Here is a 92,740-nt window from a genome sequence, read left to right on the forward strand (position 1 = left end):
CGCGGCCGCGGCGCCGCGGCCGGGGCAAGCAGGGGATCGCTGGTCAGGTCGTCGGGCACGGGGCGGGTTCCTTGCAGGCGGAGGTCAAGGCTAGGCCAGCACCGGCCCGGATGCAACGCGCGGACGCGCACAGGCTGCTTCACTTGGGGGCGTCGCGAGGGGGCGTCGCGGGAGGGGACACGTGCGGAAGGACCGCCACGGGCGGTCGGTGCGGTTGGACCGGCGCGCGGAACCGGCTTGGAGGACCGACGGGCGGGAAAAGCACAACGAACAGGCGCGCGGGACCGACCCGAGGGCCCTGCACGAGGGACAGAAGGCGGGTCCGGCCGGGGACTGGCCTGAGGGAACCGAGCGGCCAAGGCGCACGGGGGATCCGCCTCGGGGCGGGCATTCAGCAGGGCGGCGGATCGGCCCTGCCGAGGCAGCGCAGCGCCAGCGCGCGCAGCCCCGCCGCGGCGGGCGCCCCGGGGATCACCACGCCGCCGAGGCCAAACGCCTCTTGCGGGTGCGACAGCACGCGGCTGGTCCCGTCCGGGCCTGTGATCTGCACCCCGCCCCGCGCGAGAACCCCGGTCGCGCGACCGGGCAGGATGGCGATGGCGCTGCCCCCGAGCAACGCCTGCACCGGCGGCGCGCAGAAGCCGCCGATCGCCACCCCCGCACCGGTTCCCAGCGGCACGGCGGCACGGTCGCCGATCACCGCCACCGCCTCGACGCCGTCCGGCAGGTGGCCCGCGGTCCAGCCGAAGGCGATCGGCGCCTCGGGCCGGCCCGAGCAGCCGAGCCCGATCGCCTCGCCATCCGCCTGCACGAAGAAGATGCCCGGCCCGAGCACCGGGTGCTGCAGCTGTCGCCAGCCCGGGGCGGTGGAGGGCTGCGCGACGGATGGCGGCTGCGCCACGGGCAGCGACCGCTGCGCAGGGGGCGCGGCGCCTGCGGAACCGTCGTCGCACCGCGCAGCGACGCAAGCGTGATAGGCCGGGTCCGAGGCGCCCGCGCTGTTCGCGAGACAGGCCCAGACACAGCGCTGCGTCTCCATCGGGTCGGCCTGCGCGATGGCCGCGCCCCCGGCGCCAAGCGCCGCAACCACAGCCACAGGGATCATCACCGCCAACCACATACCGCCCCCACCCGCACCGGACACCTGCCGCTCAGGCTGCCCCGCCCGACCGTCAGCGCGCAAGCTTCGCATGGCAGCCGCCCTCTCCGCCCCTGTTGCAGGACCGCTTGGCGGAGCGCCCCACGTCGCCGATCAGAGCCCCAGCCCCCGCAGGATCATCCCGCGCACGCTGTCCTTGGCGGCCTGCCAGTCGGCATCCGACAGCGGCCCGCCGTTCAGCACCTCGATCTGGTGGCCGAAATCGGCGTAGTGCTGGGTCGCGGCCCAGATCATCCACATCAGGTGGCGCGGGTCGACCGGAGCCATCCGGCCTTCCGCGATCCAGCGCCGGATCACCGCCTGCCGGTCCTCTGTCCAGCTGCGCAACGTGGTCTCGAGATAGTCCTGCACCACCGGTGCGCCGTGCATCACCTCGGCCGCCCAGACCTTCGAGCCTGAAGGATGACGGCGCGAGATTTCCATCTTGGCGTCGATATAGGCGCCGATCCCGGCCGCCGGCCCCTCGGCCGCGTCGAAATGTTCGGCCGCTTCCAGCCAGATCAAGAAGATCCGCTCGACCACCCGGCGATAGAGCGCCTCCTTCGTCGGGAAGTAGTAATGCAGGTTGGCCTTCGGCAGGCCCGCCATCTCGGCGATCAGCTGCATGGTCGCGCCGCCGAAGCCCGCCTCGGCGAAGACCGTCTCGGCCGCGGCGAGGATCTGCGCCTCGATCTCGCGCCGGTTGGCCTCGCGCCTGCCAAGGGGCGCCGCGCTGTCGTCCATGCCGTCCCGTCCCCCCTCAGAGCGCCCCCACCGGCAACCGACGCTGGCCACCGGAGCTGACCACCGCACCTGACCACAGACGCTGGCGACCGAAGCGGCTTGACCGCTGCGGTGCCGCGTGTAGCGTGAAACCTGACCATACGGTCAGATGAGGATTCGCCGCAAGGCCGACCCCGGCGCCAAGATCGGGGCAGACCTCGGCAGGGAGATTTGCACATGTCTGCACCCGGAGAGAACCTCCGCATCGATTCCGCGCGGCTGTGGGACAGCCTGATGGAGATGGCGAAGATCGGTCCCGGCGTCGCGGGCGGCAACAACCGCCAGACCCTGACCGACGAGGATGCCGCCGGCCGCGCGCTGTTCCAGACGTGGTGCGAGGCCGCGGGCATGACCATGGGCACCGACGCGATGGGCACGATGTTCGCCACCCGCCCGGGCGAGGACCCGGCGGCGCTGCCGGTCTACATGGGCAGCCATCTGGACACCCAGCCGACGGGCGGCAAGTACGACGGGGTGCTGGGGGTTCTTGGCGCGCTAGAGGTCGTGCGGACGATGAACGACCTTGGCATCCGCACCCGGCATCCGATCGTGGTGACGAACTGGGCCAACGAGGAAGGCGCGCGTTTCGCCCCCGCCATGCTGGCCTCGGGCGTCTTCGCGGGCGTGCACACGCTGGACTACGCCTATTCCCGCAAGGATCTGGAGGGCAAGACCTTCGGGGCCGAGCTGGAGCGGATCGGCTGGAAGGGCGCGGAAGAGGTCGGCGCGCGGAAGATGCACGCCTATTACGAGCTGCATATCGAGCAGGGCCCGATCCTCGAGGCCGAAAAGAAGGACATCGGCGTCGTCACCCATTGCCAGGGGCTGTGGTGGCTGGAGTTCACCCTGACCGGGCGCGCGGCGCACACCGGCTCGACCCCGATGGACATGCGGGTGAACGCGGGGCTGGCGATGGCGCGGATCCTCGAGCTGGTGCAGCGGGTGGCGATGGATGCGCAGCCGGGCGCGGTGGGCGGCGTGGGGCAGATGCAGTTCCAGCCCAATTCGCGCAACGTGATCCCCGGCACCGTGGTCTTCACCGTCGACATCCGCTCGCCCGATCAGGACAAGCTCGACCGGATGCGCGCGCAGGTCGAAGAGGGCGCGGCGGTGATCTGCCGCAACCTCGGCGTCGAGATGGCGGTGGAGCCGGTCGGGCATTTCGACCCGGTCACCTTCGACCCCACGCTGGTGGGCAATGTCCGCGCCGCGGCCGAGCGGCTGGGGCTGAGCCACATGGACATCATCTCGGGCGCCGGCCACGACGCCTGCTGGGCCGCGAAGGCGGCGCCGGCGACGATGATCATGTGCCCCTGCGTCGACGGCATCTCGCACAACGAGGCCGAGGAGATCAGCCCGGAGTGGGCGGCGGCGGGGACGGACGTGCTGTTCCACGCGGTGATCGAGACGGCGGGTATCGTCGAGTGACCCTGCACACGGTCCTGACCTTCGCGCTGATGGCGGCCCTGCTGATCGTGACGCCGGGGCCGAACAACCTGCTGATCGCGCGCACCGTGCCGACCTCGGGCCGCGCGGCGGGCTTTGCCAACATCGCGGGCTTCATCACCGCCTTCGTCCTGCACGGCACGCTGGTGGTCTTCGGCCTGTCGGTGATCCTGCTGGCCTCGGCCACCGCCTTCTTCGTGCTGAAGATGCTGGGCGCGGCCTATCTGGCCTGGGTCGGGCTGAAAGCGCTGGCCGAGGCGCTGCGCGGCACCCGCCCACAGGCCGTCGCCCCCGCGCGGCGGCGGCGCACGCTGGGGCGCGCCTATGCCGAGGGGCTGATGACCAACGCCCTGAACCCCAAGGTCTCGATGTTCTACATCGCGGCCCTGCCCCAGTTCCTGCCGCCCGAGGCGATGACGCCCGCAAATGTCTACGCGCTGGTCCTGGTGCATTCCGCGCTGAACGCCACCTGGTTCACGCTGCTGATCCTGCTCTTCGCGCGTCTGGGCAGCGCCTTTGCCGGCGGCCGGTTGACCCGCTGGGTCAAGGGCGCCACCGGCCTCGTCTTCCTGGGCTTCGGCGCCAAGCTCGCCACCCTCAAACCGTGATCCCGAAGGAGCCTTCGCCCATGAGCACCGTCATCAAGAACGGCACCGTCGTCACCGCAGACCTCACCTACAAGGCCGACGTGCTGATCGAGGCCGGGCAGATCATCGAGATCGGCCGCGACCTGAAGGGCGACGAGGTGCTCGACGCCACCGGCTGCTACGTCATGCCCGGCGGGATCGACCCGCACACCCATCTGGAAATGCCCTTCATGGGCACCTATTCCGCCGACGATTTCGACTCTGGCACCCGCGCGGCGCTGGCGGGCGGCACCACGATGGTCGTCGACTTCGCCCTGCCCGCCCCTGGTCAGGGCCTGCTCGACGCGCTGAAGATGTGGGACAACAAGGCCGGCCGCGCGCATTGCGACTACAGCTTCCACATGGCCGTCACCTGGTGGGGCGAGCAGGTCTTCGACGAGATGAAGGCCGTGACCGAGCGCGGCATCAACACCTTCAAGCATTTCATGGCCTACAAGGGCAGCCTGATGGTGAACGACGACGAGATGTTCGCCTCGTTCCGCCGCTGCGCCGAGCTGGGGGCGATCCCGCTGGTGCATGCCGAGAACGGCGACATCGTCGCCGAGATGTCGGCGAAGCTTCTGGCCGAGGGCAACACCGGCCCCGAGGGTCACGCCTATTCCCGCCCCTCGGTCGTCGAGGGCGAGGCGACGAACCGCGCGATCATGATCGCCGACATGGCGGGCGTGCCACTGTATATCGTGCATGTCAGCTGCGAGGAGAGCCACGAGGCGATCCGCCGCGCCCGCATGCTGGGCAAGCGGGTCTGGGGCGAGCCGCTGGTCCAGCACCTGACGCTGGACGAGGCCGAGTATTTCAACCCCGACTGGGACCATGCCGCCCGCCGGGTGATGTCGCCGCCCTTCCGCAACAAGCTGCATCAGGACAGCCTCTGGGCGGGTCTGGCGAGCGGGTCGCTGTCCTGCGTCGCGACCGACCACTGCGCCTTCACCACCGCGCAGAAACGCTATGGCGTGGGCGACTTCACCAAGATCCCGAACGGCACCGGCGGGCTCGAGGACCGGCTGCCTATGCTGTGGACGGCCGGCGTGCGCACCGGGCGGCTGACGATGAACGAGTTCGTCGCCGTGACCTCGACCAACATCGCCAAGATCCTGAACGTCTATCCGAAGAAGGGCGCGGTGCTGGTCGGCGCCGATGCCGATCTGGTGGTCTGGGACCCCGAGGCGAAAAAGACGATCTCGGCCGGCAGCCAGCAGTCGGCGATCGACTACAACGTCTTCGAGGGCAAGGAGGTGACGGGCCTGCCGCGCTTCACCCTGTCGCGCGGGCATGTCGCGGTGACCGAAGGCAAGATGTCCAGCCGCGAGGGCCACGGCAAGTTCGTCGCCCGCCCGCCGAAGGGCGCGGTCAGCCAGGCGCTCTCGGCCTGGAAACAGGTCACCGCCCCCCGCCCGGTCGCCCGCGCGGGCATCCCGGCCAGCGGGGTCTGAGCGCGCATGACGCGGTCAGGGCACCAGCATCTCAAGCTCGGGCAGCAGGATGACGCTTTCCTGCTCGTTCGGGTCGGTGCGGGCGATGACCGCCACCGCGGGCTCGGGCCCGGGATTCATCGGCAGATGCGGCATGTCGGCGGGGATGTAGAGCAATTCGCCCGCCGACACCTCCATCCGGTGCTCGAGCCGCTCGCCCCAGTACATCACCGTGGCGCCCGAGATCGCGTAGATCGCGGTTTCATGCGTCGCATGCTTGTGGGCCTTGGCGCGCCCGCCGGGCGGGATCGTCAACAGGTGCATGCAAAGCCCCTGCGCCCCCATGCGCTCGCGCGACACGCCCTCGAGATAGGTGAAGCCCTGCTTGCCGTCATAGCTCCCCGACGGCCGGATCTTCTGACATGATCGCATGGCATAGCCCTCCCCGGCGCTGCTGCACGGGCCCATCCTGCGCCCGAAGCCGCCGGGGCGGAACAGAAAAGACCGAAGGACGACCACGGACATGACGAAGGTTGCGCTGATCACCGCCGGGGGTTCCGGCATGGGCGCGGCCGCGGCGAGACGGCTCGCGGCGGACGGTTACGCGGTGGGGGTGCTGTCCTCCTCGGGCAAGGGCGAGGCGCTGGGGACCGAGCTTGGCGGCTTCGGCGTCACCGGCTCGAACCTAGATCCGCAGGCGCTGGCGGGGCTGGTCGAGGGCGCGATGAGCCGCTGGGGCCGGATCGATGTGCTGGTCAACTCGGCCGGCCACGGGCCGAAGGGCCCGGTGCTCGAGCTGACCGACGACGACTGGCATCGCGGCATGGAAACCTACCTGATGAACGTCATCCGCCCGGTGCGGCTGGTGGTGCCGCAGATGGTGGCGCAGGGCGCGGGCGCGATCGTCAACATCTCGACCGCCTGGGCCTTCGAGCCCTCGGCGATGTTCCCGACCTCGGGCGTGTTCCGCGCGGGGCTGGCGGCCTTCACCAAGCTGGTGACCGACCGCTATGCGAAGGACGGGGTGAGGATGAACAACATCCTGCCCGGCTGGATCGACTCGCTGCCCGAGACCGAGGAACGTCGCGCGCAGGTGCCGATGGGCCGCTACGGATCGGAAGACGAGATCGCGGCGACGGTCGCCTTCCTCGTGTCCGAGGGCGCAGGCTACATCGCCGGGCAGAACCTGCGCGTCGATGGCGGGCTGATGAGGTCGGTGTGATGTTCCACGGTCTTTCCGCCTTCCCCGTCACCCCCGCGGATGCCGCGGGCCATGTCATGACCGAGCGGCTGGGCCGGCTGGTTTCGCGCTGCTGCGAAGCCGGCGTGCAGTCGGTGGGCGTGCTGGGCTCGACCGGCAGCTATGTCTACCTCTCGGGCCCCGAACGCGCGCGGGCGCTGGCCGCGGCGGTCGAAGCCGCCGGCGCGGTGCCGGTCATCGCCGGCGTCGGCGCCCTGCGCACCACGGACGTGCTGGAAAACGCCCGCGCCGCGGAAGCCGCGGGGGCCGCGGGGCTGCTTCTGGCCCCGGTGTCCTACCTGCCGCTGACCGAGGCCGAGGTCGAAACGCTGGTGCGCGACCTTGCCGGGGCGACCGGGCTGCCGATCTGTGTGTACAACAACCCCGGCACCACGCATTTCACCGTGTCGGACGAGCTGCTGGCGCGGCTTGCGCAGATCCGGGGCGTGGTCGCCGTGAAGAACCCCGCCCCCGCGGGCGGCGATTTCGCGGGCCATCTCGCCCGGTTGCGCCCCGCCCTGCCCGAAGGCTTCGCGCTGGGCTATTCCGGCGACATGACCATCGCCGGTGCGCTCGTGGCCGGCTGCGACGCCTGGTACTCGGTGCTGGGCGGCACCTTCCCGGCCATCTGCGCCGAGATGTGGGCCGCGCGGGCCGAGCCTGAACGCCTGGCCGCGCTCGACCGCCGCCTGGCGCCGGTCTGGGCCGCCTTCCGCAAGCATACGAGCTTCCGCTGCGTCCATGCCGCGGTCGAGGAGCTGGGGCTTGGCCCCGCGGTGCCGCCGCGGCCGATCCTGCCGCTGGAGGGCGCCGCGCGGGTCGAGGCTCTGGAGGCCTTCGCCGCCGCCGGGCTGGCAGAGGGCAGCCCCGCATGAGCGCGGTGATCGAGGCCAAGCGGCTGGGCCTGACGTTCCACACCGCCGACGGGCCGGTGCATGCGCTGAAGGACGTGGACCTGACGATCGAACGCGGCGAGTTCGTCAGCTTCATCGGCCCCTCGGGCTGCGGCAAGACCACCTTCCTGCGCTGCGTGGCGGCGCTCGAGCACCCGACCGAGGGCACGCTGAGCGTCAACGGCCTGAGCGCCGACGAGGCCCGCCGGGCCCGCAGCTATGGCTACGTCTTCCAGGCCGCGGGGCTTTACCCGTGGCGGACCATCGCCGGAAATGTTCGCTTGCCTCTGGAAATCATGGGGTTCCCAAAGGCGGAACGGGCCGAACGGGTTCGAAAAGTGTTGGAGCTGGTCGAGCTGTCGGGCTTTGGCGGCAAGTTCCCCTGGCAGCTGTCGGGGGGGATGCAGCAGCGCGCCTCGATCGCGCGGGCGCTGGCCTTCGACGCGGACATCCTGCTGATGGACGAGCCCTTCGGTGCGCTGGACGAGATCGTCCGCGACCGGCTGAACGAGGAGCTTCTGAAGCTTTGGGCGCGGACCGGCAAGACCATCGGCTTCGTCACCCATTCGATCCCCGAGGCGGTGTATCTCTCGACGAAGATCGTGGTGATGTCGCCGCGGCCCGGGCGGATCACCGATGTGATCGAAAGCACCCTGCCGCGCGAGCGCCCGCTCGAGATCCGCGACAGCCCGGAGTTCATCGCGATCGCGCACCGGGTGCGCGAGGGGCTGCGGGCGGGGCATGGCGATGCGGTCTGAGCCTGAGGAATGCGGGCCGAAGAGAGGGGGGCTGTCTGCCCCCCTCGCCCCCCGAGGATATTTGGACCAGTGCGAAAGGGGGAAGACATGCGCCATGTGATCCCCGTTCTGGTCGTCGTGGCGGCGCTCCTGACGGTCTGGTATGCGGGGGCGGTCTGGATGAACAGCGCCTGGACGCTGGACCAGGCGGCGCGCGAGGGGCGCGAGCTGACCGTCATCGACATCGTCAACGACACGATGATGCAGGAGCGACCGAAGCTGCCGGCACCGCACCAGGTGGGCACGGAGCTGTGGAAGACCGTGGTCGGGACCCGGGTGAGCTCTAAGCGCAGCCTCGTGTGGCATGGCTGGATCACGCTGTCGGCCACCGCGGTGGGCTTCGCGATCGGCACCGGCGCCGGGATGGCGCTGGCGGCGGGGATCGTGCATTCGCGGGCGATGGATCTGTCGGTGATGCCCTGGGCCGTCGCCAGCCAGACGATCCCGATCCTGGCCATCGCGCCGATGGTGATCGTGGTGCTGGCCTCGGTCGGGGTCACCGGGCTGCTGCCCAAGGCGGTGATCGCGGGCTGGCTGTCGTTCTTCCCGGTCGTCGTCGGCATGGTGAAGGGGCTGCGCGCCCCCGACCCGATACAGATGGACCAGATGAAAACCTGGAACGCCAGCCGGGCGCAGGTGTTCTGGAAGCTCAGGCTGCCGGCCTCGATGCCCTATCTCTTCGCCTCGCTGAAAGTCTCGGTCGCGGCGGCGCTGGTGGGCACGATCGTGGGCGAGCTGCCGGCGGGGGCGACCTCTGGCCTGGGGGCGCGGTTGCTGTCGGGCAGCTATTACGGGCAGACCGTGCAGATCTGGGCCGCGCTCTTTGCCGCGGCGATCCTGGCCGCGGCGCTGGTCGCCATCGTGGCGCTGATCGAGCGGATCGTGCTGGGCCGGATGGGGATGGCGCGATGATCTGGCTTCTTGCCGCGCTGATCTTCTGGGCAGGCGCCACCTGGGCCGCGGTGCGGCTGGCGAACGGACCGGCCGCGGCGACGAAGGCCGGGCGGCTGGCGGTCGCGGCGCTGTTCGGCGCGGTGATCCTTGTCCTGTGGGAGGGGATCGTGCGCGGGCTGGCCGTCAGCCCGGTGATCCTGCCGCCGCCCTCGGCCATCGCGCTGCGTTTCGCCGGGGCGCTGCCGACCCTTTGGGGCGATTTCGTGCAGACGATCCTGAAGGGCGCGCTTTCGGGCTGGGCGATCGGCTGCACGGCCGCGGTGCTGACCGCCATCGCCATCGACCGTTCGGACTTCCTCAAGCGCGGGCTCCTGCCGGTGGGCAACTTCATGGCCGCCCTTCCCATCGTCGGCATCGCGCCGATCCTGGTGATGTGGTTCGGCTTCGACTGGCAGTCGAAGGCCGCGGTCGTCGTGGTGATGGTGTTCTTCCCGGTGCTGGTGAACATGGTCGCGGGCCTTGCCGCCACCGACCGCATGCAACGTGACCTGATGGCCACCTACTCCGCCAGCTACGCGCAGGCGCTGTGGACCCTGCGCCTGCCCGCCGCTTTGCCCTTCCTGTTCAACGGCTTGAAGATCGCCTCGACGCTGGCGCTGATCGGCGCGATCGTGGCCGAGTTCTTCGGCTCGCCCACCCGCGGCATGGGCTTCCGGATCTCGACCGAGGTCGGGCGGCTGGGTCTCGACATGGTCTGGGCCGAGATCTGGGTCGCGGCCCTTGCCGGCTCTGGCTTCTACGGACTTCTGGCGCTGGTCGAGCGCCGGCTCACCTTCTGGCATCCCGCGCAGAGGGCGCGGGGCTAGGATCACCCGGGCCGACCGGAGGCACATCCGGCGGCCCTTCCAACGGAGAGGACGACACGGATGAAACGACTGATCCCCGCCATGCTCGCGGCCACGGCGCTGGCCGGCCCTGCGCTGGCTGCCGACACGGTGACGCTGCAGCTGAAATGGGTCACCCAGGCGCAGTTCGCGGGCTATTACGTGGCCGAAGAGCAGGGCTTCTATGACGAGGAAGGCCTCGACGTCACCATCAAGCCGGGCGGGCCGGACATCGGGCCCAGCCAGGTGCTGGCCGGCGGCGGCGCCGACGTGATCATCGACTGGATGCCCTCGGCCCTTGCCGCGCGCGAGAAGGGGCTGGCGCTGGTCAACATCGCCCAGCCCTTCAAGTCGTCGGGCATGATGCTGACCTGCCTGAAGGAATCGGGTGTCGCCTCGCCCGCCGATTTCAAGGGCAAGACGCTGGGCGTCTGGTTCTACGGCAACGAATACCCGTTCCTCAGCTGGATGGCGACGCTGGGCATCCCGACCACCGGCGGCGCCGACGGGGTCGAGGTGCTGAAGCAGGGCTTCAACGTCGATCCGCTGCTGCAGAAGCAGGCGGCCTGCATCTCGACCATGACCTACAACGAGTACTGGCAGGTGATCGACGCCGGCATCAAGCCCGAGGACCTCGTGACCTTCAAATACGAGGACGAGGGCGTGGCGACGCTGGAAGACGGGCTTTACGTCATGGAGGACAAGCTGAAGGACCCGGCCTTCAAGGAAAAGATGGTCAAGTTCGTCCGCGCCTCGATGAAGGGCTGGAAATGGGCCGAGGAACATCCCGACGACGCGGCGATGATCGTCTTGGACAATGACGAAACCGGCGCCCAGACCGAGAAGCACCAGAAGCGGATGATGGGCGAGGTCGCGAAGCTGACCGCCGGGTCGAACGGCGCGCTGGACCCGGCCGATTACGAGCGGACGGTGAAGATCCTGCTGGGCGGCGGCTCGGACCCGGTGATTTCGAAGGAACCCTCGGGCGCCTATACGCTCGACATCACCGATGCCGCGCTGAAGTGACGGCAACGGGCTGACGACAGGAAGGCGGCCCGGCCCGGGCCGCCTTTGCTTGGGACGCGCCCCCCGAGGCCGGTTCGGGGGCCGCCGACCGGGGGTTCTGGTCGCGGCCAGCGTCGCGCCGTGAAACCTTCCGACCGGATTGACGGCAGCCGCCGCGGGCCGTCGGTGGCGCCGCAGGCAGCCGGCGGGGAGCCTCGGGCGCGCACTACTGCGCTGGACGCCGCGCGCGGGACCTGCGAAATTGCCGCGATGGTTTCCGCCCTGCGCCTGCATCTGACGCTCTACCTCCGCCGGCTTCTGGCCGCCGCGGCGCTGGTCGGGCTCGGGCTCGCGGCCCCTCAGGCGCCGAACGCGGCACAGGACGGCCCGGAAAAGCTCGACCGGCCGGTGATGGTCGCGCTGGCCGCGCCGGTGCGCGCGGCGGCGCTGAAGGCCGAGCCCCTTGGCGGCGCGCAGCCGAAATCGGTCCTGCCCCCGTCGCCCGGTGGCCCGCGTCCCCCGCTGCGCGAGGCCACGGCGACGCCTGCCGCGCCCCCCGCGCCATCCCGACCGCGCCCTGCGACCGCGCCGGGCCTGGCCCGCGCGCCCCCGACCCTCTCCTGACGATCCCCGCCGCCGTGCATCCCGCACGCGCGGCCAACCAGATCCACGGAGACATCCCATGGCGTTCCAACCCACGGCCCTAGCGGGGCTGTTCCCGGTGCTTGCCGCCGGCTCGCTGATCCTGCGCGGCCTGAGCCGCCGCCGCGCGAAGACGACGGCGCGTCGCGCCGAGCGGCCCGCGCAGGGCAATCTTGCCACCCTGATCCAGATGCCGAAGGACGTGCCGCCGCCGCCACGGCGTGCCGTCCGCCCGCAGTCCGGGGCCGACGCGCGGCCCTGCCCCGCCTGCGGCAACACGCTGGAGGCGGACGAGGCGCTGTGCCTGCCCTGCCGCCGCAAGGCGCCGATCGTCGTCGAGGAGGAGCGCCATTCGCGGCGCGAGACCGCGGTGCACTGGCTGGTCTTCGCCGGCGGCGTCGCGGCGATCGGCGCGCTGGGCTGGCTGATCGCCTGAGCGGCCGCTCAGTCCCCGTGCCCGTTCGAGACGGGCTCGGGGATCGCGAGGCCGTTCGCGGCCAGCGCGCTGCGGGCCGAGATCGCGGCGATTTCCTCGCGGGTGCGGGGCAGCGCGTGCGGCATCTCTTTCTGGATGAACGAGATCAGCTTCTCGCGCATCTCGCAGCGCAAGTCGAAGGTCTGCGCGGCGTTGCGGGCCGAGGCCAGCACCCGCACCTCCATCGTGCGCTCCTTGAAGTCGGTGACCTGCAGGGCATAGACCTTGCCGTTCCAGAGCTTCGAGGATTGCGCGATCTCCTGCCCCTTCTCGCGGATCCGCTCGACCGGCGCGGAATGGTCGAGGTAGAGCATGACCATGCCGATCAGCTCCGAGCTGTCGCGCGTCCAGTTCTGGAACGGCTGCTCGATGAAGTAGCTCAGCGGGATGATCAGCCGGCGCCAGTCCCAGACCTTGACCACGACATAGGTCGAGGTGATCTCTTCGACATTTCCCCATTCGCCCTCGACGATCAGCGCGTCGTCGATGCGGATCGGCTGGGTGATCGCCAGCTGGATGCCCGCGAAGAGGTTCTTCAGCACCGGCTGCAGCGCCAAGCCGACGACGATGCCCGCTGCGCCCGCCGAGGCCAGCAGCGAGACGCCGTATTGGCGCACCGGCTCGAAGGTCATAAGCACGGCGGCAGTGCCGATGATGATGATCAGGATATGGGCGACCCGCATCAGGATTTTCGACTGGGTGATGTGCTTGCGCGCCAGCCAGTTGTCTTCGCTGTCGAGGCTGAAGCGGCGCAGGTGGATCGTCGTCCAGATGTAGAGCGCGGTCTGACAGATCCAGGCGATGCAGATGATGAAGCCGATGCCGATCAGGCGCTGGAGGATCGCTTCCGGGCGCTCGCCGAGCGGGGCCAGCGCCGAGGTCGCGAAGCTGAGCGCCATCAGCACGAACATCATCCGGAACGGCATCACCCCCCGCCCGACGAGCGAGCGCCAGAACAGGTCGCGCCCAGCGACGGCCCGGGTCAGGATGCGGTTGAAGATCCGCCAGATCAGCCCCCCCGCCAGCGCCGCGGCCAGCAGGATCAGGACCGAGGCCGCCCAGTCGGGCATCCAGCCGGTCAGGCGGTCGGCGACCTGCTGCACCTCTTCGGTGATGATTTCGTCCAGCGGCTGGTCCATGCGGGCTCCGTCGTCGTGGCGTCAGGGCTCAGGATAGGGCGCGGGGCACGGGTGTCACCCGGGTGCAGCGTAAAAATGCCGCGATGCGGCGGCGGGGATCGGGGCGCCGAAGCAGGGGTCGGGGGGCCAGCGTGGCCCCCGCCCCCTGCTTCGGCGCCCCCCCGGCCCGGGCGCGGCTGCCCATTGTCTGTGCCCGGCAACGCTGTCAGGCTTGCCCCCGGAAGAGATCGAGGACCCGATGCCCCGTGCCGCCCTGACCGGAACCCGCATCCGCGAGCGCCGCGCGCAGCTTGGGCTGAAGCAGGCCGAGCTGGCGCGCACGGTCGAGGTCTCGGCCGCCTATCTGAACCTGATCGAGCACAACCGCCGCCGCGTGTCGGAACCGCTGCTGCTGCGGCTGGCCGAGGCGCTGGCGACCGAGCCCGCGGTGCTGGCCGAGGGCGCCGAGACCCGGCTGCACGACGCGCTGCGGCTGGCCGCGGCGGCCGAGCGCAGCGATCCCGGCGCCACCCCGCCGCCGCCCGAACTGGACCGGATCGAGGAATTCGCCGGGCGCTACCCGGGCTGGGCCTCGCTTCTGGCCGAGCGGCAGGAGCGGATCGGCGCGCTGGAACGGGTCGTCGATGCGCTGTCGCAGCGGCTGGCGCATGATCCGCGGCTGTCGGACAGCCTGCACGACGTGCTGTCCGCCGTGACCTCGGTGCGCTCGACCGCGGCGATCCTGGCCGAGACCGAGGACATCGACCCCGCGTGGCGGGCGCGCTTCCACGCCAACCTGCACGATGACGGCGAGCGGCTGGCCCATGCCGCCGAGGCGCTGGTCGCCTATCTGGACGCGGGCAGCGGGGAAGAGACGGTGCTGCGCTCGCCCCAGGAAGAGCTCGAGGCCTGGATCGGGCGCGGTCACTGGCGCCCCGAGGCCCTGGACGAGCCGGTCCGCGATGCGCCCGAGCTGACCAGCCCCGAGGCGCGCGACCTTGCCCAGGCGTGGCTCGACCGCGCCCGGGCCGAGGCGGCGGCGCTGCCCGAAGGGCCGTTCCGCGCGGCGCTGGCGGCGCTGGGCCCCGATCCCGGCCGCCTGGCCGAGCGGTTCGGCGCGCCGGTGCTGGCGGTGTTCCGCAGGCTGGCGGCGCTGGCCGATCCGGCACCGGGGCTGGTGATCTGCGACGGCTCGGGCACCGCGACGCTGCGCCGGCCGGTCGAGGGCTTCACCCTGCCCCGCTTCGGCGCGGCCTGCCCGCTCTGGCCGCTCTATCTGGCGTTGGGACGGCCGGGCGTGCCGCTGCGCGCCACCGTCGCGATGGCCGGACGCACGCCCGCCCGCTTTCTTGCCTTCGCGCTCTGCGAGACGCGCTGGCCCGGCGGCTTCGACGGCCCCCCCGTCACCGAGGCGGGGATGGTGCTGTTCCCGATCGAGGGCGAGGAGGCGCCGGGCGACCTTGCCGTCGGCTCGACCTGCCGGGTCTGCCCGCGCCCCGCCTGCCCCGCCCGGCGCGAACCCTCGCTGCTGGCGGCGGGTTGAGCCCGGCCGCGGGCTCTGGCAGGAAGGCGCATGGCCAAAGCCCCGACACCGACCTTCACCTGCACCGCCTGCGGCGCGATCCACAAGAAATGGAACGGACGCTGCGATGCCTGCGGCGCCTGGAATTCGATCGTCGAAGAGGCGCCGCTGTCCTCGGGCGGCGCCAAGGCGCTGACCGGCAAGGGCCGCACTGTGCCGCTGACCGACCTTGCCACCGAAGAGGCCCCGCCGCCGCGCAAGATGTCGCGGATCGGCGAATTCGACCGGGTGCTGGGCGGCGGGCTGGTCGATGCCTCGGCGATCCTCGTGGGGGGCGATCCGGGGATCGGCAAGTCGACGCTGCTGCTGCAGGCCACCGCCGCCTTCGCCCGCGCCGGGCTGAAATGCATCTACATCTCGGGCGAAGAAGCCTCGGCCCAGGTGCGGATGCGCGCGCAGCGGCTGGGACTGGGCGACGCGCCGGTGCAGCTGGGGGCCGAGACCGCGCTGCGCGACATCCTGACCACGCTCGACGCCGAGCGCCCCGATCTGGCGATCATCGATTCGATCCAGACGATGTGGGCCGACACCGTCGAGGCCGCGCCCGGATCGGTCAGCCAGGTCCGCGCCGCCGCGCATGAGCTGGTCACCTTCGCCAAGCGCCGCGGCGTCGCCGTGATCATCGTGGGTCATGTCACGAAAGAGGGCCAGATCGCCGGCCCGCGCGTGGTCGAGCACATGGTGGACACGGTCCTGTATTTCGAGGGCGAGCGCGGCCACCAGTTCCGCATCCTGCGCGCGGTGAAGAACCGCTTCGGCCCCGCGGACGAGATCGGCGTGTTCGAGATGACCGGCTCGGGCCTGTCCGAGGTCGCGAACCCCTCGGCGCTGTTCCTGTCCGAACGCGGCCAGCCGCAGCCCGGCTCGGCGGTCTTCGCGGGCATCGAGGGCACGCGCCCGGTGTTGACCGAGGTGCAGGCGCTGGTCGCGCCCTCGACCCTCGCCTCTCCGCGCCGGACGGTGGTGGGCCTTGATTCGGGCCGCGTCTCGACGATTCTCGCGGTGCTCGAGGCGCGCTGCGGCATCCCCTTCACCGGGCTCGACGTCTTCCTGAACGTCGCTGGCGGCCTGCGCGTGGCCGAGCCCGCGGCCGATCTGGCGATCGCCGCGGCGCTTCTGTCGGCCCGCGAGGACATCGCGATGCCGCCCGAGGCGGTGATTTTCGGTGAAATCAGCCTGTCCGGCGCGCTCCGGCCCGTGGGGCAGGCGGAAAACCGGTTGAAAGAGGCCCGGAAACTTGGTTTTTCACAGGCGATCGTGCCGGAGGGAACCAAGACCGGCACGGAAGAAGGCATGAAGATCGGCCGCTTTGCCGATCTGGCCGCCTTCACAGGTGACATCTTCGGCGCCGGCTGAAAGGCCCGCCGACCGGACGGGCCCGGACGGCCCGGGACGATCAGCGCCCCGGGCACAAGGGGCTGCCACGGGGCCGATCGGCAAGATCCGGTCGTAAGGAGCGAGCGCATGGAAGGCTTCACCATTATCGACGCCGTTGTGGCCGTCGTGATCCTGCTGTCGGCGATACTCGCCTACAGCCGCGGGCTTGTCCGCGAGATCATGGCCATCGCCGGCTGGATCGCCGCCGCGGTGCTGGCCTTCCTCTTCGCCCGGCAGGCAGAGCCGCTGGTGCGGCAGATCCCGGTCCTGAACGATTTCCTCGCCGACAGCTGCGAGCTGTCGATCATCGCGGCCTTCGCGGCGGTCTTCGCGCTGGCGCTGGTGGTCGTGTCGATCTTCACGCCGCTGTTCTCGTCGGTCGTGCAGCGCTCTGCGCTGGGCGGGGTGGATCAGGCGCTTGGCTTCCTCTTCGGCGTCGCGCGCGGCGTGCTGCTGGTCGCGGTGGCCTTCGTGGTCTACGACCGCGTGGTGGTGAATGCCGATGTGCCGATGGTCGAGAATTCGCGCTCGGCGCAGGTCTTCTCGTCCTTCCAGCAGAACCTGGACGAACAGGTGCCGGCGGATGCGCCCGGCTGGATCGTCGCGCGCTACGAAGAGCTCGTCGGATCCTGCGGCGCGCCGGTCGAGTCGGTCCCGGCCGTCACCCCGCCCGCCACCAACGGCTGAGGCGCGCCACCGGACTATCGCAAGGGCCGTCCTTCGGGGCGGCCCTTTCGCATGCCGCCGTCCTGCGGTCAGCCGGGGTCCCCCGTCAGCTCGAGCAATTCGATCCGGTTGCCGAACGGGTCGTCGACGAAGACCCGCCGCAGGCCCGGCAGATCGACATCCGGGTGGAAAGCGATCCCGCAGGCCGCCAGATGCGCGGTCATCCGGCCCAGCGCAGTGACGCGGAACGCGGGATGCGCCTTGCGGGCCGGGGCAAAGGCGGCCTCGACGCCCAGATGCACCTCTGTCCCGGGGCCGCGGAACCAGACCCCGCCGCGCGCCGCAAGCCGCGGCGGCTTGCCGATCTCGGTCAGCCCGAGAACGCCGGCGTAGAAGCCGCGGGCGGCCTCCTCGCCGCCCGGTGGCATCGCAAGCTGCACATGATGAAGCCCTTCGATCATCGCGCGTCCTCTGCTGGTCCCGGGGCACCAGCTGGCGCGGGGGGCGATCACGTCAAGCGACGGTGGCCGGGGCCGGGCCTGCCCGGCTCAGGCCAGCCGCGACAGGATCAGCCCGGCCTCGCCCAGCCCCGCCAGCAGGAAGGCCAGCGCCATCGGGAAGCGTCCGCGGGCCGAGATGCCGCGGTAGCGGCTGCCCGCCGCCGCCGGCCGGGCCTGCAGCGCCATGACCGCGGCAAGGCTCAGCATCATGCCCAGCGACAGCGCCAGCATGAAGGCCGACAGGTCGCGCGCCGGCACGAACAGCAGCATCACCGGCAAGAGCTTGGCATCGCCCCCGCCGACCATGTTCAGCGCGAAAAGCGCGAAGCACATCGCGAAGCACAGCCCCGCGATCAGCGCCCGCATCGCAAGCTCGTCCAAGGGCAGGAACGGCGCCAGCAGGGCAAAGAGCGCCAGCGCGATCAGGCTGAGCAGGTTCGGGATCCGCAGCGCCCGCAGGTCAGAGATCGCGGCCGCCGCCAGCACCGGCAGCAGCAGCAGGAAGCCGAGGTCGGCGCTCATGCCGCGCCCTTCCGCCGCTCGATGCCGAAATCGCGCACCAACAGACGGTGCATCAGCGCCGCACGGTTCTGCGCGCCGGTCTTGCCGTAGACGTTGCGCAGGTGGGTGCGCAGGGTCGAGCCGGTGATCGACAGCTCTTCCATGATCGCCTCGTCGCTGAGCCCGCGCGAGATCATCAGGCAGACGCGGAATTCGGCGCGGCTGAGCTGGTTGGGGTTGCGCGTGTCGAGAATCGGCGCATCGATGGTGGCCTGGGTGCGCTGCACCCGGTCGGACAGCTGGCCCTGCGCGAAGACGCCCGGCACCCGGCCCATCCAGATCCGCGACAGCGTGTCGGCCATCATCGTCAGCGTGCCGATCGCCCGCGGCGCCGGCGCGGCGCGGAAATGCAGTTCGAGGAAATCGACCTGATGCGCCTCGCGCGCCAGCATCACCAGCACCACGTCCTGAAAGCCGCGCGCCTGCTGGAAACGGGCCAACTCGGGTTCGGGCCGGTCGTTGACGACGCTGCCCTGCCACATCGAGCCGGCGCGGGCACGGGTCGCGTAGTCACCCAGAACGTCGCGGGCGAAGGACCGCTGGACGCGCCGACCGGCACCATGCGGCAGCGGGTCATGGACCACCAGCCGCGGCATCATCTCGCTCTGCGGCACCAGCCGGCTGAGCACCGCCACCTCGGCGCCCAGCGCCGCGGCGACCTGGCGAAGGCCCTCGGTGACCGATCTGCGGCCCTGAAGCGTTTCGCACCACAGCGTGACAGCGTCGATCAGCCCCAAATCGATCTGTCGTTCAATCGTCGGTTCGGAAAAAGATTCCTGAAACATGCACTTCCCTCCACCACCGGAGCGTGCGCCTACTCAAACTGCGCCGTCCGTTACCCTTGCCCCCAAGGTCGTCACTCACGTCGTCTTCAAATTGCGTTGAGTCGATTACGGCACGAATGCGGAAATTGCGTCAAGAAAACGGCGGATATCGCGGGTTCTCCAAGGGTTTCGGGTCTCGAATTGCACCGGTTTCGAAGATAGCCGCCACAAGCTTCACGGATTGTTTACGAAAACCGGATCCGGGTCACTTGTTCATCATCGCCATGTATCGAATCACGGTCGGCCCGACGGTCACGATCACCAGCACCGGCAGCATCACCGAGGCGAGCACGGCGGACATCTTCACCGGCAGCTTGTTCGCCATTTCCTGCGCCATCATCTCGCGGTACTGGCGCATCTCTTCGGCATAGGTGGTCAGCGCCTCGGCGATCGGCGTGCCGAACTGCATCGACTGCTGGATGACCCCGGCGAAGGAACGCACGATCTCTAGCCCGGTGCGCTCGGCCATGTCGCGGATCGCCTGATCGCGCGGCCGGCCGGCCTGGATCTCGAGCTGGGCGATGGTCAGCTCTGCCGAAAGCTCGGGCGCGACCTCGGCCATCTCGTTGGCCACCCGGGTCATCGCCGCGTCGAGGCCGAGCCCCGCCTCGACCGAGACCTGCAGCAGGTCGAGGGCGTTGGGGAAGGTCTCGCCGATGCGCAGCTGGCGTTCGCGGATCCTCCGCTCGAGCCAGGCCGAGGGCAGGTAATAGCCCAGCGCGACCATCACCGCGAGGGCACGGAAGGTGCCGAAGCTGCTCAGGCCCGCCACCCGGTCCAGCATCGGTAGCACCGACCACGGCCCGGGATTGTGCGCAAGTACCGTTGCCAGCACGAAGACCAGCGGCAGGCCCAGCCCCATCAGAACCCGCACCGTCATGTAGCGGCGCAGCGCCGCCGGGTGACGCAGACCGGCCATCGCCAGCTTGCGCTCGAGCGCGGTGCGGTCCTTGCCCTCCTTGGGCAGGATCGACTGCATGATCTTGCCCGGCGCCGCCTGCGAGGGCAGCAGCAGCGCATGGTCGCGCCGCTTGGCGCGGCCGGCGGCGGTGGCGGCCAGACGCTCGGCGGCGACGTTGCGGCGACCCACCAGCCCGGCAAGGCCGAGGAACAGCAGGCTGGCGGCAAGTCCGACGCCGATCATCACCAGCATCTGCGGGGTAAGCCCGTTGGCCTGGGCCACGAGGGCGAGACGTTCCAGCATTGGGCTCTCCTCAGATCCGGAAGTTGACGAGACGGCGCAGCAGAAGCGCGTTCACGACGGTCAGCACCACGACGGCGGCGGCCAGCTTCGGGAACAGCGGATCATCCGCGACCGAGGTGTAGTAGGAGGGGTTGGTGATCATGGTGAAACCGACCATCAGCACCGGCAGCGCCGACAGGAAGTAGCCGGTCATCCGTCCCTCGGACGAGATCGCCTTGATCCGGCGGCGCATCGCGATGCGGCCGCGCACGACCTTGGACAGGACGCTGACCACCCGCGCGAGGTCGCCCCCCACCCCGTGCTGGATGCCGATGCTGGCCGCCAGATAGCGCACGTCCTCGATGTCGACGCGGTCGGCGAAGTCGTGGATCGCGTCGACCAGATCCTCGCCCAGGCTGACCTGGTCGAAGACGATGCCGAACTCGGTGCCGATCGGGTCGGCCATCTCGCGGGCGACGTTGCCGATCGAGGTGTTCAGCGGATGACCCACGCGCAGCCCCCGCGCCATCAGGTCGAGCGCGTCGGGGATCTGCGCGGTCATCGCCGCCATCCGGCGGCCCTGGCGCACACGGACGACCATCACCGGCAGGCCAAGCCCCAGCACCAGCGCCAGCGGCACCGCGGTGATCGCCGGCACCAGCGTCACGGTGACCGCGAGCGCCCCCACGCAGCCCAGCAGGCAGCGCAGCAGGAAGCCGTCGACCGGCATCGTCGAGCCCGACTGGCGCAACGCGCGTTCAAGCCCCGCGATCGGCCGCAGCACGGACAGGCGCGAATGGCGCACCGGCGGCTTCAGCAGGTCGAGCACGGCCTGCGGCGTCGCGCCCTTGGCCAGCATCTTCAAGCGCCGGTTGCGCGCCTCTTGCCGGTTTTCGCCCCGCTGCAGCACCTGCGCAAGGCCGGTGATCGCCAGCAGGACGCCAAGGAACACGCCCACCAGCAGGACCAGCGTCGCCTCGTTCTGGGTGAAAAGCTCGGACATGGCTCAGGCCCCCGCCAGGAAGGCGTTGTCGCCCAGCTGCACGCCCGCGGCCAGAAGCTGGTCGGCGCAGCGCGGACGGATGCCGGTGGCCACGAACTCGCCCAGCACCTCGCCGCTTTCCGACCGACCGGTCTTCCGGAAGACGAAGATGTCCTGCATCGTGATCACGTCGCCTTCCATCCCGGTGATTTCCGAGACGCTGATCACCCGGCGCTTGCCGTCCGCCAGCCGCGAGAGCTGCACGACGAAATGCAGGCCCGAGGCGATCTGGGCGCGCAGCGAGCGCATCGGGAAGTCGATCCCGGTCATCGTCACCATCTGCTCGACCCGGCCCAGCGCGTCGCGGGCGGTGTTGGCGTGGATCGTGGTCATCGAGCCGTCGTGGCCGGTGTTCATGGCCTGCAGCATGTCGAAGGTCTCGCCGCCGCGCACCTCGCCGACGATGATCCGGTCTGGCCGCATCCGCAGCGCGTTGCGCACGAGGTCGCGCTGGTGGACCGCGCCATTGCCCGAGGGGCTCGGCGGGCGGGTTTCCAGCCGCACCACATGGGCCTGCTGCAGCTGCAGTTCCGCCGCGTCCTCGATGGTGACGATGCGCTCGCGCTCGTCGATGAACGAGGACATCGCGTTCAGCATCGTGGTCTTGCCCGAACCGGTGCCGCCCGAGATCAGCACGTTCATCCGCGCCTGCACGAGACCGCGCAGCAGCTGGGCGGCGCGTCCGTTCAGGGCGCCCGCGTCGACCAGCCGGTCCATCGTGTAGGGCTGGCGCGAGAACTTGCGGATCGAGACCGAGGGGCCGTCGATGGCGCAGGGCCGGATGATCGCGTTGACGCGGCTGCCGTCTTCCAGGCGGGCGTCGACCCAGGGCGTGCTTTCATCGACGCGGCGGCCGACGCGCGACACGATCCGGTCGATGACGCGCAGCAGGTGGCGCTCGTCGCGGAAGCGGGTGCGGACCCGCTCCAGCACGCCGCGGCGCTCGACATAGACGTTGCGATAGCCGTTCACGAGGATGTCGTTGACGGTCGGGTCGGCCAGCAGCGGCTCGAGCGGGCCAAGGCCCAGCACCTCGTCGATCACCTCGGTGATGACCCGGTCGAGCTCGACGGTCGACAGCCGCTCGCCCATCTCGGTCAGCATGGCCGCGATCAGGGTGCCGACCTCGCGGCGCAGTTCCTCGGGCTCGACCTTGTCGAGCGCGGCAAGGTTCAGCCGGTCGAGAAGCGCCTCGTGCAGGCGGCTTTTCAGGTCGAGCCAGCGCTGCAGCTCGGGGTCCTCGCCGGTATCGGGCAGCGTCGTCACCAGGTCATGCCCGGTGGCGGCGGCCAGCGAGATCACGTTCGAGGGGGTGTCGCCCTTGGATTTGCTGAAACCTTTGAACATCTCGTCCCTCTCAGTGCCGGGTGTCGGCGGCTTGGGTTTCGGACAGGCTGCGGGCCATGGTGCGGATGGCGCGGGCCAGCGGCGCGCGGCCCGCGCTGGCGGCCAGCGTCTCGCCGCGGTCCAGCGCCTGGCGCGCGGCGCGGGCGTCATGGGGCAGCCAGTGCTTGAGCGGCCGGCCAAGGATCTTGGCGGCCTCGGCGTGGTGGCGGCCCTTGAACATCGGGCGCGCCTCGTGGTTCACCACCACGTCGATCTTCAGGTCGATGACCTCTTCGGTGAAGAAGTCGATCAGGCGGCGCGACTGGCGGATCGAGGGCACGGTGCTGTCGGTGACAAGCATGGTGCGGTCGCTCAGCCGCAGCACGGGAGAGATCCAGTCGACCAGCGTGCGCGGCACGTCGACCACGACATGGTCGAACTGCCGCCGTGCCTCGCGCAGCAGCGCGTCGACCTGGGCGCGGCTGACCGCATCCATCGGCAGGAACTGCTCGGGCGCGGTCAGGACATGCAGGCCCGAGGGATGCTCGACCATCGCGTCGCGCAGGAAGGCGGCATCGGGGATGATCGCCCCGGTCGCCATGCGCGCCAGCGCATCGTTGGGCTCGAGGTCGAGCGCGCTGGCGACCGCGCCGAACTGCAGGTCGAGGTCGATCAGCGCCACGCGGCCCTCGACCTTGCGGCCGCGGAAGCCCGAGCGTCCGACGAGCTGGTCGGCGAGGTTGACGGCGACCGTGGTGGCACCGATTCCGCCGCGGGCCGGCATGACCGAGACGATCTTGCCCAGCCGCTCGGACTCGGCCGGCCGCGACAGGGCCAGCGCGGTGCGGCGGCGCTCCCAGGCATCGATCCAGCCCGCGACCTCGGCCGGGGCCAGGGGCAGCGGCAGGATCTCGTCGACGCCGGCGCGTTCCAGCGCCTTGGCCTGGCCCAGCGGCATCGCGGTATCGGCCAGCGCAACCAGCGTGCAGGGGCCAGTGACCTCGGCCCGCATCCGCCGGATCGCCTCGGCATCGGCCTCGGCGTCGGGGGCCACGCGGAACATGACGATGTCATGGGTCTGGGCCAGCAGCACCGCGGTGCCGTTGATGCGCGACAGCGCACCGGGCTGGACCTCGATCTCGACGCCGGGACGGTCCGACAGGCAGCCGCGCAGCGTCTCGGCGATCGCGCCGTCGTCGGTGACCAGGATGAGCGAGCGTTTCATGGCGTGCGTTTCCTTTCAGCTGCCGGCGCCGAGGCTTTCCGCCGGCAGCGAGACGCTGATCGGGGGAAAGGCCGTCGTGGCTCCGAGGCCATCGGTGGGGGTCCCGCCGGCCAGCGAGACGAGTGCCGCGAGCGGCGAGACGAAGTCGAAGGCGAGGTTCGCGATCTCGACGGTGACCATCGGCGTGTAGGGACCGCCGAGGAAGCCGAGGTTCGGGTCGTAGCTGTAGGTGATGCGCAGGTTGTCGGCCGTGGCCCCGACCGGCATCAGAGCCGCGACATCGTCGAAGAAGCTTGCCCCGTTGCAGCTGACGTCGGCGACGGGCTGGCAGGCATTGGCGTTCACCCGGCAGGCGGTGCCCAGCGGATAGGCCTGGCCCGACACCTTCTGGTAGGGGGCGAAGCTGACCCCGGCGCAGCCCGGGCTGACCACCGCGCGGCGGGCGACCATCTGCACCGCCTTTTCGGTCGTCGAATAGTTGAAGGCCATCCGCCCGAAATCGATCAGGCCGAAGAACAGCAGCAGCAGCAGCGGGATGACCATCGCCAGCTCGACCAGCGCGGTGCCGGTCTCGTCGCGGCGCAGGCGGGCCGCAAGGGTGCGAAGCGCGGCGATCATATCCCGAAGATCCTCTGTTCGTCCGCGATCGTGGCGGTGACGGGTTCCAGCGCGCCGCCGCCGCCGAAAGCGAAGAGCGGGGCGAAGGGGAAGGTGAAGTCGACCGTGGCGGTGACCGAGGCGACCGCGAAGGGGTTGCGCCGGTAGGTCGAGCCGGTGGGTGCCGTGATGCAGCTGTAGTCGGGCACGACCGAGGTCACGGTCACGCCGGCGGTCACCACCGACGAGGTCTGACCGTCGTCGTCGCTGTCGTAGCTGCGCGAGACGATCTCGGTCAGCGCGTCCTCGTAGCCCGCAAGCGAGCCGCCGGTGTCGCAGATGTCGGCCGGGGCCACGCGGGCCAGATAGCGTGCGGCGTCGCGCACGCCCGAAGACACCGCCTGATATGAACGGACCATGCGTGCCGCCTCGATCGTCACGGCGAACAGCAGCAGCAGCATCGGCAGCAGCAGCGCGAACTCGACCAGGGCGACGCCTTCGTCGGCGCGGCGGAAGCGGGTGGGCGAAGGGATGCGGGAATGGGTCATGGCATCACCGGTACAGCTGGACGACATCGTGGAAGATCCCGGCGTCGCCGCCCGCCCCGCCAGCCCCGCCGGCGCTGCCCACGACCTCGCCCCAGATCTCGAAGTTCGAGCTGTCGCTGACCACGGGCTCGGTCAGGAAGATCTGGACGTATTCGTGGACCGGCACCTTGCTGGCTGCGCCCTGGACCGGGTTCGCGGTGCAGTCGATGCCGGCAGCGATGACGACGCGGCGGCGCGGATCGGAACTCTGGTAGCTCGAGCACTGCGGGCGGCCGGTCTCGGCACGGTCCTTGCCGTCGAGGCCGACGCCGCTCAGGATCGCGGTCTTCGAGGCGCCGCCACCATGCGCGGCGATCTCGGCCATGTAGTATTCGAAGCGGGTCCGGGCGCCGGAGTGCGGATCGGTGGCGCCGTAGTTGGCGGCCACATAGGCTGCCCGGCCGGTGGTCCAGACCCCGTCACCGAAGCGGTCGCAGCTGCTGCCCGAGCAGTCGTCGCGGGGCAGCTTCTTGGTGTTCGAAACCTGGGAATTGGTGCCGACGCAGGTCTGGCCCTTGCCCTGCGGGATCACGCCCTTGATGACGTTCGGGGCCGGCGCATAGGCGGGGTCGGTCTTATTCTGGCTCATCGAGGACAGGTAGAGGTCGAAGCGGGTGTTGAAGGCCGCCTCTTCGCTGCCGACCTTCTGGCCGGGCTGCATGTCGACGCCGGGCAGCGCGTAGCACTGCGGCACCGCGCCGATCGCGCCGATCATGCAGCGGTTGTAGGGGCCGCCTTTCAGCCCGACGCAGGGGCCGCTGGTCTGGCCGATGGCCGGCGGATCGACGAAGCCGAAGTCGCCGGGGCCCCAGGCGCCGGTGCCCTTCGCGTCACGCAGCTTGATCATGTGGCCGATGTTGTCGTCGGCCTTGTAGGCGGCCGAGGGCAGGCAGAACATCAGCGCCACGACCTCGCAGGCGTATTGGGTCATGCCGGCGACGGCGACCGCGTTGGTCGTGTTGCCGGGCGCGTCCTGGCCGGTCACGGCCGCGAAGGCCGCGGCAAAGGGCAGGCCCACGCTGCGGGTCGCGATCACCACCCGCACATAGGCGGCCCGGCTGTCGTCGGTCGTGTCGGTGGTGGCGCTCAGCGTCTGGCGGAAATGCAGCGTGTAGTCGGCAGAGCTCAGCGCCTGCGCGCCGGTGCCGAAGGTCTGGCTGTCCGCGATGGCGGCGGCCGCGGCGGCCGTGGCCCGCGCGATGGCGCCATCGCCCCCGTCAAGCTCGCCCGCCGCCGCCAGCGCAACGCTGTCGGCATAGGACTGCAGCTCGGTCTGGGTGATCGACAGCCGGCCCAGATCGAAGGTCAGCGCGACCAGCCCCAGGAACACGCCGAAGGCCAGGCCCCACAGGACGAGCACGGCGCCCGTCTCGTCGGTTCTGAAGCGGGGTGCGACGGGGGGCATGGGCGGTGTCCTTCGGAAGCCGGGGTCAGTTGGTGGCGATGTCGGCCAGCACGTTGGCGCGGCGGATGCGGATGACGGGGGCCCTGACCGGCTCGGGCGCGGGCTCTGCATCGGGGGCGACCGCGACCGGGGCGCGGTCGACGATCAGGTCCTCGAGCCGGGCCGAGACCAGCGGCTCCTGGTCCGCAGCCTCAAGCGAGCGCAGCGTCAGGCTCAGCTGGCCGGCGGTCTGGGCAAGGGCCAGCTTCTGGCCCTGCTCGGCCGTCACCTCGACGGTGACGGTGCGGGCGATGCCGGGCTTGTCCTTGTTCTCGTCGGCGGTCTGGTCGACGCCGATGATGCGGATGTTCTGCAGGATGGTGACGGCCTGCATGTCGTTGTCCTTGTTGCGGGTCAGGACGATGTCGACACGGTCGCCGGGGGTGACGAAGCCGCCCACCGCGCTGCCGGCGGTGACGTTGATCGCCATGGCGCGGCCATCGGGGCTGAGGCTCTGGACGATGGTGACCTTCTCGCCGAAGTCCGAGACCTTGGACATCAGGATCAGCTCACCCGCCGCGATCGGGCGCTTGGCGCGGCGTGGCTGGCCGCCGGCGGCCGGTAGAAGCACCTTGGCGCTGGAGACGGTGCCGGGCACCACCGCGTCGCGGGGCCAGCGGATCGTGGTCAGCAGCTGCGGGTCGATGACCTGTCCCAGCGCGATGTCGCGGCTGGCGACGATGGCCATGACGGTGTTCTCCGCCTCGGCCGCGGCGACCGGCTGATCGAGCAATTCACGGGCGTAATAGGCGGAGCCCCCGGCGACGGCGATGCCCGCAAGGGCGGTGAGCAGAGAACCGATGCGCATCTGGCGCCTCCTTGCCTTCTGACAACATCGATCGCGGCGAGCCATGTTCGCCGCGATCAAAGTATAAAAATGTTACTCTGCGCCCGGGCAGGTGACGTCGGCGCCCTCGCCAGTGCACATGACGGAACCAGCCGAAGCCATCGACGTGCCGATGTTACCGGCGAGCGTCGCCAGAGCGCCGGTGCCCAGCACCAGCGCCAGGGTGATGCCGATGCCGTATTCGACCAGGGTCACGCCCTTTTCATCGCGGCGGAAGCGGGCGAGGAGCTTGGTGAGTTTCATGTGATCTTCCCTCTTTCGAAAACTGGACCGCGGTCGTTTTTGATCTGCCGCGGCGGGTGTCCGAACCGTCGGAACCTGCATTCAAGCTACGCAGAGGGGGGGCCTGCGACATCGTCCAGAACGACGAGAATTTCCCGCAAAGGTTGTAAGATTGCGCGTCCGGCCTCGCGCGCCCCTGACAATTGCGCGACTCGCTGTCCGCCGAAACGAAAACGGGCCCGCAAGGGGCCCGGTCGATTCGTCTCGATTCGGTTCAGGCGTCAGCCGCCGGCGGCGGGCGGCGGCGGCAGCTCGGGCAGCTCGAGCCCGGCCTTGGCCAGCGCCGGGCGGATCTGCTCGTCGATCACCCGGCGGGTGATGGGCCCCGCGAAGCGCAGGATCACCGTGCCCTTGCCATCGACCACGAAGGTCTCGGGCACGCCGTACAATCCCCAGTCCAGCGCCATCCGCCCCGAGGGATCGGCGCCGACCTGCTGGTAGGGGTTGCCGAGCTCTGCCAGGAAACCCGTCGCGTTGGCGAAGGCATTGGCATCGTCCTTGTAGTTGATGCCGTAGATCGGCACCCCGATCTCGGCCAAGGCCGACAGGTTCGGATGCTCGACCCGGCAGGGCGCGCACCAGCTGGCCCAGAAATTCACCAGCTTGGCCGCGCCGTCATGCAGCGTCGCGTCGGTGAAGGGCTCGCCCTGCCCCGGCAGCGGCACCAGCGCGACCTCGGGGACCGTGCGGCCCTTAAAGGCGGTCGGCAGCTGCGCGGGATCGTCGCGGTTCATGCCCCACAGGAACAGCCCCGCCAGCCCGGCGAAGATCACGGGCGGGATCACCGCCAGCACCGGGATCCTAGCCATTGCGCCCCATCCTCGCTTCCTGTGCCTCGAGCGCGCGCTTCACCCGCGCACCGCGCCAGAGCACGACCGCGACCAGCAGCACGATCAGCGCCACGCTCGCGCCATAGGCGCCCAGCACCGTGGCCGCGTATTTGCCGAGATCGGGCATCATGCCATCCGCTCGCGCGCTTCCAGCGCCTTCAGGCGGCGCAGGCGGATCTCTGTCCGGGTGCCGACCAGCACCAGCGCGAGGAACATCAGCACGAAGCCCGCGAGGCAGAACAGAAGCGGATACCAGAACACATCGGCCACATGCTCTTTCTTGTCCATCGACAGCGAGGCGCCCTGATGCAGCCCCTGGTTCCAGAAGTTCACCGCGTAGCGGCTGAGGATCGCGAAGACCGAGCCGACAAGGCAGAGGACCGAGGTGAGGTCCGCGGCGGTGTCGGGGCTTTCGACGGCGCTCCAGAGCGCAATGTAGCCGAGGTAGAACAGGAACAGGATCAAAAAGGACGTGAGCCGTGGGTCCCAGGCCCACCAGGTGCCCCACATCGGCTCGCCCCAGATCGCCCCGGTGGCCAGCGCGATCAGCGTCATCACCATGCCGACCGGCGCCGCGGCCTTGGCCGCCAGCGCCGAGACATGGTGACGCCGCACGATCCAGACCAGCGAGGCCACCAACATCATCAGCCAGGCGTTGATCGCCACCATCGCCGAGGGCACGTGGATGTAGATGATCTTGACGGTCGAGCCCTGACGATAGTCGTCGGGCGTGAAGAAGAAGCCCCAGACGAGACCGGTCACCAGCGTGACCGCAGCCAGGACCGCGACCCAGGGCAGCAAGCGCCCCGAGGTCTGCATGAACAGCTTCGGATTGGCATAGTCCCACAATGACATGCGCGTGATTACTCTCCGTCTCCCCGCTTCCTTGAACAACATGGGGGCAATCAGCGCAAGTTCACGCGCAGTGCGGCGGCTGCGGCGAAGGGCAGCAGGGCGAAGGCGCCAACGCTGATCGCGGCCAGCAGCAGCAGCGGGGTCTCGACCGCACGCCCGTCGGCGCCGCGCAGCACCAGCTCGGCCCCGAAGATCAGCGTGGGCACATAAAGCGGCAGCACGATCAGCGACAGCAGCAGCCCGCCGCGCTTCAGCCCCACGGTCAGCGCCGCTCCGAAGGCCCCGATCGCCGACAGCGCCGGCGTGCCAAGCGCCAGCGACAGCACCAGCCAGCCCCAGGCAGCGGGCGGCAGTTGCAGCAGGATGCCCAGAAGCGGCGCCGCGATCACCAGCGGCAGGCCGGTGGTCAGCCAATGCGCCACCGCCTTCAGCGCCACCGCGGCCTCGAGCGGCACCGGTGCCGTCGCCAAGAGGTCGAGCGTGCCGTCCTCGAAATCCAGCGCGAAGATCCGGTCGAGCGACAGCAGGCAGGCCAGCAGCGCGCCGACCCAGAGGATGCCGGGCGCGATCTTGGCCAGCGTGCCGCCCTCGGGGCCGACGCCGAAGGGCACCAGGACGGTGACGATCAGGAAGAAGGCAAGACCCAGCCCGAAGCCGCCGCCGGCGCGGGTCGCAAGCCTGAGGTCGCGGATCAGCAGCGCGATCATGGGCGGGCCTGCGACATCTGCTGACGCGGCAGGTGGCGGCGGATCTGCGCGGGGGGCGGCGCCGACCGGGAAATGGCCTGCCGGACGGTTTCGTGTGAGCCCGAAGGATCGCGGGCAAGGCTCTGCCCCGAGGCGCAGGCGGGGATCATCCGAAGGCCTCGTCGAAGCTGCCGCGGAACCCGCCCTGCGAGGCAGGGCGCGCGCGATGGGCCGAGATGTCGAGCACCCCGGCCTCGAGCCCGAGGTCGATATGTGTCGCCAGCAGCGCCACCCCGCCCGCGGCAAGATGCGCGCGCACCACTTCCCCGAAGAGCGCGACCGATGCGGTGTCGAGCGAAACGGTCGGCTCGTCCAGAAGCCAGATCGGCCGCCCGGTGACCAGCAGTCGCGCAAGGCCCAGCCGGCGCTTCTGGCCGGCCGACAGCGCCCCGGCGCGCCGATCCGCCAGTGCGCCCAGGTTCATCGCCGCCAGCGCCGCCTGCACCCCGCCCTGCGCCGCAGGCTGGCCGTGCACCGCGGCCCAGAAGGCGAGGTTCTCGGTCACGCTGAGCACCGCCTTGATGCCATCGGCATGGGCTGCATAGGCGATGCTTTCCGGCGGGGCCGAGACGGTGCCTGCCAGCGGTGGCTGCAGCCCGGCGATGGTGCGCAGCAGCGTGGTCTTGCCGGTGCCGTTCGGCCCACGCAGGACAAGCGCCTGCCCGGGCTCCAGCCGGAAGCTCACGCCCTCGAGCAGCGCGATCCCGCCCCGCTCGACCGCGAGATCCGCGACCTGAAGCCCGGCCTGGAACGGTGCCGCGGGACGGCTCATTGTCAGCCGGCCGGCAGAAGGGCCGCGGCCACGCGGCGGCCTTCCGAGACGAGCACGTTGTAGGTGCGCGCCGCGGCGGTCGAGCCCATCGGCTCGTAGCCCAGTTCCGCGGCCTCGAGCGCGTCGCGGAAGGGCTTCGGCAGGTAGTCCATCACCGGCCCGGTGCCGATCAGCAGCACGTCCACCTGCCCGGCCAGAGCCAGCAGCGGCGCCAGGTCGTCATAGCCGCCCCAGGGCGCGATGCCCTCGGCCCGGACCAGCGCCGGCCCCTCGACCAGCACCCCGCCCGCGCGCCAGAAGCCGGGGCCGTAGCCCTCGACCGCGACGGCGCCGTTGAAGCTCGTCTCCGAGATGCGCATGGGCTGTCCTTTCCCGGGGGGCGGGTCTGCCGCCCCCGATGTCTCAGTCGGCCTTGGTGGCGAACTGGGTGCCCGCCGGGCCTTCGTCCTTGGCCTTCGACCAGTCGCGCTTCACGCCCAGCCACAGCACCACGTTCTTGGCCACATAGACCGAGGAATAGGTGCCGATCACGATGCCGAAGGTCATCGCGAAGACGAAGCCGCGGATCACGTCGCCGCCGAAGACGATCAGCGCGATCAGCGCGATCAGCGTCGTGCCAGAGGTCATCACCGTCCGGCTCAGCGTCTCGTTCACCGACAGGTTCATCAGCTCGCGCAGCGGCGTGGTTTTGAACTTGATCAGGTTCTCGCGCAGCCGGTCGAAGACCACGACGGTGTCGTTGATCGAATAGCCGACGATGGTCAGCAGCGCCGCGATGATCGTCAGGTCGAACTTCAGCTGGAACAGCGAGAAGACGCCCACTGTGATCAGCACGTCATGGATCAGCGAGACGACCGCCCCGATCGCGAACTGCCATTCGAAGCGCAGCCAGACATAGATCCCGATCGCCACGCAGGCGGCCAGAACCGACAGGACCGCGGTCTGGATCAGCTCGCCCGAGACCTTGGGCCCGACCGATTCCACCGAAGGAAAGCTGATCGAGCCGTCGACGGTCTTCAGCGCCTGCTCGACCTTATCGATCACCGCGGGGCTGACGCTTTCGGCATCGCCCTGCGCGCCGATGCGCACCATCGCGACATGCTGGTCGGCGCGGAACGAGGGGTCGAAGACCTCGGTGATGATCACGTCGCCCTCGACCACGCCGGACACGGCCTGGCGGTAGGCGCCGACATCGACCGGCTGGCTCGACTCGGTGCGGATCGTGGTGCCGCCGAGGAAGTCGATGCCATAGTTCAGCCCCATCACTGCGACGCAGACCACCGAGGCGATGGCAAGGAAGGTCGAGACGCCGAAGGTGATCACCTGCGCCTTGAAGAAGTCGATGTTCGTCTCTTCGGGGACGAGCTTCAGACGGAATGCCATAGGCGTGTCCCCTCAGACGATGATGGATTTGGGCCGGCGGCGTTCCATGAACATCACGATCAGCAGACGCGTGACGAAGATCGCCGAGAAGACCGAGGTGGCAAGGCCGATGACCAGCGTCACCGCGAAGCCCTTGACCGGACCGGACCCGAGGAAGAACAGGATCAGGCCGGTGATGAAGGTGGTGATGTTGCCGTCCATGACCGCCGACATCGCCCGCTCGAAGCCAAGGTCGATGGAGCGGCTGGGACCGCGGCCGCGCTTCAGCTCTTCGCGGATGCGCTCGAAGATCAGCACGTTGGCATCCACCGCCATGCCCATGGTCAGCACGAGGCCGGCAATGCCCGGCAGCGTCAGCGTGGCGCCCATCATCGACATCGCGCCAAGGATCAGCGCCATGTTCACGATCAGCGCGAAGGTGGCGAAGACGCCGAACAGCCCGTAGCTGGCCACCATCATGAAGGTGACGGCGCAGAAGCCGACGATGGCGGCGACGCGGCCGGCATCGATCGAATCCTGCCCCAGTTCGGGGCCGATGGTGCGCTCTTCGAGGAAGGTCAGCTGTGCCGGCAGGGCGCCGGCGCGCAGCAGGACCGCCAGCTCGGTCGAGCTTTCCACGGTGAAGTTGCCGGTGATGATGCCCGAACCGCCGGCGATGTGGCTCTGGATCTGCGGGGCCGAGATCACCTCGTCATCCAGCACGATCGCGAAGAGCTGCCCGATGTTGGCGGCGGTGTAGTCGCCGAACTTGCGCGCGCCCGAGGGGTTGAAGGTGAAGCTCACCGCCGGGCGGCCGTTCTGGTCGAACGAGGGCTGCGCGTTGGTCAGCTCTTCCCCGGTGACGACCGGAACCTGCTCGAGGACGTAGTAGACGCCCTTCTCGTTCGCGGCGGGGGCCAGCATGTTGCCGGCGCCGGGGGCCTCGTTGGCATTGTTGGTGCGGCGGATCACCGGCTGGAAGTTCAGCTGCGCGGTGGTGCCGATCAGGTTCTTCAGCTCTTCGGCCGAGCCGATGCCCGGCACCTGGATCAGGATGCGGTCGTCGCCCTCGCGCTGGATCGTCGGCTCGCGGGTGCCGACCTCGTCGATCCGGCGGCGCACGATCTCCAGCGACTGCTGCATGGTGCGGTCGTCGGTCGCGGTGCGCTCGGCGTCCGAAAGCTTGACGGTGACGGTGTCGCCGGTGCCGGCGACCTCGAGGTCGTTCTGCCCCATCCCGGTCATCGACACCACGGGCGTGGCCATGCCGCGCACGATCTCGACGGCGCGGGCCAGGCCCTCGGGCTGCGAGATCTGCACCTTCAGCTCGTCCGGCGCCGAGGGCGCACGGCGCACGGTGCCGACCTCGGCGCGGGCGTCGCGCAGCCGGTCGCGGACCTCGGGCCAAAGCCCGTTCATCCGGTCTTCGTAGACCTCGGACAGATGCACTTCCGCCAGAAGATGCGCGCCCCCGCGCAGGTCGAGGCCAAGGTTGACCAGACCCGAGGGCATCCAGTCCGGCCAGGCGGCGCGGGCGGCCTCGGTCTCGGGCGTCTCGACCCCGGATTTCGTCACGGAGGCGATGGCGTCGTTATGCCCCTCCACCCGTGCGTAAAAGGCGTTCGGCAGCGCGGTCAGGAAACCGGCGGCGACCACCAGCCAGATCAGGACGCGCTTCCACAGGGCAATCTGAAGCATCTTCGGGCTCGGTCTCGGGCCACCGGGCGGGCCGGCGGCAGGCGGGAGGGGGCCGCGCGGGCGCGGCAGCGACGCGGCGGGGGCAGCCCCCCGCCGGCGGCGCTCACTTTGCGGGCTGGGCCGGCTCGGTCTTCGACAGGACCTGCGCGATCGAGCCCTTGACGACGCGCACCTTCACGCCGTCGGCGATCTCGACCTCGACTTCCGAGCCGTCGTCCTTGACCTTGACGACCTTGCCGATCACGCCGCCCTGGGTGACGACCAGGTCGCCCCGGCGCAGCGCGTCCACCATGTTGCGGTGTTCCTTGGCCTTTTTCTGCTGCGGGCGGATCAGCAGGAAATACATGATCGCGAAGATCAGGATCAGCGGCACGAACTGCGCGAAGGCGGAGGCGCCGCCCGCGGCGCCACCGGCGGCCTGGGCAAAGGCGGGAGTTGCGAACATGTGTCGTCCTTCTTTCGGGTATCCCTCGGGCTCCGGCGCCCTTGCAAAAGGCCCGGAAAGTCGGCGCGGACCCTATCCGGGGGTCCGCCGGTTGGCAAGCATCGGCGGCCCGCCGCCGGTGCCCGCGGGCGGGCGGTCACGCAATGTTCAAGCCTGCCGCGCGGCCCGGCACGGGGCGCGGGCCTTGCCGTGCGGGCGCCGGCCGCCCTACGATGCCCCCAAGCGCGCCGGACCCCTGTCCCGATCGGAGGAGCGATGACGCCACGCAACCGCCTCGTTCTCGCCGCCGCGCTGGCGGGGCTGACCGCTGCGGGCCTGCCGGGGCCCGGCCATGCCGCCGGCGGCCAGCGCCCGCTCTCGGAACCCGAGGCCCGGCCCTTCGCCGCCATCGGCCGCATCGCCTATGTCGATGCGCCGGCGCCTGGCGCCGCGATCTGCTCGGGCGTGCTGGTGGCGCCCGATCTGGTGCTGACGGCGCTGCACTGCGTGATCCCGGGTCGCGGCACGCCGCAGCCGGACACGATCCGTTTCGCCATCGGCTGGCGCGATGGCAGCGCGGCCGCGCTGTTCCGCGGCGCCGAGGTCATCGCCCCGCTGCAACGCTGGAACGAGGTGACCGACCTCGCGCTGCTCCGCCTTGCCGCACCGGTGCCGGCCACGCTCGCCGCACCGCTGCCGCTGGGGCCGCAGGCACGGCCGGGCGACATGCTCAGCCTCGTCGGCTGGCGCCGCGACGCGCCCGAGGCCCCGGTGCGCGACGACCTCTGCCGGGTCGAGACGGTGGTGCCGCAGATGACGGGCCTCGGCTGCGAGGTGGTCTCGGGCAATTCGGGCGCGCCGATGATGACGCAGGAGGCCGCGGGCTGGACGGTGCGCGAGATCACCGTGGCCACGACCCGCAGCCCCGAGGGCCGGCCGAAGGCGCTGGCTTCGGACCCGCCCGCCGACCTGCGCGCGGTGATCGCCACCGCCCTGTCGCTGCCGCCCGCCGCCAACCTCGCGCGCGACTGAACAGGGCGCGGCGCCCGCAACGCGGAAGTGCCGCCGCCCGCGACCGCCCCGCCCCGCAAGCCCCGTCCGCCCCACGGCGACCCGCGCCGCTTCGCCATGCGCCGCGTCGCCTGCCTGCCGCCGCGCGCTGTCGCGCCGCGGGAACAGGCCCTTGCCGCCGCGCCCGTCCGAGGCGCCCCGACGCAGACCAGCGAACCCATCCAGCGTCCCGCTTCGCGCCCCGGTCCGGCGCCACTCCGGCAATATCCGAACCGCCGACGCCGTGGCACGCACCATCAAGGGCTTCCCCCCCGCCCCGCTCTCGGGCATATCTCGCCGCGGCGGCCAGCCCGGCCGCCCGAGGACCCGAACCCGGAGCGACCCCATGCACGACATCCGCGCCATCCGCGAAAACCCTGCCGCCTTCGACCAGGCGCTCGGCCGCCGGAGTCTGCCGTCGATGTCGTCGCAGGTGCTGGCCCTCGACGAGGCGCGCCGCGCAAAGATCCTCGCCGCCGAAACCGCGCAGGCCGAGCAGAACAAGGCCTCCAAGGAAGTCGGCGCCGCCAAGGGCCGCGGCGACGAGGCCGAATTCGAACGCCTGCGCGCGCTGGTCGCCGAGAAGAAGGCCGAGATCGCGCGGCTGAACGACGAGGCCAAGGCCGATGACGCCGCGCTGCGCGACCTCTTGATGACGATCCCGAACCTGCCCGCGGCCGATGTGCCAGAGGGCGCGGACGAGGCCGGCAATGTCGAGATCCGCCGCTGGGGCACCCCGCGCAGCTTCGACTTCCCGCCGGTCGAGCATTACCAGCTCACCGCCGTCGCCGCCGCCGCCGACCGCGGCCTCGATTTCGAGGCCGCCGCCAAGCTCTCGGGCGCGCGCTTCATGGTGCTGAAGGGCGCGACCGCCCGCCTTCACCGCGCGCTCGCGCAGCTGATGCTCGACACCCATGTCGACACCCACGGCCTGACCGAGACCTGGACCCCGGTGCTCGTCCGCCCCGAGATGATGTACGGCACCGGGCAACTCCCGAAATTCGGCGAGGACAGCTACGAGACCACCAACGGCTGGTGGCTGGTGCCCACGGCCGAGGTGACGCTGACCAACCTCGTCAACGACGAGACCGTGGCCGAAGCGACCCTGCCCCGCCGCCATGTCGCCTATACCCAGTGCTTCCGTTCGGAAGCGGGCTCCGCCGGCCGCGACACCGCCGGCATGCTGCGCCAGCACCAGTTCGAGAAGGTCGAGATGGTCTCGATCGTCAAGGCCGGGGACAGCCCCGCCGAACACGAGCGGATGACGGCCTGCGCCGAGGCGATCCTGCAGAAGCTCGAGCTGCCCTATCGCACCATCGTCCTTTGCACCGGGGACATGGGCTTCGGCGCGATCAAGACCCACGATCTCGAGGTCTGGCTGCCCGGCCAGAACACCTTCCGCGAGATCTCGTCGGTCTCGAACTGCGGCGATTTCCAGGCCCGGCGGATGAACGCGCGCTTCAAGCCCGCCGATGGTGGCAAGCCCGAGTTCCTGCACACGCTGAACGGCTCGGGCCTCGCCGTGGGCCGCACCCTGATCGCGGTGCTCGAGAACGGCCAGCAGGCCGACGGTTCGGTCACGCTGCCGGCGGCACTGCACCCCTACCTCGGCGGCAAGACCACGCTCACCGCCGAGGGCACGCTCGCCTGACGGAAAAGACCGGGGGAGAGGCCTCTCCCCCGGCCCCCCCTGCTTTCGCATTGGTCCAAATATCCCGGGGGTGGGGGGGGAGCGCCCCCCCCCCCGGCCCCCCCTGCTTTCGCATTGGTCCAAATATCCCGGGGGGGAGGGGGCAGCGCCCCCTCCCTTCCCTCACATGTCCTTGTCCGAGGCGTCGGCCTCGCCCGCGACCCAGTAGCCCGCGGCCTTGATCCATGCGCGCGCCACGCCGCGGGCGATCAGCGCCTCTTTCACCGCCCGCGCCACGCCTGCCTCGGCCGCGACCCAGACGAAGGTCCGTGGCCCGATCGCCAGCCCGTCCAGCGCCGCCAGCACTGGCGCGGGATCCGCGGCATCGGCGCGATGGATCCAGCGCGCCGCGTGCCGCGCCTGCGTCCCGAAGGCCTGCTCGTCCGCCGCCCCCGGCACGGCCACAAGGCTCACGACCGGCACGCCCGCCGCCATCTCCTCGATCCGCCGCCCGATCGCCGGCAGCGCCGTCTCGTCGCCGATCAGCACCCAGTCCGCGATCGGCCCGGCGATGACCTGCGAGCCGCGCGGGCCGCCGATCTCGACCGCATCGCCGACCTGCGCCGCCAGCGCCCAGACCGTCGCCGGCCCGGCCTCGTGGATCGCGAAATCCAGCACCAGCACGCCGCGCGCGGTGTCGAAGCGCCGCGGGGTGTAGTCGCGCATCGCCGTGCCGCCCTGCCCGTCCGGGACGATCAGCTTCACGTGGTCCTCGGGCGAGAGCGACGGGAAATCCGCCATGTCGGGCCCCTCGCAGGTCAGCCGCAGCATCGCCGGGCTCAGCCGCTCGATCCCGGACACCCGCAGGTGCCGGCGCTTCAGCTCGTGCCGGTGGCGTTCGATCAGCGGGCGGGGCGCGGCGTCGGGGGCTGCAGTCTCTGTCATCTCGGTCATGGTCCATCCAATGTCGGGGACTGAGCGCGGGGCCGGACGCGGGCCCTGCCGGGCGGCAGGTCGAGGCTGGCGATCCGGATGTCCGGCTCATGCCCTATGATTTTACTCGGACAATACGCAGGGACCAAGCCGATCCGTCGCGCACCGCCGCACAGATCCCCCTGCCGAAACCGATTGGACGACACGCCCAAGCGGCGCATATCCTGCGGCATGACCCGCAATAAATCCCGCGCCCTCTGGCTCTTCGCCCTGACCATCGCCCTCGCGCTCTCGCCGCTGATCGCGCCTTCGGTGCGCGGCTACGATCCGCGCGACTTCGCCTATTCGATCGCGGATCCGCTGATCCAGCCGGCGGGCTACACCTTCTCGATCTGGCTGCCGCTCTTCGCCGCGCTGATCTGGCACGGCTGGACCGGCTTCGCCACACGGGCCGTGGCCGCGGACTGGGACCGCATCCGCCCGCCGATGATCGTGGCGGTGCTGATCGCCGCGCTCTGGCTGAACGTCGCGGCGCTGCTGCCGCTGCTGGCCACCGCGATGATCCTCGGCATGGCCGGCTCAGCGGTGGCGGCGCTTCTGCGCATCGGTGTCACCGCGGAGCGCGCGCTGCGCTGGCCGGTGGCGGCCTTTGCCGGCTGGTCCACCGCCGCGGCCGGCGTGGCGGTCGGCGTGGTCGCGGGCGGCATGGGCCTGATCTCTCAGTTCCTCGCCGCGCTGACGATCCTTCTCGTCTTGCTGATCGTGGGCGCCGCCGTGGCGCTCAAGGCGCGCTCGCCGCTCTATGCCGGCGTGCTGGTCTGGGCGCTGCTCGGGATCTTCGTCGGCAATCTCGGCGATGCCCCGGCGGTGCGCTACGGCGCGCTCCTCGGCGCGCTGATCATGACGCTGGTCGCCGCCAAGGCCTGGCGCGACGCCCGGGCATAGGCGCCCGAGCGCAGGGGGCTCGGGGGACATGCATGTCCCCCGACCCTGTTGTTTCACTTCTTCTTCGTCTTCCCGGCGTCGACATGCTTTTTCAGCCGCGACGGGGTGGACCACTTGCGGTCCTTGAACGGGTTCTTGTCGCCCTGCGAGCGCATAATCAGCCGGATCGGCGTCCCCGGCATGTCGAAGTCGTTGCGCAGCCCGTTGACCAGATAGCGCGAATAGCTTTCCGGCAGGTCGTCGGGGCGCGAGCACATGACCACGAACTGCGGCGGCCGGGTCTTCACCTGCGTCATGTAGCGCAGGCGGATCCGGCGCCCGCCGGGGGCCGGCGGCGGGTGGCTTTCGACCATCGCCCCCAGCCACTGGTTCAGCTTCGCGGTCGAGACGCGGCGGTTCCAGACGTCATGCGCCTTCAGAATCGCGTTGTGCAGCCGGTCGAGCCCCTTGCCGGTCTTGGCCGACACGGTGACCAGCGGCGCGCCCTTCAGCTGCGGCAGCAGCCGCTCGAAGCTTTCGCGCAGCAGGTTCAGCTTCTGCGGCTTGTCCTCTTCCAGATCCCACTTGTTCGCGGCCACGACCACGGCGCGGCCCTCGGTCTCGGCGAAATCGGCGATGCGCAGGTCCTGCTGCTCGAAGGGGATCTCGACGTCCAGCAGCACCACGACGACTTCCGCGAAGCGCACCGCGCGCAGACCGTCGGCGACCGACAGCTTTTCCAGCTTCTCCTGCACGCGGGCCTTCTTGCGCATGCCGGCGGTGTCGAAGATCCGCATCGGCACGCCCATGAACTCGGTCGAGACCGAGATCGCGTCGCGGGTGATCCCGGCCTCGGGGCCGGTCAGCAACCGGTCCTCGCCGAGGATCTTGTTGATCAGCGTCGATTTCCCGGCATTCGGCCGGCCGATCACCGCGATCTGCAGGGGCTTCTGCTTCGTGGGCCGGTGATCCTCGGTCCCCTCGGTGTTGTCGTCGTCTTCGCCCACCTCGACATCGGTCTCGGGCGCGTCCTTGTAGCTTTCGGCGTCGAATTTCTCGGCCAGCGGCTTCAGCAGGTAATAGAGGTCGTCCATCCCCTCGCCATGCTCGGCCGAGATCCGCACCGGCTCGCCCAGACCCAGCGAGAAGGCCTCGAGGGCGCCGGCATCGCCGGCCTTGCCCTCGGACTTGTTCACGCCAAGGATCACATGCGCGTTCTTGCGGCGCAGGATGTCGGCGAAGACCTCGTCGGTGGGCGTGACGCCCACGCGGCCGTCGATCACGAACAGGCAGATGTCGGCCTGCTCGACCGCGCGTTCGGTCAGGCGGCGCATCCGGCCCTGCAGGCTGTCGTCGGTGACCTCTTCGAGGCCCGCGGTGTCGATGACGGTGAAGCGCAGGTCGAACAGCTTCGCCGCCCCTTCCCGCAGGTCGCGCGTCACCCCCGGCTGGTCATCGACCAGCGCGAGCTTCTTGCCCACCAGCCGGTTGAACAGCGTGGACTTGCCGACATTGGGTCGGCCGACGATGGCAAGCGTGAAGCTCATGGCGGGCGGCTCCGGGATCAGGAAGCCGCCCCCTTACACCGCTTTACGGTCAGCGGAAAGCCAGAAGCTGTCCGTTCTTCGACACGACATAGGCGGTGTTCCCGGCGACGGCGATCCCGGTCGAGGCCCCGCCCGGGATCGCGACCGAGGCGGTCATGGTGCCCGAGGCCGGATCGAAGGCCCGCAGGTAGCCATCGGACGAGGCGACGAAGAGCCGCCCGCCGGCCAGCACCGGCCCGTGGTTCTCGACCACGTCGCGGCGGTTCTTGGCGCGGCGGGTGTGGACGTCATAGGGCAGATCGACCGCCCAGAGCACCTCGCCCGACGCGGCATTGACCCGCACCAGCCGCCCGGCATCGGTGACCGAGAAGACCGAGCCGCCGGCGACGGCGACCGGGGCCGAGGCGCCCTCGGCGATCGACCAGGCCGGCTGGCCCGAGGCGAGCGCGGTCGCGCCCAGCTGGCCCGCGGTGGTGCCGGAATAGACCGTGCCGCCCGAGATCACCGGGTCGCCGGCAACGTCGCTGACATCGGCATAGGCCATGCCCAGCCGCTTGCCGGCCAGCGAGCGCACCCAGCGCCGCGCGCCGGTGTTGGTGTCGGCCGCGACCAGAAGCCCGCCGGTGAAGGGGAAGACCACGGTGTCGCCCGAGACCGCGGGGGCCGAAACGCCGGTGACGCCGGCCCGCGCCGGGGCGCCGCGCAGCGTCCACAGTTCCCGGCCATCGGCCGCGCGCACCGCGATGCCGGTGCCGTCGCGGGTGGCGACGAACACGGTGCCGCCCGACACGGTCGGCGCGCCGCCGATCCCGGTGTCGACCTTCTGGCGCCAGACAACGCCACCGCTGGCGGCGTCGAGCGCGACCAGCTCGCCATAGCTCGTCGTCACGAAGACCTTGCCGCCGGCATAGGCCAGCCCGCCGCCGGTGCCGGTCGAGCGTTCGCCCGCGGGCTTGGCCGAGCTGCGCCAGGCGACCTGCCCCGCCGGGGTGACCGCGGTGACCTGCGCCTCGCTGTCGATGGCGAAGACCAGCCCGCCGCCGACCACCGGATCGCCGACCAGCCGGTGCCGCTGCGCCGAGGCGGCGCCGATGCCGGCGGACCAGATCAGCTGCGGCTCGGGGCGCAGGCTCGGGTGGCCGGGCGCGTGGTCGGGGGCGCCGGCACGCGCCGGCCAGTCGGCGTTGGTGCCCATCGGCGGCAGCGCGATCGGAACCGCGCGCGCGCCGCTGGCGACCGGGCCGCCCGTGGTCACGCCCGCGGCGGCGCGGGTGTCGATGCGCTCGCCCGGCAGCCGCGGCTCCTTGGCGCAGCCCGCCAGCACCAGAACCAGCGCGAGGCTTCCCGCGCCCAGAACCTTTGCTCGCCCGCCGCGTGCGGCCGGCCGCTTCGCCCCGTGTTCGCTCACTGCCCGTCCTCTCATCCTGTCCGCCCGGCTCATCCTCGGATCCCGGGTCTTGCGGTTCTCAGCTGGCCGCCGGATCCGCGCCCAGCGCCACCATCAACTGTGTCGCCCGGCGGCGCAAGCCCGGGGTCACCCCGTCCTCGGCCAGCACTGCGCGCAAAGCCGCCACCGCGCCGTCGGTATCGCCCGCGGCGGCAAGATCCAGCGCCTGCTGCTCCTGCGCCAGCAGCCGGTAGGGCGCGCCGGGCCGCGTCAGCCGCTCGAGCGCGGCACCGCGGTCGGCCGCGGACATTTCCGGTCCGGCCAGCAGCACCCGCTTCAGCAGTGCCAGATGGCCCAGCGTCTCGGGCAGGGTGCCGTCGCTCGCCACCGCGTCGTAATCGGCCAGCGCCTTGGCGGTGTCACCGGCATCGGCGGCACTCGCTGCCTCGAGCAGGCGCTTGAGCGCCAGCCGCTCGGGGCTGCCCTCGGGCAGGCCCGCCAGCGCCTCGGTGCGCGCGGCCAGGCTCTCGGCCTGCATCGCGGCCATCACCGCATCGCCGAAAGCGCGCGCCTCGGCCTCGGCCGCCGACCGGCGCCACTCCCAGAAGGCCGCGCCGCCGACGATCAGCACCACCCCGACGATGCCGACCCAGCCCCAGCGCTTGAGAAGGGCGAAAAGCCGGTCGCGGCGAACCTCGTCGGTCACCTCGTCGATGAAGCTGTCATTGTTGCTCATTCCGGCCTCCGAAAACCCGGCCTCCTCTTACACGCGGGCGGGGCGGCTTGCCAAGGCCGGGTCCGGCCGTGATCGGGGCAAAAGGCGGTGAGGGAGCGCTGCCCCCTCGCGGGCCCTGCCCGCTCACCCCCAGGGATATTTGTGCCAGCAAGAAATGGCTTTCTCATTGGTCCAAATATCCCCGCCGGAGGCGCAGCGCGCCGCTCGCGGCGACGCCGGGATCAGGCCGCCTCGTCGATCTCGGCCGACTGGCGCGCCCACATCGCGGCATAGCGCCCGCCCTCGGCCAGAAGCGCCTCGTGGGTGCCCTCCTCGACGATGCGCCCGGCCTCCAGCACCACGATCCGGTCGGCATTCGCCACGGTCGAAAGCCGGTGCGCGATGGTGATCACCGTGCGCCCCTGCCCCATCGCCTCGAGCTCGGCCTGGATGTCGGCCTCGGTCTGGGTGTCGAGCGCCGAGGTCGCCTCGTCCAGCAGCAGGATCGGCGGGTTCTTCAGCAGGGTGCGCGCGATGCCCACCCGCTGCTTCTCGCCCCCCGACAGCTTCAGCCCGCGCTCGCCGACCCTGGTGTCGTAGCCCTCGGGCAGCGCGAGGATGAAATCGTGGATCTTGGCGGCCCGCGCCGCCGCCTCGACATCCGCGCGCGTCGCATTCGCGCGGCCATAGGCGATGTTGTAATAGATCGTGTCGTTGAACAGCACCGTGTCCTGCGGCACCACCCCGATCGCGGCATGCAAGGATTCCTGTGTGACCTCGCGCAGGTCCTGCCCGTCGATGGCGATCGCGCCGCCGGTCACGTCGTAGAAGCGGAACAGAAGCCGCCCGATCGTGGATTTGCCAGAGCCCGACGGCCCGACGATCGCCACCGTCTGACCGGCCCCGACCTCGAGATCGATCCCCTTCAGGATCGGCCGCGACGGGTCATAGCCGAAGCGCACGTCGCTCAGCCGGATCGCCCCGCCCGAGACCTGCAGCGCGGGCGCGCCCGGGCGGTCGGTGACCTCGGCCGGGTGGCGCAGCAGGTCGAACATCTCGCCCATGTCGACCAGCGCCTGCCGGATCTCGCGGTAGACCGTGCCGAGGAAGCCCAGAGGCATGGTGATCTGGATCATGTAGGCGTTGACCATCACGAAATCGCCCACGGTCAGCGTGCCGGCCTGCACCCCGCGCGCCGCCATCGCCATGACGATGACAAGGCCCGTGGTGATGATCAGCGCCTGACCGGCATTCAGCAGCGCAAGGCTCTGCCCGGTCTTCACCGCGGCCTTTTCATAGCCCGCCATCGCCGCGTCATAGCGCGCGGTCTCGCGCCCCTCGGCCGCGAAATACTTCACCGTCTCGTAGTTCAGCAGGCTGTCGATCGCCTTCTGGTTCGCGTCGGTGTCCTGCTCGTTCATCTGCCGGCGCAGCTTCACCCGCCACTCGGTGACCTTGAAGGTGAAGGTGACGTACAGCGCGATGGTCACGACCACGACCAGCGCATACCAGACCGAGAAGGCCAGCGCGAAGATGATCGAGACCAGCGCCAGCTCCAGCGCCAGCGGCCCGATCGAGAACAGCATGAAGCGCAGCAGGAAATCGACGCCCTTCACCCCGCGCTCGATGATCCGGCTCAGCGCGCCGGTCTTGCGGGTGATGTGATAGCGCAGGGACAGCGCGTGGATGTGCTGGAAGGTTTCCAGCGCCAGCGCCCGCAGCGCCCGCTGCCCGACCCGCACGAAGATCGCGTCGCGCAGCTCGCCAAAGGCAACCGATCCCAGCCGCGCGAGGCCATAGGCCACCACCAGCCCGATCGCCCCCAGCGCGAGCAGCGCCCCGTCGTCGCGCTGTTCGCCCGCCAGCCCGTCGACCGCCGCCTTGTAGATGAAGGGCACGCAGACCGAGACCACCTTGGCCGCGACCAGCGCCATCATCGCCAGCACCACGCGCTTCTTCACCCAAGGCGCGCTGTCCGGCCAGAGATAGGGCGCGACCCGGCGCATCGTCGCAAGGCCGCTCGACTTCGCGGGGGCGGCGGCCGCCGGCGCGGTACCCGCCACCTCGGCCTCTTCGCGCGCCCGGCGTTCCTCGGCCCGCGTCTTCGGTGGCTCCGCCCCGCGCGGGGCGTCGCTGCCTGCCATATGCCGCATTCCTCAGCCTTTCCGACCACCGCCCGCCCGCCGTCCCGGTCGGGACGGCACCGTCCGTTGATCCGGCGGCGGGGATCGCTTACATCGAGATCAGTTCAAGGCTTCTTGAGTAGTTGAATGATGGAGCAGCGTAAAGTGCTCGACGCGCTGTCGGCGCTGGCGAGCGAGACCCGGCTGGACCTGGTCAGGATGCTGGTGCCCGCCGGCAAGGACGGCCGCAGCGCGGGCGATCTCGCACGCGCGCTCGGCGTTTCGGCCTCGCGGCTGTCGTTCCATCTGGCGGCGCTGGAACAGGCGGGGCTCGTCACCTCGCGCCGCGAATCGCGCAACGTCTTCTATGCCGCCGACCATGGCGGGATCGGGCGCACCTTCGGCTGGCTGATCGCCGACTGCTGCTGCGGCCACCCCGAGGTGCGCGCCTGCTGCGGCTGGGACGGCGCCGCGGAAGACGTCGCCCAGGACGCTGCCCAAGAGGTTGGCCCGCCAAAGCTCACGGTTTCGCCGGGATCGTGAAGACCTGCCCCGGGTAGATCAGGTCAGGGTTGCGGATCTGGTCGCGGTTGGCCTCGAAGAGCCGGACATATTCGACCCCGTCGCCATAATTGCGCTGGGCGATCTTCCACAGCGAATAGCCGGGCTGCACCGTGATCTGCACCAGTCCGCCGGTGACCGGCGCGGTCTCTGCCGGCGCGGCGGGATTTGCAGGGGTGCCGGCCATGGCCTGCACCGGGGCCTGCGTCGCGGCGGGCGCCGCCGGGGCCTCGCCCGTCGCGGGCGCAGGGCCCGCTGCGGGGGCCGTGCTTGCGGCCGCGGGCGGCGGGGCCGCGGGTTCGGCCGGGGCCTGCGCGGCGCGGGCCGCGGCGGCCAGGACCTCGGGCGCCTCGCGCTGGAACGGCGTCTCGGCGCGCGAGACGACCTTGCCCGCCGCGTCGATCTGGTCCACCCGCAGGCTGTAGAGCCCCGGCGCGAGGTCGAAGATCCGCGTCTGCCAGCGCCGGTCCGGCCCCAGCGCCACCGTCGCGGCCAGCGCATTGTCGAGATAGAGGCGCACCGCGCCCCCCTCGCCCGGACCCGCGCGGCCGGTGAGGCTGACGGCACCATCGGCATCGTAGCCCAGCGCGTCGATCACCACCTGCGCGCTGTCCGGTCCCGCCAGCACCGCCACGCCCTCCGCGCCGGTGCCCAGCACCGCCGGGGCGGCCGGCGCCTCGGCTGCGGCCGTTGCAGTCGCGGGGGCCAAAGGCGGGGCCGCAGCCGAATCTGCTGTGACTGCGGCCGAGGCGGCCTCGGCGCTCGTCGCCGGGGCGGTCGCCACCGGGCCCGGAGCGGCCGCGGCCAGCGCCTGCGCCGGCGCAGCGGCCCCGGGCGCCTCGGCGGCCTGCCGCGGGGCAAGGATCACCGGCGCCTGCGAGCGGATCTCCGCACCGGCCGCATCGGTCGCGGCCAGCGCCAGCTCGCGCGGCCGACCATCAAGCGGCACATCGCCCAGAACCGCGAAATCGCCACGGGCATTGGCGGTGGCGCTGCCGATCTCCTGCCCGTCGGCCAGAAGCCGCACCCTTGCCCCCGGCGCCGCGCGGCCCGCAACCTGCACGCCGCCCTGCGCATCGGCACGCACCGTGTCGAAGCTCGGCACCACCGCCGCCGCGGCCGCTGCCGGCTGCGGCGGGGCCGGCGCTGCGGCGGGCTGCGGCGCGGGCGATCCCGCCGCGGCAGGCTCCGGTGCTGCCGCGACCTCCTGCGCGGCCGGGGGCCGGGCAGGCTCTGACGTCGCCGCTGCAGTCGCCGCGGGCTCGGGCGCAGGCGCAGCGGCGGGCGCCGGGGTGGCCGGCGGAGCAGAGGCAGACGACGTGGCAGACGGGGTAACTGCGGCCGAGGGGCCGGACGCCGCCGTACCGGGCTCTCCCTCAAACCCTCCGTCCCGATGCCCGACGGGGCCGAGCCCGAACCACAGCAGCGCCAGCCCGGCCACACAGCCAAGCGCAACACCCGCCCCCACGCGCCAGCCGGCACCCGTTTCCTTCGCCATCGTCATCCCCGTTCGGCCCAGTCCGGCCCCGTTCGACCGTGGCATCCCCTGCCCGGCCATCGTCCCCGTCACACCACCGGCCCCGATCCGGACCCCTTCCGGGTCCCCTCCGCCCCGCGCCCCCGCGCGCCGCGGCACCGGACCGGTCCGGCACATCCCCATCACGGCTCTGCGGCCGCTTGAGGCAGGTTAGCAACCCCGGTATCACCGGTCAAAAGCCGCGCGACGCCATGGCGCACCGCACGCAAGAAGAGGGGCGAAAGATGCCAAAATACACCCATTCCGTCTGCGTTTTCTGCGGCTCGCGCCCCGGCACCGACCCGGCCCATGTCGAAACCGCCCGCGCGACCGGCCAGATGCTGGCGCGGCGCGGCTGGCGGCTGGTCTATGGCGCGGGCGATGTCGGGCTGATGGGCGAGGTGGCGCGCGCCACCCAGGCCGCCGCGGGCGAGACCTTCGGGGTGATCCCGGTCCATCTGTTGGGGATGGAGGTCGGCAAGCGCGACCTCTCGACCTTCGTCGTCACCGAGACGATGCACGAGCGCAAGAAGGTCATGTACATGAACTCGGACGCCTTCGTGGTGCTGCCGGGCGGCGCCGGCACGCTGGACGAGCTGTTCGAGATCGTCACCTGGCGCCAGATCGGCCTGCATGAAAAGCCGGTCTACCTGGTGAACGTCAACGGTTACTGGGACCCGCTGCTGGCGATGCTAGAGGCGGTGGTGTCGGGCGGCTTCGCCGCGCCCTCGCTGAAGGACTTCGTCACGCCGGTCGCCGATGCCTCGGCCCTCGAGGCCGCGCTGGCCGCGCATCTGGGCTGAGCCGCCACAAGGGCGAGGGCCCGCCCGGACGAGCCGCTCAGGATCGTCCGCCGGTGGCAGATGGACCTGCACGAGACGCCGGTTTTCCTCGTCAAGGTGGACGGCTGCCGGGGCTCGCTGCTGGCGATGCCGGATGCGGTGGTGACGCCTGGACCCGCAACGCCCTCGCTAAAGGGTTTTCGCCGCTCCGATCGCAGACGCCCCGGCTCGCCAGGCAGTGTTGAAAACGCATCTGGACTGAGGCGAACTCAGAATAGTTTCGCGACGCTGCCATGCCGGACAAGGTATACGGGCTCGTCAGCCGGCGACATGTCGGCCTGCATGAAAATCCGCCGCCCAGTCAGAGTCCAAACCTGCTACGGCTCACTGCGTACAAAGCCGGATGACGTCACCGCACTCAGCGTCGCTCTCGCCGCGCTGAAGGGCCTCGTCACCCCTTGAGCAGATCCCGCGACCCGCATGGACACGAAAGGGCCCGGCTAGCGACGCCAGCATGCCGGACGAAAGGCCCAGCATCTTCCCCTGATGCCGGAGGGCCCGAGTGAAAACCCGGTCAGGCTCGGCGGCGCCAGAAGCCGGCAGGGCACGCGGCTGGCGATGCCCGACGCGCCACCGATCGGCTGTTCAGCCGCGCGCTCGCCAGGCGTCTTCGCCACCCCGGCCGCCGATGCCGACGCCCCCGAGCCCGCTATGGCCGCGTCTCTCGGATGAGCGCGCGGCGGAAAACAGCGCAAAGGGTCCGCCGCGCAGATGGTGGCCGGGGGGCGCCACGGGGTCGCGGAGACCCCGGGCGCCCTGCCCGGCCACCCTTCAGGCCGCCTCGAGCTCGGCCGCGACGATCTTCGCGATCTGCGGCAGCGGATGCCCGGTCAGGGTCTTGGCGCATTCCGCCGCCAGCGCCCGGCCCGTCGCTGCGCCAAGATGCGGCCGCATCGCGCCAAGGATCGGTGCCGGGGCGGCGATCACCAGCCGCGCAGAGCCGCGCCCGGCCACCTCGACCTCGATCACACCGGCCAGATCCGCGGCAAAGGCCTCGCCAGCGAGACGCGCATAATCCGCCTGCTCCAGCGCCGAGCGCTGGCCGGGCCCCTTGTCGGCCATCCGCCCGGGCCGGTCGGTCGCCCCCGCCAGCGCCTCGGGCGGCACCGCGTGGCGCGAGACCACCGAAAGCTCGGGCGCGTCGGGCGTTCCGGCGTTCTCGAGGATCAGTGCCTTCTCGCCATCGGCGACGAGGATGAGGGTGCCCTTGGCCATGCGTGCCATTGCCGTCTCCTGTATCGTTGCTGTGCGGGGAAAACGTCCGCATCCGGGGCGCGTTCCGCCCGGCGCCGGGCCGTCGTGGGCACCGGCGGCGCCCCGCCCAGCCGCGACACCGGCGCAGGAGCAAAGCCGCCCCCGCGCTGATGGGGCGCAGGCGGGGGGCTTGCAGACCGGGATCGCGATGACTTCAACACCCCCCGCAACAGACGGCGCCCCCCGCGGCGACAGATCCGGCGCGGCGCCCGTCGAAACCGCGGCTGACGCTGGTCCTGCTCTTCGCGGTCCATCCGGTGATCACCGCCCTGCTCTAGCTGCCCGCGCCGCTGACGCAGCGCTGGCAGGTCTGGCACCGCACGCCGGTAATGGTCGGTGGCATCGTCTTTCGGGGGCGATCGTCTTCGGGGTCAGCTCGCCGGTGATGCGGATCTTCGGTTGGCACATCCTGCGGAGCTATGGAAAAGGCCCGGCGCGGCGGCCGGGCCCTTCCCTGATCGTGCCGGGTCGCTCAGAGGCGGCCGGCGACGTTTTCCCAGTTCACCAGCTTCTCGAGGAAGTTGGTCAGGTAGGCCGGGCGCTTGTTGCGGAAGTCGATGTAGTACGAGTGTTCCCACACGTCGCAGCCCAGCAGCGCGGTCTGGCCGAAGCACAGCGGGTTCACGCCGTTCTCGGTCTTGGTGACCTTCAGCGCGCCGTCGGTGTCCTTCACCAGCCAGCACCAGCCCGAGCCGAACTGGCCCGCGCCCGCGGCGGCGAATTCTTCCTTGAACTTGTCGACCGAGCCGAAGGACTCGGTGATCGCCTTTTCAAGCTCGCCCGGCATCGCCTTGCCGCCCGGGCCCATCATCTCCCAGAACTGGTTGTGGTTCCAGTGCTGCGAGGCGTTGTTGAAGATGCCCGACTGCGCCACGGCGCCGGCCTTGTAGGTGCCTTTGACGATGTCTTCGAGCGACTTGCCTTCCCACTCGGTGCCGGCGATCAGCTTGTTGCCGTTGTCGACATAGGCCTTGTGGTGGATGTCGTGGTGGAACTCGAGCGTCTCCTTCGACATGCCGAGCGCGGCCAGCGCATCGTGGGCATAGGGGAGATCGGGAAGCGTGAAGGCCATGGGTTCGTCCTTTCGCAGGCTTGCGGAATTTGCCTGTGACATAGAAGCGCCTGACCCGCCGAGGTCAAGGGCGGAACACCGCCCCCGACCCTGTGCGGTACCGCGCGAAACCTAGATTTCGGCCCCGCTGCGGGCGGCATTGGCAAGGCAGCCGAAGACATAGGCGGCGACCGAGCGGAAGCAGATCACCGACCATTCCTCGGCGCCCGATTTCCAAGTCGCGGCAGCCACTTGCGCGAAGCGCGAACGGCGGACCTCGTCCTCGTCCATCGCCTCGAAATCGATGGGCGCGAGCTTGCGCAGCACGTCGGTCGCGGTCGGGCCGGTGACGGTGATCAGCGCACGCGCATCCGACACCTCGACGGCCAGATGGTGGCTGCCCGCCAGCGCCGCATCCAGTCCCGCGACCGCGGCCGGAGCCTCGGCATGGGGGACAAGGATCAGGAGTTCATCCGGCGACATCCACAGCACCGACTTGCCGCCGCCCGAGGTCGCCTTGCGTTGCGCCGGAAGCTCGAGCCCGGTCACCTCGCGCACCGCCGCCGCGGTGGCCGGGGACGCGAGGTCGCCGCGGAAGGTGATCATTCCGACCAGACCCTTGTCGGCAACGCTTGCGAAACCGGATGAGGTCTTGCCCTTAAGGGCGCTGATTGCCTCAAACATTCTGCTTCGCCCCTTCTTTGTCGAAGAACACCGGATCGCAGATCCGCGCCTTGATCGTCTTGCCGGCGGTGTCGGGGAATTCCAGCACCTCGCCCATCCGCTTCGTCCCGTGCTTCACCAGCGCCATCGCGATCCCCTTGCCCAGCGTCGGCGACCAGTAGGTCGAGGTGATGCGGCCTTGGGTGTTGCGCTGGCCATAGGCGTTGGTGCCCTCGGCCGGGAAATAGAGACCGTCGGGGATCACCGTTCCATCGAGCGTTTCCAGCCCCACGAGCTGCCAGCGGTCCGGGTCGGCCAGCGCCACGCGTTCCTGCGCGCGCTTGCCGAGGTAGTCTTCCTTCTTCTTCGAGATCGCCCAGCTGAGGCCAAGATCCTGCGGGATCACCGTGCCGTCGGACTCGTCGCCGATCATGATGAAGCCCTTCTCGGCGCGCAGCACGTGCAGGCATTCGGTGCCGTAGGGCATCACCCCGAACTCGGCCCCGTCCTTCATCAGCCGCTCCCAGAAGGCCGCACCCTGCGAGGCGGGAACCGCGATCTCGTAGGACAGCTCGCCCGAGAACGAGATCCGGTAGGCCCGCGCGTCGAAGCCGCCAAGCTTGCCCTCGGCCCAGGTCATGAAGGGCAGCGTCTCTTTCGAGACATCCATGCCGCCCAGCTTTTCCAGAAGCTTGCGCGCATTGGGGCCAACGACGGCGATCTGGGCATATTGCTCGGTCAGGTTGGCGGTGTAGACCTTCCAGTCCCACCACTCGCACTGCAGCCAGTCTTCCATCCAGGCATGGATGCGGTCCGCCCCGCCCGAGGTGGTGTGGCAGAGCCAGGTGTCTTCCGAGATCCGCGCCACGACGCCGTCATCGCTGAGGAAGCCGTTCTCGTTGCACATCAGCCCGTAGCGGCATTTGCCGACGCCGAGGTTCGACATCATGTTCGTGTAGAGCATGTCGAGGAATTTCCCCGCATCCGGCCCCTTCACGAGGATCTTGCCCAGCGTCGAGGCGTCGAGCAGCCCCAGCTTGTCGCGGGTGTTCCTCACCTCGCGGTTCACGGCGTCATGCACGGTCTCGCCGGGCTTGCGGTAGCAGAACGGGCGGCGCCAGAGGCCGACCGGCTCCCAATGGGCGCCGTTCGCGTCATGCCAGGCGTCGGGGGGCGTGCGGCGCAGCGGCTGGAAGATCTCGCCCCGCGCCTCGCCCGCGATCGCGCCGAAGGAGATCGGCGTGTAGGGCGGGCGGAAGGTGGTGGTGCCGGTGGCAGGGATCGGCTGGTGCAGCGCGTCGGACAGAACGGCCAGGCCGTTGATGTTCGAGAGTTTCCCCTGATCGGTCGCCATGCCGAGCGTGGTGTAGCGCTTGGTGTGCTCGACCGAGGTGTAGCCTTCGCGCGCCGCAAGCTGCACGTCAGAGACCTTCACGTCGTTCTGGTAGTCGAGCCACATCTTGGCGCGCATCGCGGGCGTGGCGCCGGCGGGCATCACCCAGGCAGCGAGCATCGGCGATTCCGCCGGGCCCGAGGCCGCGGGCGCCTCGCCCGTGCCGCCGCCGGCGGCATGGGCATCGTCCAGAACCTCGCGGATCGTCATCGCGCCCGAGGCGCAGCCGGCGGTCACTGCCAGCGGCTGGCCCTTGTCGCCCAGCGGCGGGCGCGCGGGATCGGGGCGGAACATCGCCTTTTCATCGTCCCAGTTGAGCTTGCCGCCACAATGCGACCACAGGTGCACGACCGGCGACCAGCCGCCCGACATGGCGACGCAATCGCAGGGGATCTCTTCCAGCACCGCGCCCTCGCCCGCCTGGGCGCAGACCGAAACGCGGGTCACGCGTTTCGACCCGTGGGTCTTGGCGATGGCGCGGCCTTCCAGCACGCGGATGCCCTTTTCGCGGACCAGCTGCGGCAGGGCGCCGTCCGCGCGCGGGCGGACGTCGATGACCGCGGCGACGATCAGGCCCGCCTCGAACAGCGCGAGCGCGGTGCGGTAGGCGTCATCGTTGTTGGTGACGACGACGGTGCGGTCGCCGGGGCTGACCGCGTAGTTCACGACATAGTCGCGCACCGCCGAGGCCAGCATCACGCCCGGAATGTCGTTGCCGTAGAAGGACATCGGCCGTTCGATCGCGCCGGTGGCGGTGATCACCTGCCCCGCCCGCATCCGCCACAGGCGGTGGCGCGGACGCCCGTCGCCGGGGGTGGTGTCGGCAAGGCGTTCGTAGACCAGCGCATAGCCGTGGTCGTACAGGCCCGAGACCATGGCGCGGGTCTTCAGGGTGACGTTCTCCATGCCCTTCAGCGTGGCCAGCGTCTGGTCGACCCAAGCCTGCGCGGGAAGGCCCGCGATCTCGCACCCGTCGACCGGGGCGCGACCGCCCCAGGCGCCGGTCTGCTCGACCAGCCAGACGCGCTTGCCGGCAGTGGCCGCCGCCAGCGCCGCGGTCAGACCCGCGACGCCGCCGCCCGCGACCAGCACGTCGCAGAAGCCGTAGGCCTGTTCATAGGTGTCGGCGTCGGGTTCCTTCGGCACCTTGCCGAGGCCCGCCGACTGGCGGATCACCGGCTCGTACACGTGCTTCCAGAAGGCGCGCGGGTGGATGAAGGTCTTGTAGTAGAAGCCCGCCGGCAGGAAGCGCGCGACCGAGTTGTTCACCACGCCCACGTCGAATTCGAGGCTGGGCCAGTGGTTCTGCGAGCCCGCGACGAGGCCGTCGAAGGTCTCGGTCGTGGTGGCGCGCTGGTTCGGCTCGAACCGCTTGCCCTCGCCCAGCCCCATCAGCGCGTTCGGCTCTTCGGCGCCAGAGCCGACGATGCCGCGCGGGCGGTGGTACTTGAACGAGCGGCCGACCAGCATCTGGTCGTTGGCCAGCAGCGAGGCGGCGAGCGTGTCGCCGCGGAAGCCCGTCATCTTCCGGCCGTTGAAGGTGAAGGAAACGGGGGCGGTGCGGTCGATCAGGCGGCCGCCACGGGTCAGACGGGTGCTCATTGCGCGGGTTCCCAGTTCGGGCGTTTGGCCTTGATCGCGGCGACGATCTCTTCGGTGGGGGCCGGGGTCTGGGCCTTGTAGGTCCCGAAGACCTCGAGCGTGGCGGTGCAGCGGGCCGCGAGGAACCACTTGCCGCAGCCATAGGCATGGCGCCAGCGCTCGAAATGCACGCCCTTGGGGTTGGCGCGGTTGAACATGTAGCCCTCGAACTCGGCATCGGTCGAGCCGGGGCCGAAGCGCTTCAGATGCGCCTCGCCGCCGGGGGCAAGCTCGGTCTCTTCGGCGCGCACGCCGCAATAGGGGCAGGTCAGCGTCAGCATGGGCAGGCTCCGGCGACGGGGACAGCGATCCGCGCCGGAGCGCGGGAGTCAGTCGGGAAGGTTGATCGTGATCTCGGGCTTGTCGGCCGCGGGCGCTTCGCCGCCCGACCAGACGAACCAGCCGATGGCCAGTACGGCGACGACGACGGCGCCGAGGATGAAAGCGAAGGCGTTCGAGGAACTGCGGTCCATGATGTCACGTCCTTATGCGTGTCGGTGGACACGGCAACGTGAGCCATCAGGGCGCGGTTCCCGAAACGGTCCGCCCTGATCGTTTCGGATATCGCGAGAAACCGGGCCATCAATGCGCCACCCCGGCCGCGACGCTTTCGTCGATGAAGCGGCCTTCGCGGAAGCGGTTGAGCCCGAATTCCGAGGCGAGCGCCCCGGGTTCGCCCTTGGCGACCAGCTCGGCCATCGCCCAGCCCGAGCCGGGGATCGCCTTGAAGCCGCCGGTGCCCCAGCCGCAGTTGACGTAGATGCCGCCCACCGGCGTCGTGGACAGGATCGGCGATCGGTCGCCGGTCATGTCGACGATCCCGCCCCATTGGCGCAGCATCTTCAGGCGGCTGATCATCGGGAAGGTCTCGATCAGCGCGCGGACGGTTTCTTCCACATGCTGCCACGAGCCGCGCTGGGTGTAGTTGTTGAAGCCGTCGGTGCCGCCGCCGATCACCATCTCGCCCTTGTCGGATTGCGACATGTAGCCGTGGACGGTGTTGGCCATCACGACCACGTCCATGCAGGGCTTTATCGGTTCGGACACCAGCGCCTGCAGGGCCAGCGATTCGATCGGCAGGCGGAAGCCCGCCATCTCGGCCAGCACCGAGGAATGCCCGGCGACGACGATGGAAAGCTTGTCGCAGTCGATCGGCCCGCGCGAGGTGTCGACGCCCTGGACCTTGCCGTTCGCGGTGCGGATGCCCGTCACCTCGGTCTGCTGGATGATGTCCATGCCCATGTCGGAGCAGGCGCGGGCATAGCCCCAGGCCACGGCGTCATGGCGCGCGGTGCCGCCGCGGGCCTGGTATTGGGCGCCCAGCACCGGATAGCGCGGCCCGTCGAGGTTGATGATCGGCACCAGTTCCTTGACGCGGGCGGGCTCGATCCATTCGGTCTCGATCCCCTGCAGCCGGTTCGCGGCCACGGTGCGCTTGTAGCCGCGAACCTCGTGATGGGTCTGCGCCAGCATCAGCAGGCCGCGGGGCGAGAACATGATGTTGTAGTTCAGGTCCTGGCTCAGCCCCTCGTAGAGCGAGCGCGCCTTTTCAAAGAGCGCGGCCGAGCTGTCCTGCAGGTAGTTCGAGCGGATGATCGTGGTGTTGCGCCCGGTGTTGCCACCGCCGAGCCAGCCCTTCTCGATGATCGCCACGTTGCGGATGCCGTGGTTCTTGCCGAGGTAATAGGCGGTGGCCAGCCCATGGCCGCCGGCACCGATCACGATGACGTCGTATTTGCGCTTGGGCTCGGGGCTCTTCCAGGCCTTTTCCCAGCCCTGGTGCCAGTTGAGCGCCTCGCGGGCGACGGCGAATACCGAATAGCGCTTCATCCCAGCAATCCCCGCATCGCATGACCCCTTCGTTCCACGGGACCCGAATCCTGACTGCGGCCCCGCTCTGTCGCTTTTTCGCGTTGTCTCGGTTTTGTCACAGGCTGGCAAACGTCGAAATAGGGACAAATGCGACATGCATATCTCCGCTTGCGCGCAATGCATGGCAAAGGCGCGCATCCGCCGCAGGCGCTCGCGCGGTTTTGGCTTCCGTCGCGGCCCCGGACTGCCTAAATGCGACCCCGACAGAGGGGGCATGATGGTGTTCTGGATCTTCTCGGGGCTGGTGGCCCTGCTGGTCGCGCTGGCGCTGGGACGCGCGCTTCTGCGCCCGTCCGCAGGGCCCTCGGGCGCTGCGGCCTTCGACCTGACCGTCTATCGCGGCCAGCTGGCCGAGGTCGAGCGCGACCTTGCCCGCGGCACGCTCGCCCCCGAGGACGCGGCCCGCGCCCGCACCGAGATCAGCCGCAAGATCCTCGAGGCCGACCGGCGGCTGGCGTCGGAAACCGCCGCCGCCCAGCCGCGGCGCGCGACGCAGGCGATGGCCGCGCTGGGCGCGGTGGCGCTGGCCGGGGCCTTCCTGCTTTACGGCTGGATCGGTGCGCCGGGCTATTCCGACCTGCCGATGCACGCCCGGTTCGAGATGGCGCAGCGGCTTTACGCCCAGCGCCTGCCGCAGGCCGAGGCCGAGGCGCAGGCCAAGGCCCAGACGCCCCCCGCCCCCGCCCCGCAGCCCGAGGTGGCCGAGCTGATGGATCGCCTGCGCGCGGTGCTGAAGGAGCGTCCCGACGACATCGAGGGGCTGACGCTTCTGGCCCGCAACGAGGGCGCGCTGGGCAATTTCGCCGCCGCTGCCGCGGCGCAGGCCCGGCTTGTCGCCGTGAAGGGCGACGCGGCCAGCGCGGAAGAGATCGCGATGCAGGCCGAGGCGATGATCCTTGCCGCCGGCGGGCTGGTCTCGCCCGAGGCCGAGACGGTGCTGCGCGCGGCGCTGGCCAAGGATCGCGACAACCAGACGGCGCGCTACTACATGGGCCTGATGATGGCCCAGAGCGGCCGGCCCGATCAGACCTTCCGGGTCTGGGCCGACCTGCTGGAGGAAGGCCCGGCCGATGCGCCCTGGGCCAAGCCGATCCGCGCGGCAATGCCGGAACTCGCCTGGGTCGCGGGCGAACCCGACTATCAGCTGCCCGCCGCGGGTTCCGCGCTGCCGGGCCCCAGCGCCGCGGATGTCGCGGCGACGCAGGACATGAGCCCCGAGGATCGCCAGCAGATGATCCGCGGCATGGTCGAGCAGCTGAACGACCGCCTTGCGCGGCAGGGCGGCAGCGGCGACGAATGGGCGCGGCTGATCGCGGCGCTGGGCGTGCTGGGCGAGACCGAGCGGGCGCGGGCGATCTTCACCGAGGCCGAGGACCATTTCGCGGCCTCTCCCGACGACCTTGCCAAGGTCACGGCGGCGGCACGTCAGGCAGGGGTAAGCCAATGATCTGCGCAACGATCGAAGAGTTCGCGGCCGCGCTGAAGCCGCACCGGGCGGTGGCGGGGCTCGACCTTGGCACAAAGACCATCGGGGTCGCGGTCTCGGACCGGATGCGCTCGGTCGCCTCGCCGCTGAGCACGATCCGGCGCGAGAAGTTCACGCTGGACGCGGCCGAACTGCTGACCATCGCCACCGACCGCGAGTTGTGCGGGCTGATCCTGGGCCTGCCGTTCAACATGGACGGCTCGGAAGGGCCGCGCTGCCAGTCGACCCGCGCCTTCGCCCGCAACCTCGAGAAGATTACCGACCTGCCAATCGGCTTCTGGGACGAACGGCTGTCGACCGTGGCGGCCGAAAGGGCGCTGCTCGAGGCGGATACGTCGCGCAAGCGTCGCGCCGAGGTGATCGACCATGTCGCGGCCGGGTATATCCTTCAGGGCGCGCTGGACCGCCTGGCGAATATCGCGCGCGGCTGATCGGAGGGGCAGGATGACGGACGAGGTCTGGAAGCGGGACGAGATCGCATCGCCTTGCGTGAAGATCTGCGTCATGCATCCCGAAGAGGGCCTGTGCCTGGGCTGCTGGCGGACGCTGGACGAGATCGCGCGCTGGGGCATGATGCCCGGCGCCGAGCGGGCCGCGCTGATCGACGCCCTGCCCGCCCGGGCCGAGCGGGTGAAGGCCCGCCGCCGTGGCGGCCGCGCGGCCCGGGTGCCGCGGCCATGACCGAGCCCCGGTCCCTTCCGTTGCGCCCCGCCCTGCCCGCCGATCTGCCCGCGATCGAGGCGCTGATCGCCGACAGCTACGGCCCCTGGGTCGCGCGGATCGGTGTGCGCCCCGGCCCGCTCGACGACGATTACGCGGCGCTGATCGCCGCGGGACGTATCCTGGTGCTGGACGAGGCCGGCGCGCTGCAGGCGCTGCTGGTGCTGGTGCCCGAGCCCGAGCCCGCGCCGGGGGCGATGCTGCTGGACAATCTGGCGGTGGCCCGCGCGGCGCAGGGGCGCGGTCTGGGCCGGGCGCTGGTGGCCGAGGCCGAGACCCGCGCCCGCGCGCTGCGCCTGCCGGTGCTGCGCCTGTACACCCACGCCCGGATGGAGAGCAATATCGCGCTCTATCAACGTCTTGGCTTCGCGATCACCGAACGGCGGATCGACAAGGGACTGGACCGCGTGTTCATGGCCAAGCCGCTCTGACCCGCTGGGGTCAGGGCAGCGCGGCCCCCGCGTCAGGGCTGGGCGCAGCGGTCCCGGGCGCCAAGGTCGCCGCCGTTTCCGTCCTCGCCGCCGCGGGCCGTGGCATGCGTCGCGCGATTAGACGCCGGATGGGCTGTTCGACGAGCGCATGCGAGGCCGCCGCCAGCAGAAGGGTGATCGCGGCGCAAAGCAGCCCGGTAAACGGACCGGTCAGCGCCTTGCCGGACAGATGCTCGAGGATGCCCGGCGCGATCTGGTGATACATGTAGATCCCGTAGGATATCCGCCCGACCCACACCAGCGGTCGCGCCTCGAGCAGGCGGCCGACGGGGCCGGGGCCGAAGCGGCGTGCGCAAAGGGCGATGACGGCCCCGTAGAGGCAGGCGCTGGCAAGCTTCCAAGGCTCGGCCGAGTAGAGCGCAAGGGGGGGCGGAAACTGCCATATCGCGGCCCAGCACGCGAGCAGCCCGGCGGCCACGACCAGGCGCGGCACCGCGCTGCGCAGGGCGACCGCGACGAGCGCGCCGATCCCGAGGAAATCGAGATAGGCCAGCGGCAGCACGTAAGCGCCGAAGGGACTCAGTCCCGCCAGGGACCATCCCAGGCGGAACGCGAGAGCCGCCGCGATCGTCAGGCAGATGGCAATCGGCAGGACGCGTCGGGGTACGAGGGCGATCATCCAGGGCCAGACCAGGTAGAACTGCTGCTCGACCGCGAGAGACCAGAGATGGGCGTTGCGGCCGCCCCAGTCTTCGAGGAGCAGCATCCTGAGGTTCGACAGGTAGAGTGCATCGGACGGCACCATCCAGCGCGCCTCCTCGCCGTCGAGAAAGGCGAAGGCCAGCAGGAAGACCAGCAGGCAAGGGTAGAGCCGCGCCATCCGCGCCAGCAGGAAGTGCCGCCACGCGGCCACCGGCGCTGCCTGCAGCCGCGTGTCGTCAAGAAGCAGGCCCGTTATCAGGAAGCCGCTGAGCACGAAGAAGAACCGGACCCCGACCGCCCCCCAGTAGAGCCCGCCGAGCCAGTACGGCTCGGGCAGGTAATGCGTGTAAAGCACCATCGCCACCGCGACCGCGCGCAGCATGTCGAACGCCGGGATGTACTGCGCGCCCGTCGCGATACGCTCTGCCGAATGCCGCTTGCCCATGTCCGCCATCACCGTCTGCTCGGCCCAAGGCTGGACAGGTGGCGAAGGCACTGTCGTGGAAAATTCACGGCAAAGCTGCGCAACTGGCCGCCCGGGCGTCACGCGGCGGCGCGCAGGACCTCGGCCTCGGCCGCGTCGAGCAGGGCGAGCGCGGTGGCGGTGTCGCGGGCCTGCGCGGCGCCCTCGGACAGGCGGCGCCGCCAGAGGCGCGCGCCGGGGCGGCCGTGGAACAGCCCCAGCATGTGCCGGCTGATCTGGTGCAGCCGCCCGCCCGCCGCGACATGCGCCGCGATGCGCGGGCGCATCCGCTCGAGCACCGCGTGCGGATCGGTGGCGGTTCCGGTGCCGAAGATCCGCGGGTCGGCCGCGCCGAGGATGTCCCAGGGCTGGTGATAGGCCGCGCGCCCGACCATCACCCCGTCGAGGCCGCGTTCCAGAAGCCCGGCCGCCTGATCCAGCGTCTCGATCCCGCCGTTGATCGAGACATGCAGGTCGGGGAAGGCCTGCTTCATCGCGACGACGAGATCGTAGTCGAGCGGCGGCACGGTGCGGTTCTCGTGCGGGCTCAGCCCCTGCAGCCAGGCCTTGCGGGCGTGGATGGTGACGCGGCGGATGCCGGCGGCGCGGATGGCGGTCAGAAAGGCGGGCAGCACCTCTTCGGGCTGCTGGTCGTCGACGCCGATCCGGCATTTCACGGTGATCTCGGTCGCGGGCGCGGCCTCGGCCATGGCGGTGACGCAGGCGGCGACCAGATCGGGCGTCTTCATCAGCACCGCGCCGAAGCAGCCCGACTGCACCCGGTCCGAGGGGCAGCCGCAGTTCAGGTTGATCTCGTCATAGCCCCAGCCGGCGGCGATGCGCGTGGCCTCGGCCAGCGTCGCCGGGTCGGAACCGCCGAGCTGCAGTGCGACGGGATGTTCCGAGGGATCGTAGTCCAGCAGCCGCGCGCGGGGGCCGTGGATGATCGACTGATCGACGACCATCTCGGTGTAGAGCAGCGCCTCGCGCGAGAGCAGGCGGTGGAAGAACCGGCACTCGCGATCGGTCCAGTCCATCATCGGCGCGACGGACAGGCGGGCCGCCTGATGCGCCGGCGTCTGGGAAGAGGGATGATCCACGTGGGCCTCGTCTGGCTGGGGGCCTTGTCTGGGGTCTGGTCCGGGTCAGGGTCCGGAGCCGGGAAGAAACCTTGCCGCGCTATACAGCAGGCGTCGCGGGAAAGCGAGACGGGGTCAGCCCTGCCCCGTCGCCGCCGCCCCCTCGGCCGGCGAGACGAGATCGAGGAAGGCCCGGGCCACCGGCGACAGCGGTCCGCGCTGCGTGGCCAGCGCGAGGTCGACCCGCACCGACGCCCCGGCAAGACGCTTGTAGACCACCGTCTCGATCGCCAGCTGGCGCATCGATTCCGGCACCAGCGCGAAGCCCATCTCGGCCGAGACCAGCGACAGGATCGAGGCGATCTGCGGCGCGATCTGGCCGGGGCGCGGCTCGAACCCGGCGGCGCGGCAGGCGGCCAGCGCGCTGTCGTGCAGGCTGATCCCCAGCTCGCGCGGGGTCAGGATCAGCGGCATCGCGGCCAGCGCCGCCAGCGCGATCTCGGACGCGCCGGGCGCGGGATCGTGGTCGCGCGGCAGCGCCACCAGCAGCGGCTCGTCCAGAAGCTTGCGGGTGCGGATCTCGGGCGGGTCGTCGGCGGCCGGGCGCAGCACCGCCACATCGACCTTGCCCGCCAGCAGATCGCGGCGCAGCAGCAACGAGTTGCTTTCGGTCAGCCGCAGCGTCACCTCGGGCCGCGCGCGGCGGAAGGTGCGGATCAGCCGCGGCACCGCGGGGTTCAGCGCCGCGGTCCCGGTGAAGCCGAGGCTGAGCGTGCCCAGTTCGCCCCGGTCGGCACGCCGTGCCGCCTCGACCGCCAGCCCCGCCTGCTGCGGCAGGTCCCGGACCTTCGCGAGAAACGCCCGCCCGGCCTCGGTCAGCTCTGCCCCGTGCGGCACGCGGTGAAAGAGCCGCGCGCCGATCTCGTCCTCGAGCGCGCGGATCTGCTGGCTGAGCGGTGGCTGCCCGATGCCCAGACCCTCGGCCGCACGGGTGAAGTTCCCGGCCTCGGCCAGGGCGAGGAAATAGCGGATGTGGCGCAGCTCCATATGCAGAACCTATGGCAATTGTGTTTATCATATATTGGACATATGAACGCCGCGGGTCTAGCTGTCGGATACCCTCCCAAGGACGTTTTCCGATGCCTGCCGACATGACCGTCTCGCTCTCTGCGCCGCTCTCCGTGCCGTCGCGGATCACCCGTGGCTCGCGCGCCTGGCGCTCGACCGGGCTTGCGCTGTTCCTCTCCGGATTTTCCAGCTTCGCGCTGATCTACTGCGTGCAGCCGCTGCTGCCGGCCTTCGCCACCGGCTTCGGGCTGACGCCCGCCGCCGCCTCGCTCGCGCTGTCGCTGACCACGGGCATGCTGGCGCTGTCGATCGTGGCGCTGGGGGCGCTCAGCCAGCAGCTGGGGCGCAAGGGGCTGATGACGGCCTCGATGCTGGCCGCGGCGGCGCTGAACCTTGGCGCGGCGCTGGTGCCGGGCTGGCAGGGGTTGCTCGCGATGCGCGCGCTGGAGGGCCTCGCGCTGGGCGGGGTGCCGGCGGTGGCGATGGCCTATCTGGCCGAAGAGGTCGCGCCGCGCGATCTGGGCAAGGCGATGGGCCTTTACATCTCGGGCACCGCCTTCGGCGCGATGATGGGCCGGGTCGGCATGGGACTGCTGCTGGACTGGACCGACTGGCGGATGGCGATGGCGGGCCTTGGCGGGGCCTGCCTGCTGGCGGCGCTGGGGTTCATCCTGCTGTTGCCGCCTTCGCGCCATTTCACCCGCGCCCGCGCCGCGGGCCCCGGCTTCCACCTGGCGGCATGGGGGCGGCACCTGCGCGACCGCCGGCTGCTGCGGCTTTACGCGCTGGGCTTCTGCCTGACGAGCATCTTCGTCACCGTCTTCAACTACGCGACCTTCCGGCTGAGCGCCGCGCCCTACGGGCTGAGCGCGACGCAGGTCAGCCTGATCTTCCTGGCCTTCGGCTTCGGGGTGGTGTCCTCGAACGTCGCCGGGGCGCTGTCGGACCGGATCGGGCGGCGGCCGCTGCTGGTGCTGGCCTTCGGGCTGGTGCTGGCCGGGCTGGCGCTGACGCTGCTGGCGCCGATCGTGGCGATCTTCGCCGGCGTCGCGCTGATCGCGACCGGGTTCTTCATCGGCCATTCGCTGGCCAGCAGCGCGGTGGGCGCGACCGCGGCCGAGACCAAGGGCCATGCCGCGGCGCTCTACCTGCTGTTCTACTACGCAGGTTCCAGCGTCGTGGGGTCGCTTGGCGGCTGGTTCTGGCAGCACCTCGGCTGGGACGGGGTCGCGGGGCTGGCCGCAGCCATGGCGCTGGCCGCGCTGGCGCTGTCGGCGGGCGTTCCGGGGCGCGCCGCCGCACGATCGGCCCCCTGACGCCCCCGTGACGCCCCCTTGACGCCCCGGCCCGGGCCGCGCAGCCTGCGGCCCGCGTGACGGGAACGAAGCAGAGGCCCGACTTGACCGAGATCGGAGCCCTGACCGCCGACGACATCTTCCTGCCCGGGGCAGATCCCGGGCTGGCCTTCTTCACGACCCCCGACCCTGTGCCGCAGCGCCTGACCGGCGGCCCGGCGGTCGAGGCGCTGTGTCTGGCCAGCGACTGGCCGCAGCGGCTGTCGGCGGTCGAGCACATGCTGCGCCAGCGCCGCCAGCGCAGTTTTCCCGACGGCCTGCGCTTCTGCACCCTGCCCGCCGTCGCGACCGACCTGCGCATCGCACAGGGCATCGTGACCCTTGGCGGCAAGGCGCTGTTCACGGGTGCGGCGGGCCTCAGGCTGCTGACGCGCCTCGGCCGACTGCCGGCCGCGGACCGCGCCCAGCCCTTCGAGCAGCTCCTGTCCGGGATCGGCGCCCGTGCCCGCGCGAACCCGCTGGACTTCGCGCAGGCGCCGCCCGCGGATCGCGCGCTCGATCTGGTGATCCCGGCGCGCAACCTGTTCAACTACTTCCACTTCACGACCGAGACGCTGCCGGCGCTGAGCCTCGTGTCCCGCCACGGCCTGACCGGGCGGATCGTGATTCACAGCCACAAGCCCGAAGAGGCGGGCTTCCTGCGCGACCAGATCGCGCGGCTCTACCCCGAACTCGCCGGACGGGTGGTGCTGTCGCATGGCGTGTTCGAGGCCGCGCGGGCGCTGATCCCCTTCGACACGACCTTCCTCTATCACCTCGCCCGCGATCCGCGGCTGGGCACCATCGACCGGATGGTGCCGGCCAGCCCGGACTGGATGCCGCGGCGGATGGCCGAGCGCAGCGTGAAGACGCTGCTGATGAACCGCTGCGAAGGCGCGCTGGCCGATCTGCGCGCCGATGTGCTGGCACGGCTGGGGCCGGTGGCGGGCGGCCGGCGGCTCTACGTCACCCGCCGCCCGGGACGGCGCGACCGGGCGGTGGTCGGCGGCACGGCCCTGCAGGCGATGCTGACGGATCTGGGGTTCGAGACGCTCGATTTCGAGGATCTCGACGCACTGGGTCAGGCCCGGGCGATGGCCGGGGCGGCGATCGTCGTCGCGGGGCATGGCGCGGGGCTTGCCAACATGCTGTTCTGCCCGCCGGACGCGCTGGTGGTGGAACTGTCGACGCTGCAGACGCTTCAGGCGCGGCTTGGCGATTTCAACGGGGTGGCACTGGCCTCGGGGGCGCGGCACCTGCATCTGGTCGTCGACCACGACTGGCCCGACCCGGCCGCGGTGCCCGATATCGACCGCGACGGCCATGTCGGGCAGCGGCTCGGCCCCGAGCAGATCGCGATCCTGCGCGCGCGGCTGCTGGCCGAGATCGACCCCGTGGCGCAGGCCAAGCGGCTGGCGCGGTTGCAGGCGCTGAACGACGCACGCGATTTCCCGGCGCTGCAGGCGGCGCTGGCAGAGGGGGCCGATTTCCTGCGGCATCTGCCAGAGGCGCAGGTCTGGGCGGCCAATGCCGCGCAGGCCCGCGGCGATGCACCGGCCGTGCTGGCGCATCTGGTGCAGGCGATGGCGCTGGCACCGCGCCGCGCCGGCCTCGTGCAGCGCACCCTGCTGGCCGCCCATCGCGCGCGCGATCGCGACCTCTTCGGACGGGCGGCGCTGGCGCTGTTCCGGGCGGACCCGGCGGGGGCCGCGGCGCTTTTTGCGCAGCGCGGCTGGGACGCGCGCGCGTTCCGGCCCGCGGGCGCGGAAGACTGACGAGCCCGCGGGACACCAAGGCCGCTCAGTGCACCGCGGCGCCGCCGGTGACACCGAGCGTCAGGCCGGTGATGTAGCTCGCCTCGCGCGAGGCGAGGAAGACATAGGCCCCGGCGCATTCCGCGGGCTGTCCCGCGCGGCCGATGGTGGTCGAGGCGCCGTGCTGCGTCAGGCTTGCCATGTCCTTGCCGCAGGCGGCCTGTAGCGGCGTCCAGATCGGCCCGGGCGCCACCGCGTTCACGCGCACCCCGGTGGCGATCGCCTGCTGCGACAGGCTTTCGGTGAAGGCGATCTCTGCCGCCTTCGACGCGGCGTAGTCGAGCAGCGTGCGCGAGGGGCGGAAGCCCTGGATCGAGGCGGTGTTGAGGATCGACGAGCCCGGCGGCATCAGCGTCAGCGCGGCGCGCGACAGCTGGAAATAGGCCAGCACGTTGGTCTTCAGCACCTCTTCGAACTGCTGCAGCGAGATGTCCTGGATCCCTTCCGAGGTCACCTGCTTCGAGGCGTTGTTGACGAGAAGGTCGAGCCCGCCCATCAGCGCCGCCGCGCGCCCGACGAGGCCCTCGGCGAAATCGCGGTCGGTCAGGTCGCCCGGGATCAGATGCAGCTCGGCCCCCTCGCTGGCGGCAAGCGCCTTCAGGTCCTGCGCATCGGCCTCTTCGGCGGGCAGATAGGCGATGGTCACCGCCGCGCCCTCGCGCCAGAAGGCGATGGCGACGGCCCGGCCGATGCCGCTGTCGCCGCCGGTCACCAGCGCACGGCGCCCGGTCAGACGGCCGGCACCGACATAGCTTTCCTCGCCATGATCGGGGCGCGGGACCATCGCGGCGGTGGCGCCGGGGGCGGGCTGGCTCTGCTCGGGGTAAGGCGGCAGCGGGTAGAGGCTGCGCGGGTCGACCAGGCTGGGGGCCGGCATCAGCGGCGGTGTCGCGCGGTCGGTCGGGGGGACAGACCGATTGACGGTCTCGGGGTGGTCCTGCTCGTGGCGCAGGGCGGTGTCGGGGGACATGGCCTTGGCTCCTTGGCGAATTCACTCGGGGCGTCAACGCCTTCGTCGCGCTGGCGTTCCCCCGGCGCCGTGGCTGCATGCCGTCGACCGCGCCCGCGCCTGCCAATGTCCCCGCCCCGAACCGGCCCCATCGCGGATGGCCCCCCTGCCGCCAGCCGGGCCAGCAACCGGTCGGGCGCGCGGGCGAACGGCGCGCGGTGTCAGCCCATCAGGCCGGCCGCCAGCCGGCGCTGGTCTTCCAGCACCCGCGGCAGGTCCACGCTCTGCAGATGGCCGTCGCGCACGATCTGGCGCCCCTCGACGATGACATGGCGCGGGCGCGCGGCCCCGGCCAGCGGCAGCGCCGCCGGGTCCCAGCTGCCGGCCGTCTCGACCCCGTCGACGGGCCACAGCGCCAGATCCGCCCGCGCCCCCACCGCGATCCGCCCGCAATCGGGCCGGCCCAGCGCCTGCGCGCCGCCACGGGTCGCGATCCACAGCGCCTCGCGCGCGCTCATCGCATCGGCCCCGCGGGAGACCCGCGCCAGCAGCATCGCCATCCGCGCCTCGGAGGCGATCTGGCCGCCGTCGTTCGAGGCCGAGCCGTCGACCCCCAGCGCCACCGTCACGCCAGCGTCGCGCATTGCCCGAACGGGGGCGATGCCCGAGCCGAGCCGGCAGTTCGAACAGGGGCAATGCGCGACGGCGGTGCCGCTGCGCGCGAAGAGCGACACCTCGCCCGCATCCAGCTTGACGCAATGGGCATGCCAGACATCGCTGCCGGTCCAGCCCAGATCCTCGGCATACTGGCCGGGGCGGCAGCCGAAGCGGGCCAGCGAATAGGCCACGTCCTCGTCGTTCTCGGCCAGGTGGGTGTGCAGCCGCACCCCCTTGTCACGGGCCAGCAGCGCGGTGTCGCGCATCAGCTCGCGGCTGACCGAGAAAGGCGAACAGGGCGCGAGGCCCACGCGGATCATCGCGCCTTCGGAGGGGTCGTGGAAGGCATCGACCACGCGGATCATGTCCTTCAGGATCGCGGCCTCGGGCTCGACCAGCGCATCGGGGGGCAGCCCGCCCGCGCTTTCGCCGATCGACATCGCCCCGCGGGTCGGATGGAAGCGCAGCCCGATCTCGCGCGCGGCCTCGATCGTGTCGTCGAGCCGGGCCCCGTTCGGGTAGAGGTAGAGGTGGTCCGAGCTCATCGTGCAGCCCGACAGCGCCAGTTCGGCCAGCCCGGCAAGGGCCGAGACGCGCATGTGCTCGGGCCCCATCCGCGCCCAGATCGGGTATAGCGTGCGCAGCCAGCCGAACAGCAGCGCGTCCTGCGCCGCCGGCACCGCGCGGGTCATCGTCTGGTAGAGGTGGTGGTGGGTGTTCACCAGCCCTGGGGTGACCAGCAGGCGCCCGGCCTCGATCACCTCGCCCGCGGTCGTCAGCCCCTGCCCCAGCGCGGCGATCCGGCCGTCACGCAGCAGGATGTCGAGCCCGGCATACTCGGCCCCGAAGGCGCCGCGGCGGCCGCTGCCGTCCATTGTCAGAACATGCGCCGCGCCGCGGATCAGGATCTCGCGGCGCGCCGGCGCGGGGTCAGCCGCCATAGGCCAGCAGCATCTGGCGCGACAGCAGGGTCAGCGCCTCTTCGTGGATCTCGCGGTTCGCCGCGGCGATCACCCGGCCGCCCTCCTGCGCGGGGCCGCCGCGCCAGTCGGTGACGATGCCGCCCGCCGCCTCGATCACCGCGATCGGGGCCTGGATGTCATAGGCCTGCAGCCCGGCCTCGATCACGAGGTCGATCTGGCCCGCGGCCAGCAGCGCATAGGCATAGCAGTCCATCCCGTAGCGGGTCAGCCGCGCCTTCTTCGACACCGCCTGGAAGGCCGCGCGCTCTTCGGGCGAGCCGACCTCGGGATAGGTGGTGAACAGGATCGCCTCGGCCAGCGGCCGGGCGGGACGCGTCTTCAGGCCACGGGCGCCGTGCGGGCCGGTCATCTCGGCCAGGCCCAGCCCGCCGACGAAGCGTTCGGTCGTGTAAGGCTGGTCGATCACGCCCAGCACCGGGTGGCCTGAGGCGTCGGCGACGGAAATCAGCACCCCCCAGGTCGGCGTGCCGGACATGTAGCCCCGCGTGCCGTCGATCGGGTCGAGCACCCAGGTCAGGCCCGAGGTCCCGGCGCTGCGGCCGTGTTCCTCGCCCAGGATCGCGTCGTCGGGGCGCAGGCGGCCCAGCACCTCGCGCATCGCGGTCTCGGCCGCACGGTCGGCGACGGTGACCGGATCGAAGCGCTGCGTCTCCTTCGAGATCGCGTCGAGCGTGGCCGAACGGAAGTGCCGCATCGTCTCGATCCGCGCGGCCTCGGCCGCGGCATGGGCGGCGGCGATCAGCTCGGCGCGCAGCGGGTCGGCCATCGGGTCGCTGCCCGCGGATCGCTTGCCATCGGTCTCGGTCATCGGCTGTCTTCCCCCGCTCGCCTCTGACCCCGGCCTAGCGCCCTTCGCCGCAGCGCGTCAAGCAGCGCCCATGGGGCGCGCGGGGCTCGGCCGTTGCAAAATGCAAACGCCGCCGACCCGGGCGGGAGTCGGCGGCGCAGGGACGTCACACGAGGCGCGGTGGGGCCCGCCTCACGCCACGTCGGACAGCACGCGGGCCAGTTCGAACAGGCGCCGGCGCTGGTTCTCGGGGATCGAGTAATACGAGCGCACGAGTTGCAGGGCCTCTTTGTCCGAGAGGATGTCCCCCTCGACCGCCTCGACGGGTTCCGCAGAGGTTTCAAGACCTTCGAAGAAGAACGAGATCGGCACGCCGGTGACTTCGGCGATATCCCAGAGGCGAGAGGCCGAGACGCGGTTCATGCCGGTCTCGTATTTCTGGATCTGCTGGAAGCGGATCCCGACCTTCTCGGCCAGCTGTTGCTGCGTCATGCCGATCATCCAACGGCGGTGCCGGATACGCCTGCCGACATGCACGTCCACCGGATGCTTCATCTTTGTCTTCTCCAGTCCTGCCTAGTCCCCCGGAAGCCCTTCCGGCGGCGCCATGTGGTTGTCATTACGCGTGAACAGCCCGGCACTCACTCCGGCGGGATTCCGCAACGTCAGAGGGCAAATCCGGCCCGCGGTCCCGTACACTCGTTTGCACGCACATTGCCCTGCGCAACAACCGCTGCGAAACGAATTCCGCCGATTCACCTTTGCACGAACCCAAAACCGCCGGCTCCTTTGCAAATTGCAATGTGAAGCCTGCCGTGGCGGAAGCACGGGCGTGCGAGGGGGCAAGAAATGGGTTCCGGGCGGGAATCCGATTCGCAGGAGACACGCATTGCGCGCATTCAGACTGACCGCAACCGGAACGCCCCCCGGGCTTCATCAGATCGACCGCCCCGCCCCCGGAAAGGGCGAGGTGCTGGTTCGCATCGCCGCCTGCGGGCTGAACTTCGCGGACACGCTGATGGTCAAGGGCACCTACCAGGACATCCCGCCGCTGCCCGCGACGCTGGGGCTGGAACTGGCCGGCACGGTCGAGGCTCTGGGCCCCGGCGTCACGGCTCCGGCGCCCGGAACGCGGGTCGCGATCTCGGCCGGACATGGCGGGCTGGCGGAGTACGGCGTGTTCCCGGCCGCGCTCTGCGTGCCCCTGCCCGACGCGATGAGCTTCGAGACCGCGGCGGGCTTCCAGATCGCCTATGGCACCTCGCATCTGGCGCTGACCCGCGCCGGGCGGCTGCAGCCGGGCGAGACGCTGGTGGTGACCGGGGCCGCGGGCGGCGTCGGGCTGACCGCGGTCGAGATCGGGGCGCAGATGGGGGCGCGGGTGATCGCCGTCGCCCGCGGCGCCGAGAAGCTGGCGCTGGCCCGCGCCGCGGGCGCGGAGGTCACGCTCGAGGCCGAGGGCACCGACCTGCGTGCGGCGGTCAAGGATCTGGGCGGGGCTGACGTCGTCTACGAGACCGTCGGCGGGCCCGGGTTCGAGGGCCTCTTGCGCGCGCTGCGCCCCGAGGGGCGGATGCTGGCCATCGGCTTCGCCGGTGGCGAGGTGCCGCTGGTGAAGCCGAACCACCTGCTCGTGAAGAACATCAGCGTGATCGGCTTCTACTGGGCGGGCTACCGCAGCTTCGCTCCGGACGTGCTGCGCGCCTCGATGGCCGAGCTTTTCGACTGGTATGCCGAGGGCCGGCTCAAGCCGCATGTCGGCGCGGTGCTGCCGCTCGAGCGGGCGGCCGAGGGGCTCGAGCTGCTGATCAGCCGCCGCGCGACCGGGAAGGTCGTGGTAACGATGGGCTGAGGCCGTAGGGGCGCAGGTGCAGCGGCGCAGGCGGCGCGGGGCCAGAGGTCTTGCGCCAGAGGGTTCGGGCCGATGACCCAAGCCGGCGCATCTGCTGATGATCGACAAAGGTTGCTCCGCACCGTGGCCGCCCGTCGGCCCATCGCCGTGACCAGTCACCGACCGCCGACCTGGCCCAGTTGACGTGCGCCACCGCTCGGCACGGCCGAAAGCCGTTCTGACGCCGCGCCCCTCGGGAACGGCGCAGCGTGTCGGCTCACAGGTCGACGAGGCCCCTGCGCCCCGCGTGGCTCAACTGGCCAGTGCGAGGTCCATGACCCCGGCGGCGCCGCCCGCGCAGACATAGCCGCAGCGGATCAGCTCCTTCAGCCGCTCTGCCGCGCGTCCGGGCACGACGCCCGCGTCGTAAAGGCAGATCTGCGTCTCTCCCAGCGCCGGCAGGGCATTGCCGCTGTCGATCGGCGCGCAGCCGGCAGGCATCGTGCCGCGCATCCGCACCGTCACCGCCAGATCGGCGGCGGTCGTGGCCTCCATCACGTTCTCGGACTGGCCCGAGAAGGCGATCTCCCACGGGATCCCCGCCGCGTCGAGCGCGGCCATAGCGCGGGGCCGGAACATGCAGGCCTCCTCGAAGGCCAGCCGCAGCGGGCGCGTCTGCCAGGCGGTGCCGTCCACGGCGCCGATCCAGACCATCTCGCGCGTCGCCAGCACCTCGGCCCCCTCGGCGGGATGCTCTTCGGTGGTCAGCATCAGGTCCAGCTCGCCGCGCTGGAACTGCTCCTTCATCCTCAGCGTGAAGGACGACACGAGCGAAACCCGGACCCGCGGATATTCCTGCGCCAGCCGCTTCAGCACCGCCGGGATCAGCGGGTAGACGATGTCATGGGGCACGCCCAGCCGGATCTCGCCCTCGAAGGCATCGGTGGTCAGCCGCCCCAGCGCCTCGTCGTTCAGCGCCAGCATCCGCCGCGCGTAGCCAACCAACTGCTCGCCCTCTGGCGTCAGCGACAGGCGGCGCTGCACGCGGGTGAACAGCTCGACCCCCAGCCCCTCTTCCAGCCGCTTGATCTGCATCGAGACCGCGGATTGCGTCAGGTTCAGCAGCCCCGCCGCCCGCGTCACCCCGCGCAGGTCGGCGACAGTCACAAGGCTGCGCAGCGCGGCGAGATCGAGATTGCGGGGCATCATCACCTCCTGTGATCCATGACCGAACGATCATTCATTTCCATAATCAAGCACAGAGGCGCATCTTCATCAAGAGACCTGATGGACATTCGACAGATCATCACAGGAGGACCACATCATGCGCCCCATCCACCTTCCCCGGACCCTGCCCCACGGCGCGTCCCGTCCGCACGGCCTGCGGCTGCCCCGCCTTTCGGCGCTGCTGATGCGGCTGTCGGGCCTGCGCGCGCTGCGCCGCCAGCGCCGCGCTCTGGCCCTGCTCGACCCGCATCTGCTGCGCGATGTGGGACTTGGCCCCGAACAGGCGGCCCGCGAGGCCGAGCGGCCGCTTTGGGATGCGCCGGCGCACTGGCGGCGCTGAGCCGCGCCTGCCCCGCGAAACCGCCCTCAACGCCCTCACCGCGCGCGCGATGGCGCCCCGGGCCGGCCGAAACCATGCCCCCGGCCTGCGACCGGCCGTCGCAGGGGGCGGCCGGTTTTCACGGATTCTCGGCAAAAGGTGAGAAACGATCGTGGTTTTGCGGGGATTTCCGGACCGCGGGTTCTTGAACGGAATGCATTGGTTACCGATATTCCTCTGCGGGCGGGTCTACTTCGCGGGACCTGCAGGGACATAACGCAACGGAGGCATCCATGGCTGACTTGAACACGATGCGCGCCGGCCGGCTTGGAGCCGGTACGCTGCGCATCGACGAAGGACTGAAGGCGCATATGAACAAGGTCTACGGCACGATGTCCGTAGGCATGCTCATCACCGCGCTCGTGGCCTGGGCCGTCGGCACCAACGAGCAGATGCTGGCGATGATCTTCGGCACGCCGCTGAAGTGGGTCGTCATGTTCGCGCCGCTGATCGTGGTCTTCGCCTTCTCGGCGATGATCAACAAGATGTCGGCCGCGGCCGCGCAGCTGGTGTTCTACGGCTATGCCGCCCTGATGGGCCTGTCGATCAGCTTCATCTTCGCCGCCTACACCGGCGTGTCGATCGCGCAGACCTTCCTCGTCACCGCGATCGCCTTCGCGGGCCTGTCTCTCTACGGCTACACCACCAAGAAGGACCTGTCGGGCTTCGGCACCTTCCTGGTCATGGGCCTGATCGGCCTGATCGTGGCCTCGGTCGTGAACATCTTCCTCGCCTCGTCGGCGGTCGCCTTCGCGATCTCGGTGATCGGGGTGCTGCTCTTCGCGGGCCTGACCGCCTTCGACACGCAGAACATCAAGGTCACCTACCTGCAGCACGCGCAGTACGGCGACCAGGAGTGGATGGCGAAGTCGGCGATCATGGGCGCGCTGCAGCTCTACCTCGACTTCCTGAACATGTTCATGTTCCTGCTGCAGTTCCTCGGCAACCGCGAGTAACCCTCGCCCGACCGACGGCACGACATCCGGCCCCGGCTGCGCCCCCGCAGCCGGGGCCTTTTCGTTGCGCGGCCCCTGCCTTGCGTTCCGCGCCGCGCGGTGCTGGGCTGCGCCGCGGACAGGAGGACGGGCGATGCGGATACGCGAGGCGCAGGCCGGGGATGCCCCGGGGATGGCGGCGGTGCAGGCGGCGATCGCCGCGGCGCGGACCGGCATCGGGCGGGCCCCGGCCCCGGCGGATGCGGCCGGCGTGGCCGCGCGCTACCTCGATCATCCCGACCGGATCCGCTGCACTCTGGCCGAGGAGGGCGGGCGGATCCTGGGCTTCCAGTCGCTGCGCCTCGCCCGGGCCGGCAACCCCTACGGCACGCCGCCGGGCTGGGGGATCATCGGCACCCATGTCGCGCCGGACGCGGCGGGGCGCGGAATCGGGCGCGCGCTCTTCGCCGCGACCACCGCTGCGGCCCGCGCCGCGGGGCTGCAGCTGATCGACGCCTGCATCGGCGCGCAGAACGCGGCCGGGCAGGCCTTCTACGAGGCGCTGGGGTTCCGCGACTGGGCGACGGGGGACGGGACCGTCTCGAAGCTCTGCATCGTCCCGCGCGCAGCCCCTGCCCCCCACGCGCGCATCGCCCGCGCCAGCGTCGACCTGGCGGCCCTGATGCCGTTCTGGCGCGACGGGCTGGGGCTGGCCGAAATCGGCCGCTTCACCGGGCACGAGGGCTATGACGGGGTGATGCTGGGCCTGCCCGGCGCCGACTGGCATCTCGAGTTCACATGCCACCCGCACCATCCCCCGCCGCCACCGCCCGGACCCGAGAGCCTGCTGGTGCTCTACCGGCCCGAGCCTGCCGACTGGACGGCGGCGGTCGCGCGGATGACGGCGCAGGGCTTCGCCCCGGTGCCGGCCGCCAATCCCTACTGGGACCGCTGGGGCGTCACCTTCGAGGACCCCGAGGGCTGGCGCGCGGTGCTGGCCCGCCGCGCCTGGGACTGATCCCCCGGCAGGCGGCGCCCGCAGGGCAGGACAGGGTCAGGGCGCGCGCGGGGGGCGCTCAGGGAGCGGGCGGAAACGCCGACAGCAGCCGGCGCACCGCGCCCGGCGTGCCCAGCCGCAGCACCCGCCGCCCATCCTTCGCATTGGCCATCAGCAGCGACAGGTGGCGCTCGCGCGTGGCCGAGCGGGTCTTCACCGCAAAGACCGCAAGCTCTACGAACCCTCGGCGGAAGCTTTCCTCGCAGCCCTCGGGTAGGTCGGGGCGCGGCGTGCCGTGGCGGCTGGCCAGCACGCGGGTCAGCAGGCGCACGAGGCGCAGGCCGATCGGAAGGTCGAGCCAGATGAGCATCTCGGCGGCCTCGGCGGCCTCGGGCTCGGTCCGGGCATAGTCGCCCTCGATCACCCAGGCGGGCTCGCGGCGCAGCTCGCGGCTCATCCAGTCGCGCTCGGCGCGGGGGCGCGCGGTCCAGCCCGGCGCCCAATGGATATGGTCGAGATGATGCACCGGCAGGCCAAGGCGCCGGCCAAGCTCGATCGCCAGCCAGGACTTCCCGGCACCGGGTCCGCCCACGATCAGGATCCGCTGCATCCGCCCCTCCCGCGGTCTTCCATGCCCCCGGCATACCCCCTGAAAGAAAAGGCCGCACCCTGCGGCGCGGCCCTGATCCCGGGGATCGGCAGATCTTACTTGATCTTGCCTTCCTTGTACTCGACGTGCTTGCGCACGACCGGGTCGTATTTGTTGACCGACATCTTTTCGGTCATGGTGCGGGCATTCTTCTTGGTCACGTAGAAGTGCCCGGTGCCCGCCGTCGAGTTCAGACGGATCTTGATCGTCGTCGGCTTCGCCATTTCTCTCTCCTGAGCCGGGCGCGCCTGACAGGCGGGCCCCTCGAATTCCTTGAAGCCCGCCTTTTACCCAAGCCGGGCCCCGAGTCAACCGCGAATCCGAAGCTTCGCGGGCAGTCTTGTGCGGGCAGCCTGTAAGCCGGATTCTGTCCCGGGGGTTGCCCCCCATGGATGACCATTCCTCTCGGCCCGCCCTTGCGGACGGGCTCCAGCTGCCAACCCGGGCCTCTCGGGTCGAAGCATCCCTGCGGCGGTATCGGTCACCCGACCAGCCCCGCGCGAGGCCCCTATTCGGCATTGCTCCGGGTGGGGCTTGCCGTGCCGTCCCTGTTGCCAGGTCCGCGGTGGGCTCTTACCCCGCCGTTTCACCCTTACCACGACCCGGGCGAACCCTTCGCGTGGCGGTCTCTTCTCTGTGGCGCTTTCCCTGGGGTCGCCCCCGCCGGGCGTTACCCGGCACCCTTGCTTCGTGGAGTCCGGACTTTCCTCGACGGGGTCGCCCCCGACGCGGTCATCCAGCCGCCCGCACAGCCGCCCCGCTACGCGCTCGGCCCGGCGGCGTCAAGCCGGGGGCTCTGCCCCCGCGCGCGGATCGCGCGCTCCCCCGGGATATTCGGACCAATGAGAAGGTCAATTTCTTGCTGGCGGAAATATCCCGGGGGGAGGCTCCGCAGGAGACGGGGGGCAGCGCCCCCTACCCGGCCGGCCAGAGGCGCGAAAGCTCTTCGGCAATCGCGGCATCGCGGCTGTCGACCGGGCCGGTCACGCCCGGGCGGAACCGCTGGCGGAAGGCGGCGAGGCGCTCTGCGGGTCGGACCTCGGCAGGGTAGCCAAAGGCCAGCAGGCAGCCGTCGGTGCCCGCCGGGTCGCCGCGGCGGTGCGGCGCATCGGCGGCCCCCGGCCAGACGGCAAGGCCCGCGCGCGCCAGCCTGCGCCAGTCGAAGCGCGGCCCCGGGTCGGCCTTGCGGTCGGGCGCCATGTCGGAATGGCCGATAACGCCCGCGGGCGGGATCGACCAGCGCGCAAGGATGCCGGCCAGCAGCGCCTCGAGCGCGTCGATCTGCCGCGCCGCGAAGGGCCGGTCGCCGCGGTTGTCGAGCTCGATCCCGATCGAGCGGGAATTCATGTCGGACAGCCCGCCCCAGCTGCCGGCCCCGGCGTGCCAGGCGCGGCGATTTTCGTCGACCAGCGCCTCGGCGCGGCCGTCCTCGCCGATCAGCCAATGGCAGGACACCTCGTGCGCCGGGTCGCAGAGCCGCGCGCTGGCGGCCTCGAAACTGTCCATCGCGGTGTAGTGCAGCACGACGAACGCGGGCCGCAGCCCATCGCGGCGCAGCCCGTGGTTCGGCGAGGGGAAGCCGGTCACCGTTTCTGGAACGGCCGCGGATCCCACAGGCAGGCATAGCCGTCGCCATCGGGATCGAGGTTGCCCGGATCGCGCTCGGGCCCGCCGCGCTTCAGGAACTCGATCTGCGCGAGATCCTGCGAGACGAAGCGACCGCAGTTGCGCTCGACACTCGAGATATGCAGGGACGAGCGCGGATAGACCTGCTCGCCCAGCTGGTTGCGGGCGTTGACCGCGTATTCGACGATGTTCGGGCCGTTCTGGCTGCGCTGCGGCAGCGCGGTCGGCGCGATCTGCTGATAGGTCGCGGCATTCTGCTGGATGCGGTCGCGGTCAGCCTCGATCGAACGTTCAGAGGACACTGCCTTGAAGTCGTTCTCGGACGAGATGCCGCCGTTGTCGATCACCGGGCCGGGCGCGGCCTGCGCCGTGGGGTGGACGCCGGGTTGGGCTGCGGACATCGGCGCCGGCACGGGCTGAAGGGCGCTCTGCGGGCCCGGCACCGCCATCGGCGCGGCACTCGCCCCCGCACCTGCACCCGCCTCGGGGCCACGGCCCAACGCCTGCAGCGCCGCGGCACCGATGTCGCCATTGCCGCCGGCACCGGTCGCGGTCGGGGCCGCGGCACCGGTCATCTGCCCCTGCGGGCCGCCGTTCTGCACCAGCTGGCCATTGTAGCCGCCCTGCGGCGTGGCACGGCCGGTGTTCTGCGCCATGTAGCTGCCGTAGTCGCCGAAGCCCACGCCCGCGGCGTCATCCGGCTGGGTCGGGGCGCAGGCGGCGAGCGCCAGCATCGGCAGCAGCGCGGACAGGGGCAGGCGAAGGCTCATCATGGCAATCCCGGCAGGCGAAGGAAGGGAAAGGGCGTCGGGCGCCCTTACCACCATTTCGACGGTTTTGAAACGAAGCCCGCCGCGCGTTCAAGCACGTAGGCGTGATTGAGAAGGTCACCCTCCTCCCACGGCCGGCCGATCAGCTGCAGGCCCAGCGGCATGCCCTTCTCATCCAGCCCGACCGGCACCGAGACGCCCGGCAGACCCGCAAGGTTCACCGTCACCGTGAAGACGTCGTTCAGATACATCTCGACCGGCGAATGGTCCTGCATCTCGCCGATCCCGAAGGCCGAGGACGGCGTCGCCGGGGTCAGGATCGCGTCGATGCCCTTTTCGAAGGCCTGTTCGAAATCGCGCTTGATCAGCGCGCGGACGCGGCGGGCGCGGTTGTAATAGGCATCGTAGAAGCCCGCGGACAGCACGTAGGTGCCGACCATGATCCGGCGCTGCACCTCGGGGCCGAAGCCCTCGGCGCGGGTCTTCTCGTACATCTCGGTGATGCCGTCGCCCTGCCCCAGCTTGGCGCGGTGGCCGTAGCGCACGCCGTCATAGCGCGCGAGGTTCGACGAGGCCTCGGCCGGCGCGATGACGTAATAGGCCGGCAGCGCGTATTTGGTGTGCGGCAGCGAGATGTCGACGATCTCGGCGCCCGCGTCCTTCAGCATCGCGATGCCGTCGTCCCAGAGCTTCACGATCCCGGCGTTCAGCCCGTCGAGCCGATACTCCTTCGGAATGCCGATCCGCTTGCCGCGGATGTCGCCGGTCAGCGCCGCCTCGAAATCCGGGACCGGGATATCGGCGCTGGTCGAATCCTTCGCGTCCGGGCCCGCCATCGCGCCCAGCAGGATCGCGGCGTCGCGCACCGACTTGGTCATCGGCCCGGCCTGATCCAGCGACGAGGCATAGGCGATGATCCCCCAGCGCGAGACGCGGCCGTAGGTCGGCTTGATGCCGGTGATGCCCGCGAAGGCCGCCGGCTGGCGGATCGAGCCGCCGGTGTCGGTGCCGGTCGCGGCCAGGCACAGGTCGGCGGCCACCGCGGCGGCCGAGCCGCCCGACGAGCCGCCGGGCGTCAGCTGCGTCGCATCGCCCGTGCGCTTCCACGGGTTCACCGCCGGGCCATAGCAGGTGCTTTCGTTCGACGAGCCCATGGCGAACTCGTCCATGTTCAGCTTGCCGAGCATGACCGCGCCCGCGTCGAACAGCTGCGCGGTGACGGTCGATTCGTATTCCGGCTTGAACCCCGCGAGGATCTTCGAGGCCGCCTGCGAGGGCACGCCCTTGGTGCAGAACAGGTCCTTGATCCCCAGCGGGATGCCGCAGACCGAGGGCGCCTCGCCCGCGGCCAGCCGCGCATCGGCGGCGCGGGCTTGGCTCAGCGCGATCTCGGGCGTGTTGTGCACGAAGGCGTTCAGCGCGCCGCCGGCGTCGATCGCCGACAGGCAGGACATCGTCAGGTCTTCCGCGGTGATCTCGCGCTTGCGCAGACGGTCGCGGGCCTCGGCGATGGTCAGGGTGTTCAGTTCGGTCATCGTCTTATTCCACCACCTTCGGAACCGCGAAGAAGCCCTCGCGCGCATCGGGCGCATTGGCGAGGATCTTTTCGGGCATGTTGCCATCGGTCACCGCGTCGACGCGGCGCTTCAGGCGCATCGGCGTCACCGAGGTCATCGGTTCGATCCCCTCGACATCGACCTCGTTGAGCTGCTCCATGAAGCCGAGGATGCCCGAAAGCTGCTCGGCCAGCACCGGCAGCTGCTCTTCCTTCACGGCGATCCGCGCAAGCTGCGCGACGCGGCGGGCGGTGTCGATGTCGATGGACATGGGCCGGGCTCCTTCTGATCGGGGCGGGTTTACCGGCAGGGGCGGCACGCTGCAAGCGCGCCGAACAGCCCGCGCGCAAGATGGAACGGCCCGCCCGCGGGTCGCGGGCTCAGGCGCCAGGGACCAACCGGCGCTGGCCCGGCAGCGGCAGCAGGATCGCGAGGTCGCCCAGCGTGCGCAGCCCGATGGCCAGCGGCAGGCTGGCGGCCCTCGGGCCCGGCATCGGCGGGATCAGCGCCGCGGCGAAGACGACGCCCGACGCGAACATCCCGGTCCGGTGGCGGGTGCTCCACCGCGTGCCCAACCGCCCCTGCATCGGCAGCTTGCGGAACGGCTCGGCCAGCGGCGACAGCAGGATCCCGGTCATCTGTCCCCTCGCCTTGCCGCGACATGGCGGCCATGGACGCGGATCATCCAGCCCAGCATCGCCGCGTTCAGAAGGTGCCACAGGAAATGCGTGCCCAATGGCCAGTCCGCGCAGAGCGGGCCATCGAGGCTGCGGAAGGTGATCGAGACGATCAGCACCCCCGCCCCGATCGCCAGCCCCCGCGCCGTGGCCGACGCCTGCCGCACCAGCAGCGCGGCATAGATCAGGATCAGCACCGGCACCGGCGCATAGGCCGACGAGGACCCGAGCCCCGGGATCGCCGCCGCCAGCAGTGGTTCCGTCAGCCGCGCGAAGGGCAGGAAGGCCAGCGCCGCCAGCGCCGCGCCCCACCACGGCAGGCGCAGGAAGTCGCGGCTGGCCGCGAAGACATAGGTCAGGATGAAAAGCAGGATCGGCCCCACGTCGGCGGCCGAGGCCCAGCGCGTCGCATGGGTGTGGAACAGCCAGGACCCGATCCCGATCGCGACAAGGATCGCGCAGAGCAGCCGCCCGATCCCCCGCGCCTGCCGCCAGACCAGCAGTGCCGCGGCAAGGAAGGCGAGGTTGGTCAGCGCGTTGACCGGCTCTGACCAGTAGTCGAAGCCGGTCCGCTCGCAATAGGCATCGACCTGTGCGCCCCAGTCCATTTTCCTTGTCTCCCCGCCGCCCTATGGTCGCAGGGAGACTAACCGCAAGGAGATGACACGATGAAGATCACCTGGCTCGGACATGCCGGCTTCCGGATCGAGATCGAGGGGGCGGTGATCCTTCTCGATCCCTGGCTCAGCGGCAACCCGATGTTCCCGGCCGAGAAGCGCGCCGAGGCGATCGCGGGGGCGACGCACATCCTGCTGACCCACGGCCATGGCGACCACACCGCCGATGCGATCGGCATCGCGGCCGAGCTGTCGATCCCGGTCGTCGGCGTGCCGGAACTGGTGGGCTGGATGAAGGCCGCGAAGGGCGTCGAGAAGGGCATCGACTTCAACAAGGGCGGCACCGTCGATCTGGGCGGGGCGGCGGTGACCATGGTCATGGCCACGCATTCCTCGTCGGTCTCGACCGAGGCCGGGCCGCTCTACATGGGGACCGAGTCGGGCTACATGATCGCGGGCGAAGGCCATGTGATCTATGTCTCGGGCGATACCGACGTGATGGCCGACATGCAGATCTTCGCCGAGCTGCACGCCCCCGACATCGGCATCCTGTCCTGCGGCGGCCACTACACGATGGACATGAAGCGCGCGGCCTATGCGGCGAAGAAGTTCTTCGACTTCAAGACCGTGATCCCCTGCCACTACCGCACCTTCCCGCTGCTGGCGCAATCCGCCGCCCCGCTGGCCGAGGCGCTGCCCGGCGTCGAAGTGATCGAGCCCGAAGTGCTGAAGGCGATCACGCTCTGACGCTGTCCGGAAGCTGCCAAGGGGACGGCGCCGCCCGCGCGAGCGCCGCCCTCGTCTATCACGCCTTCGGCCCGCCGCTCGAGCGCCTGTCGCTCGAGCCGGTGGCGCTGCCCGCGCGGCCTTCGGGGGCGCTCAGGGTCGCCATGTGTCTGGCGCCGATCAATCCCTCGGACCTGATCCCGATCACCGGCGCCTATGCGCACCGGATCCAGCCGCCGCAGGTCGCGGGCTATGAGGGGCTGGGCCGGGTCATCGCCGCCCCCGCCGGGCACGCTGGGCTGCTGGGCCGGCGGGTGCTGCCGCTGCGCGGTCCCGGAACCTGGGCGCGGCATCTCGACTGCGACCCGGCGCTGGCGGTGCCGGTGCCCGAGGGGGTCGCGGACGAAGACGCGGCGCGGGCCTACATCAACCCGCTGGCGGCGCTGCGGATGATCGACCTCTGGCCGGTGGCGGGGCGGCAGGTGCTGCTGCTGGGCGCCGGATCGGGCTGTTCCGAGCATCTGGCCCGCGCCGCGCTGGCGGCCGGCGCCGCGGTCGTGGCCGGCGTGCACCGCAGCCCCGGCCGGGCGCGTCGGCTCGAGGCGCTGGGGGTGCGGGCGGTTCCGCTGTCGGACACGGGCACGATCCTCGACCTCGCGCGGAGCGGCGGGGTGACCTTCGACGCGCTGGGCGGACCGGTGGCGGGGGCGGTGCTCGACACGATGCCGCCCGGCGCGGCCTTCGTCGGCTACGGCCTGCTGACCGGCCAGCCGGTGCGCCCCTCGCGCCCGCCCCGCGCGGGCTTCCACCGCTTCCACCTGCGCGACAGCCTCGCCGGGCTGGCACCCGCCGACTGGCAGGCGATGATGCGGCGGGTCTAGCCGCTGCTGGCCGCGGGCGCGCTGCCCCCGGCCCGGATCTTCGCACTCGAGGACTGGCCCGCCGCCCTCGCCGAGGCCGCCCGCCCCGGCGGCGCCAAGGCGATGCTGCGCCTCGACTGACGCCGCGGAGGCACGCGCGCTTATCCGCCCCATGACCGCCCGACAGACGCGGGCTACACCGCGGTTCTGTGCGCACGAGGCCAGCCATCGCCCCGCCGCACGCGCATCGCGGCAGCTCGCGCGCGTTGATCGGCCAACCCGACGGGACGCGAAGCCGGAAGCAGCGCAGCGCGCACCACGCGCCGACGGGCACCCGACCCTCACCGGGGGCGATCCTGCCGGTTGGTCCGGGGCGGTCTCACATGTCGGCCCGCCCAGTGGCGACCGTCACGTGCGAGTGACAGCGGACAGCAGGTCGACAGGGCACAACCGATCAGCACACCGTGGGTACCGGCGAGATGACGCAGGCCCACCCCCGCGCCCTGCAAGGAAAGCGCCTCGTCCCCCGCAATAGCAGTGACACCTGCGGGGCAGCGCCGGGGATCGGCGCGGGCCCGCCCCGTCACAACGGACGTATCGGCGGAAGGATGGGGGATGGCGGGTCGGGACAGGACACATCGGGGTCGTTCGTCGACTCGGGCCGGGGCCTGCGCGGTCACCTTGCGACGAAGCACGGAACGGGCCACCGAACGGGCAGCGCCGCCTGTGCAGGACAGGTTGCGCACGCCATGGTGGCAAGTGGTTCGCGCGTGTCATCGCGCGCCGCAGGGCGGCCGCACCATCGCGACGACCCTCGCGACCGCGAAAGCGCCCCTGAACACGCTGCGCCTCATCGGACTGCCGCATCGGCAGGCCACGCAAGCGTGAAAGAAGGTAACCTTTGCAGGAGGATGAGCGGCCGGCCACCGATGACCCGCCCGCTCGGCGCCGCGCCGCCCACGACACAGCCAATGGTTGAAACCGGACCGCCGCGGCCCGACCATCAGGGCCTCCCTCCCCTTCGCCGCGAGACCCTGCAATGCCCTCGACGAGCTCCTCCCCGACCCTGCGCACCATGCGCCTCGCCGCCGCCCATCACCGCAGCCCGGCCTCGGACCGGCTGCTGGGCCTGACCCTCGCCGCCATCGCCGGCAGCCTGAACGCGGGCGGCTTCCTGCTGCTGTCGCAATTCACCTCGCACATGACCGGCCACCTCAGCCAGGTCGCGGGCGGCATCGTCGGCCAGAACCTGTTCCTGATCCTGGCAAGCCTCGGCGCGCTGGTCAGCTTCACCGCCGGCGCCGCCCTGTCCGCCGCGACCGTGGCCTGGGGCGAGCACCGGCGGCTCAGCCTGCGCTACGCGCTGCCGCTGGGACTGCAGGGGCTGCTGCTGGCCGCGCTGCCGCTGGTCGAGATGCTGCCCCCCGCGCAGGAGGGCAAGGCCGGTCTGCTGATCGTCAGCTTCGTCATGGGACTGCAGAACGCGACGATCACCCGGATCTCGGGCGCGCGGATCCGCACCAGCCACGCGACCGGTCTGATCACCGACATGGGGATCGAGATCGGCCGCTCGCTCTACCGGCTTGGCGCGCCGGGCTCGGGCGTTCATCCCGACGCGGGCAAGCTCGGGCTTTATACCGGGCTCGTGCTGGCCTTCATCGCGGGCGGCATCGCCGGCGCGATCGGCCACGGCGCCTATGGCTGGGCCTTCGCGATCCCGCCGGCGGTGGTGCTGCTGGTGCTGGCGGTTTTGCCCCGCCCGCCGCGCCCCGCCCGCGGCTGAGCGCCAAGCTGGGCGGCGCCCCGCGCGATCGCAGGCCTCGGGCCCCGGAGAAGCCCCGCCGGCTGATGCCCCGCCTGCAGGCACCCGCCCGCGCCGCACCGCGCCTTTGCCACCGGTGCGACGCCCGGCGCTTGCATCCCCGGCCCGGTCGCTTAGGAAGGACGGCGACAGGTGCCGATCCCGGCGCCGCCCCCGGAGGACGGACCAGACATGCGGATGAGCGACACCTTCCTGAAGCCGATGCACCCCGAGGGCTGGCGCTTCGTCCCGGTGTTCGCCGTCGTCACGGCGCTGCTCTTCTGGCTGTGGGAGCCGCTGGGCTGGCTGGGCGTGCTGCTGACCGTCTGGTGCTACTACTTCTTCCGCGACCCCGAGCGCGTCTCGCCCGCCCGCCCCGGTCTGGTGATCAGCCCCGCCGACGGGATCGTGTCGATGATCGAGCCCGCGGTGCCGCCGGCCGAGCTGGGCATGGGCCCCGAACCGCTGACCCGGATCTCGGTCTTCATGTCGGTGTTCAACTGCCATGTGAACCGCTCGCCCTGCGCGGGCGAAGTCACCGCGATCGCCTATCGGCCGGGCAAGTTCCTGAACGCCTCGCTCGACAAGGCCAGCGTCGACAACGAGCGCAACAGCCTTGCCATCCGCCTGCCCGACGGGCGCCAGCTGGCGGTGGTGCAGATCGCGGGCCTCGTGGCGCGGCGGATCCTGTGCTTCGTCAAGGTCGGCGCGCCGCTGGCCGCGGGCGAACGCTTCGGGCTGATCCGCTTCGGCTCGCGTCTCGACACCTACCTGCCGCCGGGCGTGCCGCCGCTGGTGCGCGTGGGCCAGACGATGGTCGCGGGCGAAACGGTGATGGCCGATCTGGCCGCGCATCCCGCCCCCCCCGCCGGCTGATCCGCGATGCGCCCGATCCGCCGCCGCCCGATCGCCCGCGACTTCTCGCTTCTGCAGCTGCTGCCGAACATCCTGACGGTGACGGCGATCTGCGCCGGCCTCACCTCGATCCGCTTCGGGGTGCAGGGCAATCACCTGCTGGCGGTCGAACTGATCTTCTTCGCGGCGCTCCTCGACGGGGTCGACGGCTCGCTCGCGCGGCTTCTGAAGTCGAACAGCCGGATGGGGGCGGAACTCGACAGCCTTGCCGATTTCCTGAACTTCGGGGTGGCGCCGGGGCTGCTGGTGTATTTCTGGGCGCTGCAGGACATGCGCTCGGCCGGCTGGATCTCGGTCCTTGCGCTGGCGGTCTGCTGCGTGCTGCGTCTGGCGCGGTTCAACGTCGCGATGAAGTCCGAAGACGAGGCTCCGGGCCCGCGCCTGCCGCCCGGCTATTTCATGGGCGTGCCCTCGCCGGCCGGCGCCCTGCTGGCGATGCTGCCGATGTACATCTCCTTCGCCTTCACCGCGCCCGGCGCCAATCATGAACCGGTCGTGCCCGGCATCCTGATCTGCGGCTGGCTGGTTCTGGTGGGCCTGCTGATGATCTCGCGCATCCCGACATGGTCGCTGAAGGCGGCACGCGTCGGACGCGAGAACGTGAAATTCCTGCTGGTCGGCGTCGCCGTCGCCGGTGCCGCGCTGCTGACCTACCCCTGGGAGACGCTGATCCTGCTCTGCCTCGCCTATGCTGCGATGGTCGGCCTTGCCGCCGCCCGCCCGCCTCGCCGCCGGAGCCGCGACTGACCGATGGATCTCTCGGCGATTTCGACGAGCTACGCGCGCTGGGCGCGCGTCTATGACCAGAGCTTTGGTGCCCTCACCCATCCGGGGCGGCGCCGCGCGGTCGAATGGATCAACGCCCGCGGCGGCCGCGTGCTCGAGGTGGGGGTCGGCACCGGCCTGTCGCTGCCGTTCTACGGCCCCGAGACCCGCGTCACCGGCATCGACTTCTCGCAGGAGATGCTGGCCCGCGCCCGCGACCGGGTGCGGCGCGACCGGCTGACCTCGGTCGAGGGGCTGGAGCGCATGGATGCCCGCGCGCTGGCCTTCCCCGATGCCAGCTTCGACGTGGTCACTGCCATGCATGTCATGTCCGTGGTGCCCGAGCCCGAGCGGGTGATGGCCGAGATCGCCCGCGTCTGCCGCCCCGGCGGCCACGTGGTGATCACCAACCACTTCAAGACCGAGACCGGCCCTCTGGCCTGGGCCGAGCGGCGGACCGCCAGCCTTGCCGACCATCTCGGCTGGCATTCGGACTTCGAGATCGCGCGCGTGACCGCGACCCCGGGGCTTGAGCTGATCGAGTCCCGCCCGCTGCCGCCGATGCGGATGATGACCTTCCTCGCCTTCCGCCGGGTCTGACAGCGCGTCCTTGCGAGTCAGGAGCCCGACCCGGACGGCGGGCCGCAGGCGCGGTGGCAGTGCGGGGCGCCCTTCGGCGACAATCTTCCGCGGCGACCTTGCACGAAGGCCTTGCGCGACGGGGGCCACGCCCGCCAGCGGCGTGACCCTGCGCGGAGGACGCGCCCCGCGCCGACGCCCGGACCTCTGGGGCGGGCAGTGATCCTTCACACACGCAAGGGGCTTTGGCGGCAGACGCCCTGCCGGCACCGCCGCCCGCTCGACGCCCGTTCCGGGGCCAAGCGGCCCAACCCGGCGGGTTCAGCGCCGGGCGGCGAAGAACGCCTTCAGCAGCGCCTCGGCCGGGGCGCGCGAGATGCCGTCATAGACCTCGGGCGCATGGTGGCACTGCGGATGCGCGAAGACCCGCGCGCCCTGCGCCACCCCGCCCGATTTCGGATCCGCCGCCCCGTAATAAAGCCGCGCGATCCGCGCATAGCCGATCGCGGCCGCGCACATCGGACAGGGTTCCAGCGTGACCCAGAGATCATGGCCCGGCAGGCGCTCGGACCCGGCGGCGGCGCAGGCGGCGCGCAGGGCCAGCAGCTCGGCATGGGCGGTGGGATCGGCCAGTTCGCGGGTGCGGTTGCCGGCCTGCGCCACGACGCGCCCGCCCGGCGCCACCACGACCGCGCCCACCGGCACCTCGCCGCGCGCGCCCGCGGCCTGCGCCTCGGCCAGCGCGATCTGCATGAAGGAGGTGAAGGCGGGTTCCATCCCCCGCTCATCGCAGAGCCGCCCGCGCCGGGCAAGGGCCGCACGGGCGCCTGCCCCGGGAGGTCATCCGCGAAACCGCCGTCCGGCGGTCCGAACCGCCCGCCGCCCGCACCCTCAGGGCTGCGGCAGCAGCCGCTCCAGCACCGGAATGCCGTCGAGGATGTCGACCACCGCCGGCGCCTCGGCCCTGCCCGAGAAGCTGTCGCGCCCAAGCGCCGCACCGATCAGCTTCACCACTTCGGGCGAGGCCGCGAACTTGGCATGCGTCCCGCTGGCCGAATCCCCGACCCGCGCGAGGTCGATCACCGTGACGTTCAGGCCTGCCAGCTCGGCGGCGGTGGCATCGCCGACCCGGTCGACGCCGCCCGACAGCCGCCGCGACAGCGCCAGCGCCCGATCGTCGCCCGAGACGAAGACGAAGACGTTGCCCCGCCGGTTGCGGATCTGGCCCAGCTGCGCGCGGAACAGGTCGAGATCGATGTCCGGCGCCGCCAGCATCACGTTGTGCAGGTGCCCGCTGCTGCCCAGCGTGTTCTGCAGGTCGCTCTGCACCATGACCTCGGTCACCAGCAGCGCCCCCATCGAATGGGCAAAGACGTCGAACCCGCCGGCCCGGGTGCGGATCAGCAGCGACGAGGCCTGTTCGAGCAGCGGCCGCGCCGCCAGCGCGCTGTTCAGGTCATAGACATAGTGCGTTCGTCGCCCGGCCGAGGGCCAGGAGAACAGCACCGGCACCCCGCGGAAGCCGCTGTCCTGCACGAACTGCGCCAGCCGAAGCACCGAATCGCTGGGGGTGTTGTTGTAGCCGTGCACGAACAGCAGCACCTCGCGGTCGGCGGGGGCGCGGCGCGCCAGCTCGGCATCGACGGCGGCGATGAAATCGCGATCGGCCGTATAGCGCGTGGCCGCGGCCACCGTCATCTCGCGCCGCGGATCGGGCGGCAGCCGGCGCGCGCGCTCGATCCGGCCCGCGACATGACCCGGCGGGATCGAAACGGTGACCTCCGCCAGCCCCAGACGGCCGCTGCGGCGCTGGGAATAAAGCTGTCCCGGCCCCGCTGCGGGGGCGCGTGTGGTGGCGATGAAAATCCGCCGCTCGGTCGCGCCGGCGACGGGACCGGGCGGCACGCCGGCGACGCCGATCAGTTCCGGCGGATGGCCGCAGCCCGCGGCCAGCATCACCAGCGCCGCCAGCGCCAGCAGGCGCAGCCGCCCGCGCCCCGGACCGCAGCCCGGACCGCGCGGCAAAGGATGGCGCAAGGACGGGCAGGCAGGCGGCGTCATCGGCTCCCCCGGGGTGCACTGCGGTCAGGGAGCAGTATCGGCCCCGGCTCCGCGCGGGCAAGCCCCTGCCCGCGCGCGCCGCGTGGCTTACCAGTGGCCGGTGTTGGGCATGCTCGACCAGGGCTCGGCCGGGGGAAGGTCGTCGCCCTCCTGCAGAAGCTCGATCGAGACGTTGTCGGGCGAGCGCACGAAGGCCATGTGCCCGTCGCGGGGCGGGCGGTTGATGGTCACGCCCGCATCCATCAGGCTCTGGCACATCTCGTAGATGTTGCCGACCCGGTAGGCGAGATGGCCGAAATGGCGGCTGTCCGAGGGCAGCCCCTCGTCCCCGTCCCAGTTGTAGGTCAGTTCCACCGGGCATTCCGGCTGGCCGGGGGGCGCCATGAACACCAGGCTGAAGCGGCCCTTCTCGTTATCGATGCGCCGCGTCTCTTCCAGGCCCAGCAGCCTGTAGAAGGCCATCGAGGCCTCGAGATCCTTCACCCGGACCATGGTGTGGAGATAGCGAACCTGCATCTGGCGTCCTTTCCTGCCGTGTCCCCGCGCGCCAAGCGCGGGCGTCGGGGCAACACTAGCCCTCGAGGCGGCGAGGACCAGCGCGAAAGCGGCGCATCGGAGCCGGGGTTGCGGGCGCGTCGCGTCAGGTGCCGCGGCGCAGGTATTCCTCGACCACGCAGGCGGGCGCGGCGCCGTCCAGCGGGCGGCTGCCGATCTGCCGCCAGTCGCCTTGCGCGAAGGGCGGGAAGAAGGCGTCGGCATCCTCGACCACGGTGTCGACCTCGGTCACGAGGATGCGGTCGGCTAGGCCCAGCGCCTCGGCATAGATCGCGGCGCCGCCGATCGCGTAGATCCGGTCATAGCCCTCGACCCGCGCCCGCGAGATCGCCTCGGGGACCGAGGGGACGACCAGCTCCGAGCCCGGCAGGGTGCGCGAGACGACAAGGTTCAGCCGGTCTTTCAGCGGCTTCACCGGCAGGCTGTCCCAGGTGCGCCGGCCCATGATCAGCGCGCCGCCCAGCGTCTCGCGCTTGAAGGCCTTCAGGTCCTGCGGGACATGCCAGGGGATGGTGTTGCCCCGGCCGATGGCCCCGTTGCGGGCGCGGGCGACGACAATTGTCAGCATCAGACTGCCACCGGGGCGCGCAGCGCCGGGTCGGGCGCATAGCCGCGCAGTTCGAAATCGTCGAAGCGGAAGTCGAAGATGTCGTCGACCTTGCGGCGCAGATGCAGCGTCGGTAGCGCATGCGGGGTGCGCGAGAGCTGGGTCTGCACCTGCTCCATGTGGTTGCTGTAGATATGCGCGTCGCCGATCGAATGCACGAAGGTGCCGGGCCTGTAGCCGGTGACCTCGGCCAGCATCACCAGCAGCAGCGCGTAAGAGGCGATGTTGAACGGCACGCCCAGGAACATGTCGGCCGAACGCTGGTAGAGCTGCAGGTTCAGCCGCCCGTCCAGCACCCGCACCTGCCACAGCGTGTGACAGGGCGGCAGCGCCATCTGCTCGACCTCGCCCGGGTTCCAGGCCGAGACGACCAGCCGCCGGCTGTCGGGGCGGCGGCCGATTTCGGCGATCAGGCCCGCGATCTGGTCGATGCTGCGGCGCCGGTAGATCAGCCGCCCCTCGGCATCCTCGCCCGCGGCCTCGGCATAGCCAAAGTCGCGCCACTGCCGGCCATAGACCGGGCCAAGGTCGCCGTTCTCGTCCGCCCATTCGTCCCAGATCGAGACGCCGTTTTCCTTCAGGTAGCGGATGTTGGTGTCGCCGGCCAGGAACCACAGCAGCTCGTGCACGATCGACTTGAAATGCACCTTCTTGGTCGTGACCAGCGGGAAGCCCTCGGCCAGATCGTAGCGGCACTGCAGCCCGAAATACGAGGTGGTGCCGGTCCCGGTGCGGTCACTCGAGGGCGTGCCCTTCTCCAGCACCGTGCGAAGCGCGTCGTGATACTGCTGCATGGGACGGCTCCTCTAGATGGTTGGGCCGGTCTTACCACCAGCTGTTGTGGTCGCCAAGAGCTACGCGCCCAACGTCCGCACCGCACCGTGGAACTCCGCCGTCTGCATCAGCGCGCGGCAGCGGGCAAAACGCCCCTCGGCATAGGCGCGGAAATCCTCGGCCGGATTGCCGTCCGACAGCTGGATCAGCCCCCAGAGCGTCCACAGAAGATCGCACATCGCCTTCAGCGTGACCATCCGCGCGCGGCTCAGCATCGGCGCCGGACGGCCGAAATAGCCCAGCAGCATCTCGTCCTCCTGCGCCGGGGTGAAGCCCGCCTCGACCGAAAGATCCGCCAGATCCCACATCGGGTCGTTCATCCCCGAATATTCCCAGTCGACGATCCACATCCGCGCCCCGGTATCGAGGAAGTTCTCGCACAGCGGATCGCAATGGCAGGGCGCCAGCGGGATCGCCGGGTCGGTCAGCACCGGGCGCAGCGCCTCGGCCGCGGCCAGCACCGCGTCCCAGCCCGCGGGCAGCGCGACCGCGCGCGGGGCCAGCACCGCCAGATAGCTGTCGATCATCGCGAAAAGCTCGAACCGCGCCGCGAAGCGCGCGTCCGAGGCATGCAGCAGCGCGAAGGCGGTGCCCGCCCGCCCCGGTGCCCCTTTGCGGGCGGCGAAGAGCGCGGGCGTCATCGTCACCCCCGGCACCCGCTCCGTCACCATCACCCCGCGCGCGGCATCGGCCCGCACCACCGGCGGCGCCACGCCCGCCGCCGCCGCGGCCCGCGCCGCCACCAGTTCCGCCGCGCGGTCGATATAGGCCTCGGTCCCCGCGCCCGGCAGGCGCAGCACCAGCCGTCCCGCGCGATAGACCCGGTTGGTCATGCCCCCCAGCCGCTCCGGCCCGTCCTCGACCGGCAGCCCCAGTGCCGTCAGCTCTGCCGCGGCCTCGGCCACGCCCTCGGGATCCTGCATGCATCCTCCGCCCGTTGTCCCGAAAACGTTTCAGATTCGCCGCCCCCGCGCTATCGTTTTGCACAGGCGGCACCCGCAGGAGGCGAAAGATGGCAGGACATGACGGACATCTCGGGCAGGTCTATGCCGCCGCCGCCCCCGAGGACATCGCCCGCGCCTATGACGCCTGGGCCGACACCTACGATGCCGAGATGGCGGCGAACGGCTATCGCCACCCGGCGATCTGCCTCGCGCTCCTGTCGCGCCATCTCGCGCCGGGGCCGGGCCCGATCCTCGACGCGGGCTGCGGCACCGGGCTGATGGGGGACTGGCTCGAAATCCTCGGCTATCCGGTGGTCGAGGGGCTCGACCTGTCCGAGGGCATGCTGGCCCGCGCCCGCGCCAAGGGCCGCTACCGCGCGCTGCACCGGCTGGCGCTGGGCAGGCCCCTGCCCTTCGCGGATGGCGCCTTCGCCGGCGTGGTTTCGACCGGGGTTTTCACCACCGGCCATGTCGGGGCCGAGGCGCTGCCCGAGCTGATCCGCGCCACCCGCGCCGGCGGGCTTCTGTCGATCACCGTCAAGGACACGGTCTGGGACGCGGGCTTCCGCGCCGCGGTCGAGGCGCTGGTCGCGGCGGGCACCCTCGCCATTGCCGAGATCACGCCGCCCTATGTCTCGATGCCCGGCGAAGCCGGGACGATCCCCGGCCGCTGCCTCGCGCTGCGCCGTCTCTGACGCGAGGCCCCGGGACGAACGCGGCCTCCGCAGGCAGCGAAACCGCCCCGCGGTGCCCGTTGGCGTTATCGTCCCGATCTGCGCCCCCGTCTCGCGACCGGCCACCCTTCGCGCCCGACCGTCCGGCGAAACAATGCGCGGCACCTGCGCGCCAGAGCCGGTGCCCGGCCGAGCCCCTGTCGCCCGGCCCGGCTGCCAAAGGGGCACGGGCCGGTCCCCGGCCCGACCGCAGCCGCAGGCGACCTGCCCGCGCGCGCCGCGTCTGATCCCGCGCCGCGCTGCCACCGGTCGCCGCCCCCTCGCCGCTGCTCGGGACAAAGACACAGGCACCGCGACCGGCGACACGCGACGGCTCGGGGCCCGTCTTCGCCCCCTGCGCCCATCCCCGCCGATGGTCCGGGCAGAAAAGGGCGCCCCCCTCGTCTCAGGTCCGCGGGACACCTCGGCCCGACCGTTCCTGCGCCGTGCGTTTCATGCCCTCGCTGCCGCGACAGACGCCTGCGGCGCCGGATCGCCGGGGCGCGAGGCTCCTGACCCCAGTCGGCTGCAGACCTGCCCGCGCCCCGCATCCCGGCCGATGGCCCCCGAGAGCCGCCACCGCGAAAACCGGCACCGGGTCCTGAATGCGCAGCGCCGCCTGCAGCACAACCTCGGCACTCGTGGGCCTGCGCTGCAGCGGCGACGCACCGCGGCCCGGAAGCCGCACCCTTCGCGTGACAACGCTTCGATTGGCCACCGTGACTGGCAAGGGCGCGGATCGCCGGTGGCGCCCCTCAGCCCTGCGCGCCCCCCGCCGCGGCCTGAAGGGCCAGCAGCCGCGCCAGCGCCGCGCCGGCCTGCGCCTCGGGCACGAAGACATGATCGTGGTGATGGGCGGCGACCATGTTGCAGGGAATGCCCTCGTCCGCCAGCGCCGCAGCCACCGCCGCGGTCAGCCCGACGCCCTCCAGCGCAGAAAAGACCTGCAGCGTGATCAGGCGCATCGGCGCGGTGACGGGCAGGCCCTCGGCCTCGGCCAGCGCCAGCGGCAGGATCAGCGACAGCCCCTCGGCCTCGCGGAAGCTGGCGAGGGCGGCCGCGGTCAGGGCTTCGGTCCGAGAATTGGTGAGGGCTTCCGGCGCGGGGCGGTAGGGCAGGCTGGCGAAGACGTAACGCCCCGGCATCAGCCGCGGCGTCATTCCGCCGATCATCTCCGCCGCCGTGGTCGCCAGTGCCGCCATTGGTCCAGCCTCCGCTCTCTGCCCCGCGCGCACCGGCGCCGGGGCACCCGACCGCCTGCCCCCGCGCGCCCCCCGCGCAAGCCGCGGCGTTAGGCGGATCTTGACGCGCCGGCCCCGCGCGCGCAATCGACGCGGCATGCGGGGGTGACATCGCGGGGGCGCGGGTGCATAGCGGGGACGGTCTCCCCCATCGCCGGATTTCCGCCTTGCCAGCCCCCTTTGCCCACAGCCAGACCGCCCGCGCGGCCGCGGCCGCCGAAAACGCCCCCGAGGACCGCAACCAGCCGCTGCGCGGCATCCTCTACAAGATCACCTCGGTCCTGCTGATGGTGGTGATGCAGGGCATCGTCAAATACGCCTCGGACGACATCCCGACCGGCGAGATCATGTTCTTCCGCTCGTTCTTCGCGATCCCGGTGATCGTGGTCTGGATGGCCGCCACCGGCCATCTGGGCGACGGCTGGAAGACCCGCGACCCGATCGGGCATTTCTACCGCGGCTTCGCGGGCGGTCTGTCGCAGGGGATGATCTTCGCGGCGCTCGGCCTGCTGAGCTTCCCCGAGGTGACGGCGATCTACTACGCCGCGCCGCTGATCGTGGTGATCCTTGCCGCGATGTTCCTGGGCGAACAGGTGCGCGCCTTCCGCCTGTTCACCGTCGGGCTCGGGCTGGCGGGGGTGCTGATCGTGCTGTCGCCCCGGCTCGAGACGCTGAACGCCGGCGATGTCGGCGGCACCCAGGCGCTGGGGGCGATGCTCGCGCTGACCTCGGCGATCTGCGGGGCGCTGGCACAGGTCTTCATCCGCAAGATGGTCGCGCAGGAAAGCACCAGCTCGATCGTGTTCTGGTTCTCGGTCAATTGCTCGGTTCTGTCGCTGATCACCCTGCCCTGGGGCTGGGTGATGCCCTCGGCCGGGATGGCGGTGGCGCTGGTGCTGACCGGGGTGCTCGGCGGGCTGGGACAGGTGTTCCTGACCGCGTCCTACCGCTATGCCGACGCCTCGATCGTGGCGCCCTTCGAATACACCTCGATGGTCTTCGCGCTGGGCGCTGGCTGGCTGATCTGGTCCGAGGTGCCCTCGCTTCAGATGCTGGGCGGGGCGGCGCTGATCATGTTCGCGGGCATCCTGATCATCCTGCGCGAGCGCAAGCTGGGCCTGCAGCGCGCGCGACAGCGGCGGGCGATGACCGGGGGATCGTGAGGCGAGGTCGGGCCGTCAGGGGGGGGGGGGGGG

General features: G+C 70.9%; 98 protein-coding genes and 1 other RNA gene. 37 read left to right on the forward strand and 62 right to left on the reverse strand.

Annotation, left to right across the window (positions count from 1 at the left end):
* Window positions 1–391 precede the first annotated feature (391 nt).
* Window positions 392–1,105, reverse strand: a complete 714-nt coding sequence (locus tag V8J36_RS11575; protein WP_336467432.1) for a hypothetical protein — start codon at window positions 1,103–1,105, stop codon at window positions 392–394.
* 147 nt (window positions 1,106–1,252) lie between these two features.
* Window positions 1,253–1,882 carry a TetR family transcriptional regulator C-terminal domain-containing protein gene (locus V8J36_RS11580; protein WP_336467433.1) on the reverse strand — a complete coding sequence of 210 codons (630 nt, stop codon included), beginning with the start codon at window positions 1,880–1,882 and terminating at the stop codon, window positions 1,253–1,255.
* Window positions 1,883–2,098: 216 nt separating this feature from the next.
* Here V8J36_RS11580 and V8J36_RS11585 point away from each other — a divergent pair, with 216 nt between their 5' ends.
* Genes V8J36_RS11585 through hydA form a run of 3 tightly spaced genes read left to right on the forward strand, consistent with a single transcriptional unit; the run spans window position 2,099 to window position 5,447 of the window.
* Window positions 2,099–3,349, forward strand: a complete 1,251-nt coding sequence (locus V8J36_RS11585) for a Zn-dependent hydrolase (protein WP_336467434.1) — start codon at window positions 2,099–2,101, stop codon at window positions 3,347–3,349.
* Window positions 3,346–3,975: a LysE family translocator gene (locus V8J36_RS11590; RefSeq protein ID WP_336467435.1), complete on the forward strand. Its 630-nt coding sequence runs from the start codon at window positions 3,346–3,348 to the stop codon at window positions 3,973–3,975. Before V8J36_RS11585 ends, V8J36_RS11590 begins: the two co-directional genes overlap by 4 nt.
* A gap of 20 nt (window positions 3,976–3,995) precedes the next feature.
* On the forward strand, window positions 3,996–5,447 hold the full coding sequence (hydA, locus tag V8J36_RS11595) for a dihydropyrimidinase (RefSeq protein ID WP_336467436.1): 1,452 nt from the start codon (window positions 3,996–3,998) through the stop codon (window positions 5,445–5,447).
* Between the two features lie 15 nt (window positions 5,448–5,462).
* Here hydA and V8J36_RS11600 read toward each other — a convergent pair whose 3' ends face one another.
* On the reverse strand, window positions 5,463–5,858 hold the full coding sequence (locus V8J36_RS11600; protein WP_336467437.1) for a cupin domain-containing protein: 396 nt from the start codon (window positions 5,856–5,858) through the stop codon (window positions 5,463–5,465).
* A gap of 91 nt (window positions 5,859–5,949) precedes the next feature.
* Here V8J36_RS11600 and V8J36_RS11605 point away from each other — a divergent pair, with 91 nt between their 5' ends.
* From V8J36_RS11605 to V8J36_RS11640, 8 genes are all read left to right on the forward strand, one after another.
* A complete protein-coding gene (locus V8J36_RS11605) occupies window positions 5,950–6,648 on the forward strand; it encodes an SDR family oxidoreductase (RefSeq protein ID WP_336467438.1) in 699 nt (232 codons plus the stop codon).
* A complete protein-coding gene (locus tag V8J36_RS11610; protein ID WP_336467439.1) occupies window positions 6,648–7,541 on the forward strand; it encodes a dihydrodipicolinate synthase family protein in 894 nt (297 codons plus the stop codon). Before V8J36_RS11605 ends, V8J36_RS11610 begins: the two co-directional genes overlap by 1 nt.
* Window positions 7,538–8,317 (forward strand): ABC transporter ATP-binding protein, encoded by a 780-nt coding sequence (locus tag V8J36_RS11615; protein ID WP_336467440.1) that lies wholly within the window; start codon window positions 7,538–7,540, stop codon window positions 8,315–8,317. The genes V8J36_RS11610 and V8J36_RS11615 overlap by 4 nt, the downstream gene beginning before the upstream one ends.
* An 87-nt stretch (window positions 8,318–8,404) precedes the next feature.
* Window positions 8,405–9,268 (forward strand): ABC transporter permease, encoded by an 864-nt coding sequence (locus tag V8J36_RS11620; protein ID WP_336467441.1) that lies wholly within the window; start codon window positions 8,405–8,407, stop codon window positions 9,266–9,268.
* Window positions 9,265–10,116, forward strand: a complete 852-nt coding sequence (locus tag V8J36_RS11625; RefSeq protein WP_336467442.1) for an ABC transporter permease — start codon at window positions 9,265–9,267, stop codon at window positions 10,114–10,116. Before V8J36_RS11620 ends, V8J36_RS11625 begins: the two co-directional genes overlap by 4 nt.
* 60 nt (window positions 10,117–10,176) lie before the next feature.
* Window positions 10,177–11,160 (forward strand): ABC transporter substrate-binding protein, encoded by a 984-nt coding sequence (locus V8J36_RS11630; protein ID WP_336467443.1) that lies wholly within the window; start codon window positions 10,177–10,179, stop codon window positions 11,158–11,160.
* 249 nt (window positions 11,161–11,409) lie between these two features.
* Window positions 11,410–11,763, forward strand: a complete 354-nt coding sequence (locus tag V8J36_RS11635; RefSeq protein WP_336467444.1) for a hypothetical protein — start codon at window positions 11,410–11,412, stop codon at window positions 11,761–11,763.
* A 58-nt stretch (window positions 11,764–11,821) separates the two neighbouring features.
* A complete protein-coding gene (locus V8J36_RS11640) occupies window positions 11,822–12,217 on the forward strand; it encodes a hypothetical protein (RefSeq protein WP_336467445.1) in 396 nt (131 codons plus the stop codon).
* Between the two features lie 8 nt (window positions 12,218–12,225).
* On the opposite strand, the gene V8J36_RS11645 is transcribed toward V8J36_RS11640, so the two are convergent.
* Complete coding sequence (locus tag V8J36_RS11645; RefSeq protein WP_336467446.1) at window positions 12,226–13,395, reverse strand: mechanosensitive ion channel family protein; 1,170 nt, start codon at window positions 13,393–13,395, stop codon at window positions 12,226–12,228.
* Between the two features lie 238 nt (window positions 13,396–13,633).
* On the opposite strand from V8J36_RS11645, the gene V8J36_RS11650 reads away from it, so the two are divergent.
* The 3 genes from V8J36_RS11650 to V8J36_RS11660 all read left to right on the forward strand — a co-directional run bounded on the left by V8J36_RS11650 (window position 13,634) and on the right by V8J36_RS11660 (window position 17,020).
* On the forward strand, window positions 13,634–14,917 hold the full coding sequence (locus tag V8J36_RS11650) for a short-chain fatty acyl-CoA regulator family protein (protein ID WP_336467447.1): 1,284 nt from the start codon (window positions 13,634–13,636) through the stop codon (window positions 14,915–14,917).
* Window positions 14,918–14,947: 30 nt separating this feature from the next.
* Window positions 14,948–16,312 (forward strand): DNA repair protein RadA, encoded by a 1,365-nt coding sequence (gene radA, locus V8J36_RS11655; protein WP_336467448.1) that lies wholly within the window; start codon window positions 14,948–14,950, stop codon window positions 16,310–16,312.
* Between the two features lie 108 nt (window positions 16,313–16,420).
* Window positions 16,421–17,020 carry a CvpA family protein gene (locus tag V8J36_RS11660; protein ID WP_336467449.1) on the forward strand — a complete coding sequence of 200 codons (600 nt, stop codon included), beginning with the start codon at window positions 16,421–16,423 and terminating at the stop codon, window positions 17,018–17,020.
* Window positions 17,021–17,088: 68 nt separating this feature from the next.
* Here the strand turns inward: V8J36_RS11660 and V8J36_RS11665 are convergent, their stop codons facing one another.
* From V8J36_RS11665 to yajC, 21 genes are all read right to left on the reverse strand, one after another.
* Window positions 17,089–17,460: a VOC family protein gene (locus V8J36_RS11665; RefSeq protein WP_336467450.1), complete on the reverse strand. Its 372-nt coding sequence runs from the start codon at window positions 17,458–17,460 to the stop codon at window positions 17,089–17,091.
* An 87-nt stretch (window positions 17,461–17,547) separates the two neighbouring features.
* Entirely contained in the window at window positions 17,548–18,021 is a 474-nt protein-coding gene (locus V8J36_RS11670) for a prepilin peptidase (protein WP_336467451.1), read from the reverse strand.
* Window positions 18,018–18,845, reverse strand: a complete 828-nt coding sequence (locus tag V8J36_RS11675; RefSeq protein ID WP_336467452.1) for a helix-turn-helix transcriptional regulator — start codon at window positions 18,843–18,845, stop codon at window positions 18,018–18,020. The genes V8J36_RS11670 and V8J36_RS11675 overlap by 4 nt, the downstream gene beginning before the upstream one ends.
* 244 nt (window positions 18,846–19,089) lie before the next feature.
* Entirely contained in the window at window positions 19,090–20,088 is a 999-nt protein-coding gene (locus V8J36_RS11680) for a type II secretion system F family protein (protein WP_336467453.1), read from the reverse strand.
* 10 nt (window positions 20,089–20,098) lie between these two features.
* On the reverse strand, window positions 20,099–21,070 hold the full coding sequence (locus tag V8J36_RS11685; RefSeq protein WP_336467454.1) for a type II secretion system F family protein: 972 nt from the start codon (window positions 21,068–21,070) through the stop codon (window positions 20,099–20,101).
* A 3-nt stretch (window positions 21,071–21,073) separates the two neighbouring features.
* Window positions 21,074–22,456 (reverse strand): CpaF family protein, encoded by a 1,383-nt coding sequence (locus tag V8J36_RS11690; protein WP_336467455.1) that lies wholly within the window; start codon window positions 22,454–22,456, stop codon window positions 21,074–21,076.
* 10 nt (window positions 22,457–22,466) lie between these two features.
* Entirely contained in the window at window positions 22,467–23,660 is a 1,194-nt protein-coding gene (locus tag V8J36_RS11695) for an AAA family ATPase (RefSeq protein ID WP_336467456.1), read from the reverse strand.
* Between the two features lie 15 nt (window positions 23,661–23,675).
* The gene (locus V8J36_RS11700) at window positions 23,676–24,278 is read right to left on the reverse strand and encodes a TadE/TadG family type IV pilus assembly protein (RefSeq protein WP_336467457.1); all 603 of its coding nucleotides are present in this window, start codon (window positions 24,276–24,278) and stop codon (window positions 23,676–23,678) included.
* Window positions 24,275–24,805 carry a TadE/TadG family type IV pilus assembly protein gene (locus V8J36_RS11705; RefSeq protein WP_336467458.1) on the reverse strand — a complete coding sequence of 177 codons (531 nt, stop codon included), beginning with the start codon at window positions 24,803–24,805 and terminating at the stop codon, window positions 24,275–24,277. The genes V8J36_RS11700 and V8J36_RS11705 overlap by 4 nt, the downstream gene beginning before the upstream one ends.
* Before the next feature lie 4 nt (window positions 24,806–24,809).
* Window positions 24,810–26,249 (reverse strand): TadE/TadG family type IV pilus assembly protein, encoded by a 1,440-nt coding sequence (locus V8J36_RS11710; protein ID WP_336467459.1) that lies wholly within the window; start codon window positions 26,247–26,249, stop codon window positions 24,810–24,812.
* Window positions 26,250–26,274: 25 nt separating this feature from the next.
* Entirely contained in the window at window positions 26,275–27,096 is an 822-nt protein-coding gene (cpaB, locus tag V8J36_RS11715) for a Flp pilus assembly protein CpaB (RefSeq protein WP_336467460.1), read from the reverse strand.
* A gap of 72 nt (window positions 27,097–27,168) precedes the next feature.
* The gene (locus V8J36_RS11720; RefSeq protein WP_336467461.1) at window positions 27,169–27,378 is read right to left on the reverse strand and encodes a Flp family type IVb pilin; all 210 of its coding nucleotides are present in this window, start codon (window positions 27,376–27,378) and stop codon (window positions 27,169–27,171) included.
* 260 nt (window positions 27,379–27,638) lie between these two features.
* Window positions 27,639–28,226, reverse strand: coding sequence for a DsbE family thiol:disulfide interchange protein (locus V8J36_RS11725; protein ID WP_336467462.1), 588 nt, complete (start codon window positions 28,224–28,226; stop codon window positions 27,639–27,641).
* Window positions 28,219–28,374 carry a heme exporter protein CcmD gene (ccmD, locus tag V8J36_RS11730; protein WP_442902477.1) on the reverse strand — a complete coding sequence of 52 codons (156 nt, stop codon included), beginning with the start codon at window positions 28,372–28,374 and terminating at the stop codon, window positions 28,219–28,221. Before ccmD ends, V8J36_RS11725 begins: the two co-directional genes overlap by 8 nt.
* Window positions 28,374–29,102: a heme ABC transporter permease gene (locus V8J36_RS11735; protein ID WP_336467464.1), complete on the reverse strand. Its 729-nt coding sequence runs from the start codon at window positions 29,100–29,102 to the stop codon at window positions 28,374–28,376. Before V8J36_RS11735 ends, ccmD begins: the two co-directional genes overlap by 1 nt.
* A 50-nt stretch (window positions 29,103–29,152) precedes the next feature.
* Window positions 29,153–29,809 (reverse strand): heme exporter protein CcmB, encoded by a 657-nt coding sequence (gene ccmB / locus V8J36_RS11740; protein ID WP_336467465.1) that lies wholly within the window; start codon window positions 29,807–29,809, stop codon window positions 29,153–29,155.
* 145 nt (window positions 29,810–29,954) lie between these two features.
* A complete protein-coding gene (gene ccmA / locus V8J36_RS11745) occupies window positions 29,955–30,620 on the reverse strand; it encodes a heme ABC exporter ATP-binding protein CcmA (RefSeq protein ID WP_336467466.1) in 666 nt (221 codons plus the stop codon).
* Window positions 30,621–30,622: 2 nt separating this feature from the next.
* On the reverse strand, window positions 30,623–30,979 hold the full coding sequence (locus tag V8J36_RS11750) for an Mth938-like domain-containing protein (RefSeq protein WP_336467467.1): 357 nt from the start codon (window positions 30,977–30,979) through the stop codon (window positions 30,623–30,625).
* Window positions 30,980–31,022: 43 nt separating this feature from the next.
* Window positions 31,023–32,003 carry a protein translocase subunit SecF gene (secF, locus tag V8J36_RS11755; RefSeq protein WP_336467468.1) on the reverse strand — a complete coding sequence of 327 codons (981 nt, stop codon included), beginning with the start codon at window positions 32,001–32,003 and terminating at the stop codon, window positions 31,023–31,025.
* 12 nt (window positions 32,004–32,015) lie between these two features.
* A complete protein-coding gene (gene secD, locus V8J36_RS11760) occupies window positions 32,016–33,680 on the reverse strand; it encodes a protein translocase subunit SecD (protein WP_336467469.1) in 1,665 nt (554 codons plus the stop codon).
* A gap of 103 nt (window positions 33,681–33,783) precedes the next feature.
* Window positions 33,784–34,125: a preprotein translocase subunit YajC gene (gene yajC / locus V8J36_RS11765; protein WP_336467470.1), complete on the reverse strand. Its 342-nt coding sequence runs from the start codon at window positions 34,123–34,125 to the stop codon at window positions 33,784–33,786.
* A gap of 255 nt (window positions 34,126–34,380) precedes the next feature.
* Here yajC and V8J36_RS11770 point away from each other — a divergent pair, with 255 nt between their 5' ends.
* Window positions 34,381–35,136 carry a trypsin-like serine peptidase gene (locus V8J36_RS11770; RefSeq protein ID WP_336467471.1) on the forward strand — a complete coding sequence of 252 codons (756 nt, stop codon included), beginning with the start codon at window positions 34,381–34,383 and terminating at the stop codon, window positions 35,134–35,136.
* Between the two features lie 364 nt (window positions 35,137–35,500).
* A complete protein-coding gene (gene serS, locus V8J36_RS11775) occupies window positions 35,501–36,805 on the forward strand; it encodes a serine--tRNA ligase (RefSeq protein WP_336467472.1) in 1,305 nt (434 codons plus the stop codon).
* A 162-nt stretch (window positions 36,806–36,967) separates the two neighbouring features.
* Here serS and V8J36_RS11780 read toward each other — a convergent pair whose 3' ends face one another.
* Window positions 36,968–37,738, reverse strand: a complete 771-nt coding sequence (locus tag V8J36_RS11780) for a siderophore-interacting protein (RefSeq protein ID WP_336467473.1) — start codon at window positions 37,736–37,738, stop codon at window positions 36,968–36,970.
* 210 nt (window positions 37,739–37,948) lie between these two features.
* Between V8J36_RS11780 and V8J36_RS11785 the strand changes: the two genes are divergently transcribed.
* Complete coding sequence (locus V8J36_RS11785) at window positions 37,949–38,662, forward strand: hypothetical protein (RefSeq protein ID WP_336467474.1); 714 nt, start codon at window positions 37,949–37,951, stop codon at window positions 38,660–38,662.
* A gap of 53 nt (window positions 38,663–38,715) precedes the next feature.
* Here the strand turns inward: V8J36_RS11785 and der are convergent, their stop codons facing one another.
* The 4 genes from der to V8J36_RS11805 all read right to left on the reverse strand — a co-directional run bounded on the left by der (window position 38,716) and on the right by V8J36_RS11805 (window position 44,296).
* Entirely contained in the window at window positions 38,716–40,188 is a 1,473-nt protein-coding gene (gene der, locus V8J36_RS11790; RefSeq protein ID WP_336467475.1) for a ribosome biogenesis GTPase Der, read from the reverse strand.
* A 49-nt stretch (window positions 40,189–40,237) separates the two neighbouring features.
* Entirely contained in the window at window positions 40,238–41,596 is a 1,359-nt protein-coding gene (locus tag V8J36_RS11795; RefSeq protein ID WP_336467476.1) for an outer membrane protein assembly factor BamB family protein, read from the reverse strand.
* 58 nt (window positions 41,597–41,654) lie between these two features.
* Entirely contained in the window at window positions 41,655–42,311 is a 657-nt protein-coding gene (locus V8J36_RS11800) for a hypothetical protein (protein ID WP_336467477.1), read from the reverse strand.
* A gap of 221 nt (window positions 42,312–42,532) precedes the next feature.
* Complete coding sequence (locus V8J36_RS11805; RefSeq protein WP_336467571.1) at window positions 42,533–44,296, reverse strand: ABCB family ABC transporter ATP-binding protein/permease; 1,764 nt, start codon at window positions 44,294–44,296, stop codon at window positions 42,533–42,535.
* 267 nt (window positions 44,297–44,563) lie between these two features.
* Here V8J36_RS11805 and V8J36_RS11810 point away from each other — a divergent pair, with 267 nt between their 5' ends.
* The gene (locus V8J36_RS11810) at window positions 44,564–44,956 is read left to right on the forward strand and encodes an ArsR/SmtB family transcription factor (RefSeq protein ID WP_336467478.1); all 393 of its coding nucleotides are present in this window, start codon (window positions 44,564–44,566) and stop codon (window positions 44,954–44,956) included.
* Here V8J36_RS11810 and V8J36_RS11815 read toward each other — a convergent pair.
* On the reverse strand, window positions 44,934–46,079 hold the full coding sequence (locus tag V8J36_RS11815) for a LysM peptidoglycan-binding domain-containing protein (RefSeq protein ID WP_336467479.1): 1,146 nt from the start codon (window positions 46,077–46,079) through the stop codon (window positions 44,934–44,936). The genes V8J36_RS11810 and V8J36_RS11815 overlap by 23 nt on opposite strands.
* Window positions 46,080–46,735: 656 nt before the next feature.
* Between V8J36_RS11815 and V8J36_RS11820 the strand changes: the two genes are divergently transcribed.
* A complete protein-coding gene (locus V8J36_RS11820) occupies window positions 46,736–47,293 on the forward strand; it encodes a TIGR00730 family Rossman fold protein (protein ID WP_336467480.1) in 558 nt (185 codons plus the stop codon).
* A gap of 810 nt (window positions 47,294–48,103) precedes the next feature.
* Here V8J36_RS11820 and V8J36_RS11825 read toward each other — a convergent pair.
* From V8J36_RS11825 to V8J36_RS11855, 7 genes are all read right to left on the reverse strand, one after another.
* Window positions 48,104–48,556 carry a host attachment family protein gene (locus tag V8J36_RS11825; RefSeq protein ID WP_336467481.1) on the reverse strand — a complete coding sequence of 151 codons (453 nt, stop codon included), beginning with the start codon at window positions 48,554–48,556 and terminating at the stop codon, window positions 48,104–48,106.
* Window positions 48,557–49,058: 502 nt separating this feature from the next.
* Complete coding sequence (locus V8J36_RS11830) at window positions 49,059–49,658, reverse strand: superoxide dismutase (RefSeq protein ID WP_336467482.1); 600 nt, start codon at window positions 49,656–49,658, stop codon at window positions 49,059–49,061.
* A gap of 111 nt (window positions 49,659–49,769) precedes the next feature.
* The gene (locus V8J36_RS11835; RefSeq protein WP_336467483.1) at window positions 49,770–50,243 is read right to left on the reverse strand and encodes a sarcosine oxidase subunit gamma; all 474 of its coding nucleotides are present in this window, start codon (window positions 50,241–50,243) and stop codon (window positions 49,770–49,772) included.
* Window positions 50,244–50,313: 70 nt separating this feature from the next.
* Window positions 50,314–53,295: a sarcosine oxidase subunit alpha family protein gene (locus tag V8J36_RS11840; protein ID WP_336467484.1), complete on the reverse strand. Its 2,982-nt coding sequence runs from the start codon at window positions 53,293–53,295 to the stop codon at window positions 50,314–50,316.
* Window positions 53,292–53,615 carry a sarcosine oxidase subunit delta gene (locus V8J36_RS11845; RefSeq protein ID WP_336467485.1) on the reverse strand — a complete coding sequence of 108 codons (324 nt, stop codon included), beginning with the start codon at window positions 53,613–53,615 and terminating at the stop codon, window positions 53,292–53,294. The genes V8J36_RS11840 and V8J36_RS11845 overlap by 4 nt, the downstream gene beginning before the upstream one ends.
* Window positions 53,616–53,663: 48 nt before the next feature.
* Window positions 53,664–53,807, reverse strand: a complete 144-nt coding sequence (locus tag V8J36_RS11850) for a hypothetical protein (protein ID WP_336467486.1) — start codon at window positions 53,805–53,807, stop codon at window positions 53,664–53,666.
* Between the two features lie 109 nt (window positions 53,808–53,916).
* The gene (locus tag V8J36_RS11855) at window positions 53,917–55,164 is read right to left on the reverse strand and encodes a sarcosine oxidase subunit beta family protein (protein WP_336467487.1); all 1,248 of its coding nucleotides are present in this window, start codon (window positions 55,162–55,164) and stop codon (window positions 53,917–53,919) included.
* A gap of 256 nt (window positions 55,165–55,420) precedes the next feature.
* Between V8J36_RS11855 and ccmI the strand changes: the two genes are divergently transcribed.
* The 4 genes from ccmI to V8J36_RS11875 are packed head-to-tail and all read left to right on the forward strand — an operon-like array spanning window position 55,421 to window position 57,843.
* Window positions 55,421–56,653 (forward strand): c-type cytochrome biogenesis protein CcmI, encoded by a 1,233-nt coding sequence (ccmI, locus tag V8J36_RS11860; RefSeq protein WP_336467488.1) that lies wholly within the window; start codon window positions 55,421–55,423, stop codon window positions 56,651–56,653.
* On the forward strand, window positions 56,650–57,123 hold the full coding sequence (gene ruvX, locus V8J36_RS11865) for a Holliday junction resolvase RuvX (RefSeq protein ID WP_336467489.1): 474 nt from the start codon (window positions 56,650–56,652) through the stop codon (window positions 57,121–57,123). Before ccmI ends, ruvX begins: the two co-directional genes overlap by 4 nt.
* A 13-nt stretch (window positions 57,124–57,136) precedes the next feature.
* Window positions 57,137–57,373, forward strand: coding sequence for a DUF1289 domain-containing protein (locus V8J36_RS11870; RefSeq protein ID WP_336467490.1), 237 nt, complete (start codon window positions 57,137–57,139; stop codon window positions 57,371–57,373).
* The gene (locus V8J36_RS11875; protein ID WP_336467491.1) at window positions 57,370–57,843 is read left to right on the forward strand and encodes a GNAT family N-acetyltransferase; all 474 of its coding nucleotides are present in this window, start codon (window positions 57,370–57,372) and stop codon (window positions 57,841–57,843) included. Before V8J36_RS11870 ends, V8J36_RS11875 begins: the two co-directional genes overlap by 4 nt.
* Window positions 57,844–57,853: 10 nt before the next feature.
* Here the strand turns inward: V8J36_RS11875 and V8J36_RS11880 are convergent, their stop codons facing one another.
* The 3 genes from V8J36_RS11880 to V8J36_RS11890 all read right to left on the reverse strand — a co-directional run bounded on the left by V8J36_RS11880 (window position 57,854) and on the right by V8J36_RS11890 (window position 61,134).
* On the reverse strand, window positions 57,854–58,999 hold the full coding sequence (locus tag V8J36_RS11880) for an acyltransferase family protein (RefSeq protein ID WP_336467492.1): 1,146 nt from the start codon (window positions 58,997–58,999) through the stop codon (window positions 57,854–57,856).
* A gap of 89 nt (window positions 59,000–59,088) precedes the next feature.
* Window positions 59,089–60,048: a tRNA dihydrouridine(20/20a) synthase DusA gene (gene dusA, locus V8J36_RS11885; protein WP_442902484.1), complete on the reverse strand. Its 960-nt coding sequence runs from the start codon at window positions 60,046–60,048 to the stop codon at window positions 59,089–59,091.
* Window positions 60,049–60,222: 174 nt separating this feature from the next.
* Window positions 60,223–61,134, reverse strand: a complete 912-nt coding sequence (locus V8J36_RS11890; RefSeq protein WP_336467494.1) for a LysR substrate-binding domain-containing protein — start codon at window positions 61,132–61,134, stop codon at window positions 60,223–60,225.
* 92 nt (window positions 61,135–61,226) lie between these two features.
* Between V8J36_RS11890 and V8J36_RS11895 the strand changes: the two genes are divergently transcribed.
* Together V8J36_RS11895 and V8J36_RS11900 are read left to right on the forward strand one after the other, a co-directional pair.
* Window positions 61,227–62,471 carry an MFS transporter gene (locus V8J36_RS11895; RefSeq protein WP_336467495.1) on the forward strand — a complete coding sequence of 415 codons (1,245 nt, stop codon included), beginning with the start codon at window positions 61,227–61,229 and terminating at the stop codon, window positions 62,469–62,471.
* A gap of 83 nt (window positions 62,472–62,554) precedes the next feature.
* Window positions 62,555–64,264, forward strand: coding sequence for a glycosyltransferase family 61 protein (locus tag V8J36_RS11900; RefSeq protein WP_336467496.1), 1,710 nt, complete (start codon window positions 62,555–62,557; stop codon window positions 64,262–64,264).
* 25 nt (window positions 64,265–64,289) lie between these two features.
* Here the strand turns inward: V8J36_RS11900 and V8J36_RS11905 are convergent, their stop codons facing one another.
* The 4 genes from V8J36_RS11905 to V8J36_RS11920 all read right to left on the reverse strand — a co-directional run bounded on the left by V8J36_RS11905 (window position 64,290) and on the right by V8J36_RS11920 (window position 68,234).
* Window positions 64,290–65,273 carry an SDR family oxidoreductase gene (locus V8J36_RS11905; RefSeq protein WP_336467497.1) on the reverse strand — a complete coding sequence of 328 codons (984 nt, stop codon included), beginning with the start codon at window positions 65,271–65,273 and terminating at the stop codon, window positions 64,290–64,292.
* Window positions 65,274–65,473: 200 nt separating this feature from the next.
* On the reverse strand, window positions 65,474–66,850 hold the full coding sequence (locus tag V8J36_RS11910) for an 8-oxoguanine deaminase (protein ID WP_336467498.1): 1,377 nt from the start codon (window positions 66,848–66,850) through the stop codon (window positions 65,474–65,476).
* Entirely contained in the window at window positions 66,840–67,658 is an 819-nt protein-coding gene (locus tag V8J36_RS11915) for an inositol monophosphatase family protein (RefSeq protein ID WP_336467572.1), read from the reverse strand. Before V8J36_RS11915 ends, V8J36_RS11910 begins: the two co-directional genes overlap by 11 nt.
* Before the next feature lie 213 nt (window positions 67,659–67,871).
* On the reverse strand, window positions 67,872–68,234 hold the full coding sequence (locus V8J36_RS11920; RefSeq protein WP_336467499.1) for a helix-turn-helix domain-containing protein: 363 nt from the start codon (window positions 68,232–68,234) through the stop codon (window positions 67,872–67,874).
* A gap of 334 nt (window positions 68,235–68,568) precedes the next feature.
* Between V8J36_RS11920 and V8J36_RS11925 the strand changes: the two genes are divergently transcribed.
* On the forward strand, window positions 68,569–69,531 hold the full coding sequence (locus tag V8J36_RS11925; RefSeq protein ID WP_336467500.1) for an NADPH:quinone oxidoreductase family protein: 963 nt from the start codon (window positions 68,569–68,571) through the stop codon (window positions 69,529–69,531).
* A 291-nt stretch (window positions 69,532–69,822) separates the two neighbouring features.
* Here the strand turns inward: V8J36_RS11925 and V8J36_RS11930 are convergent, their stop codons facing one another.
* Window positions 69,823–70,716 carry a LysR family transcriptional regulator gene (locus V8J36_RS11930; RefSeq protein WP_336467501.1) on the reverse strand — a complete coding sequence of 298 codons (894 nt, stop codon included), beginning with the start codon at window positions 70,714–70,716 and terminating at the stop codon, window positions 69,823–69,825.
* Window positions 70,717–70,834: 118 nt separating this feature from the next.
* Between V8J36_RS11930 and V8J36_RS11935 the strand changes: the two genes are divergently transcribed.
* From V8J36_RS11935 to V8J36_RS11945, 3 genes are all read left to right on the forward strand, one after another.
* A complete protein-coding gene (locus V8J36_RS11935; protein WP_336467502.1) occupies window positions 70,835–71,077 on the forward strand; it encodes a DUF1127 domain-containing protein in 243 nt (80 codons plus the stop codon).
* Window positions 71,078–71,349: 272 nt separating this feature from the next.
* Complete coding sequence (locus tag V8J36_RS11940; RefSeq protein ID WP_336467503.1) at window positions 71,350–72,072, forward strand: Bax inhibitor-1/YccA family protein; 723 nt, start codon at window positions 71,350–71,352, stop codon at window positions 72,070–72,072.
* 133 nt (window positions 72,073–72,205) lie between these two features.
* On the forward strand, window positions 72,206–73,069 hold the full coding sequence (locus tag V8J36_RS11945) for a GNAT family N-acetyltransferase (protein WP_336467504.1): 864 nt from the start codon (window positions 72,206–72,208) through the stop codon (window positions 73,067–73,069).
* A 58-nt stretch (window positions 73,070–73,127) separates the two neighbouring features.
* Here V8J36_RS11945 and V8J36_RS11950 read toward each other — a convergent pair whose 3' ends face one another.
* From V8J36_RS11950 to V8J36_RS11990, 9 genes are all read right to left on the reverse strand, one after another.
* Complete coding sequence (locus tag V8J36_RS11950; protein ID WP_336467505.1) at window positions 73,128–73,658, reverse strand: AAA family ATPase; 531 nt, start codon at window positions 73,656–73,658, stop codon at window positions 73,128–73,130.
* A gap of 95 nt (window positions 73,659–73,753) precedes the next feature.
* Complete coding sequence (gene rpmG / locus V8J36_RS11955; protein ID WP_336462347.1) at window positions 73,754–73,921, reverse strand: 50S ribosomal protein L33; 168 nt, start codon at window positions 73,919–73,921, stop codon at window positions 73,754–73,756.
* Window positions 73,922–74,037: 116 nt separating this feature from the next.
* Window positions 74,038–74,445, reverse strand: an RNA gene (gene rnpB, locus V8J36_RS11960) — RNase P RNA component class A.
* A 167-nt stretch (window positions 74,446–74,612) separates the two neighbouring features.
* The gene (locus V8J36_RS11965; RefSeq protein ID WP_336467506.1) at window positions 74,613–75,284 is read right to left on the reverse strand and encodes an N-acetylmuramoyl-L-alanine amidase; all 672 of its coding nucleotides are present in this window, start codon (window positions 75,282–75,284) and stop codon (window positions 74,613–74,615) included.
* Complete coding sequence (locus V8J36_RS11970) at window positions 75,281–76,093, reverse strand: hypothetical protein (RefSeq protein WP_336467507.1); 813 nt, start codon at window positions 76,091–76,093, stop codon at window positions 75,281–75,283. Before V8J36_RS11970 ends, V8J36_RS11965 begins: the two co-directional genes overlap by 4 nt.
* 47 nt (window positions 76,094–76,140) lie before the next feature.
* On the reverse strand, window positions 76,141–77,628 hold the full coding sequence (gatA, locus tag V8J36_RS11975; RefSeq protein WP_336467508.1) for an Asp-tRNA(Asn)/Glu-tRNA(Gln) amidotransferase subunit GatA: 1,488 nt from the start codon (window positions 77,626–77,628) through the stop codon (window positions 76,141–76,143).
* A 4-nt stretch (window positions 77,629–77,632) separates the two neighbouring features.
* The gene (gatC, locus tag V8J36_RS11980; protein WP_336467509.1) at window positions 77,633–77,920 is read right to left on the reverse strand and encodes an Asp-tRNA(Asn)/Glu-tRNA(Gln) amidotransferase subunit GatC; all 288 of its coding nucleotides are present in this window, start codon (window positions 77,918–77,920) and stop codon (window positions 77,633–77,635) included.
* Between the two features lie 109 nt (window positions 77,921–78,029).
* A complete protein-coding gene (locus tag V8J36_RS11985; RefSeq protein ID WP_336467510.1) occupies window positions 78,030–78,287 on the reverse strand; it encodes a hypothetical protein in 258 nt (85 codons plus the stop codon).
* Window positions 78,284–78,934, reverse strand: a complete 651-nt coding sequence (locus V8J36_RS11990) for a hypothetical protein (protein ID WP_336467511.1) — start codon at window positions 78,932–78,934, stop codon at window positions 78,284–78,286. The genes V8J36_RS11985 and V8J36_RS11990 overlap by 4 nt, the downstream gene beginning before the upstream one ends.
* Window positions 78,935–78,994: 60 nt before the next feature.
* Here V8J36_RS11990 and V8J36_RS11995 point away from each other — a divergent pair, with 60 nt between their 5' ends.
* The 6 genes from V8J36_RS11995 to V8J36_RS12020 all read left to right on the forward strand — a co-directional run bounded on the left by V8J36_RS11995 (window position 78,995) and on the right by V8J36_RS12020 (window position 84,610).
* Window positions 78,995–79,690: a metal-dependent hydrolase gene (locus V8J36_RS11995; protein WP_336467512.1), complete on the forward strand. Its 696-nt coding sequence runs from the start codon at window positions 78,995–78,997 to the stop codon at window positions 79,688–79,690.
* A gap of 143 nt (window positions 79,691–79,833) precedes the next feature.
* A complete protein-coding gene (locus V8J36_RS12000; protein WP_336467513.1) occupies window positions 79,834–80,550 on the forward strand; it encodes an alcohol dehydrogenase in 717 nt (238 codons plus the stop codon).
* A 1,018-nt stretch (window positions 80,551–81,568) separates the two neighbouring features.
* Window positions 81,569–82,312 carry a YoaK family protein gene (locus V8J36_RS12005; protein ID WP_336467514.1) on the forward strand — a complete coding sequence of 248 codons (744 nt, stop codon included), beginning with the start codon at window positions 81,569–81,571 and terminating at the stop codon, window positions 82,310–82,312.
* A gap of 210 nt (window positions 82,313–82,522) precedes the next feature.
* Window positions 82,523–83,206, forward strand: a complete 684-nt coding sequence (locus V8J36_RS12010; protein ID WP_336467515.1) for a phosphatidylserine decarboxylase — start codon at window positions 82,523–82,525, stop codon at window positions 83,204–83,206.
* Window positions 83,207–83,212: 6 nt separating this feature from the next.
* A complete protein-coding gene (locus V8J36_RS12015) occupies window positions 83,213–83,992 on the forward strand; it encodes a CDP-alcohol phosphatidyltransferase family protein (protein ID WP_336467516.1) in 780 nt (259 codons plus the stop codon).
* A gap of 3 nt (window positions 83,993–83,995) precedes the next feature.
* Entirely contained in the window at window positions 83,996–84,610 is a 615-nt protein-coding gene (locus V8J36_RS12020) for a class I SAM-dependent methyltransferase (protein WP_336467517.1), read from the forward strand.
* A gap of 300 nt (window positions 84,611–84,910) precedes the next feature.
* Here V8J36_RS12020 and V8J36_RS12025 read toward each other — a convergent pair whose 3' ends face one another.
* The 6 genes from V8J36_RS12025 to V8J36_RS12050 form a co-directional block, all read right to left on the reverse strand.
* Window positions 84,911–85,366 (reverse strand): nucleoside deaminase, encoded by a 456-nt coding sequence (locus V8J36_RS12025; protein WP_336467518.1) that lies wholly within the window; start codon window positions 85,364–85,366, stop codon window positions 84,911–84,913.
* A 114-nt stretch (window positions 85,367–85,480) separates the two neighbouring features.
* On the reverse strand, window positions 85,481–86,650 hold the full coding sequence (locus tag V8J36_RS12030) for an alpha/beta hydrolase (protein ID WP_336467519.1): 1,170 nt from the start codon (window positions 86,648–86,650) through the stop codon (window positions 85,481–85,483).
* Between the two features lie 87 nt (window positions 86,651–86,737).
* Window positions 86,738–87,166 carry a VOC family protein gene (locus V8J36_RS12035; protein ID WP_336467520.1) on the reverse strand — a complete coding sequence of 143 codons (429 nt, stop codon included), beginning with the start codon at window positions 87,164–87,166 and terminating at the stop codon, window positions 86,738–86,740.
* A gap of 124 nt (window positions 87,167–87,290) precedes the next feature.
* Window positions 87,291–87,773: a dihydrofolate reductase gene (locus tag V8J36_RS12040; protein WP_336467521.1), complete on the reverse strand. Its 483-nt coding sequence runs from the start codon at window positions 87,771–87,773 to the stop codon at window positions 87,291–87,293.
* Window positions 87,773–88,606, reverse strand: a complete 834-nt coding sequence (locus tag V8J36_RS12045; RefSeq protein ID WP_336467522.1) for a thymidylate synthase — start codon at window positions 88,604–88,606, stop codon at window positions 87,773–87,775. Before V8J36_RS12045 ends, V8J36_RS12040 begins: the two co-directional genes overlap by 1 nt.
* Before the next feature lie 60 nt (window positions 88,607–88,666).
* Entirely contained in the window at window positions 88,667–89,569 is a 903-nt protein-coding gene (locus V8J36_RS12050) for a choline/ethanolamine kinase family protein (protein WP_336467523.1), read from the reverse strand.
* Between the two features lie 89 nt (window positions 89,570–89,658).
* Here V8J36_RS12050 and V8J36_RS12055 point away from each other — a divergent pair, with 89 nt between their 5' ends.
* Entirely contained in the window at window positions 89,659–90,285 is a 627-nt protein-coding gene (locus V8J36_RS12055) for a class I SAM-dependent DNA methyltransferase (protein WP_336467524.1), read from the forward strand.
* A gap of 773 nt (window positions 90,286–91,058) precedes the next feature.
* Here V8J36_RS12055 and V8J36_RS12060 read toward each other — a convergent pair.
* The gene (locus tag V8J36_RS12060) at window positions 91,059–91,505 is read right to left on the reverse strand and encodes an ACT domain-containing protein (protein WP_336467525.1); all 447 of its coding nucleotides are present in this window, start codon (window positions 91,503–91,505) and stop codon (window positions 91,059–91,061) included.
* Between the two features lie 206 nt (window positions 91,506–91,711).
* On the opposite strand from V8J36_RS12060, the gene V8J36_RS12065 reads away from it, so the two are divergent.
* Complete coding sequence (locus V8J36_RS12065) at window positions 91,712–92,707, forward strand: DMT family transporter (protein ID WP_442902478.1); 996 nt, start codon at window positions 91,712–91,714, stop codon at window positions 92,705–92,707.
* Window positions 92,708–92,740: the final 33 nt, after the last annotated feature.

It is taken from the genome of Frigidibacter sp. MR17.14, assembly GCF_037095735.1.
Taxonomy (GTDB): domain Bacteria; phylum Pseudomonadota; class Alphaproteobacteria; order Rhodobacterales; family Rhodobacteraceae; genus Frigidibacter.

Excerpts from the sequence above, each read along its gene's own strand:
- V8J36_RS11575 (WP_336467432.1), bottom strand. The coding sequence starts at position 1,105 with ATGATCCCTGTGGCTGTGGTTGCGGCGCTTGGCGCCGGGGGCGCGGCC.
- V8J36_RS11580 (WP_336467433.1), bottom strand. The coding sequence starts at position 1,882 with ATGGACGACAGCGCGGCGCCCCTTGGCAGGCGCGAGGCCAACCGGCGC.
- V8J36_RS11585 (WP_336467434.1), top strand. The coding sequence starts at position 2,099 with ATGTCTGCACCCGGAGAGAACCTCCGCATCGATTCCGCGCGGCTGTGG.
- hydA (WP_336467436.1), top strand. The coding sequence starts at position 3,996 with ATGAGCACCGTCATCAAGAACGGCACCGTCGTCACCGCAGACCTCACC.
- V8J36_RS11600 (WP_336467437.1), bottom strand. The coding sequence starts at position 5,858 with ATGCGATCATGTCAGAAGATCCGGCCGTCGGGGAGCTATGACGGCAAG.
- V8J36_RS11605 (WP_336467438.1), top strand. The coding sequence starts at position 5,950 with ATGACGAAGGTTGCGCTGATCACCGCCGGGGGTTCCGGCATGGGCGCG.
- V8J36_RS11610 (WP_336467439.1), top strand. The coding sequence starts at position 6,648 with ATGTTCCACGGTCTTTCCGCCTTCCCCGTCACCCCCGCGGATGCCGCG.
- V8J36_RS11615 (WP_336467440.1), top strand. The coding sequence starts at position 7,538 with ATGAGCGCGGTGATCGAGGCCAAGCGGCTGGGCCTGACGTTCCACACC.
- V8J36_RS11620 (WP_336467441.1), top strand. The coding sequence starts at position 8,405 with ATGCGCCATGTGATCCCCGTTCTGGTCGTCGTGGCGGCGCTCCTGACG.
- V8J36_RS11625 (WP_336467442.1), top strand. The coding sequence starts at position 9,265 with ATGATCTGGCTTCTTGCCGCGCTGATCTTCTGGGCAGGCGCCACCTGG.
- V8J36_RS11630 (WP_336467443.1), top strand. The coding sequence starts at position 10,177 with ATGAAACGACTGATCCCCGCCATGCTCGCGGCCACGGCGCTGGCCGGC.
- V8J36_RS11635 (WP_336467444.1), top strand. The coding sequence starts at position 11,410 with ATGGTTTCCGCCCTGCGCCTGCATCTGACGCTCTACCTCCGCCGGCTT.
- V8J36_RS11640 (WP_336467445.1), top strand. The coding sequence starts at position 11,822 with ATGGCGTTCCAACCCACGGCCCTAGCGGGGCTGTTCCCGGTGCTTGCC.
- V8J36_RS11645 (WP_336467446.1), bottom strand. The coding sequence starts at position 13,395 with ATGGACCAGCCGCTGGACGAAATCATCACCGAAGAGGTGCAGCAGGTC.
- V8J36_RS11650 (WP_336467447.1), top strand. The coding sequence starts at position 13,634 with ATGCCCCGTGCCGCCCTGACCGGAACCCGCATCCGCGAGCGCCGCGCG.
- radA (WP_336467448.1), top strand. The coding sequence starts at position 14,948 with ATGGCCAAAGCCCCGACACCGACCTTCACCTGCACCGCCTGCGGCGCG.
- V8J36_RS11660 (WP_336467449.1), top strand. The coding sequence starts at position 16,421 with ATGGAAGGCTTCACCATTATCGACGCCGTTGTGGCCGTCGTGATCCTG.
- V8J36_RS11665 (WP_336467450.1), bottom strand. The coding sequence starts at position 17,460 with ATGATCGAAGGGCTTCATCATGTGCAGCTTGCGATGCCACCGGGCGGC.
- V8J36_RS11670 (WP_336467451.1), bottom strand. The coding sequence starts at position 18,021 with ATGAGCGCCGACCTCGGCTTCCTGCTGCTGCTGCCGGTGCTGGCGGCG.
- V8J36_RS11675 (WP_336467452.1), bottom strand. The coding sequence starts at position 18,845 with ATGTTTCAGGAATCTTTTTCCGAACCGACGATTGAACGACAGATCGAT.
- V8J36_RS11680 (WP_336467453.1), bottom strand. The coding sequence starts at position 20,088 with ATGCTGGAACGTCTCGCCCTCGTGGCCCAGGCCAACGGGCTTACCCCG.
- V8J36_RS11685 (WP_336467454.1), bottom strand. The coding sequence starts at position 21,070 with ATGTCCGAGCTTTTCACCCAGAACGAGGCGACGCTGGTCCTGCTGGTG.
- V8J36_RS11690 (WP_336467455.1), bottom strand. The coding sequence starts at position 22,456 with ATGTTCAAAGGTTTCAGCAAATCCAAGGGCGACACCCCCTCGAACGTG.
- V8J36_RS11695 (WP_336467456.1), bottom strand. The coding sequence starts at position 23,660 with ATGAAACGCTCGCTCATCCTGGTCACCGACGACGGCGCGATCGCCGAG.
- V8J36_RS11700 (WP_336467457.1), bottom strand. The coding sequence starts at position 24,278 with ATGATCGCCGCGCTTCGCACCCTTGCGGCCCGCCTGCGCCGCGACGAG.
- V8J36_RS11705 (WP_336467458.1), bottom strand. The coding sequence starts at position 24,805 with ATGACCCATTCCCGCATCCCTTCGCCCACCCGCTTCCGCCGCGCCGAC.
- V8J36_RS11710 (WP_336467459.1), bottom strand. The coding sequence starts at position 26,249 with ATGCCCCCCGTCGCACCCCGCTTCAGAACCGACGAGACGGGCGCCGTG.
- cpaB (WP_336467460.1), bottom strand. The coding sequence starts at position 27,096 with ATGCGCATCGGTTCTCTGCTCACCGCCCTTGCGGGCATCGCCGTCGCC.
- V8J36_RS11720 (WP_336467461.1), bottom strand. The coding sequence starts at position 27,378 with ATGAAACTCACCAAGCTCCTCGCCCGCTTCCGCCGCGATGAAAAGGGC.
- V8J36_RS11725 (WP_336467462.1), bottom strand. The coding sequence starts at position 28,226 with ATGGCTAGGATCCCGGTGCTGGCGGTGATCCCGCCCGTGATCTTCGCC.
- ccmD (WP_442902477.1), bottom strand. The coding sequence starts at position 28,374 with ATGCCCGATCTCGGCAAATACGCGGCCACGGTGCTGGGCGCCTATGGC.
- V8J36_RS11735 (WP_336467464.1), bottom strand. The coding sequence starts at position 29,102 with ATGTCATTGTGGGACTATGCCAATCCGAAGCTGTTCATGCAGACCTCG.
- ccmB (WP_336467465.1), bottom strand. The coding sequence starts at position 29,809 with ATGATCGCGCTGCTGATCCGCGACCTCAGGCTTGCGACCCGCGCCGGC.
- ccmA (WP_336467466.1), bottom strand. The coding sequence starts at position 30,620 with ATGAGCCGTCCCGCGGCACCGTTCCAGGCCGGGCTTCAGGTCGCGGAT.
- V8J36_RS11750 (WP_336467467.1), bottom strand. The coding sequence starts at position 30,979 with ATGCGCATCTCGGAGACGAGCTTCAACGGCGCCGTCGCGGTCGAGGGC.
- secF (WP_336467468.1), bottom strand. The coding sequence starts at position 32,003 with ATGGCATTCCGTCTGAAGCTCGTCCCCGAAGAGACGAACATCGACTTC.
- secD (WP_336467469.1), bottom strand. The coding sequence starts at position 33,680 with ATGCTTCAGATTGCCCTGTGGAAGCGCGTCCTGATCTGGCTGGTGGTC.
- yajC (WP_336467470.1), bottom strand. The coding sequence starts at position 34,125 with ATGTTCGCAACTCCCGCCTTTGCCCAGGCCGCCGGTGGCGCCGCGGGC.
- V8J36_RS11770 (WP_336467471.1), top strand. The coding sequence starts at position 34,381 with ATGACGCCACGCAACCGCCTCGTTCTCGCCGCCGCGCTGGCGGGGCTG.
- serS (WP_336467472.1), top strand. The coding sequence starts at position 35,501 with ATGCACGACATCCGCGCCATCCGCGAAAACCCTGCCGCCTTCGACCAG.
- V8J36_RS11780 (WP_336467473.1), bottom strand. The coding sequence starts at position 37,738 with ATGACCGAGATGACAGAGACTGCAGCCCCCGACGCCGCGCCCCGCCCG.
- V8J36_RS11785 (WP_336467474.1), top strand. The coding sequence starts at position 37,949 with ATGACCCGCAATAAATCCCGCGCCCTCTGGCTCTTCGCCCTGACCATC.
- der (WP_336467475.1), bottom strand. The coding sequence starts at position 40,188 with ATGAGCTTCACGCTTGCCATCGTCGGCCGACCCAATGTCGGCAAGTCC.
- V8J36_RS11800 (WP_336467477.1), bottom strand. The coding sequence starts at position 42,311 with ATGAGCAACAATGACAGCTTCATCGACGAGGTGACCGACGAGGTTCGC.
- V8J36_RS11805 (WP_336467571.1), bottom strand. The coding sequence starts at position 44,296 with ATGCGCCGGGTCGCGCCCTATCTCTGGCCGGACAGCGCGCCTTGGGTG.
- V8J36_RS11810 (WP_336467478.1), top strand. The coding sequence starts at position 44,564 with ATGGAGCAGCGTAAAGTGCTCGACGCGCTGTCGGCGCTGGCGAGCGAG.
- V8J36_RS11820 (WP_336467480.1), top strand. The coding sequence starts at position 46,736 with ATGCCAAAATACACCCATTCCGTCTGCGTTTTCTGCGGCTCGCGCCCC.
- V8J36_RS11825 (WP_336467481.1), bottom strand. The coding sequence starts at position 48,556 with ATGGCACGCATGGCCAAGGGCACCCTCATCCTCGTCGCCGATGGCGAG.
- V8J36_RS11830 (WP_336467482.1), bottom strand. The coding sequence starts at position 49,658 with ATGGCCTTCACGCTTCCCGATCTCCCCTATGCCCACGATGCGCTGGCC.
- V8J36_RS11835 (WP_336467483.1), bottom strand. The coding sequence starts at position 50,243 with ATGATCACCTTCCGCGGCGACCTCGCGTCCCCGGCCACCGCGGCGGCG.
- V8J36_RS11840 (WP_336467484.1), bottom strand. The coding sequence starts at position 53,295 with ATGAGCACCCGTCTGACCCGTGGCGGCCGCCTGATCGACCGCACCGCC.
- V8J36_RS11845 (WP_336467485.1), bottom strand. The coding sequence starts at position 53,615 with ATGCTGACGCTGACCTGCCCCTATTGCGGCGTGCGCGCCGAAGAGACC.
- V8J36_RS11850 (WP_336467486.1), bottom strand. The coding sequence starts at position 53,807 with ATGGACCGCAGTTCCTCGAACGCCTTCGCTTTCATCCTCGGCGCCGTC.
- V8J36_RS11855 (WP_336467487.1), bottom strand. The coding sequence starts at position 55,164 with ATGAAGCGCTATTCGGTATTCGCCGTCGCCCGCGAGGCGCTCAACTGG.
- ccmI (WP_336467488.1), top strand. The coding sequence starts at position 55,421 with ATGATGGTGTTCTGGATCTTCTCGGGGCTGGTGGCCCTGCTGGTCGCG.
- ruvX (WP_336467489.1), top strand. The coding sequence starts at position 56,650 with ATGATCTGCGCAACGATCGAAGAGTTCGCGGCCGCGCTGAAGCCGCAC.
- V8J36_RS11870 (WP_336467490.1), top strand. The coding sequence starts at position 57,137 with ATGACGGACGAGGTCTGGAAGCGGGACGAGATCGCATCGCCTTGCGTG.
- V8J36_RS11875 (WP_336467491.1), top strand. The coding sequence starts at position 57,370 with ATGACCGAGCCCCGGTCCCTTCCGTTGCGCCCCGCCCTGCCCGCCGAT.
- V8J36_RS11880 (WP_336467492.1), bottom strand. The coding sequence starts at position 58,999 with ATGGCGGACATGGGCAAGCGGCATTCGGCAGAGCGTATCGCGACGGGC.
- dusA (WP_442902484.1), bottom strand. The coding sequence starts at position 60,048 with ATGATGGACTGGACCGATCGCGAGTGCCGGTTCTTCCACCGCCTGCTC.
- V8J36_RS11890 (WP_336467494.1), bottom strand. The coding sequence starts at position 61,134 with ATGGAGCTGCGCCACATCCGCTATTTCCTCGCCCTGGCCGAGGCCGGG.
- V8J36_RS11895 (WP_336467495.1), top strand. The coding sequence starts at position 61,227 with ATGCCTGCCGACATGACCGTCTCGCTCTCTGCGCCGCTCTCCGTGCCG.
- V8J36_RS11905 (WP_336467497.1), bottom strand. The coding sequence starts at position 65,273 with ATGTCCCCCGACACCGCCCTGCGCCACGAGCAGGACCACCCCGAGACC.
- V8J36_RS11910 (WP_336467498.1), bottom strand. The coding sequence starts at position 66,850 with ATGGCGGCTGACCCCGCGCCGGCGCGCCGCGAGATCCTGATCCGCGGC.
- V8J36_RS11915 (WP_336467572.1), bottom strand. The coding sequence starts at position 67,658 with ATGGCCGACCCGCTGCGCGCCGAGCTGATCGCCGCCGCCCATGCCGCG.
- V8J36_RS11920 (WP_336467499.1), bottom strand. The coding sequence starts at position 68,234 with ATGAAGCATCCGGTGGACGTGCATGTCGGCAGGCGTATCCGGCACCGC.
- V8J36_RS11930 (WP_336467501.1), bottom strand. The coding sequence starts at position 70,716 with ATGCCCCGCAATCTCGATCTCGCCGCGCTGCGCAGCCTTGTGACTGTC.
- V8J36_RS11935 (WP_336467502.1), top strand. The coding sequence starts at position 70,835 with ATGCGCCCCATCCACCTTCCCCGGACCCTGCCCCACGGCGCGTCCCGT.
- V8J36_RS11940 (WP_336467503.1), top strand. The coding sequence starts at position 71,350 with ATGGCTGACTTGAACACGATGCGCGCCGGCCGGCTTGGAGCCGGTACG.
- V8J36_RS11945 (WP_336467504.1), top strand. The coding sequence starts at position 72,206 with ATGCGGATACGCGAGGCGCAGGCCGGGGATGCCCCGGGGATGGCGGCG.
- V8J36_RS11950 (WP_336467505.1), bottom strand. The coding sequence starts at position 73,658 with ATGCAGCGGATCCTGATCGTGGGCGGACCCGGTGCCGGGAAGTCCTGG.
- rpmG (WP_336462347.1), bottom strand. The coding sequence starts at position 73,921 with ATGGCGAAGCCGACGACGATCAAGATCCGTCTGAACTCGACGGCGGGC.
- V8J36_RS11970 (WP_336467507.1), bottom strand. The coding sequence starts at position 76,093 with ATGAGCCTTCGCCTGCCCCTGTCCGCGCTGCTGCCGATGCTGGCGCTC.
- gatA (WP_336467508.1), bottom strand. The coding sequence starts at position 77,628 with ATGACCGAACTGAACACCCTGACCATCGCCGAGGCCCGCGACCGTCTG.
- gatC (WP_336467509.1), bottom strand. The coding sequence starts at position 77,920 with ATGTCCATCGACATCGACACCGCCCGCCGCGTCGCGCAGCTTGCGCGG.
- V8J36_RS11985 (WP_336467510.1), bottom strand. The coding sequence starts at position 78,287 with ATGACCGGGATCCTGCTGTCGCCGCTGGCCGAGCCGTTCCGCAAGCTG.
- V8J36_RS11990 (WP_336467511.1), bottom strand. The coding sequence starts at position 78,934 with ATGGACTGGGGCGCACAGGTCGATGCCTATTGCGAGCGGACCGGCTTC.
- V8J36_RS11995 (WP_336467512.1), top strand. The coding sequence starts at position 78,995 with ATGAAGATCACCTGGCTCGGACATGCCGGCTTCCGGATCGAGATCGAG.
- V8J36_RS12000 (WP_336467513.1), top strand. The coding sequence starts at position 79,834 with ATGTGTCTGGCGCCGATCAATCCCTCGGACCTGATCCCGATCACCGGC.
- V8J36_RS12005 (WP_336467514.1), top strand. The coding sequence starts at position 81,569 with ATGCCCTCGACGAGCTCCTCCCCGACCCTGCGCACCATGCGCCTCGCC.
- V8J36_RS12010 (WP_336467515.1), top strand. The coding sequence starts at position 82,523 with ATGCGGATGAGCGACACCTTCCTGAAGCCGATGCACCCCGAGGGCTGG.
- V8J36_RS12015 (WP_336467516.1), top strand. The coding sequence starts at position 83,213 with ATGCGCCCGATCCGCCGCCGCCCGATCGCCCGCGACTTCTCGCTTCTG.
- V8J36_RS12020 (WP_336467517.1), top strand. The coding sequence starts at position 83,996 with ATGGATCTCTCGGCGATTTCGACGAGCTACGCGCGCTGGGCGCGCGTC.
- V8J36_RS12025 (WP_336467518.1), bottom strand. The coding sequence starts at position 85,366 with ATGGAACCCGCCTTCACCTCCTTCATGCAGATCGCGCTGGCCGAGGCG.
- V8J36_RS12030 (WP_336467519.1), bottom strand. The coding sequence starts at position 86,650 with ATGACGCCGCCTGCCTGCCCGTCCTTGCGCCATCCTTTGCCGCGCGGT.
- V8J36_RS12035 (WP_336467520.1), bottom strand. The coding sequence starts at position 87,166 with ATGCAGGTTCGCTATCTCCACACCATGGTCCGGGTGAAGGATCTCGAG.
- V8J36_RS12040 (WP_336467521.1), bottom strand. The coding sequence starts at position 87,773 with ATGCTGACAATTGTCGTCGCCCGCGCCCGCAACGGGGCCATCGGCCGG.
- V8J36_RS12045 (WP_336467522.1), bottom strand. The coding sequence starts at position 88,606 with ATGCAGCAGTATCACGACGCGCTTCGCACGGTGCTGGAGAAGGGCACG.
- V8J36_RS12050 (WP_336467523.1), bottom strand. The coding sequence starts at position 89,569 with ATGCAGGATCCCGAGGGCGTGGCCGAGGCCGCGGCAGAGCTGACGGCA.
- V8J36_RS12055 (WP_336467524.1), top strand. The coding sequence starts at position 89,659 with ATGGCAGGACATGACGGACATCTCGGGCAGGTCTATGCCGCCGCCGCC.
- V8J36_RS12060 (WP_336467525.1), bottom strand. The coding sequence starts at position 91,505 with ATGGCGGCACTGGCGACCACGGCGGCGGAGATGATCGGCGGAATGACG.